The sequence below is a fragment of the Frateuria edaphi genome (assembly GCF_021117405.1).
Lineage (GTDB): Bacteria > Pseudomonadota > Gammaproteobacteria > Xanthomonadales > Rhodanobacteraceae > Frateuria_A > Frateuria_A edaphi.
Window position 1 is genome coordinate 3253029 of the sequence record NZ_CP088251.1, and the last position, 114451, is coordinate 3367479.

Genomic DNA, 114451 nt, shown 5'->3' on the forward strand with positions numbered 1-114451 from the left:
CCAGGCCATCGCGCGGGCCGCCGCCGCACCGACCAGCAGCGCGCCGACCAGGCCGGGACCGGCGGTGTAGGCCACGCCGCCGAGGTCGGCGGGGGTCATGCCTGCCTGCGCCAGCGCCTCGCGCACCAGGGGCAGCAGCTTGCGCACGTGGTCGCGGCTGGCCAGTTCGGGCACCACGCCGCCGTAGTCGGCGTGCAGCTTGATCTGGCTGTAGAGCGTGTGCGCCAGCAGGCCGCGGCCGGGGGCCTCGGGCTCCCAGCGCAGCAACGCCACGCCGGTCTCGTCGCAGGAGGTTTCCACGCCGAGAACGGGTTTGTTGGACGGGTTTGAAAGTTGGTTGGTGTGCACGCTATACTTCGCGGCTCGCCCTATTCCACAGGCGCGCCAGGTTGGCGGGCCAGTTTACCACCCGGAGTTTTCATGCCCAGCGTAAAAGTTCGCGAGAACGAGCCGTTCGAGCTTGCCCTGCGCCGTTTCAAGCGTACCTGCGAAAAGGCCGGCGTCCTCGCCGAAACCCGCAAGCGCGAGTTCTACGAGAAGCCGACCCAGGAGCGCAAGCGCAAGCGTGCCGCCGCGGTGAAGCGCCACCTGCGCCGCCTCTCGCGCGACGTTTCGCGCAAGACCCGGATGTACTGATCCGTCTGCCGCTGCGTAGCGCGCGGCACGGCGGTTCTTTCATCCCCAAGGCCGGTGTTGCCCTCCACGGCGACACCGGCCTTTCGCGTTTCCGGAGATAGCCCATGAGCCTCAAGCAGCGCATCACCGACGACATGAAGGCCGCCATGCGCGGCGGCGAGAAGGATCGCCTGGCGGTGATCCGCCTGATCCTGGCCGCGATCAAGCAGCGCGAGGTGGACGAGCGCATCGAGCTGGACGAGGCGCAGACCCTCGCCGTGCTGGAAAAGATGCTCAAGCAGCGGCGTGACTCGATTGTGCAGTACGACGCCGCCGGTCGCGTGGATCTCGCGGACGTCGAGCGCGCCGAGATGGTAGTGATCGAGGCCTATCTGCCGGCCAAGCTGTCCGAGGCCGAGGTCGACGCGCTCATCGACGCCGCCATCACGCAGACGGGCGCGACCTCGCCGCGCGACATGGGCAAGGTGGTGGCTTCGGTCAAGCAGCAGGCTGCCGGCCGCGCCGACATGGCGCAGGTGTCCTCGCGCATCAAGGCGCGACTGGGCGGCTGAGGCCAACCACAATCCATCCCGCCCTCCCCTTCAAAGGGCGGGATGTGGAAGCTCGTGCCCGCGTCCTCGCACTCGAGGCCTTGCCCCTCACACCGCGCACAGCGAGCTGATGCGCACCCTTCACGCCGCTTCCCCTACAACGTTGCGGCGTCGCCGGATCGGAGGCTCCCGCCCCCGGCCGCGCGGCGAGGGAGAAGCCGCATGCTGAAGTGGGCCATCATTTTCGCCATCATCTCGCTGATCGCCGGCTGGCTCGGTTTCGGCGGGATTTCCGGCATCGCCGCGACGATCGCCAAGGTCCTGTTCGTGATCTTCGTGATCCTGTTCATCATCGCCCTGCTGGCGGTGATCGGGGTGTTCCACATCCTGTAGCGAGGCGAAAGCCACCGCGCATGGCGTACACGAGGGCGGGCCCGGCGGCCCGCCTTCGCGCAATGCCGCAGGCGTCCCCGGAACACGGGCACAAGCCCTAGACTAGCCGCCTATGCGCGGCCGTATCCCCGACAGCTTCATCGACGAACTGCTCGCCCGCGTCGACATCGTCGACGTGATCGAGCGGCGCGTGCCCTTGAAGAAGGCCGGGCGCGAATGGACCGCCTGCTGCCCGTTCCACAACGAGCGCACGCCCTCGTTCTACGTCAGTCCCGCCAAGCAGTTCTTCCACTGCTTCGGCTGCGGCGCGCACGGCAGCGCGGTCAAGTTCCTGATGGACTACGAGCGGTTGGAGTTCCCCGACGCGGTGGAGGAACTGGCGCAGGCGGTCGGCCTGACCGTGCCACGCGAAGGTGGTCGCGAGGCGGCGCCGCGCGAGGACAAGACCGACCTCTACGCGCTGCTCGACAATGCGGCGCGCTGGTATGAAACCGAGCTGCCCAGGAACGCCGAGGCGCAGGCCTATTGCCGCAAGCGCGGTCTGGACGCCGACACCATCGCGCGCTTCCGGCTGGGCTGGGCGCCGGCTGGCTACGACGGACTGATCAAGGCGCTGGGCGGCAGCGACCGTCGCATGCAGTTGCTCACCGAAGCGGGCATGGTCGCCACCGGCGAGCGGGGCCATCGCTACGACCGTTTCCGCGAGCGGCTGATGTTCCCCATCCTCGACCGCCGCGGCCGCGTGATCGCCTTCGGTGGCCGGGTGCTGAGCGCGGAGCAATCGCCGAAATACCTCAACTCGCCCGAGACGCCGCTATTCCACAAGGGCCGCGAGCTGTTCGCGCTGTGGCAGGTCAAGCAGGCCAACAGCCAGCTCGCGCGCATCGTGGTGGTCGAGGGCTACATGGACGTGATCGCGCTGCATCAGGCGGGCCTGCCGATTGCGGTGGCCACGCTGGGCACCGCGACCACGCCCGAGCACACCGAAGTGCTGTTTCGCGCCGCGCCCGACGTGGTGTTCTGCTTCGATGGCGACCGCGCCGGCCGCGCCGCGGCGTGGAAGGCGCTGGACGCGGCGCTGCCGCGACTGCGTGACGGCCGCCAGGCGTATTTCCTGTTCCTCCCCGACGGCGAAGACCCGGACTCGCTGGTGCGGAAGGAAGGCAAGGAAGGCTTCGAGAAGCGCCTGAAGGATGCCACGCCCCTGTCGGATTATTTCTTCGGCGAACTGGCGCACGACGTGGACACGGCCAGCCTCGACGGCCGCGCGCGACTGGCCGAACGCGCGCGCCCGCTGATCGCCAGGCTTCCCGACGGCGCCTTCCGCGACCTGATGGCGCAGGAACTGGAAAGGCGCACCGGCGCGCGCGCCAACGTGCCGGCCGAGCCGGCTGCGCGCCGCGCGGTACAGCGTCCCGTGGCCGTGCAGCGTTCGCTGGTGCGCAGCGCCATCGCGCTGCTGCTGGCGCAACCGGGACTGGCCGACCTGGTCGAACCGCCCTACCGTTTCCTGCGGCTGGACAAGCCGGGCGTCGGACTGCTGGCCGAACTGGTCGATCTGTGCCGCGCGCGCCCGGGCATCAATCCGGCGATGCTGGTCGAACACTTTGCCGAGCGCCCGGAGTATCCGGCACTGCAGAAGCTGATGGCGGCGATGGTGGTCGGCGAGCCGGACGTCCAGCGCGAGGAATTCCTCGATGCACTGAGGCGAATGGAGGAGCAGGCCACCGCGCTGCGCCGCGAAGCACTCACCGCGAGGCACCGCGACGGCACCCTGACCAGCGCCGAGAAAGCCGAGCTGCGCGAACTGCTGGCGGCACGCCGTCCGTCCCCGACGCAGGGCTGATCGATGCGGCATGTTTCCTGGCGCGTGCGCCATTCCCGATCGACGCGCGCGCCCGCCAGGAGCAACGATGGCGTTGCTTGAACGGCTGATCGTGCTGTTTGCCGAAAGCGGCTACCTGGCGGTGTTCGCCGCGCTGCTGCTGTGCGGCGCCGGCGCGCCGTTGCCCGAGGACATCACGCTGGTCGCCGGCGGCGTGATCGCCGGCCTGGGTTTCGCCAACGTGCACGTGATGGCGCTGGTTTCGCTGGTCGGCGTGCTGGTCGGCGATGCGGCGATGTTCCTGCTCGGCCATCGGCATGGCGCGCGCATCATGCAGTGGCCACTGGTGGCCCGACTGCTCACGCCCCAGCGCTACGCGCGCGTGCAGGAAAAGTTCGCCCGCTACGGCAATCGCCTGTTGTTCCTGGCGCGCTTCCTGCCCGGCATGCGCACGGCGGTCTACGTGACCGCGGGCGCCACGCACCGCGTGTCGTTCCTGCGATTCTTCCTGCTCGACGGGCTGGCCGCGCTGATCAGCGTGCCGGTGTGGGTGTACCTGGGCTACTTCGGCGCCAACAACCGCGAGTGGCTGGCGATGTGGATCGGACGCGGGCAGCACGGGATCTGGATCCTCGCCGCGCTGCTGGTGATCGCCGGCATCGTGTTGTGGTGGCGCCATCGTTGGCGTGCGCGTCGCGGCATGGACGACTGAGCCGGCCCGCTACAATCGTCCGTTGCACTCGCTTTGGCTCCCGAGTCACATGTCCCTTGCCCCGCTGCGTCGCCTGCTTCCGGACGGCTTCACCCTCGCCCTGCTCGCCGCCGTCGGCCTGGCCACGGTGTTGCCGTGCCGCGGCGATGCCGCGTTGTGGCTGGACCGGATCACCGACGCGGCGATCATGCTGCTGTTCTTCCTGCACGGCGCGAAGCTCTCGCGCGCGGCGATCCTTCGCGGCGTGACGCACTGGCGGCTGCATCTGGCGGTATTCGCCAGCACCTTCGTGCTGTTTCCGCTACTGGGCTTACTGCTGGCGCCGCTGGCGCGCGCCCTGTTGACGCCCTCGCTGGCGCTTGGCGTGCTGTTCGTCTGCACGCTGCCGTCGACGGTGCAGTCGTCGATCGCGTTCACCTCGATCGCCGGCGGCAACGTCCCCGCCGCGGTGGTGAGCGCCTCGCTGTCGAGCCTGATCGGGATCGTGCTGACGCCGCTGCTGGTCGAGTTGCTGCTGGCCACGCACGGCGGACACGCGCCCGGCGCCGCGGGCGTGTGGCAGATCGTCAGGCTGTTGCTGCTGCCGTTTGCCGTCGGGCACCTGCTGCGGCCGTGGATCGGGCACTGGGTCGACCGCCATCGCCCAGTGTTGGGGGTCACCGACCGCGGCACGATCCTGCTGGTGGTCTACGCCGCCTTCGGCGAGGCGGTGGTCGACGGCCTGTGGCGCGCCACCGCGCCGCTGGCCCTGCTGGCCACGCTCGGCGTGGGCGCGCTGCTGCTGGCGCTGGCGCTGCTGTGCACCAGCGCGGCTGGCAGGCTGTTCGGCTTCGCCCGAGCCGACCGCATCACGCTGGTGTTCTGCGGCTCGAAGAAGAGCCTGGCCAGCGGCGTGCCGATGGCCAAGATCCTGTTCGCCTCCCAGGCCGGCGGATTGGGAGCCCTGCTGTTGCCACTGATGATCTTCCACCAGTTGCAGCTGATGGTGTGCGCGGTGCTGGCGCGTCGGTACGCAAAGGCGCAGCCGACCCTGTAGGAGCCCCCATGGACTCCTACAGGGTTTCCGTTACTGGGTTTTGACCGCCACGTCGTCGACCACGAACGAAGTCTGCAGGCTTCCATCCTCGACGCCGTAGAAGTTCACCTGCACCGTTTGTCCCTTGTAGCCGCTCAGGCTCAGGGTGTGGTGCTGGTAGCCGCTGGCGGCGTCCGTGTTGGAGTAGGTGGCCAGCGTGACGTACTTGCCGGTGGAGGTGATCACCTGCACCTGCAGCGTGTCGTAGGCGGTGCCGGTACCTTCGGCGCTGTCGATGTGCAGGTAGAAGTCCAGCGTGGCACTGCTCACGGTCGAAGGGATGCTTACCTGCTGCCGCACGTAGTCGGTGTGGCTGCTGCCGTAGCCGTCCAGCCACGCCTTCCAGCTGCCGGCGTGGGCCGCTTCACTGCTGTCGCTGGTGATGACGCCACTGGTCTGGGTCCAGGCGGTGGCGCCGCTCTCGAAGCCGCCGTTGCTCAGCAATTGGCCGCTGCTGCCGCCGCTGCCGTTGGCGACGCTGAAGCCCACGCCCGAACTGCTGCCGACGTTGCCGGCCGCGTCGTAGGCCTTGGCCACGAGCGTGTGCGAGCCGTCGGTGAGCGTGGTCGAGTCGAGGTTGGCCTGGTAGGGCGAGCTGCTGTCGGTAGCCTTGAGCGCGCCATCGACGTAGAACTCCACGCGGCTGACGCCGACGTTGTCGCTGGCCGTGGCGGCCAGCGTGATCGTACCGGCGCTGCCGCTTTCCGAGGCGCTGACCGTCGGCGGCGTGGTATCGCCGCTACCGCCGCCGCTTCCCTGGCTTACCCAGACCGGCGCGGACCACAATCGGTTGCCGTCGGCCTGCGTGATCTTGGCGTAGTAGAAATGCTCGCCCGCGGTCGGCGTGATCGTGGTGGTCGCGGTTTCGGACAACGACGTCACGGTGCCGTTGCTGCCAGGGACGCCCTGGAACACCTGCACGCGCTGCACGCTGTCGCCGGACGTGCTGGCGTAGTTGACGGTGAGCGTAAGCAGACCAGAGTTGCTGAAGCGCTCGCCCATGACGTGCCCGTTGGCGGTGAGCACGATCTGGTCGGTCTTGTCTTCCGTCGCGAATACGCGGCGTGCGCGCAGCGCGTCGAGGAAGCTGGTCAGACTGAGCGCCGTGCCGCTCGGGATCAGCACGCCGGTGCGGTTGGTGTAGCTCGCGCCCCAGTTGGCGCAGTGGTTGTCCTGGTCGGAACTGGGCGCCACGTGGTAGCCGCGTTCGAGGATGGTGTTGAAGGCGGTCTCGTAGTTCGGCCGCGAGGTTTCGGTCTCGCTGGTATTGGCCGAGAAGGCCGAGCTGTTGAGCACTTCGGCCAGCATCATCACCGTGTCGCCGTCGGCGGTGTAGCCGAAGTTGGTGCCGTTGACGACGAACTGGCCGCTGGAAGCCGGATGGTTGAACTGGCCGATCCAGCCATGCTGGCGCATCAGCGTGTACAGCGAGGCGTAGTCGCCCTTGGCGATGTAATAGTCGCCGATCACCTGCCCGGCGCTGTTCTTCTCCCACTCGATCAGGCCGTCGGCGTTGAGGATGTTCATGTGGCCGCCGTTGCTGATCACACCCCACTCCTGGCCGTACACGGCCAGGAAGTTCGGGTGCGCGGCACGGAAGGAGCTTGCGGCCTGCAGGCCCGAGGCGAACAGGTTCTTGGCCGTGGCCGGATCGGCCGATGTGTTGGTGCCGGTGGAACCATCGAACATGTGGTTGTGCTCGGAGGTCATCAGCATGTCGAGCCCGCGGTTCATCGCGTACTGGTAGGCGTCGGCCGGGCCGTAGGCGCTGCTCTGCGGCGCCTGTTCGCTGTCGCAGGTGGCAAGGTCGCCGCCGCCGTCACTGTGGTTGGTCTGGCTGTGCAGGTTGCCGTAATAGATCGTGTAGGGCAGCGAACCGGCGCTGACGGACTGGACCTGCAACGTACCGCCATGGCGAGGCAGCGCGCGGAAGGCCGGCACGCGCGCGGGCGCCACGGCGCCAACCTGGATGTCGTAGCGCTGCTCCTCGATGCGGTCGGGCGCGCGATCGGCGGCCAAGGCCAGCGCATGGCCAGCCAGGCCGGTACCCAGTTGCCGAACGTTGGCTTCGTCGAGCGCGATCGCGCGCAGGCGCATCGTGTAATAGCCGGCTGGCAAGGCTTCGCCACGGTCGCCCTTGCCATCCCAATGCACGCGGGCCGTGGCCGTGCGCGCGTGCAGCGTGCTGTGGCCGTCCCAGGCGCGCAGCACGCGGCCATCACGATCCAGCAAGGCGACTTGCCAGGCGACCGGTGTGCCGGGCGCGGCGCCCGGATAGGCAAAATGCAGCGTCACCGGCCGTCCGGCGACTGCCTGGAACGGTACCTGCAACGACGCCTCGAATTCCTGGTGGTCGGGCAACGCCGTGCCGGCCCACGCGGCCGGCAGGCCGCAGCATCCCAGGCCCGCCAGCATCAGCGCGCGAGCCATCAAAATTCTTGCTTGCATATGAACCCCTACACGTTGGCAAGGATTCCCCCGACAGGTTTTATAGCTGTCGGCCGCTGGTGGCGGTATCGGCAAAATTCGTAGGAAAAATTCCCCGAAGAGTCAGAGCCAGCGGCCGTAGCGCCGCATGTACACGCGCTTCACCAGCTGCGTCAGCACGGCATAGCAAAGCAGCGTCAAGGCCAGCCAACCGAAGTACGCCGGCGGCAACCCGGTCATCCCGAGCTTGGCGCCCAGTCGACTGTAGGGAATGAACAAGCCGATCGCGCCGATGGCCACCGTCAGCGCAAGCACGGGGGCGGCCGCAATGCTCTGCACGAACGGAATCCGCCGCGTGCGGATCATGTGCACGATCAAGGTCTGCGAGAGCAGCCCCTCGACGAACCAGCCGGACTGGAAGAGCGCCTGGTGCGCCACGTCGTTCGCCCCGAACAGGTGCCACAGCAGCCAGAACGTGGTGAGGTCGAAGATCGAGCTGACCGGTCCGATCCACGCCATGAAGCGGCCGATGTCGCTGGCGTCCCACTGGCGCGGGGATTTGAGGTATTCCTCATCCATGCGGTCGAAGGGAATCGCCAGCTGCGAGATGTCGTAGAGCAGGTTCTGCACCAGCAGCTGCAGCGGCAACATCGGCAGGAACGGCAGGAAGGCGCTGGCCACCAGCACGCTGAACACGTTGCCGAAGTTCGAGCTGGCGGTCATCTTGATGTACTTCATGACGTTGCCGAAGGTGATGCGGCCCTCGATCACGCCCTCTTCCAGCACCATCAGGTTTTTTTCAAGCAGGATGATGTCGGCCGACTCCTTGGCGATGTCGGTCGCGCTGTCCACCGAGATGCCCACGTCGGCCTCGCGCAGCGCCGGCGCGTCGTTGATGCCATCGCCGAGGAAGCCGACGGTGTGACCCTGGCGCTGCAGCGACTTGACCACGCGCGCCTTCTGCAGCGGGGACATCTTGGCAAACACGGTGGTGCGCGCCACTAGCGCGTCGAGCGCGGGCTCGTCCAGCGGTTCGATGTCGCGGCCTTGCGCCGAATGTGCCACGTCCAGGCCGACCTCGCGGCAGATCTTGCGCGTGACCGCCTCGTTGTCACCGGTGACCACCTTCACCGCCACGCCGTGGTCGCGCAGCGCCGCGATCGCGGTGGCGGCCGAGTCCTTGGGCGGGTCGAGGAACGCCAGGCACCCGATCGCCGTCAGGCCCGCCTCGTCGGCCAGGCCATAGGCGCGCCCACTCGGGTTTTGCCGCTTGATCGCCACGACCAGTACGCGCAGGCCGTCCTCGTTGAGGCGGCGGGTCATCGCGCGGATCTCCGCACGCTGGGCGTCGTCGAGCGTGGTGTCGATGCCGTCCAGCCGCGCGGCGGTACAGATGGCGAGCATTTCCTCGACCGCGCCCTTGCACACCAGCAAGTGCTGCCCGTCGTCACCGCCGAGCACCACCGACATGCGCCGGCGCTGGAAGTCGAACGGTATCTCGTCGACCAGGCGGAAGCGCGCGGCCATCGGCTCGAGGTTGCGATGGGCCAGCACCGCCTTGTCCATCAGGTTCTTCAGGCCCGTCTGGAAACGGCTGTTGAGATAGCCGTATTCCAGCGCCTCGTCCGACGCTTCGCCGTCCAGGTCCAGATGGCGTTCGAGCACGATCCGGTCGAGCGTCAGCGTGCCGGTCTTGTCGGTACACAGCACGTCCATCGCGCCGAAGTTCTGGATCGCGTTGAGGCGCTTGACCACCACCTTGCGACGGGACATCGCCATCGCGCCCTTGCCCAGGTTCGCGGTGACGATCAGCGGCAGCATCTCGGGCGTGAGGCCGACCGCCACCGACAGCGCGAACAGGAATGCCTGCAGCCAGTCGTGCTTGTCCAGCCCGTTGATGGCGAACACCACCGGCACCATCACCGCCATGAAACGGATCAGGAGCCAGCTGACCGAGCGCACGCCGCGGTCGAAGCTGGTCTGCACGCGCTGCCCGGACAACGTGTGCGCCAGCGAGCCCAGGTAACTGCGCGAACCGGTCGCCACCGCCACGGCGATCGCGGTGCCGCTGACCACGTTGGTGCCCATGTAGCAGACCGTGGGCAGGTCCAGCGGATCTTTGCCGTCGCCCTCGGCCAGGTCCCGCGCCGTGGGCGCCGCCTTTTCCACCGGCAGCGATTCGCCGGTCAGGATCGCCTGGCTGATGAACAGATCCTTGGCCGAGAGCAGGCGCAGGTCGGCCGGCACCATGTCGCCCGCGCCCAGGTGCACGATGTCGCCGACGACCAGTTCGCCGACCGGCACCTCGATGCGCTCGCTGTGACCGTCGGCCGCGCGGCGGGTGACGCTGGCGGTATTGCGCACCATCGCCTTGAGCCGCTCGGCGGCGCGCGAGGAGCGGTATTCCTGGGTGAAGCTGAGCAGCACGCTGATGCCCACCATCACGGCGATGATCAGCGGTCCGGTGAGGTCCTCGCGGTCGGTCGCCAGTTGCACGATGGCCAGCAACACCAGCACCGCGATGAACGGGTTGCGGCAGGCGCGCAGCAGCTGGCGCGACCAGTGCGGCGGCTTCTCGTGCGAGACCTCGTTGGCGCCATCGCGGTGCAGGCGCGCGGCGATGCGTTCGGCATCCAGGCCTGCCGTGCCGGTGTCGAGCCGGGCCAGCAGTTCGTCGTTGCGCAGCCGCGCGTAGTCGACCGCCATCACGCGTGCCGGCGCCGCGCCTCTGCCGGTTGCCCGGGCCGCCGCGCTGTGGAGGGTCTGCCTGATCATCTGTCCGCTTCCGTCTTTCGCCTCGTCGAACGACGCTTGCCTTCGATCAGGCGCGCCGGCTACAGCAGGTCCGGTCGTCTGGACGGCCGGATGGGACGAGGTCCTGGCGGGGGCCAGCCCCTGTGCAACGGATGCAGGCTCACCCGTTCACCGCGCACGGCAGCGGGGCGGGCTGGGTTACCACCACGGGATTGCGCCGTTCGGCCAGGCCCGCGTCGGCCAGCGGCGCGGGAACGGTGATGGCGTAGACCGGCCGCGCCGCGCTATGGCGGCCGACGGCAAGGCGGCGCCACAGGCGCAGCCACGGAAGATCGCGAAGGAGGTCCATGACCCATCTCCTCGTACGGTGCCGACGACACCGCGGGAGTGGGCCGGGCGTTTCCTAGTCCAGGAAAGCGCCGGCCGACCGCAGGCGGTCGCCGCAGGCGTTCAGCTTGTGATGCGACGCCGGCATCCGAAGCACGCGGATGTCGACGTTGCGACTAGGGTAGACGTCCATATGCCTTGGAAGGTCTTGGGGAATGCCGCGGCGCGGCGCGCCGGAAGGCGCGCGCATTCTGGTGTCCACACGCTCGTCTGTCAATGGGCTACAGGCGTCCCTGTCCTTTTTCACATTGGCCGCGGCGCGCGCGATCAGGCATGCTGCGCACCCTTCTCCGCCGGATGGGCCAGTGACGGCAGCGGCTTCCCCTTCGTTCGACCGTCTGCATGAGCAGGCCCGCGCCGCGCTGCGCCAGCACGACTTCGCGGGCCTGCACGTTCTCGCCACGCAGATGCTCAAGCTCGTGCCGGCGAGCACCGAGGCACATTACCTGGCCGGTGTCGGCGCGCTGGAGTTGCGCCAGGTCGGCGTGGCACTGGAACACCTGCACCGCGCGGCGAGCGGCGAGCCCCGGCGGGCCGACTATGCCGTGCAGTTCGCCCGTGCGCTGGTGCGCGCCCATCGCCCGAGCGATGCGCTGCAGGTAGCCCTTGCCGCCAATGCGCTGGCTCCCCGCGATCCGCTCCTGCTCGATGCGCTGGGCACGGTGTTCACGCAATGCCACACGCACGAACGGGCGGCCAGCCTGTATCGCCATGCGGCTGCGCTGGCGCCGGACAACCCGGTGTGCCAGTTCAACCTGGCCATGTCGCTTGTCTATGCCGGCCGCGCGGCGGATGCCGAGCGCGCGCTGGAAGCGTGCCTGGCGCTGGCGCCCAAGTACTGGGTGGCGCACGGCGCGCTGTCGCGGGTGCGGCGCCAGGATGCCGGATGCAACCACATCGAGCGGCTGTCCGCACTGCTGGCCAGCCATGGCGCCGAACCGGCCGCGGCCTACCAGCTCAACATGGCGCTGGGCAAGGAACATGAGGACCTCGGCGATCATGCGCAGGCGTTCGAACACTTCAGCCGCGGCAAACAGGCGGTTCGCGCAAACCTGCGCTACGCGCCGGCACGGGACGCGGCGATGGTCGAATCGCTCATCCACGCTCTCCCCGCGCCGCCGGCTTCCCCGGGCGGTTGCCTGAGCGACGAGCCGATCTTCGTCATGGGCATGCCGCGCAGCGGCACCACGCTGGTGGAGCGGATCATCGCCAGCCACCCGGAAGTGCACGCCGCCGGCGAGCTGGAAAACTTCAGCATCTGGCTACGCCGCCTCGCCGGTGGCACGGCCCCGGTGCCGCTCGATCCCGACGTGGTGGCGCGCGCCACACGGCTGGACTGGAATCGGCTGGGCGAGCTCTACCTGGCCAGTACGCGGCCGGCGACGGCGCTCAAGCCGCGTTTCGTCGACAAGTTCCCGCACAATTTCCTCTATGCCGGCTTCATTGCGCAGGCGTTGCCGAACGCCAGGCTCGTCTGCCTGCGTCGCCACCCGCTGGACACGTGCCTGGGGAATTTCCGCGAGCCGTTCGCCGAGGGTTCGTTCTTCCATGGCTACGCGTTCGACCTGCTCGACATCGGCCGCTACTACGCGCTGTTCGACCGCTTGATGGCGCACTGGCGGCACGTGCTGCCCGGACGCATCCTGGAGGTCGATTACGAATCGCTGGTCGATGCGCCGGAAGCCACCACGCGGCAACTGCTTGCGCACTGCGGCCTGCCGTGGAACGACGCCTGCTTGCACTTCGAGCGCAACCGCGCGGCCAGTTCGACCGCCAGCGCACTGCAGGTGCGCGATCCCATCCACAAGGCCGGGGTGGGCCGCTGGAAGCAGTACGCGACCCAATTGGCCGGCCTGCGCGATCTGCTGCAGGCCAACGGCATCGACTGCGGGGAGTAAGGCCTCAGCGAGCCACGGACGCCAGCGGCGCCAACGTCGGCACCGCCGTGGTGGCGGCCGACTGCAGCACCAGCCCGGGCTGCGAGGGCGGCGCTATCCAGTGGTCGGCCAGCAGGAAGGCGAACAGCGCCATCAGGTACACGATCGAGTACTTGAACACACGCATCGCGAAAAACTCGTCCGGCGGGTTGAGCAGGCGGATCGCGTAGTAGAGGAAGCCGCCGCCGAGTACCAGCGCGCCGCCGAGATATACCGCGCCGCTGAAGCCGGTCAACGCCGGCAGCAGGGTCACCAGCACCAGCAGCACGGTGTAGAACAGCACGTGCCAGCGGGTGTAGGCCACGCCGTGGGTCACCGGCAACATCGGGATCTTTGCGCGCGCGTAGTCCTCACGGCGGAAGATCGCCAGCGCCCAGAAGTGCGGCGGCGTCCACACGAAGATGATCAGGCACAACTGCAGCGCGAAGGCGTGCAGCTGACCGGTGACCGCGGTCCAGCCAAGCACCGGCGGGATCGCGCCGGCCAGGCCGCCGATCACGATGTTCTGCGGCGTGGCGCGCTTCAGGTACGCGGTGTAGACCAGCGCATAGCCGATCAGCCCGCCGAAGGTCAGCCAGGCGGTCAGCGGATTGACCAGCAACGCGAGCACCAGCATCGAGGCGATGCCCAGCAGCACCGCGAACACCAGCACCTGGCGCGGCTTGAGCTGGCCGGTAGCGAGAGGGCGACGCTGGGTACGCGCCATGAGCTTGTCGATGCGCTCGTCGATCAGGTGGTTGAACGCAGCGGCGGATCCGGAGGCCATCCAGATACCCAACGTACCGAACACCAGCGCGCGCCACGGCGGAATGCCCGGCACCGCCAGGAACATGCCGATCACGGCGCAGAACACCAGCAGCGCAACGACGCGCGGCTTGGTCAGTTGGAAGTACTGGGACAGGTGCAGGGTCACGTGGAAACTTCGCGGTGTGGGTGGGCCAGGCGGTCAGGGCGTGCGCTGTGCAAGCTCGTCCGCGGCCGTGTCGGAGTAGTCGGCGAACTCCGAGTAGGACAGCCGGTGGTCGCCGTCCGCGTCGAACTTGTCGAAGCGCGCGCGCAATGCGGGCAGGCTTTTCAGTTCCGAACGCGTCAGGCGCAGGTTCTTGTCCTGGTCCAGGCTGAGAAACAGGTCGGTCAGCTGCTGTGGCGACAAGGTCGGGCGGGCGTCATCGCGGCGCTTGAGCTCCTGCTGGACCGAAACCATGTCCTGGCCGCTGGCGTGTATCTGGCTGCGCCGCTCCACGGCCCCGGTGCTTACGCCCTTTTCCGGCCGTTCCTGCGCCAGCGTGTTGCCCGCCAGCAGGACGGCTCCCGCGCCCAACGCAAAACCAAGCAACCGCGCCGAAGATTTCGCCATGCCCGGACTCCCTGTTATCAATGTGGGTGGGTCGACCCGATGGCCGGGAGCCGCTGCGTCCGCGCCAGCGTAGCCAGCAGGGTGAACAGCAGCAACGCAGCGACACCGTTGTGGAGGGTCGCCACCGGCAAGGGTAGCCCGAAATGTACGTTGCTGATGCCCAGCAGCACCTGTGCCACAAGCACCACGCCGATCGCCGCGCCGGCCAGGCGCAGGCCGCGTTTGGCAGCGCGATGGCCCAGCCACATCAGGTAGACGAACACCACCAGCGCACCGAAGCGGTGCGCGACCTGGATCGCACTGCGCGCGGCCATGTCCAGGATGCCGCCCTCGTAGTTCACGCCAATGCCGCGCCACAGCACGAAGCCTTCCTTGAAATCGGTCGGCGGCATCCATTGGCCCAGGCACTTGGGGAAGGCGTCCGCGCCCGTGCCGCACGCGAGCGCAGCGTAGTTGGACGAGGTCCAGCCACCCAGCGCGATCTGGCAGGCCAGCAGCACGATGCCGAGCACGACCCAGCGGCGCAGCGCCGCGTGGCGCTCATCGGGCGCGCCGACGCCTGCGAAGCGCAGCGCCGCGTAGGCCAGCAACGCGAAAGTGGTGATGCCGCCGAGCAGGTGGCCCATCACTACGATCGGCTTGAGCAACAGGGTGACCGTCCACATGCCCAGCATGGCCTGGAAGATGATCACTGCCAGCGCCAGCACCGCGATCCGCCACGCGCCGGGGCTGCGCAGCCGGGTCGCGGCGGCCAGCGGCAGGGCGATCGCCACCACCGCCAGCAGCGAGGACCAGGCATGCTCGCCGCGCATGTACAGGGTGACGCCGCCGGCGGCGAAGACCGCGCCCAGGATCACTGCAGCACGCGCCCAGCGCGGACGCCAGGCGGCCATCAGCGCCAGCACGAGCACCAGCACGCCCAGCGTGCCGGCAAGGAAGCGGTGGACCTGTTCGCGCCAGGCCTTGTTCGCCTCGTAGGGGCGGTCCGGGAACGCCGCGTCGGCCCGCGCCACCGCCTGTTCGTGGTGCGGCCAGGTCACCTGGCCGTAGCAGGTCGGCCAGTCCGGGCAGGACAGGCCTGCGTTCGACAGGCGTACGAAGGCGCCGAACATCACCACGCCGAAGGCGAATACCGCCGCGCACAGCGCGAGCCAGCGCATGATGCGCCGCGCCCTGGACGACGCCAACGGCGTTTCGCTCGCGGTCCGCATGCGGCCGCCATCCTCACCGTTCATTTGATCACCTTGTGCATGTCGCGAAGCAGGCCGGTGCCGTCGAAGCCCGCGGGGTAGTAAGCCAGTGCCGTGCCGTTGGATTCGACGAGCAGCGCGCTCACGCTGTCGGGCGCCTGCGGGCGAAAGGCGCCGAGCTTGCCTTCTGCATCGCGCCCCAGCGTCCAATAGGCCTTCATGGCCGCAAGCTGGCCCGCGTCGGCCGGTGGCTCACCGACATACAGGAGGCGCAGGCGCTTCTGGTTGCGATTGAGCGTGACCCATGCCTTGGCCATGCCTGTCAGCGTCTCGAAGCAGCGCGCAGCGCAGCCGGGGCCGGCCAGCGCGACCAGGGTCATGCGCGGCTCGGCGGGGTCGCGCCAGGCGTAGTCGCTGGCGTCGGCAAGCGTCACGCGCAGGTGTTCGTCGACGAAGTTGCGCTGCGGTTCGATCGGCTGGCCATAGCCCTTGCCGCTGGGCTGCCAGCCGGTGAAGGTCAGCACGCCGGCGGCAATGATCGGCAGCGCGAAGACCGCCATGATCGCCAGCAGCTTCAGGCGGCTGGCCTTGAGGGTCGGAGGCGCGGGTGTGTTCATGGGTTGTCCGTGCGTCGGGGGCGGCGCTTGCGGTGCAGGACCAGGAAGATCACCACCACCGCGACCGCAAAGCTGAACCACTGGAAGGCGTAGGCCCGATGCCGCTCCGGCGGCATCGAGGAAAAGTCGAAGGCATGCTCGCGCCGGTAAGCCACCGTCGGGTCCGCGTCGAGCGCGAGCACCCGCGGGTACAGCGGCCGACCCAGGTCCTTGGCCACCTGGCCGAGTTCCAGATAGATGGTCGTCTTGGGCCAATGCGCCTGGCCCGCCAGCGCATCCCCGCCCAGTTCCAGGCCCACGCCCGGCGGCGGCAGGTAAAGCCCGTGCAAGGCGACCTCGCCGGCCGGCAACGGCGGCAGCGCCGACACCTGCTCAGGGGTGCCAGGCAGGAAGCCCAGATCCACCAGCAGCAGGCGCGACTGGCCGGGCAGCGCCAGTGGCACGTAGACCTCCGCTCCGCCGCGCGCATCGTGGTGGGGGTTGTCCAACAGATACGCGCGGTCAGCCAGCCAGGTGCCATGTACCGCCACCCGCGGGAACGCGTCAGCCGGCGGCGTGGCCGCGACCTGCCCGAAGGGTACCGGCGGGGCAGTGGCCGCGGCGGCATAACGCCGCACCAGGCTGTCCTTGTAGGCCGCGCGATCCAGTTGCCACACGCCCAGGCGCACGAACAGCGCCGCGGCGGCCACGGTCAGCAGCACGCTCCACCAGGCCGGCCTGCGCCAACGTGTCACGCGGAGGCCTCGTCGGCGGTGGCTATACTGCCGGCTGGGAAGTCGTTCGGACCGCTCACGTGGAAACCATCTACAAAGTCGCGCTGGTGATCATGTTCCTGATCGTGGTGTTCAACCTCGGCCAGGCGCTGTATTACATGATGACCGACAAGGACGGCAGCAAACGCACCGCCTGGGCGCTGACCCGGCGTATCGGCCTGTCGATCGTGCTGATCGCCATGATCATGCTGGGCATCTGGATGGGCTGGCTGCAGCCCCACGGCGTCGGCCGCTAATTGTAGCGGGCCCGGGCCAGCGAAGCCCGCAAGCGCGACATTTAGCGCAAGCCGCACTGGTGCAGGAACCCACGCGTGAGGGTCTTTTACCGGACCGCCAAGAAACATCGCCCACAAGTGAGCTACCACGAAAAAAAAGCCCGCCGATCGGCGGGCTTTCTTGTTGCGCGGCTGTCGTCTCAGAGGATGTAGACGAACATGAACAGGCCAAGCCACACCACGTCCACGAAATGCCAGTACCACGCCACTGCCTCGAAGCCGAAGTGGTGATCGGGGCTGAAGTGGCCCTTGAGCACGCGCAGCCAGATGATCGCCAGCATGATCGTGCCCAGCGTCACGTGCAGGCCGTGGAAGCCGGTCAGCATGAAGAAGGTCGAGCCGTACACGCCGGTGTGCAGCGTGAGGTTGAGCTCCTTGTAGGCCTCCATGTACTCGTGCGCCTGGGCGTACACGAAGGTGGCGCCCAGCAGGACCGTCAGGCCCAGGAACACCAGGATCTTGCCGCGGTGGCCGGCCTTCAGCGCATGGTGCCCGATGGTCACGGTGACGCTGGAGGTGAGCAGGATCAGGGTGTTGAGCAGCGGCAGGCCCCACGGCGCCACCGTCTGGAAATTGCCGCCGATGTTGCCCGGGCCGTTGCCGCCGCCGGCGCCCCAGGCTGCGGCGTAATCGCTCCACAGGAACTGGTGGGTCAGCACGCCATGGCCTTCGCCGCCCAGCCACGGCACGGAGAACATGCGGGTGTAGAACAGCGCGCCGAAGAACGCGGCGAAGAACATCACCTCGGAGAAGATGAACCACATCATGCCCATGCGGAACGAGCGATCCACCTGCGCGTCGTACTTGCCGGACAGCGATTCATGGATCACCGAGCGGAACCAGCCGAAGAACATCAGCAGGATCCCGATGAAACCGATGGCGATGACCGTCTTGCCGAAGCCCGCTTCGCCCGGCGGTGCGTTCAGCCAATGCGCGGCACCGAACACGGTGAGGAACATGACCACCGCGGCCACGATCGGCCAATGACTCTTGGCCGGTACGAAATAAGCTTGCTGCTGACCCATGAGCGACCCCGTGGATATCTCTTCGTTTGCTTCCATCCCCGCCGTGCCGCGCGGGGAACTGCTTGCCGGGCCGCCGAGACGGATCCGGGGAATACCTGTGCTAGCCGATCTTCACCATGCTCAGGATCGAGAGCAGGAACAGCACCACCGCGATCGTTCCGGTGATCCAGAGGGTGCGCCGTACGCCCTTTCGGCGTGCCAGTTCCCCGTCTTCCGTCTGCCCGCTCATCATCCTGGGCCCTTCGGGCGCACCGACCGGGGTCGGCGCAACCGCTGCCTCAATCATCCACGTGACCGTGGGCCAGCTCGTCGTCGTGGATCACCGGCGGCAGCGCGAAGGTGTGGTGCGGAGCCGGCGACGGCACCGTCCACTCCAGGCCACGAGCGCCTTCCCACACGCGGTCGGCGGCCTTCTTCTTGGAGAAGAACGCGCAATGCACGATCACGCCCAGGAAGATCAGCTGCGAGGCGCCGAACAGGAAGCCGCCGATCGAGCTGATCATGTTGAAGTCGGCGAACGCCACGTTGTAGTCCGGGATGCGGCGCGGCATGCCGGCCAGGCCCAGGAAGTGCTGCGGGAAGAACAGCACATTCACGAACACCACCGAGCACCAGAAGTGCACCTTGCCCCAGAACTCGCTGTACATGCGGCCGGTCCACTTGGGCAGCCAGTAGTACGTGGCGGCCATGATGGCGAACGCCGCGCCGGTCACCAGCACGTAGTGGAAGTGCGCCACCACGAAGTAGGTGTCGTGGTACTGGAAGTCGGCCGGGACGAGCGCCAGCATCAGGCCGGAGAAGCCGCCGATCGTGAACAGGATGATGAACGCGATGGCGAACAGCATCGGCGTCTCGAACGTCAGCGAGCCACCCCACATCGTGCTCACCCAATTGAACACCTTGATGCCGGTCGGCACCGAGATGAGCATGGTGGCGTACATGAAGAAGATTTCGGCGCCCAGCGGCAGGCCCACCGCGAACATGTGGTGCGCCCATACGATGAAGGACAGGAACGCGATCGCCGCGATCGCGAACACCATCGCCTTGTACCCGAAGATCGGCTTGCGCGAGAACGTCGGCACGATCTCGGAGATGATCCCGAACGCCGGCAGGATCATGATGTACACCTCGGGGTGACCGAAGAACCAGAACACGTGCTGGTACAGCACCGGATCGCCGCCGCCGGCGGCGTTGAAGAAGCTGGTGCCGAAGTACTTGTCGGTCAGCAGCATGGTCACCGCGCCGGCCAGCACCGGCATCACGGCGATCAGCAGGAACGCCGTGATCAGCCAGCTCCACACGAACACCGGCATCTTCAGGAGATCCATGCCCGGCGCGCGCATGTTGAGGATGGTCGCGATGATGTTTATCGCGCCCATGATCGAGCTGATGCCCATCAGATGGATCGCGAACACCACGTAGGCGACCGAATCGCTCTGCAGCGACAGCGGCGGATACATGGTCCAGCCGCCGGCCGGGCCGCCGCCGGGCATGAACAGCGTGGACAGCATCAGCGCGAAGGCGAACGGCAGGATCCAGAACGAGAGGTTGTTCATGCGCGGCAGCGCCATGTCCGGCGCGCCGACCATCAACGGGATCATCCAGTTACCGAGGCCCACGAAGGCCGGCATGATCGCGCCGAAGATCATCACCAGCGCATGCATGGTGGTCATCTCGTTGAAGAAGTACGGCTGCACCAGCTGCATGCCCGGCTTGAACAGCTCCGCGCGGATCACCATCGCGAAGCTGCCGCCGATGAAGAACATCAGCAGCGAGAAGACCAGGTACAGCGTGCCGATGTCCTTGTGGTTCGTGGACATGAACCAGCGCGTGAAGAAGTTCGACGGTGCGCCGTGGTGCTCGTCGTGGTGATCGTGGGTGGCTGCGTGGGCCATGGCCTTGCACCTCTACCTAATGCGAATGCTTGAAAGCGGAAAAGCGGGCGATCAGCCCTGCTTGCCCGGCGTCTTGGCTGCCGGGGCGGCCGTGGTCGATGCGGATGCCGGGGCGGCGGCGGTCGATGCCGGCGCCGGTGCAGCCGGCGTCGCGGGCGTGGCCGCCGGTGCCTTGCCGGCGGCTTCCTGCTGCGCCAGCCACTGGGCGAACTCGGCCTTGGAGACCGCCTTCACCACGATCGGCATGAAGCCGTGGTCCTGGCCGCAGAGCTCCGCGCACTGGCCGCGGTAGGTGCCCGGCACCTTGATGTTGGTCCAGGCGGCGTTGACGATGCCCGGGATGGCGTCGATCTTCCAGCCCAGCGCCGGCACCCACCAGGAGTGGATCACGTCGCCGGCGGTGATCACGAAGCGCACCTTGGTGTCGACCGGCAGCACCAGCGGCTTGTCGACGTTGAGCAGGTAGGTGTTCTCGTCACCGACCTTGACCGACTTCGGATCCAGGCCCGAATCCAGCTGGCGGGTCTCGTTGCTCTGCTCGTCGAGCTTGGACATGAAGCCGACGCCGTCGATCGCCTTGCCTTGGTAGTCGACGTAGTCGTAGCGCCACTTCCACTGGTAGCCGGTGACCTTGACGGTCATCTGCGAGCCGGTGGTGTCGGCAAAGGAGACCAGGCCGCCGGTGGACATCCAGGCCAGCACGATCAGGATGATCACCGGAATGGTGGTCCACACCACTTCGAGCATGGTGTTGTGCGACCACTTCTCGGCCACCGCGCCGCGCGATTTGCGGAAGCGGAACATGGCGACGAACATCGCGCCGAACACCAGCACGCCGATCACCGTGCACACGCCGAGCGCGACGTTGTTGAGGAAGTAGGCCTCGGGCGACCACTCGCTGACGCCGCGCGTCATGTTGAGCTGGCCCGGCTGGGGGTTGGCCCATACCGCGCTGCTGAACAGCGCACAGGCCGCTGCCGCCCATGCCTTGATCCTGATGCCGCCAGATGTCATGTCTTGCACCTTTGTTGACCCTACCCGCGCTGCCGGCCTTGCATGTCCGCCAGCAGCACCTTGAGTTTTCTCGACAACTCGACGCGTTCCTCTTCGGCGAGGAACGAGCCGATCTCCAGCTCGCGTCCATGCGACCCCAGCAGCAGACGCCCGTGCCCGTTGCCGGGCGCCAGCCGCACGCGCACCCAGTAGGACTGGAAGCACGCGCGGCGCCGCCCGGGCAGCGACCGCACCTCCAGCGACTTTTCGTCGAGGCGGATGCGTTCGCTGCGGTCGCCCGCGCGCCAGGCCTGCCTCAATGCAAAGGCCATCGCGCAGGACTCGATCAGGGCAAACAGCGGAGCAAACACATTCCCCTGCCACGCGCCCAGTCCGGCCGTCGTCAGCGCCAGGGCCGCCAGCACCATGATCAAGCGACGCAGCCCGCGTCGGCTGAGTGCGCGATTGGGCCGAAGCCACATCGTCACGCACGGCAGGCCGGCGCCAGCGGGTCGAAGCACGATCATGGGAATCCGGCGTGCCTGGAACTGCGGAATGATAGGCCGCTGAATGACTGCGAGGCAAGAATGTCGCACCCGGCTGACCTGGATCACGCGACGAGAGACAGGCAGCTAGAGGGGAAAACGGTCATCCGGGGCGCGCATGTGCGCGGCTGCACGCTCGCTAGCGACGTGCATCCCGTTTGCGCGCCACGGCATGGGATCCGCCCAGCGTCTTGCCATAGACGGCCGCGTCCGTCGATGCGCCCGCGCACGGATGCGTGCGCCTGGGTGCCGGGCGTACAATTGCCGGCTTCGCCGCCGCCCCGGGCGGCCACCTGCCGCAGATCCCCCACGTGACGCAATCTATCCTGAGCCCCGAAATCCCCGCGGTCGCCGAGCCTGCGCGCGCCCGCATCACCGCCGCCTGGCTGCGCGACGAGACCGAAGCGGTGCTCGATCTGCTCGACCAGGCCGACCTACCTCCGGAGGAACGCGAAGCGGTGGTCGACCGCGCCGCCGCCCTGGTCACGCGCGTGCGGGCGCGGGCGAAGGATCAGAGCATGGTCGAGGCGTTCATGCGCCAGTACGACCTGTCCAGCGAGGAAGGCGTGCTGCTGATGTGCGTGGCCGAAGCCCTGCTGCGCATCCCCGACCAGAGCACCGCCGACAAGCTGATCCGCGACAAGCTGGGCGACGCCGATTGGCGCAAGCACCTGGGCCAGAGCGAATCGGCGCTGGTCAACGCCTCCACCTGGGGCCTGCTGCTGACCGGCCGGCTGGTCAACCTGGCCCAGACTACCCGCGACGATTTCACCGGCTCGCTGCGCCGGCTGGTCGCGCGACTTGGCGAGCCGGCGATCCGCGCCGCGGTGCGCCAGGCCATGCGCCTGATGGGCCACCAGTTCGTGATGGGCCGCACCATCGACGAGGCGCTGGACCGCGCGAAGAAGAAGGAAAACGCGGCCTACCGCTATTCGTTCGACATGCTGGGCGAAGCCGCGCTGACCGCCGCCGACGCCGAGCGCTACCAGCAGGCCTATCGCGACGCCATCGCCGCGATCGGCCGCCGCGGCCCGCACCCCAACCACACCGACGCACCGTCGATCTCGGTCAAGCTCTCGGCGCTCTACCCTCGCTACGAGTCCGGCCAGCGCGAGCGCGCGCGCAAGGCGCTGGTCGCGCGGCTGCTGGAGCTCTCGCAGCTGTCGATGAAGGCCGGTATCGCGCTCTCGGTCGACGCCGAGGAAGCCGACCGCCTGGAGCTCTCGCTGGACATCATCGGCGAGGTCTTCGCGCACCCGTCTTTGGAAGGCTGGAATGGCCTGGGCATCGTGGTGCAGGCCTACTCCAAGCGCACCCCGTTCGTGATCGACTGGCTGGTCGAGATGGCGCTCGCGCACGGCCGGCGCTGGTACGTGCGCCTGGTCAAGGGCGCCTACTGGGATGCCGAGGTCAAGCGTGCGCAGGAAGGCGGCCTGGCCGGCTATCCGGTGTACACGCGCAAGCCGAACACCGACGTCTCCTACATCGCCTGCGCGCGGCGCCTGTTCAACGCCGGCCCGACGCTGATCTACCCGCAGTTCGCCACGCACAACGCGCACACGATCGCCGCGGTACACCACCTGTCGCAGGGCCGGCCGTTCGAATACCAGCGCCTGCACGGCATGGGTGCGGACCTTTATGCCGAAGTGATCGGCGCGAACGGGCTCGCCGCGCCGTGCCGCGTCTACGCGCCGGTGGGCACGCACGAGGACCTGCTGCCGTACCTGGTGCGCCGTCTGCTCGAAAATGGCGCCAACACCAGCTTCGTCAACCGCGTGGTGGACGAGGACGTGCCGGCGCGCGAACTGGTCGCCGACCCGTGCCTGACGGTCCGCTCGTTCGAGTCGATCCCGCACCCGCGCATCCCGCTGCCGGCCAACCTCTACGGTGAACTACGGAAGAATTCCATGGGCGTGAACTTTGCCAACGACAATGAACTGAAGGCCCTGGCCGACGAGGCCAACGCCCACCAGGGTCCGTGGACCGCAGGTCCGCTGGTGCCCGGCGCCACCAGCCAGGGACCGGCCGTCGAGGTCACCGACCCGACCGACCGCCGCCGCAAGCTCGGCACCTACGTCGCCGCCGACGAGGCTACCGTGCGGCAGGCGCTGGCCAACGCGCACGCCGCGCAGGACCGCTGGAGCAACTTCCCGGTCGCCAACCGCGCGGCCATGCTCGAGTACGCCGCCGAGCAGCTCGAGGCGCGCCGCGGCGAGTTCATCGCCCTGTGCGTGCGCGAGGCGGGCAAGAGCCTGCCCGACGCGATCGCCGAGATCCGCGAGGCGGCCGACTTCCTGCGCTACTACGCGACCATGGCGCGCCGCCTGTTCGGCGAGCCGATCGCCCTGCCTGGCCCCACGGGCGAAACGAACCAGTTGTTCCTCGAAGGCCGCGGCGTGTTCGTCGGCATCAGCCCGTGGAATTTCCCGCTGGCGATCTTCATCGGCCAGGTCAGCGCCGCGCTGGCCGCCGGCAACACAGTGATCGCCAAGCCGGCCGAGCAGACCAGCCTGATCGGCTACGTCGCCACCCAGCTGCTGCACGATGCGGGCATCCCGAAGGACGTGCTGCAGTTCGTCCCCGGCGACGGCCCGACCGTCGGTGCCGCCCTGACCCGCGATCCGCGCGTGGCTGGCGTGGTGTTCACCGGCTCGACCGAAACCGCCTGGGCGATCAACCGCGCGCTGGCCGCGCGCAAGGCGCAGATCGCCATCCTGATCGCCGAAACCGGCGGCCAGAACGCGATGATCGCCGACTCCTCCGCGCTGCCCGAGCAGATCGTCAAGGACGTGATGGCCTCGGCGTTCCAGTCCGCCGGCCAGCGTTGCTCGGCCGCGCGCGTGCTTTACGTGCAGGAGGACATCGCCGACAAGGTGATCACCATGCTCACCGGCGCGATGGCCGAGCTGAAGGTCGGCGACCCTGGCCTGCTCTCCACCGACGTCGGCCCGGTGATCGACGAGGACGCCAAGGCGATCCTGGTCGCCCACGCCGAACGCATGGACAAGGAAGCGAAGAAGATCGCCGAGGCGCCGATGGACCCGGCCGCGACCGCGCACGGCACCTTCTTCGCGCCGCGCGCCTACGAGATCCCGACGCTGTCGATCCTCGATCGCGAGATCTTCGGCCCGGTGCTGCACGTGCTGCGCTGGAAGGCCAGCGAACTGCCGCAGGTGATCGAGAAGATCAACGAGACCGGTTACGGCCTGACCCTGGGCGTGCACAGCCGCATCGACGCGACCATCGACTACATCGCCCGCCACACCCGCGTGGGCAACTGCTACGTCAACCGCAACCAGATCGGTGCGGTGGTCGGCGTGCAGCCCTTCGGCGGCGAAGGCCTGTCCGGCACCGGCCCCAAGGCCGGCGGCCCGCACTACCTGCTGCGCTTCGCCAGCGAACGCACGCTGACCATCAACACCACCGCCGCCGGCGGCAACGCTTCGTTGCTGACCATCGGCGAGTAAGGGAAAGCGCAAAGGTGTAGATCGCTCCCTCTCCCCCGCGGGGAGAGGGAGCAGAACGCTCGCAACAGCGTTTACCGCAACGTCATGCAACCATGTGCCTAATCTCCATCGGGCGCACGCCATGGCCGACACCCCCGAACTGACTGCCACCCTGCACCGACTGCGTTCCGCGCAGGCGCGCGATCCCCTGCCTGCCTGGCAGGTGCGCGTCGATCGGCTGCAACGCCTGGCTCGCATGCTGCGCGAGCAGCGCGCGGCATTCGCCACAGCGATCGATGCGGACTTCGGGCAGCGCCCGGTCGAGGAAACCGAGCTGCTGGAACTGTTTCCCTCGCTCTCGGCCATCCGCCATGCGCTGCGCCACGGCAAGCGCTGGATGCGTCCGCGCCGCGCACCGACGGCGCTGGCGTTCCTGCCCGGGCACAACCGCCTGCTGCCGCAGCCGCGTGGCGTGGTCGGCATCGTCGTGCCATGGAATTACCCGCTGTTCCTGGCGGTCGGACCGCTGGTGGACGCGCTCGTGGCGGGCAACCGCGCCATGATCAAGATGAGCGAGTTCACGCCGCGCTTTTCCGCGCTGTTCGCCGAGCAGATCGCGGCGTATTTCGTCGACGACGAGGTCGTCGTGGTCACCGGCGACGCCACGGTGGCGCAGGCCTTCAGCGGACTGGCCTTCGACCATCTGCTGTTCACCGGCTCGACCGCCGTCGGCCATCACGTGATGCGGACCGCTTCGGCGCACCTGACGCCGGTGACGCTGGAGCTCGGTGGCAAGTCGCCGGCCATCATCGGGCCGGGGGCGGACATGGCGCAGGCGGTCGAGCGCATCCTGGTGGGCAAGCTGGTCAATGCTGGGCAGACCTGCATCGCGCCGGATTACGTATTGTTGCCAGGCGCGCGGGTGGAAGAATTCGTCGCCACGGCGCGCACCACGATGGCGCGGCTGTACCCCGATCTGGCCAGCAACCGACAGTACACCAGCCTCATCTCCGATCGCCACTTCGAGCGCATGGCGGCGCTCCGCAACGAGGCGGCGGATGCCGGCGCGCGGATCGAATTGCTGGACGACGCACCGGCCGATCCCGCGCGCCGCCTGTTCCGGCCGCAACTGCTGCTCGACGTGCCCGACGACGCGAAGGTGATGCACGAGGAGATCTTCGGCCCATTGCTGCCGCTGGTCGCCTGCGACTCGGTCGCGCAGGCGGTCGACTACGTCAACGCCCGCCCGCACCCGCTGGCGCTGTACCTGTTCGAGCGCGACCGCCCGACCATCGATGCGGTGCTCGCGCGCACCCAGGCCGGCGGCGTCACCGTCAACGACACGCTCTACCACATCGCCCAGCACGGGCTGCCGTTCGGGGGCGTCGGCGCGTCGGGCATGGGCGGCTACCACGGCAAGGCGGGCTTCGATACGTTCACGCACCTCAAGCCGGTGTTCGCGCAGTCGCGCTGGAACGGTGCGGGGCTGCTGCGACCGCCCTACGGTCCCCGCTTCCGGCGGCTGCTGGAGCTGCTGCTGCGGCACGGCTGACGTTCTTCGCAGGAGCCGGTCTCAGCGAACAGGATGACCGCACCTCGACGATCCGCGAACCGCAGGGCGACGGCGACTACATCGCCACCGATCGCGGCGACAAACCGCTTCGCAACGGCTGACCATCCGCCGAACACCGCGCACAAAAAAACCTCCCCGCTCACGCGGGGAGGTCTTGCACTTCAAACGATCAGAACTTGTACTGCGCCGACAGGCTCAGCAGGTTGCCGTAGTCGTCGAAGTTGCCGGTCAACCGGTCGCCCGTGGGGCTCACCGAATCGATGTGCGCGTTGTTGACGAAAATGTGCGCGTACGAGGCATTGAGCTCGAAGTGCTCGCTGGCCTTGTAGCCGATGCCCACCGCGGCGAACTTGCGGGTGGAGTCGGGCACGCGGGCGTCGCGGGTGGCGGTGTAGGTCGGCGTGGTGTCGACCGAGATGCCGGCGCGCAGGGTCAGCTTGTCGTTGACGTAGTAGTCGCCGCCGATCGCCGCATACCAGGTATTGCGCCAATTGAAGGTCTCGACGCTGTCCGGCTGCGCCGGGTTGCCGTACTGCACGCGCAGTTCCTTGAACACGTCCCACTTGGTCCAGTTCAGGTCGACGCCCAGGCCAAACTTCTCACCCTGGTGCCAGTAGCTGAATCCGGCGCTGGCAGGCGTGGTGAAGTTCGCGGTGCCGGTGGTGTGGGTGAACGGCACACCGCCGGCGGCGGCCAGCAGCGGGGCGACCTGCGGGCTGGACAGCAGGGCGGTCACGTTGGCCGGCACGGTGAAGTTGCCGGTGCCCTCGAGCTTGTGGTCGATCTTGGAACGGTAGTTGACGGCAAGCTTGTCGTTCGGGGTGAGCTTCCAGTACGCGCCCAGCTGCCAGCCGTAGCCCCAGTCGTCACCCTTGACGCGTGCCAGGCCGTCGGAGCCCGGCGGGACCACGGTGCCGACCAGCTGCATGTAGGCCGGTACCTGCGCCGCCGGGATCAGGCCGCCGGCCGCACCCTGCTGTATCAGGCCCATCGCGACGCCGTTGAAGTTGATCGCCGAGGTCAGCTCGGCCGAGGTCTTCTGCGCGATGACGCTGGCACCCAGGGAGAACTGGTCGTTCACGTCGAACGAACCGGACAAGGTAGCGTCCAGCGACTCGAACCGCGACTTGATCGCGTTATAGCGACCCTTCCAGTTCTGGCCATATTCGGTTTGGAAGCCGAACGGCACCGACAGGCCAAAGCCCAGGTGCACGCGGTCGGACACCTTGCTCGCGATGAACAGCGCAGGGATCGGCAGCGTCGTGCCGGCGTCGCCGCCGTCACCGCCGCTGATTGGACGGCCGAGCGCGTCCGTCGCGGTGCCCTTGAAGCGGGCGCTGAAGTTGATCGCGGTGACGTCGGCCTGCAGGTAGGTGCCGTCCAGGTCGGTCATCGCGGCGGGGTTGTTGGCCACCACCGAGGCGTCGCCGCCGGCGGTCGCCGAGCCGGCATAGGCGCGGCCCATGCCCTTGGCACTGTTTTCCTTCAGCTGGAAGGCACTGGCATCGGCCGCCTGCGGCAGCGCCAGCGCACCGGCGACGGCAAGGCTCAGCGCGGCCAGCGCCAAAGGCCGGGCACGGCCCGGGATGGAACGAAAAGACATAGGCATCGCTTGCTCCTGCTTATCTTAAGACGCGGCTCGGGGTGGCAACGGAGACCGTCACGGCTGTTTTCATACGCGCGTTTGAGGCCCCCGCGCGACACTCTGCCCAGCCACCCCCGGGCTTGCAAGTGCGACCGCAGCATTGACGGTGCACGCTGCTACCCTTCGCGTCCCCCGCCCCACGCCATCGCCGTCGGAGTCGTCCCATGCATTGTTTCGTCTACGCCAGCCAGCGCAAATCCGATACCTACGTGTGGCTCGCCGCGCGCGACGAGTTCGGCGTGGTTCCCGAGTCGCTGTCGATGATGCTCGGCGACCTGCGCTTCGTGCTCGAAGTGCAGCTGGACGAGCAGCGCCGCCTGCCGAACGAAGACAGCGAGGTCGTGCTCGAACACCTGCGCACCCAGGGCTGGCACCTGCAGCTGCCGCCGCAGGAGACGCTCGCGGTCGCCAACCAGTTGCAGCGCAGTACGCCGGACGATCGCGACGAATGATTTGTGGTGTCGGGGTTAACGTGCCGTTACCGTCTGCGGCGCCCACGCTTCCTATACTCGCGCCATGAATGAGCCCCGATCGCGCCACCGCCCGCCGTCCCTGCTCAAGGGAACGGCCTGGTTCCTGCCTGGATGGATTGCCGTGGCGATCGCCGCGCTCGGGGCGCACCCGCTGGCGCTGATCCCGTTGCTGCTGGCCAATGCGCTGACGATGGCGGCGGTGTGCCACGCGATCGGTTTCGATCCCGAGCCCCGCTTCGGCCGTACCGTGCTGCGCCGGGGCGCCGCGCACCTGGTGATGTTCACCGGCTACGTGGCGCTGGTGTTCCTGCTGATTGCCTGGCCGATGCTCGAATTGCGCCAGCAACCGACGCTGGGCGGCGCGCTGTTGCTGGCCGCCGCGCTCGTGGTCGCGCTGGTGTCGCTGTGGCGCGTGTGGCCGGCCTTCGGTTTGGTGTTCGTGTGGGACGACGCCTATCCGGCGCAGAGCGATGGCTCGTGGATCTTCACTGCGACCGCGCGCAGCCTTGCGTTCGGCCGTCACCTGGCGCGCGAGGAACGTTTCTTCAGCCATTTCCTGCCGGCGGCGTTCGCGCTGCTGGTACTCGCCTATGGCGCCATCGCGCTGACCGGGCTGTATGGCGTGCTGCCGTCCGAACTGCGCACCGCGGCGCTGGTCGTCTACGGGCTGGCGGTGTTGCCGCTGGGTTGCCTGGTGATCGCCAACCGCACGCTGCGTGCGTTGCTGTGCGAGCGCACGCGCCCGCGTCGCCGCGCCGAAGACGCTCCGTTGCCGGCCGACTTCCTCGCGCCGCCAGCCCCGCGCCCGTCGACGCTCAGCGAGGAAGAGCGCACCGCCGGCGCGCCCGAACAGGGTCCCGCGCTGCTCGCGGCCGCGCGCGACGGCGACATCGAGCGCGCGCTCGCCCTGCTCGAGGCCGGCGCCGATCCCGACAGCGCGCCGGCGCCCGGCGAGCGCGACCAGCGTCCGGTGCTTACCCTGGCCGCCTTGCTGCCGGACACGCGCCTGCTGCGCGCACTCATCGCCAAGGGCGCCGACGTCAATCGCGCCAATGGCGGGCTCACCGCCCTGCTCGCGGCCACCCGCGACAGCTGGCACGGTCGCGCCGAAGCGGTCATGACCCTGCTCGCCAACGGCGCCAGCCCGCTGGCCACCGACAGCGAGGGCAACACCGCGTTGCATGGTGCCGCGCTGAGCGAGGAACCGATCGTCGCGGCGATGTTGCTGGATGCCGCCGCGCCGGTGAACGCGCTCAACCGCGCCGGCGTCAGTCCGCTGGCCGCGGCCTGCCGCGCGGCCAACTGGCCGCTCGCCAAGTACCTGCTCGAGCACGGCGCCAAGCCCGCTCCCGCCGAAGGCGAGCCCGCGCTGGTCGCCGCCGCCGGCATCGCCGACGACGATCCCACCGGCGTCAAGCTGCTGCTCAAGCATCGCGCGAACGTCAACGCCACCGACGCCCATGACCGCAGTGCGCTGATGGCCGCTGCGGCCGAAGGGCACCTGCAGATCGCCCGCGCCCTGCTCGCCGCCGGCGCCAACCCGAACCTGGCCGACCGACATGGCGCCACCGCGCTGATGGAAGCGGCGCGCTGCGGCGCCAGCGAGCTGGTGCAGGTGTTGGCCGACGCGCATGCGGACGCCCGCGCCAGTGACAGCCACGACCGCGACGCGCTCACCCTCGCCTGCCAATCGCCGCACGCGCAGGCCGCGACCGTGCGCGCGCTGCTCGCGCTCGGCGCCGAGCCCCGGCGCGCGGGCAGCGATGGTCGCAGCGCGCTGGACCATGCCGCGGCCGCCGGTCGCTGGGACCTGGTCGCGCTGCTCGACCCGCAATCGCCGCTGCCCGCCAGCCTCGGCGGCGACGCGCCCGACGACGACGAAACGCCGGCGCGATTGCTCGAAGCCCTGCGCCAAGGCCAGTGGGCTGTCATCGCCACGTACGCCGAGCGCGCGCGACAGTGGCCGCAGGCCCAGCTCGCGCAGCTCTACCTGGAGCTATCCGCGCCCGGCCTCGGCGCAGCGCGGCGCTGGCTGCTCGAACACGGGCTCGCGGCCGAAGCCTGTTTGCCCGCGGCGACGATCGACGCCGGGCACCCAGCGCACGCGCCTGGCCGGCGCCTGTTCGATGCACTGCTGGCCCAACTGCCGGCCTCCAGCGAAGCGGTGGACGACCTGCTCAAGGCCGGCGCCACGCCCGCCGGCGCCCATCTGCTAGCGCAGGCGCTGGGCGCCTTGGGCGACGGCGTCCTGGGCGCGGCACTGCCGCTCAAGCTGCTCGAGGGTGGCGCTGACGCCTTCGGCCCCGATGCACGCGAGCGCACGCCGCTGCACCTGGCGGCGATCCATCGGCACGGCGCACTACTCGAAGCCCTGCTGGCACGCGGCTGCTATCCCAACGCACGCGATGGTTCCGGCCGCACGCCGCTGTTCGCCGCGATCGAACATGGCGAGAGCGGACTGGCACTGGTGCGCGCGCTGATCGCCCACGGCGCCGATGCCGAAGCCACCGACGCCAACGGCGAAACGCCACTTGGCCTCGCGCTGGAACACGGCGCCATCCAGCACTGGCTGGACTGGGGCGACTGGACGCGTCCGCGTCGCGCACTGACCGCCACGGACCTGCCCGCCGCCACCCGCACGGGCGCGCTGACCGCGGTCGAGCGCCTGCTCGAACTGGGCTTCGACGTGGATACCCGCGACGCGCAGGGCGCCACCGCGCTGCTGCATGCCTGTGGCGCCGGCCATCGCGAGATCGCCATCCGCCTGCTCGACGCTGGCGCGGATGCCACGCTGGCGGCCGGCACCGGCGTCACGCCGCTCGCCGCGGCGGTGGGCGCGCGCCGCGATGCCCTGCTCGGAGTACTGCTGGAGCGCGGCGTGGAGGTGGACCAGCGCCTGCCCGGCGAAACCACCGCGCTGATGGTCGCCGCTGCGCTGGGCTATCCGGAACTCGTCGAACACCTGCTCGCCGCCGGCGCCGACATCCACGCGGCGGACATGCGCGGGCGCACCGCGCTGCACGCCGCCGCGCAGTTCGGCTTCGAACACAACGACAGTCTGCGCGCGCGGCGTCTGTTCGACGTGCTGTTCAAGCACGACGCCGACGTCAATCGCGCCGACAACGAGGGCAAGACGCCGCTGCTGCTGCTGCTCGGCGCGCAGTTCAAGCCGGGCTCCGCCTGCGATGCCACCCACCTGGCGGCCTTGCTGCCGGTGCTGCTCGACGCCGGCGCGCAGCTGGAACATGCCGACCAGCGCGGCGTCACCGCGCTGCACGCCTGTGCCATGCACGCACTGCTGCCGGCCGCGCGCGTACTGCTGGCGCGCGGCGCCGACCGTCAGGCCACCGACGCCTTCGGCCGCACCCCTGCCGACGTGGCCCGCCACCTGGGCCTGGTCGATATCGCCCACGAGCTGGCCGCGCGCAGCAACGCGGTGCCCAGCGTCCGGCAGATGTTGCGCCAGCCGGCGCAACCGGCGGAGTAATCACGCTCGCGCGACCCAAGCCCCTCTCCCCGCCGGGGAAAAGGTTTGGGTGTGGGGCGGGACGCGCGGGAAATCCGCGTCGAAAACCGAGGCGCTCCATACCTCAACGGCTGCTCTCACACGGATGGCGACGACGACTCCGGTCGTTCCCGCTCGGCGTCCGCCTCGAACAACTGCTCCAGGTCCGCCAGTGCCTCGCGCGTGGTCTGCACGATGCGCGCATCGTCGTCGTACACCAGATACTGCCGCTTGAGCAGCTCGGCATCCTGCTGGCGAAAACGTTCCACCCGCGCCGCAGCCACGTCCCTGGACACGCCCAGCGCCTCCAGCGTCATCTGCGTCATCTGCAGGCTGGAACAGAGCGTCTCGCGCACCGGGTCGTCGATCCCCAGATCCATCAGCCGCCACACGTGCTGGCGGTTGCGCGCGCGCGCGATGACCCTCAGGTGCGGATACTGCCGGCGTACCAGCCGCGCCACGCGCAGGCTCGATTCGGGATCGTCGCTGGCCAGCACGAACACCTCGGCCTTGTCCGCCTGCGCCGCGCGCAGCAGTTCCGGCCGCGCCGGATCGCCGTAGAAGATGTCGTTCCAGCCACCGAAGCGCTGCACCAGGTCGATCTGCTCGACCGAATGGTCCAGCGCCACGAAGCGGATACCCTGGGCGCGCAGCACGCGCGCCACGATCTGGCCCATGCGCCCGTAGCCGGCGATGATCACCTTGGGTGTCTCGGTCTCGATGGTGTCGTACTCGCGCACCGCCTTCTTCGGTCGCGCGCCGAGCAACCGCCCGGTGAGCGCGACCAGCAGCGGCGTCAGCGCCATCGACAGCGTGATCGCGAGCACCAGCCGGTTGTGCAGCGTGCCATCGAGGATGCGCTGCCCATCGGCGAGGTTGAGCACCACGAAGGCAAACTCGCCGCCGCTGGCCAGCAACACCGCCAGGCGCAACGACTCGCCGCGGTCGAGCCCGCCGACCAGCCGCCCCAGCGGCCACAGCAGCACGCCCTTGACCAGCAGAAGACCGACGACCAGCGCCAGCACGCGCAGCGGCTCGCTGAGCAGCAGCGACAGGTCCATCGACATGCCCACGCTGATGAAGAACAGCCCCAGCAGCAGCCCCTTGAACGGCTCCAGGTGCGATTCCAGCTCGTGGCGGTATTCCGAATCGGCCAGCAGCACGCCAGCCAGGAATGCGCCCAGCGTGGAAGAGACGCCCACCCGTTCCATCAGCCACGCCGTGCCCATCACCACCAGCAGCGCGGTGGCGGTGGACACCTCCACCGCATCGGCCTTGGCGACGAAGCGGAACACCGGACGCAACAGGTAGCGTCCACCGACCACCACCGCCACGATCGCGCCCACCGTGCGCAACACGCCCGCCAGGTCCATGCCGTGCCCGCCCGAGGTCGCCAGCAGCGGCACCGCGGCGATCAGCGGGATTGCCGCCAGGTCCTGGAACAGCAGGATCGCGAACGCCTGGCGCCCGTAGGCCCAGCCGGCCTCCTTGCGCTCGGCCAGGATCTGCAGGCCGAACGCGGTGGACGACAGCGCCAGGCTGCCGCCCACGATCGCCGCCGCCCGGCCGCTCAGGCCGAACCACGCGAAACCGATCGCACCGATCGCGATGCCGCACGCCAGCACCTGCATCAGGCCGGTGCCGAACACCGCACGGCGCATCACCCACAGGCGTTGCGGCGAAAGTTCCAGGCCGATCACGAACAGCATCAGCACCACCCCGAACTCGGAGATGGTCGCCACGCCGGCGGTGTCGGCGACCAGCCCCAGCAGTTGCGGGCCGATCACCACGCCGGCCAGGAGGTAGCCCAGCACCGAGCCGAGGCGGAAGCGCTTGGTCAGCGGTACGGCGATCACCGTCGCGAGCAGGAACACCAGCGCGGTTTCGAGGTAATGATGGCTTTCCATCCGCGCGACGCCTTGGTGGGGATGCCTCCGATTATTCCACGCCGCACCCGCCACGACTGCCGCGTCGCCGTGCACGCAACCGTGGGATGATCGCGCGATGAAACCCGTCACGCTCGCCATGGCCGGCCTGTTGCTGCCGTGCCTGGCCATGGCTTCGTCCATCCCGGTGCAGGGCTATACGGTCGTGCACGCCTTCCCGCACGATCCGACGGCCTACACCGAAGGGCTGTTCTACCTGGACGGCTATCTCTACGAGGCGACGGGGACCGTCGGCGCGTCCTCGGTGCGCAAGGTGGACCTCGCCAGCGGCAAGGTGCTCCAGCAGACGCCTACGCCGTGGCCGGACTACGGCGAGGGGATCGTGGCGTGGAAGGGCCGGCTGATCCAGCTGACCTGGCAGGATCACGAAGGCTTCCTGTTCGACCTGGCCACGCTGACGCCGCGCGCGAAGTTCGCCTATCCGGGCGAAGGCTGGAGCCTGACTACCGACGGCACCCGCCTGCTGATGAGCGACGGCACGCCGACCATCCGCATTCTCGATCCGGACTCGCTCCAGCAGGTCGGCCACATCGACGTCACCGCCGACGGCCATCCGCTGGCGAACCTCAACGAGCTGGAATGGGTCAAAGGCGAGCTGTACGCCAACGTCTGGCTGACCGACCGCATCGCGCGCATCGATCCGGCCAGCGGCCGGGTCATCGGCTGGATCGACCTGGCCGGCCTGGGGCCCGCGCCCGAAACGCTGGAAGACCCGGCGAACGACGTACTCAACGGCATCGCCTACGACGCGGCGCACGACCGCCTGTTCGTCACCGGCAAGCGCTGGCCCCGGGTGTATGAAATCCGCCTGGTACCGGCGCATCGCGACACAGCGGCGGGCCCTGCCGCGGCGAAAGCGGGATCACCGCCGGCCAGCCGCTAGCGACGCTGTCACCCACGCAGCACGTCCATGTTCGACATGAACCTGGGCAGGTTGAAGACCATGGACGCGCAGCCGTCCTGGGCGATGCGGGCAGTCGTGTGCGTTCGGGTCACCTGCGGCAGGTTTCTCCTGCAGGAACGCTCCTGGGGCGCACCAGGTGCCCGGCCCACTTTGCGATTGCCCAGAGGCGCTCCTGCAGGCGTCCGAAGCCTATTCGCCGCGCAGCCACCGGGCGGCGTCGATGGCGTAATAGGTAAGGATCGCGTCCGCGCCAGCGCGCTTGAACGCGGTCAACGATTCGAGCACCACCGCCTTCTCGTCCAGCCAGCCGTTCTGGGCGGCGGCCTTGAGCATCGCGTACTCGCCGGACACCTGGTAGACGAAGGTCGGCGCGCCGAAGGTCTCCTTCACCCGGCGCAGCACGTCCAGGTAGGGCATGCCCGGCTTGACCATCACCGCGTCGGCGCCTTCGGCCAGGTCCAGCTCGACCTCGCGCAGCGCCTCGTCCGAGTTGGCCACGTCCATCTGGTAGGTGTGCTTGTTGCCCTTGCCCAGGTTCGCCGCCGAGCCGACCGCGTCGCGGAACGGGCCGTAGAAGCTGGAGGCGTACTTGGCCGAGTAGGCGAGGATGCGCGTGTGGATGTGGCCGGCCGCTTCCAGCGCATCGCGGATGGTGCCGATGCGGCCGTCCATCATGTCCGACGGCGCGACGAAATCCATGCCGGCCTCGGCCTGCGCCAGCGACATCTTCACCAGCGCTTCCACCGTCGGCTCGTTCATCACGTAGCCGCGTTCGTCGATCAGGCCGTCCTGGCCATGCGTGGTGTAGGGATCGAGCGCCACGTCGCCGATCAGGCCCAGTTCGGGATATTTCGCCTTCAGCGCGCGGGTGGCGCGATGCATCAGGTTGTCCGGATTCCACGCCTCGACGGCGTCTTCACTCTTGACCGACGGGCCGGGCGACGGGAACAACGCCAGCGCGGGGATGCCCAGGCGCACGCACTCGCCGGCCAGCTTGAGCAACTCGTCGATGGACAGCCGCGCAACGCCCGGCATCGAAGGCACGTCTTCGCGCTGGCCTTCGCCTTCGATCACGAACGCCACCATGATCAGATCGCCCGGCAATAGGCTGTGCTCGCGCATCAGCGCGCGGGAAAAGGCGTCGCGACGCATGCGGCGCATGCGGATGGCGGGGAAGTTCATGGCAGATCCGTCGCTGGTGCGAAAGGCGCCATTGTACGCCGCGGGCTTCGCATGCCTTCCGGCTGCGGCGTTCCATCGCTCGCCGCCCGGACGTGCCCGAACGGACGACACCGTCAAGTTCTGCCCGTCGAGCCGCATGGGTCGGTGCATCACACATTTTCCACGACGGTCGCACGACGACCGGCTCGCAAGTAGCCAGTCAGGCCGGTTTCCGATACCTTCCCCCGATTGCCGCCGCGCCCGCGCTGCGCCACAGAACGACCCGATGAGCTTCGACACCCGACCCCCCACCCTGCTGGCCGACCTCGGCGGCACCAACGTGCGCTTCGCGCTCGCCGACGTCGGCGCTGCGGAGCCGCTCGTGGCCGACAGCGTGCGCCGCTACCGCGTACGCGATTTCGCCACGCTGGCCGACACCATCCGGCAATACTTCGCCGACACCGGGCTGACCGCGCCGCGCGCGATCATCGCCGCGGCCGGGCGCATCGCCGACGGCGAGACGGTGCAGATCACCAACAATCCGTGGGCGGTCGCCGCGCATGCATTGCAGGCGGACCTGGGGATGGAGTCGGTGCGGCTGGTCAACGACTTCGCCGCGCAGAGCATGGCCGTCTCGCTGCTGCAGCCGCAGCACCTGAAGGCCGTCGGTGACCTGCCGCTGCCGCGGCTGGACAGTCGCGACCACCAGACCTTCGTGGTGATGGGACCCGGCACCGGGCTAGGCGTGGGTGGCCTGCTGCGCCGCGATGGCCACTGCAGCGTGCTGGAAAGCGAAGGCGGCCACGCCGGCTTCGCCGCGCACAGCCGCGAGGACATCGAGATCCTGCACCGGCTCAACGAGCGTTTCGGCCGCGTCTCCAACGAACGGCTGATCTGCGGCAACGGCCTGGTGAACCTCTACACGGCGCTGGCCGACATCGCCGGGGAGCGTGCGCAGGACTACTCCCCCGAGGACATCACCGCCCACGCCGGCGCCGGCACCGATCCGTTGTGCGTACGCGCGGTCGAAACGCTGGCCGGCATCTTCGGTTCCGTCGCCGGCGACCTGGTGCTGACCTTGGGTGGCTGGGACGGCGTCTACCTCACCGGCGGCCTGCTGCCGATCCTGCTCCCGTGGCTGCAGCGCGGCGGCTTCCGCCAGCGCTTCGAAGCCAAGGGCCGCTTCAGCGACACCATGCGCCAGGTGCCCACCATCGCCGTACTGCACCCGGAACCGGGCCTGCTCGGCGCCGCCGCACTGGCGGTGATGGAAACCGGCCGCCCGCTGCTGTCGAGTCCGTAGTCATCCCCTGAGCGATCCGCCGGTATCCTCCCCGGACATCGAGGAGGGTGGCGATGACCCGATTGCGTGTTCCTTGTGTTGTGCTGTTTGCAGCATGGATGCTGCCGGCGATCGCGCTCGCCGGCTCGACGGCGACGGACGCCGTCACGGCAGCACCCGCATGGCACTGGCCGACCCGGCCGATCACCTCGCGCGCCCAACTCGATGCGTACCTGCATGACACGCCGACGGCCGCGTCACCGCTGAGCGTATTCACCCAGGTGGGGCTTCGGCGCTTCCTGGCCAGCCTGGCGTTTAACGACAAGCGCCTAGTCACATTCAGTACGGATGACCTGCGCTATGACCTGACCAGGGAACAGGCATGGGATGTGCTGCGCCTGTTCGGCAAGGAAAGTTATGCCATCGGACTGGGCGCGCGTACCCGGGAGCGTCCGGGTAAAACGCCCGAGCGACACGCCCTAGAAGGGGCCTACGACCGTCTCGCCAAGGCGCTGCAGGTCGATCCCGGCGGCACCTCGCTGGCCTCCATCTATGCAGAGGACTTTGCTCCCGCCCAGGCCCGTCTCGCATCCCTGGACGACAGGGATCTGGAGCTGCTTTTCCGCGCCACCGGCATCCTCGCCTCCACTCATCCGCAGTCGACCGCCTATCTAGCCGCGCTGGAGCGGGATTTCGCGCTGTTGGAACGGCGCGAACAGGTCGATCGGCCGTACGCAGAGACGTTGCACGGCGCATTGCTGATCGCCCATCGCCCGGACGAGGCGCGCGCACTGGTCGCCAGTCACGCGGGACTGGACCTGCAACCACCGCCCACCATGCGCAGTGCCGCCAGGATACGCACCGGCCGGCCCAGCGTATGGATCGTAGGCGGCGCGCATGAACTTTGGCGCCTGCCGCTGATGCTGCACGACACGGTCCAGATCGTGATCTTCGGCTCGCCAAATTGTCGTTATTCCCAGAACGCGGCACGGGACATCGAGGCCGATCCGGCCTTGCGGCGGTTGTTCCGCGCACACGCGCAATGGGTGGCCCCGGCAAGAAACATCGTGGACTTCGGGACCATGCAGTCGTGGAACCGGGACCATCCGGCGCAGAAGCTCGCCATCCTGCAGGACGACGACGAGCTTCCCTACGTCGCGAGTATGCGCACGCCGGTGTTCTACATCCTGCGCCGCGGCCAGCTGGCAGCCACCCTGGAGGGATGGCCTGGGCCGGATCAGCGGGACGCCCTGCGCCGGCACCTGGTAGCGGTGGGTCTGCTGCCGCCTCCGCAGGAGGCCCGCTGATGCTTCGGGGCCGCGCCGCTTTCCTGTTCGACCTCGACGGCACGCTGGTCGATAGCGTCTACCAGCACGTGCTGGCGTGGAAGGAGGCGCTCGACCGCGAGGGCATCGAGCTGGCGGTGTGGCGCATCCACCGCAAGATCGGCATGAGCGGCGGGCTGTTCACGCGCATCCTGCTGCGCGAGACCGGCATCGAGATCACCGAGGAGCGCGTGGCGCGGCTGCGCCGCTGGCACGCGGAAGCGTTCTCGCGGCGTGCCGAAGCCGGTGGTGTGCGCCCGCTTCCGGGCGCGCGCGAGCTGCTCGACTGGCTCACCGAGGCGGGCCTGCCCTGGGCCATTGCCACCAGCGGCCGCATGCAGACGGCGGCACACAACCTGGAGGCGCTCGGCGTCGACCCGGCCAAGGTGCCGGTGATCACCCGCGATGACGTGCGCCACGCCAAGCCCGACCCGGATCTGTTCCTGGCCGCGGCCGAACGGTTGGGCGTGGACATCCACCATGCGCTGGTCCTGGGCGACAGCATCTGGGACATGCTCGCCGCACAGCGTTGCCGTGCCCTCGGCGTGGGCCTGCTTTCGGGCGGCTACGGGCAGGAGGAGCTGGAGCGCGCCGGCGCGTTCCGCGTGTACGAGGACCCCGCCGACCTGCTGTACCACATCGACGAGGTCGCCGCGCGCGATTGACCCGCGCCTGCCGGCACCGCCGATCGAACGCCATCCCGCGGCGAGGGGTTTCAGCCGGCCGTTCTTCGCACCGTCGAAAGCAGTGGGTGGAAGCCCGCTCCACGCGGGCCGTGCGCTCAGCCTGGCGCGAGCAGCGCGTCCAGGTCGTCCTGGTCGAAGCTGAGCTTCTCGCGGGCGCCACCGCCTTCGAGCACCGCCTCGGCGAGTTCGGCCTTGCGCGCCTTCAACTCCTCGATGCGTTCCTCGACGGTGTCGGCGGTGATCAGCCGGAACACGAACACCGGCTTGTCCTGGCCGATGCGGTGCGCGCGATCGGAGGCCTGCGCCTCGGCGGCGGGATTCCACCACGGGTCGTAGTGGATCACGGTGTCGGCGGCGGTGAGGTTCAGGCCCACGCCGCCGGCCTTGAGCGAAAGCAGGAACAGCGGCACGTCGCCGTCCTGGAAGCGCTGCACGGGTTCGGCGCGGTCGCGGGTTTCGCCGGTGAGCATGACGTAGCGGATGCGCTTGCGATCCAGTTCCGCAGCGATCAGCTTGAGCATTTCGGTGAACTGCGAGAAGAGCAGCACCTTGCGGCCTTCGGCGAGCAGCGCCGGCAGCATGTCCATCAGCAATTCGAACTTGGCCGACTCGCGCACGCCGCGCGCGGCCTCGAGCTTGACCAGCCGCGGATCGCAGCAGACCTGGCGCAGCTTGAGCAACGCGTCGAGCACCACGATGCCCGAATGGGTGATGCCGCGCTGGGCGATCACTTCGCGCAGCTCCTCGGCGAGGGTGAGGCGCAGGCTCTCGTAGAGCTCGCGCTGGCGCCCGTCGAGTACCACGCGGCGGGTGATCTCGGTCTTGGGCGGCAGTTCGGACGCGACCTGCGCCTTGGTGCGCCGCAGGATGAAGGGCGCAAGCCGCCGGTTGAGGCGAGCCTGGCATTCGTCGTCGCGCTGCTTCTCGATCGGCACGCGGTAGTGGCGACGGAAGGCGCCTTCGTCGCCAAGCAGGCCGGGCACGGCCAGGTCGATCTGCGACCACAACTCGCCCAGGTGGTTTTCCAGCGGCGTGCCCGTCAGGCAGACGCACCGCGGCGCGCGCAGGCTGAGCACGGCGCGCCGCGCCTGCGTGCGCGGGTTCTTCACCTGCTGTGCCTCGTCCAGCACGATCAGCGCGAACGGCTGTTTGCGCAGGGTGACGACATCGCGCGGCAGCAGCGCATAGCTGGTGAGCACGATGTCCTGCGCGCCCAGTTGGGAGAAGTCGCCGCTGCGCTGTGGACCGTGTAGCGCGAGCACCGTGAGGTCGGGTGCGAAGCGCGCGATCTCCGATTGCCAGTTGGGGATGAGGCTGGTCGGTACCACCACCAGCGCCGGCTGGATCAGCGCACCGCGCTGCTTGAGCGCGAGCAGATGGGTGATCAACTGCAGCGTCTTTCCCAGGCCCATGTCGTCGGCGAGCACACCGCCGACGCCGGCCTCGGCCAGCGCGTTCAACCAGCGCAGGCCTTCGCGCTGGTACGGGCGCAGCTCGACCGTGAGGCCGTCGGGAATGGCGTCGCTGGCGCGCTCGGCGGCATCGCGCAGGCGCGCGGTGAAGCCGCGAAGTGCCTCGGGCGCGCGCAGTTCGCCGCCGCTGGGCAGCGCCTCGACCAGTTCCTCCAGGCGGCCAGCCTGCACGCGCGGCAGGTGCAGCTTCTTCTTCGGGCGCTCCAGGTACTCGGCCAGCGGCGCCAGCAGGCCGCGCAGTTCCTTCAGGCGTACCGGCACGCGGCGGCGCTCGTCGACCGGCGCGTACCACACGGCGTCTTCCGGCTCGTTCGGCGCGGGGCTCAGGTTCAACTGGTGCTCGGCCAGCGCCTGCGCCACCGCGGGCAGGAGGTTGTGCCGCTTGCCCTCGACCTCGATGCCGATCTCCAGGTCGAAGGCATGGTCGTCGGCGTCTTCGGTGGCGTTGCCGTACCAGCGCACCGGGCCTTCGAGCACTTCGAACGGGAAGCTCGGCGCGTAGTCGAGCTGGAAGCCTTCGGCCTCGAGCTTGGCGCGCAGCGCCAGCCAGCGTGCCGGCGTGTTCACCTCCAGCGCGCCGGCATAGCCCTTGCCGGGGAACAGCCAGGCGTCCTCGGGCAGGGTGTCGGCCAGGTCCCAGGGCAGGCCTTCGGTGTCCACGCCCGGAGTGAGCCCGACGCGCTCGAGCTGCTCCATCGCGGAGAGCTCCTCCGCGCGCCGGCGCGTGATCTCGACGAGGTGGCCGTTGCGCACGCGGCGGACCAGCGGCTCGCCGCCGCGGCCGGGCAGGCGCTCGCCGGCGTAGTCGAAGGCCAGCCGCGCATAGGCCAGCGGCGGCGTCCCGGCGGCCAGGCGGGCGTGGCGCGTGAGTGCGTGCAGGGTCAGCACCGGCTTGGGCGCAAGTTCCGCGCGGCGCAGTTCGTCGAATACCTGTGGTGCGGGCAGGCGCTGGCCGAGCGGGCTGTTCTTCAGCGCCTTGAGCAACGGCCGGCCGGCTTCGTGCCTGAGCGGCGGCAGGTCCAGCCAGTGGCTTTCGCGCTTGTCGGCCTCGAGCAGGCCCAGCGTGGCGCGTTCGGCGTCGAGATACCAAAGGCAATCGAGCCGCAGCAGGCGCTGGTTATGGCCGAGCGTGGGTAGCAGGCGCTGGCTGCCATCCTGTTCCAGGTGCCAGTGCCAGTTGAGCGGATGCGCCTTGCCGCGCGACAGGCGCAGGCCAGCCAGGCCACCGAGGAAACACGGCGCGGTATCGAGCATCTGCGCCAGCAGGGCGTCACCGATGTGACCGGCCAGGCGCACGTAGCTGCGGCCCTTGCGCACGTTCTGCGGCAGACCGAGCAAGGCAGCGGCCAGGTGTTGTTCGTGCGGTTGCAGCGGCGCCTGGGCGAGGTGGCGGCTGTCCAGCGGGACCGGGCGCACGTAGCGGCCCTGCTCGGCCACGCCCAGCGCCACCGGCGCGACGTCCAGGTGGGCCCAGGAAGCACCGTCCTCGGGCATGACCTCCAGGAAGAAGCCGAGCACCTGGGTTTCGGCGGGGAGCACCGCGGGCGGTTTGAACAGTCGACGCCAGGCCGGCGGCAAGCCCCCTCCGGTCATGTCCTCCGCCGGGGAGGCACGATCGGCAGGCTGCTTTTCGTCCGGTTGCTGCATGCGCATGCGGTCCGCTTGCCGGCCAAAACAACGAGCTTAGCAAGGGGATGGGTGGTGTGCGCGTCGAGGACGCAAGTTCGTGCGGGGCCGCGCCACGGGGCATGAGGTGGGCTTCAGCCCACCGCCCATTCACGCTGCATGGCCGGGTGTGGCCCGCCGTCGACCGGGAGCAACGTCGTGGGCCCCGGCCGTTCACCCCAACCATCTTCCCGGACGGGAGAGGGAGCCGTGGGTCAGGCGTTGCCGAACAAGCCTTGCGGGTATTCGGGCTTCTGCTCGCGCGACATCAGCATGCGGACGCCCTCGACCGGAGTGACCTCGCCGTGCAGCACGGCGCGCACGCCACTGGCGATGGGCAGGTCCAGGCCATGCTGTTCGGCCAGCCGGGACACCTCGTCGGCGGTCACCACGCTCTCGACCACCTGGCCGATCTGGCGCACGGCCTCGTCCAGCGCAATGCCCTGCCCCAAGGCCAGGCCGAGCCGCCGGTTGCGCGAGAGATCGCCGGTACAGGTCAGCACGAGGTCGCCCAGGCCGGACAGACCCATCAGGGTTTCCGGCCGCGCGCCGAGCGCCAGACCCAGACGCAGCATCTCGTTCATGCCACGGGTGATCAGGCCGGCGCGGGCGTTGAGGCCCAGTTGCATGCCGTCGGCCACGCCGGTGGCCACCGCCAACACGTTCTTCATCGCGCCGCCGAGCTCGGCGCCCAGCACGTCGTTGCCCGAATAGGCGCGGAAGTTCGGCGCATGCAGCAACGCGGCCAGCGACTTGGCGAAGGCCTCGTCTTCCGAGTGCACGGTGACGGCGCTGGGCAGCCCGGCGGCCACCTCGCGCGCGAACGACGGCCCGGTGACTACCGCGGCCGGCCGGCCCGGCAGCTTCTGCGCCACCAGCTCGTGCAGGAAGCGGCCGGTGCCCGGCTCGAAACCCTTGGTCGCCCAGGCGATCGCCGTGCCGGCGTCGAGCAGCGGCGCAAGCTCGTCCAGCATCGCGGCGAAGGCGTGGCTGGGCACCACGATCAGCACGATGTCGGCATCGCGCACGGCCGCGGCCAGCTGCGGCTCGTAGGCGAGCGCGGCCGGCAGCTCGAGGTCAGGCAGGTAACGCTGGTTGCGGCGGCTCTGCGCCATTGCCTCCAGCGCCGCGCGGTCGCGGCCCCAGAGGCGCGTGGTCACGCCGTTGCGCGCGGCCAGCGCGGCCAGCGCGGTGCCCCAGGAGCCGGCGCCGAGCACCGCGAGGATCGGTTGGTCCCGCATGGGTTGTCGCCGTCAGCTGTTGAGCGTCGGGGCCTCGCCGCCGCCCGCCGCGCGGCGCTGCTGCTCCGCGAAGAGAGCGTCGAAGTTGATCGGCTGCAGCAGGAACGGGGGGAACCCGCCCTCCAGCACCAGCGAGGAAATCACCTGGCGCGCATAGGGGAACAGCAGGTTCGGGCAGTAGCTGCCGATGATGCCGTCGTGGTCCTGCTCGTTGAAGCCCGCGATGCCGAACACGCCGGCCTGGTGGACCTCGGCCAGATAGGCCGTCCGCTCGCCGATGGTGCAGGTGAGGGTCAGGCTGAGCACCACTTCGTACAGGCTGTTGCCCAGGTCGGTGGCGCGCTGGCCCAGGTTGAGCTGCACCTGCGGCTGGACCTGGTCGTTCTCGCCGATGTCCTGGAAGATCTGCGGCGCGTTGGGAGCCTCGAAGGACACGTCCTTGACGTAGATCTTCTGCAGCATCAACTGCGGCATGGCCTGGCCGGCGGCCTGGTCGTTGGCGGGCGTGACTTCTGCCATCGGGAATCCCTCGAATTCGTGAGTGCGGGCGAGCAAAGAGGGCGATTGTTCCATACATCCGCACGCCCCGCCACGGTCAGGCGCCCCGGGCGACTTGCGCAGGATGCTGTTTTTCCGCGAGAATACGCGGCTCGACCGAGGCCGCCCCGATCTTTCGGGCTTCCGCGACGCGATGCGGGAACGCAAGCCGGCCACGCTCGATACGCAACACCCTCCAGCATCGCGTGGCGCCCCAAGCGCCGCTGAGCCGATGCCGCCCTGGCCAACGGGCGGTCAGATACCGATTACGGAGGCCCTCATGGCCCGTGTATGTCAAGTCACCGGAAAGGGTGTGCAGACCGGCAACAACGTCTCGCACGCCAACAACAAGACCCGTCGCCGCTGGTTGCCGAACCTGCACGAGCGCCGCTTCTGGGTCGCCAGCGAAAACCGTTGGGTGAAGCTGCGCGTTTCCAACGCCGCACTGCGCACCATCGACAAGAATGGCATCGAGGCCGTGATCGCCCAGCTGCGTGCGCGCGGCGAGAAGGTCTGAGGATTGAACCATGGCTAACAAGACCCAAGACAAGATCCGCCTGATCTCCTCGGCCGGCACCGGCCACTTCTACACCACGCAGAAGAACAAGAAGAACACGCCGGAGAAGTTCGAGTTCAAGAAGTACGATCCGGTCGTTCGCAAGCACGTGATCTACAAGGAAGGCAAGATCAAGTGATCTTCGAAGAAAAACCCGCCCCACGGCGGGTTTTCTTTTTGGGCGCGCGAAAGTTTCCGCTCGCTTATGATCCGCGCCATGGCTGACGCCCTGTTCCCTGCGCTGCTCGGCGAACAATGGCACGCACTGGCGACGCCGGTGCGGCGCATGCATGGCGATGCGCCGCGCGTGCGCGCCATCGGCCAGGCCGACGTGGCCGGCGCGAGCCACCTGCCGGCGCGCCTCCTGCGACGGCTGTTGGGCCTGCCCGAACCGGGTCCGGCACAGCCTCTGGAACTGTCCATCGAGCGACACCCGGGCCATGAAACCTGGACGCGGCGCTTCGCCCACGGCGGGATGCGCTCCCGCCTCACCCGGGCTCCGCGGGGCGATCGGCTGCATGAACGGCTCGGTCCGGTAACGCTGCATTTCGAACTGCGCCGTACAGGCGATGCGATCGACTGGCAACTTCGCGGTGGAAACCTGCTGGGCCTGCCGCTGCCACGCATGTGGTTCGGCTCGGTGCTTGCGCAAAGCGGCGCGCAGGAAGGGCGCTACAGCTTCCACATCGATACGCGATTGCCTTTGCTGGGCCGGCTGGTCGCCTATCGCGGCTGGCTGGAGCCGAGCGATGGCTGAGCGGGAGGACGTCATCGTTTTCGACGGGGTCTGCGTGCTGTGCAGCCGCTGGGTCGATTTCGTGCTCCGGCATGACCACGCGGGCCGCTTCCGGCTGGCCGCCATGCAGGGCACGCATGGGCGCAGGTTGCTCCAGGCGCACGGCCTGTCGGCGGACGACCCGGCGTCGTTCCTGCTCGTGCACGACGGGCGCGGGCATACCGATACCGATGCCATCGCGCACATCCTGCGTGAATTCGGCGGTCGCTGGCGCGTGGCCGCGTCGCTGCTGCTGGCGATCCCGCGCTTGTGCCGCGACCCGGCGTACCGCTGGATCGCCCGCCACCGGTACCGGCTATTCGGGCGGCGCGCGAGTTGCCGGTTGCCCGAACCGGCGCAGTCCTGGCGTTTCCTCGACTAGAGCAGCTCGGCCAATCCCGGCTGTCCACCCGGCGCGCGCTCAGGCGTTTCCACGCAGGCGCAAACCCCGCGCCGCGTTTGCGTTCCATCCCCCAGCCTGGTGCTGCATCGCCTACCGGAGATACGCCATGTCCAAGCTCCCCTTCCGCCCCACCTCAGGCCTGGTCCTCGCCTTCGTTGTCACCACGGCGGCGGCCGCCACCGGCACGGTTACCGTCCGTTACGACCATCCGGAAAACTTCACCGAAACAAAGGAAGTGCGCGCCTTCGCACCCATGCGCGCCGATTCGGCCTACCTGGACACCCTCAAGCGCTACATCGAAACCAAGGCGGCGACCGAGCTTGGGCAAGGCCAGACCCTCGACATCGTCGTGACCGACATCGATCGCGCCGGCTCCTATGCGCCCTCGGTGGGTTCGTTGCAGCCGGTGCGCGTGGTCAAGGACGTCTATCCGCCGCGCATCACGCTGCACTTCCGCCTGCTGGACAGCGAGGGGCAGGTGGTCCGCGAAGGCGACCGCACGCTCACCGACCTGGGCTTCATGTACGACAGCCCGGGCGGGTCTTCCAGTACCGATCCGCTGCGCTACGAAAAGCGCACGATCGATCGCTGGCTGGCGCGGGGACCGGCAAAGCTGTAACGCCGAAGTCACAGGGCTGAAGCCCACCCGGCAAAAAAAAGCCCGCCATGGAGGCGGGCTTTTTTTCATGCATCAGGCCGTTCAGGCGTTGGCGACGCGGTAACCCTTCAGCCGTGCCGCGAACTCCTGCAGCGAACGGATGCCGCTCTGTTCGGCCTCGGCGATCCATTGCTGCAGGCCCTTGAGAGTCTGCTCGGCGCCACGCTGCTCCATCAGGGCCGCCAGGCGGGTGCGGAAGTCGCACACGGTGCGCAGCGTGGGACGCTTGGCCAGCACGGCCTGCAGGCGCGCGCTGCCCTCGCTGTCCAGCCAGCGGCCGCCGTCGGCCAGCGCGTGGCGCATCCGGCGCGGCATTGCCTTGAGGTTGTCGCCGGCGTGGGCGGCTTCCTCGCGCAGGGTCGGCATGATCACGCCGCGGTAGTAGTCGGTCATCGCCTGGAAGCGATGGGTCAGCACCGCCTTGAGCGTCTCAGCATCCGGCAGGCTCACGTTCGGACGCACGTCCAGGGCCGGCGCCACGCGAAGCACCTTGGCCAGGCCCACGGCGCGCAGCCCGCAGATCGCCGCCCAGCCGATGTCGAACTCCCACTTGCGCAGGGCGAACTTGGCCGAGCTGGGGAACGCATGGTGGTTGTTGTGCAGCTCTTCGCCGCCGATCCAGAAGCCCCACGGAATCAGGTTGCGCGCGGTATCAGCACTCTCGAAGTTGCGGTAGCCGGCCCAGTGGCCGACGCCGTTGACGAAACCGGCCGCCCAGAACGGGATCCAGATCATCTGCACCGCCCACAGCGCCGCGCCGATCACGCCGAAGAGCGCGAGGCTGATGAGCAGCATCAAGGTCGGGCCCCAATACGGATGGGCGCCATAGAGCTTGTGCTCGACCCAGTCATCGGGCGTGCCGCGGCCGTACTGCTCCATGTCCTGCTTCGACTCGCAGGCATCGCGGTACAGCGAGACGCCGTCCCAGAACACCTTCTTGATGCCGTAGATCATCGGGCTGTGCGGATCTTCCTCGGTCTCCACCTTGGCGTGGTGCTTGCGGTGCACCGCCACCCACTCCTTGGTGACCATGCCGGTGGTCAGCCAGCCCCAGAAGCGGAAGAAATGCGCCAGCGCCGGGTGGAAATCCACGCCGCGATGGGTCTGGCTGCGATGCAGGTAGAGGGTCACCGTGAAGATGGTGAGCTGGGTCACCACCAGCATGTAGACCAGCATGGCAAGCCAACTGGCGTGGGTCACGCCGTTGGAAAGGAACGTCAGCACCGTGTCGAGCATCAGGAAAACACCGGGGAAGTTGAAAGGCAGTCTATCGGAGGGGTTTCCGTACCCGCCAGCATGGCGCATTGCGCTTCGCGCATGCGTGAAGCGCCCCGCAGGTTGTGCAAACGTGGGGGCGCCGTGACAATCATGCAATGACTCTGCCACAACCGCTGTTAATGCTTGAGAAAGCCAGCCGCCGCCGCGCCGGGCGGGCCGCGGTGCGGGACCTCGACCTCACGCTCGATCGCGGCCAGGTGCTGGGCCTGCTGGGCGTCAACGGCGCCGGCAAATCGACCACGCTGTCGATGATCGCCGGCGCGCTGGCGCCGGACGGTGGTCGCATCCTGCTCGACGGCGCGGACCTGGCCGAGCACCCGGCATCCGCCCGCCGCCTGGTGGGCTGGCTGCCCGAACGTGCCCCGCTGTGGCAGGAACTGACGGTGGGGGAACATCTGGACGCGCACGGTCGCCTGCGCGGACTCACGGGCGCGGCACTCAGGCAGGCGCGCGTGCGCATGATCCAACGGCTCGAACTGGCCCCGCTGGAACACCGTCTCGCGGGCGTGCTGTCGCAGGGCCAGCGCCAGCGACTGGGGCTCGCCTGCGCGTTGCTGCACCAGCCGGCGCTGCTGGTGCTGGACGAGCCCGGCAATGCGCTCGATCCGGTGCAGGTCGCCGCGCTGCGCGCGCTGATCCGCGAGCAGGCCACGGCGGGCACGGCGGTGATCCTCTCCACCCACGTGCTGACCGAAGTCACCGCGGTGTGCGATCGCGTGGCGATCCTGCACGATGGCACGCTGCGTTACGAAGGTGCCCTGGACGCGCACGATCACGCCGCGCTGGAACAACGCTTCTTCGCCATCGCCACCGCGAAGGCGGCCGCATGAGCGCGCTGGCGATGACGCGACTGGAGTTGCGCCGGCTGTTCGTGCGTCCGCTTGCCTGGGTGCTTGGCGCACTGACACTCGCCTGGCTGGCGTGGAACTTCACGCTGCTGCTGGGCAGCTTCCTGGCCGCGCAGATTCGCTTGGCCGCCTTGCCCGACGGCCCCGGCTACACCGACCTGGTGGCCGTGCCCTTGCTGGCCAAGCTGGCCGAGCTCGCTTTCCTGGTCGTGCCGCTGCTGTCGATGTCCGCACTGGCCGGCGAACGTCGCGAGGGGCGCCTGTCGCTGCTGCTGGGCATGGGCCTTGCCCCGTCGCGCATCGTACTCGGCAAGTACGCCGCGCTGCTGGTGTGGCTGCTGACCTGGCTGGCGCTGGTGCTGGCGATGCCCGCGGCGCTGGCCCACGCGACCGCGATCGACTGGGGCAAGCTCGCTGCCGCGGCGCTGGGCATGGCGCTGCTGCTGGCCTCGCTGGCCGCGCTGGGGCTGGCCTGTTCGGCGTTCGCCTCGCACCCGGCCATCGCCGCGGCCGCCGCGCTGGTGCTCACGTTGGGGCTGTGGGCGGTGAACATGGGGGCGCAGTTGGCCGGCGTGGATGACGGCACGATCAACTGGCTGGCAATGAGCTCGCACCTGCAGCCGCTGCTGCGCGGGCTGGTGACCAGCGTCGACGTGGCGTGGTTCGCGCTGCTGGCGACCGTCTGCCTGGCGCTGGCCATCCGTCGCGTCGCGACGGAACGGGAGCGCGGCTGATGCGCACGCTATTCGGACGTCTGGACGGCTGGCTGTTCGCGCTGGCCCTGCTCGTCGGCGCGGGCGCCGTCGGTTACCTCACGACCCGGCATGTCTTTGTCGCCGACTGGACCGCGGGCGGACGCGCCAGCCTGTCGCCGGGGAGCCGCGCCGTGCTGGGCCAGCTCCATGGCCCGGTCGAGATCGTCAGCTATGCCAACCCGCAGGGAGACCTGCGCCCGACCATCGCCGGCTTCCTCGAACGATATCGCCGGGTCAAGCCCGACCTCACGCTGCGCTTCGTCGATCCGCAGCAGGATCCGGCGAAGATGCGCGAACTCGGCATCACTGTCGACGGCGCGATCATCGTGCACTACGGCAATCGCGAGCAGCGGCTGGACGAGCTGTCCGAGCGCAGCCTCACCAATGCGCTGGAGCGCCTGGCGCGCGGCGGCGAACGCATCGTCGCCTTCGTCACCGGCGATGGCGAGCGCCGCGCCGATGGGCAGGCCAACGCCGACCTCGGCACTTTCATGGCGCAGCTGGAGAGCCGCGGCATGCGCGCGGTGCCGCTCAACTTCGCCCAGGTCACCGCGGTGCCCCAGCACACCGACCTGGTCGTGCTGGCCAGCCCTTCGCTGCCGCTGGAAGCCGGCGCCGTGCGCGCGCTGGTCGATTATCTGGCCAACGGCGGCAACCTGCTGTGGCTCACCGAGCCGGCCAACAGCGACCTGAACCTTGCGCCGCTAGCCGACGCGCTGGGCCTGCGCGTGCTGCCCGGCGTGCTGGTCGACGGCGGCGGCGCGGCGCTTGGCCTGAAGGATCCGCGCCTGATCGCGCTGGGCGCCTATCCGCCGCACGCGATCACCCGCGGCTTCCTGCTGACCACGCTGTTTCCGCAGGTTGCCGCGCTGGCCCAGGTCAACCGCAACGACTGGGCGGTGCAGGACTTCCTCGAATCGGGTCCGCAGAGCTGGACCGAGTTTCAGCCGATCGGGAACGACGGCAGCTCGACCATCCGCTTCGACGCCGCGGCAGGCGAGTTGAAGGGGCCGCTGGCCTTCGGCCTGGCGCTCTCGCGGCTGTCGCCCAGTCCCGACAAGAGCCAGCAGCGCGTGGTGGTGGTCGGCGATGGCGATTTCCTTTCCAACACCTTCCTGGGCAACGGCGGCAACCGCGCGCTGGGCGAGCGCGTGTTCGACTGGCTGCTCGGCGACGACGCACTGGTGAGCCTGCCGCCGCGCGGCGCGCCCGATCGCGTGCTGGAGATCACGCAGGCCGAACTCAACGCGCTGAGCCTGGGTTTCCTCATCGGGTTGCCGGTGTTGCTGCTGCTCGTCGGCGGCGTACTGACCTGGCGTCGGCGCCGGCGCTGATGCGACGCAAGGCACGACAGCGCTGGATCATGCTGGGCATCGCGCTCGTATTGGTGGCGCTGGCTTCGATGCAATACCTGCACGACCAGCGCGAGGCGCCCGGCACGCTGCTGGAGCTGGAACCGGCCGCGATCACCTCGGTGACGCTGGCCCTGTCCGGCCAGCCGCCGGAGAGCTACCGCCGCCGCGATGGCCACTGGTGGCAAGCCGACGGCCAACGCGCCGACGATGGCCGCCTGCAGGAGCTCACCGAAATCGCGCAGGCGCCGGTAGTGGCCTGGCGGCCGGACGCGGATTTCGACGCCGCGAAAATCGGGTTGGCACCGCCGGTCGCGCGGCTCGCGCTGGATGGCCACGTACTGGATTTCGGCACCACCGCCGTGACCGGGCCGCTGCGTTACGTGCGCGCAGGCCACCGGATCGCGCTGGTGCCATTGCGTTACACGCCGCGCCCGGCCACGCAGGACGCCGAGCGTATCCACTGACGCCTTCGCAGGGCGGGCTTCACCACAGCACCGCCTGGGCGAGGATGCCTGGCGGACGAAGCCCACCCAACGCCTATGCGGTGCTTGTGGCGCGCGCGGGTGAGCCCATATTGGACGGATCAAGTCCAGAGGAGCGCGCGATGAGCCTGCAGGTGATGGGTGTGTTCGGCATGGGCGTGATGGGTCGCAGCCTGGCGCTGAACATCGAAAGCCGCGGCCATGCGGTTTCCGTCTACGACCATGATGGCGCCTTCACCGACCAGGTCATGGCCGCCCATCCCGACCGCCGCCTGGTGGCGTTCCACGAGTTGCCTGGTTTTGTCGCGTCGCTGGAACGCCCGCGCCGCATCCTGCTGATGATCAAGGCCGGTCCGCCCGTCGACGCCATGCTGGAGGCGCTCAAGCCGCTGCTGGAGGCCGGCGACATCGTGATCGACGGCGGTAACAGCTACTACCGCGACACCATCCGCCGCGAGCAGGCGATGCAGGCGGTCGGCTTGAACTTCATCGGCTGTGGCATCTCCGGCGGCGAGGAAGGTGCGCTGCACGGACCCTCGATCATGCCCGGCGGCCCGCGCGAGGCCTACGCGAAAGTCGAACCGATCCTCACCGAGATCGCCGCACGCGCGCCCGACGGCACGCCCTGCGTGGCGTGGATGGGCCCCAACGGCGCGGGGCACTACGTGAAGATGGTCCATAACGGCATCGAGTATGGCGACATGCAGCTGATCGCCGAGAGCTACGCGATGCTGCGCCAGGTGCTGGGGCTGTCCAACGCCGAACTGGCGCGGATCTATGCGGACTGGAACCGCGGCGAACTCGACAGCTATCTGATCGGCATCACCTCGCACATCTTCACCCACAAGGATCCGGACACCGGCAACGACCTGGTCGACATGATCCTCGACCGCGCCGCCCAGAAAGGCACCGGCCAGTGGACCTGCCAGGACGCGCTGGAAATGCGCGTGCCGTTGCCGTTGATCACCGAGGCGGTGTTTGCCCGCGGCCTGTCGGCGCAGAAGCAAGAGCGCATCGCCGCCAGCCGCGTGCTGCATGGGCCCACGGCCGGCTTCGGCGGCGACCGCGTGGCGTTCGTCGAGTCGGTGCGTCGCGCGCTGTACCTGGGCAAGCTGGTTTCCTACGCGCAAGGCTTCGCCCAGCTGCGCGCCGCGTCCGCGGCGCACGACTGGGACCTGGACTACGCCACCACCGCGAGCATCTTCCGCGCCGGCTGCATCATCCGCGCCGGCTTCCTCGAGCGGATCATGGAGGCCTACACGCGCGACCCTGCGCTTTCCAACCTGATGCTCGATCCCTATTTCGCGGACGTGGCACGCGAGTACCAGCAAGCCCTACGCGAAGTGGTCGGCACCGCGGTGCGCCAGGGCGTGGCGGTCCCGTGCCTGGCGTCGGCGATCGCGTGGTTCGACGGCTACCGCAGCGAGCAACTGCCGGCAAACCTGCTGCAGGCGCAGCGGGACTATTTCGGCGCGCACACGTTCGAGCGCGTCGACCGCCCCGGCAGCTTCCACGTCGACTGGGAATGACCGCCCGCTCCATGCCGGACCCCACTGGTGGGCTCCTACAATGCCCTCGCCATGCCTGAGCTTCCCGAAGTCGAAACCACCCGCCGCGGCATCGCCCCGCACGTCGAGGGCCGCCGCGTCACCGACGTCGTGCTGCGCCGCCCCGACCTGCGCTGGCCGATCCCGCGCGAGGTGAGCGAGCTGCTGCCGGGACAGCGGATCGACGCGGTCGAACGGCGCGCCAAGTACCTGCTGCTGCACACGCAGGCCGGCAGCGCGCTGATGCACCTGGGCATGAGCGGCGTGTTGCGCGTGCTGCCGCCGGATGCGCCGCTGGGTACGCACGACCACGTCGACATCGTGCTCGCGGCCGAAGCGGGCCGCGCCGCGCGCGTGTTGCGCTTCACCGATCCGCGCCGCTTCGGCTGCCTGCTCTGGCAGCCACCCGGCGAAACCCACGAGCTGCTCGCCGCGCTCGGCCCCGAGCCGCTTACCGACGCCTTCGACGGCGACGTGCTCTGGCACCTCTCGCGCGGGCGCAGCGCGGCGGTCAAGCTGTTCCTGATGGACAACGCGGTGGTCGTGGGCGTGGGCAACATCTACGCGAGCGAGGCACTGTTCGCTGCCGGCATCGACCCGCGCCGCGCGGCCGGCAAGGTCTCGCGCGAGCGTTACGCGCGGCTCGCCGCGGAGGTCAAGCGCATCCTCGGCTGGGCGATCGAGCGCGGCGGCACCACGCTGCGTGACTTCCTCAACCCGGACGGCGCGCCCGGCTATTTCTTCCGCGAGCTCAACGTTTACGGTCGCGCCGGCGAACCGTGCAAGGCATGCGGCACGCCGATCCGCCAGGCGGTGCTCGGACAGCGCTCGACCTTCTGGTGCCCACGCTGCCAGCGCTGAGCGCCGGGTTCATCGCCCCCCGTACAGCTGCTCGGCACGCTGGAAAAGCACCCAGCTGGTGGCGATCACCTTCTCGCCCCCACGCGGGCGATTGCCGCGATGGGTGTGCGTGAACGCGGCCGGCGCCAGCAGCAGCGCACCGGTGCGCGGAACGATCTTGCGCTTCTGGTAAAGGAATTCGGTCTCGCCATCGACGAAACCTTCGTTGAGGTAAAGCGTCCACAGCAGGTGGCGGTGCAGCGTCTCGGCGTGCGCGTCGCGCGGGTAGAGCTCGCAATGCCAGTAGGGGTAGCCGCCCCGATCGGCGGCGTAGCGCTGCAGGTTGATCGCGCCGGGGCGGAACACCGTCTCGACCAGTGGCGCCAGCATCGCGTCGTCCATCGCCCGCAGCCGTTCGGGCGTGAGCCGCTCGGATGTCCCGCCCTCGCCGGGTACCTGCAGCATCAGCGGTGCCACCAGCGCGTGCGGGTAGCGGCGCAGATACTTCAACAACCCGGTGAACACCGCCTGGTTGAGCGCCGCCTCGGCCTCCCGCCACGCGGGCAGGCCGCTGATGCCAAGGTCCTGGCTGTCCTTCAGCTCGGGCAACACGCCCGCGCCGACGCGGCCCGGTCGCAGTCCCTCGCTCATGGCCAGGCGCTCGACCAGCGCCGCGCAGGTGGCCGCCGGCAAGGCCTCCGGATAGAGCTCGATGAAGTCGTCTTCAGGCGAAGAGGCAGGCATGCGGGGCGTCAAGGTTCAGCTGCGGGAAAGCCATCCTCGCATGCGTCCTGCCACCGGCAAACGCTTGCCTGGTGCGGCCTGCCGAGCCTCCCGCAACACAGGCGACCATACGCCCAGGTGTGGAAGCAGACGACCGGGTGTTCACGCACGGCTGCAAATGCTGGCCTGGATCGCCCCATTCCGCGGGCGTCTCGGGGAGCTTACGCATGCCATCGAAGTTCATGCCGTCGATCAGACACACCGCCTTCCGCCTCTGCGCCATCGCCGCGGGCCTCCTCGCGAGCGGCGTCGCGCTCGCGGACGCCCAGCTCGACCCGCAACTGCTGACCCAGATGGGGAGCGCGGCCAGCACCGATCCGCTGCAGGTGGTGGTCACCTACAAGCAATCGGGCCCGGTCACGGCCGACCAGCTGGCCGTGCTCGAGTCGCTCGGCATCACCCGCGGCCTGACCATGCACACGCTGCCGATCGCCGGTGCACTGGCGACGCCGGCGGAGATTCGCGCACTGGCCCAGCGCGACGATGTGCTTTCGATCTGGGCCAACCGCCGCCTGACCTACCTGGACGCGGAGGCGAACGGACTTTCCGGTGCCGCGCGCACGGTGGCCAATCCCGCCGATTACCACCGCGCCATTCCGTTCAGCGGCAAGGGCGTGACGGTGGAGATCAACGATTCGGGCATCGACGCGACGCACATGGACCTGCAGTACGGCACCCACGTGGTGCAGAACACGCAGGCCGTGACCAACCTGGCCGCGCTCGACACGATGCTGCCGATCACTTACCTCGAGGGCGTGCCGAACAGCGACTGGGGCTCGGGCCACGGCACGCATTGCGCCGGCATCGTGGGCGGCAACGGCGCGCGATCCAACGGACTGTACGAGGGCGTGGCGCCCGGCGCCGACCTGGTCGGCTATGGCTCGGGCGCCGTGCTGCTGGTCCTCGATGCGGTCGGCGGCCTGGACTACGCGGCCACCCACCAGTTCGGCTTCCGCAACCCGATCCGCGTGGTCAGCAACTCGTGGGGCAGTTCCGGCAAGTTCGATCCGGCCGATCCGGTGAATGTCGCCTCATACGAGTTGTACAAGCGCGGCATCGTCAGCGTGTTCGCCGCCGGCAACGATGGCCCTGGCGAGGATACCCACAACCCCTACGCGCAGGCGCCGTGGGTGATCTCGGTGGGCGCCAGCGAGAAGAATGGCGTGCTGACCGACTTTTCCTCGCGCGGCAAGCGCGGCGAGAGCGGCACGTTCGCCATGCCCGACGGCCGGCAGTGGACCTACGTCAACGAGCCGACCATCGTCGCGCCGGGCGTGGACATCATCTCCACCCGCGACAGTACCGGCACGCTGCCGGCGCTGGCCGCGCAACAGGATGCCGAGGTCATTCCCGCGGCCTACCTGCCCTTCTACACGATCATGAGCGGCACCTCGATGGCTACGCCGCATGTGGCCGGCATCGTGGCGCTGATGCTGGAGGCCAACCCGGGCCTCACGCCGGCACAGGTGCGCGACATCCTGGAACGGACCGCCACCAACATGACCGGGCGGCTGGGCTGGGAGGCCGGCGCGGGCCATGTCAACGCCTACACGGCGGTGGCCGAGGCGGCCGGCATACGCGCTGGCTTCGGCGGCACCGTGAACGCGCTGCACAGCTTCAACAGCAACGCGCTGGTCGTGCCGGGCGCCCCGCCGATTCCGTTCTCGGTCGATTTCGCGCCGGTGGGCCCGGTCGGCGAGCAAAGTTTCACGGTGGGGCCGGAAGTCGCCTTCGTCAGCGCCCGCGCCACCATCGGCACCAATACCCTGGCGCTGGTGCTGATCGACCCCGACGGCGAGGAGTACGGCTCGGCGATCGCCTTGCCGGTGCTCGGCGACACCGTCACCACCGGCGCGCCGGCCAAGCCGGGCGTGTGGAGGGTGACCGTGCGCGGCATCGGCTCGGTGTCCGGAACCGGCCTCGATCCGCTGAAGGTGACGAACGGATACGGTGCGCCCGGCACGGTCACTGGCGAGGTGAGCTTCCTCAACAGCGGCGGTTACACCGGCCTGGGCGACATTGCCGCCCATCCGGCGCGCGAGGCGATCGAGTTTGCCGTCGCCCACCGCCTGGTCGATGGCCTGGCCGATGGCCTCTACCATCCCGACGATCCGCTCAAGCGCCGTGACCTGGCCCGGTACCTGGTGATGGGCGCGAGCGTGCGCCAGTACCTGCCGTTCGACGGCCAGCCGAGCTTCACCGATCTGGACACCGGCGCCAGCGCCTATCCGTTCGCCGAATCGGCGATCGCCCCCGGCGGCGCATTGCGCGACACCGGGCAGCGCCAGGACGGCGTGATGAACCTGTGGGGCGGGCAGTTCCATCCGACCGACAGCGTGACGCGGCTGAGCCTCGCCTATTCGCTCGTGCAGAGCCTGGCACTGCAGGACGAGGCGCGCGCGTTCACCGGGCCGCTGACCGCGTTCTACGAAGGCCAGCGCATTCCTGTCGACGACGCCGGCACGATACCGGCCAACCTGCGCGGCTACGTGCAGCTGGCACTGGACCGGGGCGTCATCAACGCACGCTTCAAGGTGACCCAGGGTCCGTACGACCTCCAGCCAACGATGCACGCGTACTTCGACCCGAACAAGGTCGTCACGCGCGCGGCCTACGCGGTGGCGGCCGGACGCTACATGACGCTGTACCAGAGCGGGCAGTAACTGGCTGAGGTGACCGGCGGCCAGCGCGTCGCCGGTCACTCACCCAGCGCGTCGGCCCATCGGCGACTGGCGGTCACGAGCACAAACCCGCTCACACGGGCCAGTCGAACGCGACGTGGGTATTGTTGAAACGCGGATCGTCCAGGCTGCCGCCGGGATGGGCCACCAGCTCGCCGGGCAGGCCTTCGACCTCCATCGGCTGGCCTTCGGCGAAGCGCGCGCCGAGTGCCTGCAATTCAACCAGCCGCTCGCACAGCACGCCTGCCTGGCCGGCGTGCGCATCGGGCACGCCGCGCAGGCACAGGTCAGGACGGCCGAACTTGCGCAGCCCTCGGGTGTGGATGACCGAGCGGCCGTGCTCCTCGTCGGCCTTGCGCAGGATCAGCACGTGGTTGCGCGGCGGTGCGCCGCCCGTGACCAGGTAGTGCCGGCGCCATGCCCCGGCGTCGAACAGGGTCAGGATCTGTGGATCGAGGATCGCGCTGCCGCCCACGTCCAGCAGGCCGGCGAGCACGCCCAGCGTGTCGCGCAGGTAGTCCAGGCTGTCGCGGTCGGAAAGCTCGCCTCGCACTACCAGCACGTCCGGCGCGGCGCGAGCCTGCTCGAAGGCGGCCGGCGCGTCGTCCTTCAATAGCTCCCCCAGCGCGCCCTTCAGCGGATAGCCCTCCCAGCCGCGCAGCGCGTTGTGGCCGAAGCGCTGCAGTGCCACGCCATCGGGCAGGCCCTGGCTCGCGTACCGCGCGGCCGGGATCGCCAGGTCCGCGGCGAAACGGCCGAAGACGTAGAAGTGCAGCACGATGGTCTCGTCGCTGGGCTGCCAGTACGGGCGTGGCCAGGCTTCCGGGGGTGCGGTCATGGGTGTCCTTGGGGAAGAGAGCGCTGGCCCGGCGAAGTCAGGGCCGTTCGTCCAGCGGCAGCACGCTCTGCTGCAGTTCGATGCGGCCGCGACCCTCGGTGATGTGCTTGAACTCGGCGCGACTGACCGAGACATAGCGATCGTTGCCACCGATCTCAACCTGCGGGCCTTCGGTCACCGCGCGGCCCTGTTCGTCCACGCGCACCACCATGGTGGCCTTGCGGCCGGTGTGGCAGATCGTCTTGATCTCGTCCAGGTTGTCGGCCCAGGCCAGCAGGTAGCGGCTGCCCTCGAACAGCTCGCCGCGGAAATCGGTGCGCAGGCCGTAGGCCAGCACCGGGATGTTCAGCCGGTCGACCACGTCCGACAGCTGCCACACCTGCGCCTTGGAGAGGAACTGCGCTTCGTCGACGAACACGCAGTGCAGCGCGCCCCGTTCGTCGATGTCCTTTTCGACCAGCGCGAACAGGTCCTCGCCGGCGCTGAAGCGTCGCGCGTTGGCCTTCAGCCCGATACGCGAGGCGACCACGCCTTCGCCGTAGCGGTTGTCCAGCGCGGGCGTGAGGATCAGCGTGCGCATGCCGCGCTCGTGATAGTTGTACGCGCTCTGCAGGAGCGTGGTGGTCTTGCCGGCATTCATTGCCGAGTAATAGAAATAGAACTTGGCCATGATGTCGGCGACGCCGGACCGGTCAGCGGAAACGCGCCATTGTAGGCGACTATTCGGCGCGCGCCTGGGCCAGGCGGTAGCGATGTCCAGCCCACCACTTGCGCAGGTTGGCCAGCACGGATACGCCGTAGACGAGCTTGAATACGCGCAGCCTGAGCAGCACCGGCAGCGGATCGAACAGGTCGCCGGCCAGCATCGAGATCACGCCCTGCTCCAGCTGCCAGGTGTTGCGCGGCGAGGCGAACATGCGCCGCATCACCGGTTCGTTGAAGCGGTAGATGAAGAAGGCGAAGCGCGCCATGCCCTTGCGCAGGCGCTTTTCCAGCGCGCGCTGCAGTGCCGCTTCGCGCTTCGGCTCACGCAGCGCCCCGTCGACCACCTCGACGGCACGTTCGGCCGCGTCCATCGCCAGAAACACACCGGAGGAAAACACCGGATCGAGGAAGGCGAAGGCGTCACCGACCAGCATCCAGCCCGGGCCGCTCATCGCCTTCGAATCGTAGGAATAGTTCCCGGCGGCGCGCACCTCGTCGATCGGCTCGGCGCCCTCCAGCCGCTGCCAGAGCTGGGCGTTCTGCCTGAGCGTGTCGAGCAGGAACTCGCGCGCGTCGCCGCGACGGCGCTTCAGGTACTCCGGCCAGCACACCGCGCCCACGCTCATGCTGCCGTCGGGTAGCGGGATCATCCACATCCAGCCGTGCTCGAAGCGATAGATGCTGACGTTCCCGGCGTCCTCGCCGGGGCGGCGCGCCGCGTTGCTGAAGCGGGTGAACAGCGCGGCACTCTGGTGCTGGCGGTTCTTGCGCTTGAGCTTCTTCTTCGTCGACAGGAAGGCGTCGCGACCGCTGGCATCGAGCAGGTAGCGCGCCTCGATGGTGTAGCGCCCGCCCTCGTCGGTCTTCACTTCCAGGCGCGCCTGCCGCGGCCCGATCTGCTCGACCGCGACCACCTGCTGACCTTCGCGCGCATCGGCGCCGCACTCGCGCGCGTGGTCGTAGAGCATCTTGTCGAAGTCCTGCCGCCACACCTGGTAGCTGTGCGGCGGGCTCTTGCACAACGCGCGGCCGAAGGAGAAGACGTTGTAGCCGCGTTCGTTGTCCGTTTCGAAGTCCGCGCCGGCCTTGAACACGCCCATGGCGTGCACCTTGTCCAGCACACCCAGGCGCTCGAGGATCGGCAGGTTCATCGGCAGCAGCGACTCGCCGATGTGGAAGCGCGGGTGGCGCTCCTTCTCCAGCGCGATGACCTTGTACCCGCGCCGCGCCAGCAACGCCGCGGCGGTGCTGCCCGCCGGCCCGCCGCCGATGATTGCCACGTCGCACGACTCGATTGGTTTGTGCTGCTCCATCCGCGCTCCCCCGGGCGACTTTGCGATAGCCGCCTGATTATGGCCGATGCGTCCCGGCGCGCCAGAGGGGCTCTGCTACCATCGGCCTCCGCCCGCACCGCCGCCCGCTCCATGCTCAATCCACAACAACTGGCCGCCGTCGAACACTGCGACAGCCCGCTGCTCGTGCTCGCCGGCGCCGGCTCCGGCAAGACCTCCGTGATTACCCAGAAGATCGCCCACCTGGTCCAGCGGCGGAAGCTCTCGGCCAGCCGGATCGCGGCGATCACCTTCACCAACAAGGCCGCGCGCGAGATGCGCGAGCGCGTGGGCAAGCTGGTCAGCAGCGAGGATGCCGCGGCGCTGACCGTGTGCACCTTCCACGCGCTGGGCCTGAAGTTCCTGCAGATCGAACACGCGCGCGCGGGCCTGCGTCGCGGCTTTTCGGTGCTCGATGCCGACGACAGCGAAGGCATCGTCAAGGAGCTGGCGCCCAAGGGCGTCAAACCGGATGTGCTGTTCGGCATTCGCAATCTGCTGAGCCGCGCCAAGAACGCGGGCCTCTCGCCGGAGGAAGCGTTGGCCGCCGCGCGCGCGCCTCGCGAACTGGAAGCGGCGACGATCTACCAGATGTACCAGCAGCGCCTGGCCGCCTTCAACGCGGTCGACTTCGACGACCTGATCCGCCTGCCACTGCGCATTCTCGAATCCGATGCCGAATGCCGCGACGCCTGGCGCGAGCGCCTGCGCTACCTGCTGGTGGACGAATATCAGGACACCAACGACGCGCAGTACCGGCTGCTCAAGGCGATCGCCGGCGAGCGCGGCAGCATCACCTGCGTGGGCGACGACGACCAGTCGATCTACGCCTGGCGCGGCGCCAACCCGGAGAACATCGACCAGCTCGGCCGCGACTGGCCGAACCTGCGCGTGATCAAGCTGGAGCAGAACTACCGCTGCGGCAAGCGCATCCTGCGCGCGGCCAACCAGCTGATCGCCAACAACCCGCACCTGCACGAGAAGAAGCTCTGGAGCGAGCACCCGGAAGGCGCGCCGATCCGCGTGCTCGAGTGCAAGGAGGCCGAGCACGAGGCGGAGAAGGTGGCCGCCATCGCCACCACGCTCGCCGAGAAGCACAAGGCGCGCTGGCACGACATCGCCATCCTGTATCGGGGCAACTTCCAGGCGCGCCCGCTGGAGAAGGCGCTGCGCCTGGCGCGCATTCCCTATCACCTGACCGGCGCGCTGTCCTTCCTCGACCGTGCCGAGGTGAAGGACCTGCTCTGCTACCTGCGCCTGCTGACCAACCCCAGCGACGACGCGGCGTTCCTGCGGGTGGTCAACGTGCCCAAACGCGAAGTCGGCGCGACCACGCTGGAGAAGCTCGGCCAGCTGGCGCAGTCGAAGCACTGCTCGCTGCTCGAGGCCACTCGCAGCGACGCGGTGCTGCGCCAGCTCACCCCGCGTCCGGCCGCGGCACTGGCCGGTTTTTCCGAGCTGCTCGACGAACTGCGCAGCGCCTCGCTGCACGAAAGCGCGGCCGACCTGGTCGAGCGCATCCTCAAGCGCACCGGCTACGCCGCGCACATCGCCGCCAGCACGCCCGATGCGAGCTTGCGCGATCGCCGCATGGCCAACCTGCAGGAATTGGCCGACTGGTTCCGCGCCATGGCCAAGGGCAACACCGCCGGTGACCTGGCCGCGCAGCTGGCCCTGCTCAGCCACGCCGATCGTGACGAACCCGGCAACGCGGTGCGCATGATGACGCTGCACGCGGCCAAGGGCCTTGAGTTCCGCTTCGTCTTCATCGTCGGTTGCGAGGACGGCACGCTGCCGCACGAGGGTGCCATCGACGAGGGGCGCATCGACGAGGAGCGGCGCCTGATGTACGTGGGCATCACCCGAGCCAAGGAACTACTCACCCTGTCCTGGTCGTCCCGCACCAAACGCTACGGCGAGATCCACAACAACCAGCCCAGCCGCTTCCTGCACGAACTGCCGCAGGCGGACCTGCACTGGCAGGGCAAGGATCCGGAAGCGGACAAGGAAATCGTGCGCGAGACCGCCGAGTCGCACATGGCGAAGATCGCCGCGATGCTGGCGGGCGGCTAGCCGGCCGCCGCGCCCGCTTCGCCATGGACTCGAACAGTCCCGCCGGGCAGGCCAGCGCCGCGTTCAACCGGCGCGACTGGGTGCGGGCCCGCGAGTTCGCGTGGCAGGCCCTGGCGCAGCAGCCGCAGGCGGGCATGCATTACGTCGCGGGGATCGCCTGCCTGGAACTTGGCCAGCGGCCGCAGGCCGTCGCACATTTGCGCCAGGCGGTCGCCATGGCACCGGAACGGGCGGACTTCGGCGCGCAGCTGGCCAGGGCGTTGTCGCTGGCACGGCTGGGACGCGAAGCCCTCGAGGCCGCCGACCGCACGCTCGCGCTCGCCACGGGCGATCCGCTGACGCTGGACACGCTGGGCGTGGTCTACACCCAGGCCGGCGCCTACGCGAAAGCGGCCGCCGTCTTCCGCCAGGCTGCCGAACGGCAGCCAGGGCGGGCGCATTTCCAGTTCAACCTGGCGACCGCGCTGGTCTACCTCGGCGACATCGACGGAGCCGAACAGGCGCTGGAAGCGTGCCTTGCACGGGAACCCGGACACTGGCGGGCGCATCTGACGCTGGCGCAGCTGCGCAAGCAGACACCCGCGGCCAACCACCTGTCCCGGCTGGAGGCATTGCGCCCGCGCGCAGACGCCGACCCGATCGGCCGCATGTCGATCAACCTGGCGCTCGCCAAGGAGCACGAAGACCTGGGCCAGTTCGCCGAGGCGTTCGCCTGCCTGGTCCGCGGCAAGGCGGCGGGCCGGGCGCTCAAGCCCTACACGATCGAACGCGACGCCGCCCTGTTCGATGCCCTGATGCAGGCCTTCCCGGCCCCCGACGCCGTGGCATCCACCGGTTGCTCCAGCGGGGAGCCGCTCTTCGTCATCGGCATGCCGCGCTCGGGCACGACGCTGGTCGAGCGCATCCTCTCGTGCCATCCGGACGTCCATTCGGCGGGCGAGCTGCCCAACTTCGGCATGGTGCTCAAGCAGCTTTCGGGAAGCCGCACCCCGGTGCTGCTGGATCCGGAAACCGTCGCACGGGGCCGGCACGTCGACCCGTGCCAGCTCGGCGAAGCCTATCTGGCCAGTACGCGGCCGGGCACCTCGGGCAAGCCGCGCTTCGTCGACAAGCTGCCGCACAACTTCCTCTACGCCGGCTTCATCGCCCGCGCGCTGCCGAACGCCCGCATCGTCTGCCTGCGCCGCCATCCGCTGGACACCTGCCTGAGCAATTTCCGGCAATTGTTTTCCATGGCCTCGCCAAACTTCGACTACTCCTTCGACCTGCTCGACATCGGCCGCTACTACGTGCTGTTCGACCGGCTGATCGCGCACTGGGACCGGGTATTGCCCGGCCGGATCCTGCAGGTGGACTACGAACGGCTGGTCGAGCGGCAGGAGCCGACCTCGCGCCGGCTGCTCGAGTTCTGCGGGCTGCCCTGGCACGAGGACTGCCTGCGCTTCGAACGCAACGCACAGCCGGTCGCCACGGCAAGCGCCGTCCAGGTCCGCTCGCCGATCTACCGCGGTGCGCTGGGTCGCTGGCGGCACTACGAGGCCGAACTGGGCCCCTTGCGGGACCTGCTCGGGCGCGCCGGCATCGCCCTTGCGGACTGACCGGCGCGCACGCTCCCCGGAACCCGCGCCTCAGAATTTGTAGTTCGCCTCCACGTACATGGCGCGCCCGTACACGTTGTAGTTGCTCTCGTTGTATGGCGAGCTGGTGGTACCCGGATAGCTGCGGTCCAGCGGCGGCATCTTGTTGAACACGTTGTTGACCAGCACCGAAAGAGCCAGGTTCTCCACCGGGTTGTAGGTCACGCTGGCGTTGTACAGGATCCAGGGCCGCAACCGGCCGGTGCCCTCGGCGCTGTAGTTGTCGTTCTGCGTGGCCAGGTAATTGGGAGTGCTGCCGTAGCGGTTGAAGTACACCGTCGCGCTCCACTGCTCGTTCGGGGTCCAGGTGAGCGAGCCGTTGACCTTGGTCTTGAAGTCGGTGCTGTAGAACGGATGCCGCAGCAGCTCGCGCGACGGATCGGTCGGATAGGCCTGGTATTCGTGCTTGAGCACGTCGCTGTAGGAGACCTGCGCCGACAGGTCGCCGAAGCGGCCGATGCCGAACACGTAGCTGAAGTTCGCGGTGATCGCGTTGACCTGCTCGTTGGAGACATTGACCTTCGGCGTCGAGATCTCCTGGATCTGGCCGAGCAGGGCCGGATCGTTGGAAGGACCGCGCACGATCTTGCTGAAGGCGTTCTGGCAGCTGGCCGAGTTCATGTCCAGCGTGCCGATATCGCACAGGTATTCGATCTGCGACAGGTTGTCCGCGCTTTCGGTGTTGACCTCGTTGTTGATGTCCCAGTGCAGGTAGTCCACGCTCAGGGACATCCGGCTCATCGGTGCCCACACGAAGCCGTAGCTCCACACCTTGGCGGTGATCGGCTTGAGCGTCGTGCTGCCTGATTGCTGGCCGAAGAACTGCGTTCCGTCGTACGGCGCGGGGCAGTTGGCGATGTTCCCCGGGCCGTAGCCGAGCCGGTTGCAGTTGAGATAGTCGGGCACGAAATCGTAGTAGCCGCTCAAGCCCTGGTACTGGTCCGCCAGCGTCGGCACCTTGAACGCGGTGCCGTAGCGCCCACGCAGCAGCAACGACTGGAACGGCCGGTACTCGAGGCCGAGGTTGTACGTACCGTGATTGACGTTCTGGCCCTCGACCTTGTAGTTGTCGTAACGGCCTGACACGTCCAGCGTGAGCTGGCTCAACAGCGGCAGCCGGAACTCCGTGGTCGCCGCGTAGCGCGAACGGTGGCCCGCGCCCTGGACGTCCGTGGTACCCCAGACCTCGCCGTTGAGCAGCCGCGGGTCCGGCGTGTAGTTCCAGCCCTGGTTGCCGCCTTCGAGCACGATTGCGATGCCGGCGTCGCCGCCCGGCATCGAGAACAGCGAGGCGTTGGTCAACTGGCCGCGCAGCATGTTGTCCCAGGTCTTGGCGCGCGTGTCGGTATAGCCGGTGAGCGACGCGAACTCCGCCGGCGTCAGCGGGTTGTAGAACGCCGCGTAGTCGGGCTCGAAGATCGGGTAGAAGCCGAAGTACGGATCGACGCCCGGCAGCTGCGGACCCAGCACGCGGTCCTCGAAGAAAGCGTCCATCGGGCCGGCGAAGCGCTGGAAGTTGTGCGAGGTGAGCTTGTCGTCCGAATGGGTGAAGCCCAGGTCGTAATCCCAGTAGGAGTCGCCGAAAGTGCCCTTGGCGCCCAGGGTCAGCATGTAGGAATGCTCGTACTGGTGATCGAGGATCGACTTGTAGTCGCCGGTCTCCTCCGGCGCGAACGCCCGCTGCAGGTCGACCAGGCCGGAAATGCCGTCGCCGTTGTCCAGCCGCGGGTCGTAGTACGCGCCGTAGTCCACACCCGTGCCCCACCAGATGTAATTGGAGCCGGCGGTGTAGCGCTGTTCCTCGTAGGTGTAGAGCAGGTCGCCGTACAGCTGCAGATTGTCGTTTACGTCGAACGTGGCGTGGGTATACAGGTTGGCCGTCTTGTCGTCGTTGGTGACGGTCTTGTATCCGGGAGTGTAGAAGCTGCCGCAGTAGGTGCGGCCGTCGGTGCGGGTGCGCAGCCCCTCGGTGCCGCCGAACAGCGCCGTGGTCCCGGCGCAGTTGTTCGGATCGAGGAAGTGGTAGTCGCCGGTGAACTGGTTGTAGACCAGGAAGTCACGCGAGGCGGTGGCCGGGTCGGTGCCCTGCGTGAAGTACTGGCGGGTCAGTCCGCGATCGAAACCCCAGATCGGCTGGGTGCTTTCGAACTGCCCGCCGATGATCATGTTGAACTTGCCCGCGGTGAAGCCGTCGGCAAAGCTCACCCGGCGGTCCGCGCCGCCGCCGCCGGTGTGCCAGCCGTAGCGGACGTCGATGGTCGGCCGGTCGATATTCTTCTTCAGGACGATGTTGACCACGCCGGCGATGGCGTCTGAGCCGTACAGCGACGACTGGCCACCTGGCAGCACGTCGATGTGGTCGACCATGTCCATCGGTATGCCGCTCAAATTGTTGAACGCGTCGCTGCCGTTGTAGAGGGCGGGGAAGTTGCCCATCGGGCGGCCGTCGATCAGGTACTTCACGAAGCCCACGGGCAGTCCGAACAGGCTGAGCGTCTGCGCGCCCTGGGTGAACGAGGCGGAGGTCTGCGATCCCTGCACGCTGCCGGTGGAGAACGAGGCCTGCTGCAGCGCCTCGGCCACCGTGGTGAAACCGCGCACCTTGAGGTCCTGGGCCGTGATGGTGGTGGTCGGAGTGGCCGTCTCGATCTCGGTCTGCGGGATCAGCGAGCCGGTGACCGTAATGGTCTGCAGCCGCTTCGCCTTGGTCTGGTCGCCCTGGTCCTGCGTCGCGGCGGTACCGGACGTGGTTTGGTCGTCCGGCGTAGTGGTGTCCTGCGCCCGGGCCTGGACCGCCACGACGCTCAATGCCGCCGCGAGGGCGACCACGATGGGTTTCTGGTACATGGGCTGGATCTCCCGCGCTGGTTCTTACGCGCCTCTGGCGCGCTCCCGGCGGGACCATGCGATTGCTTACGTCAATTTAACGTCGACTGGACGGGCGACAAATCGCCAAGCACTCAAGCGCCTGCGCGATCAAGCTCAGACGTTACAGCAGCCCTTCGCCTTCCAGCTCGCTCTTGAGGTAGGCGTAGTAGATCGGCGCGGCGACCAGGCCGGCCAGGCCGAAGGCTGCCTCCATCGCGAGCATGGCGATCAACAGCTCCCACGCGCGCGAGCGGATCTGGGTACCGACGATGCGCGCGTTGAGGAAGTACTCCAGCTTGTGGATCAGGATCAGGAACACCAGCGCGGCGATGCCCACGCCGAGGGACACCGACAGCCCGGCGATGGTCACGGCGGTGTTGGAGATCAGGTTGCCGATCACCGGCAGCAGGCCGACCACGAAGGTCACCGCCACCAGCGTCTTGGCCAGCGGCACGTGGATGTCCATCAGCGGCAGCACGCCGATCAGGAAGATCGCGGTGAACATCGTGTTGATCAGCGAGACCTTGATCTGCGCGAACACGATGTTGTGGAACGCGTCGGCAAGGCGGTTGCTGCGCTGGCCAAGCGCCGCCGCCAGCGGGCCGGGCTGGTGGGTGGAACCGGCGCTGTGGCTGAGCGCCACGATGGCGCCCAGCACCAGGCCGATGATGATGTGCGCGAAGCCGCGCGCGGTGTCCTTGCCGGCCAGTTGCAGGCTGGCCGCGTGCTTGCGGGTCAGGTCGCCCGCCATCACGCGCAGCTCGTCCACGCTGTCCGGCAGCGATCCGACCAGTGCGGACGGGAGCTGTTCGCGCGCCTTCTCCACCAGCGGCATCAGCTGTTTGTCCCACAGGTCCTGCGGGTTGCCGATCTCGCTGTGGAAGAAGCTGATCGCGCCCAGCGCCAGCAGGATCAGCAGCCCCACCACTACCGCACCGATCAGTGCCACCACCACCACCCGGGCACGGCGACCGGACAGGCGCCGCTCCAGCAGCGGGCTGATCGTCTGCACCAGCTCGTACACCAGCAGGCCCGCCAGCAGCGCCGAGAGCAGGTGCAGTCCGATCACCAGCAGCAATGCGATGCCGGCCAGCACGTAGCTCGCGATCCGGGTGGCGCGCGAGGGCTCGCGCTGCAGGGATGGGTTCGGGGCCATGCGCCGGGCACTCGGGGAGGGAAGCCCAGTCTCGCAGCAGGCCGGCCCGCCTTCCAGCCTGGCGTACACTGGCGGGCCGTTCGCGCACAAAAGGACCCACGCGATGACCTCGCGCCTCCCGGCCCTGGCCTCCCTGCTCCTGCTCGCCGGCTGCACGGCGGCGCCGCCGCCCCGGCCGCCGATGGCCGCGGCCATGCCGGCGGACGACAACCTCAATGCCACGGCCTGGGTGCAGAACGCGGTCGAACACGACCTGATCTACCTGCAGACCTACCGCGACGCCCAGCAGCGCCTGGGCGCCGCACTGGCGGACGCACAATGGGACGCGCTCACGCCGGCCGACCGCCTCCAGTCCCCGAGCGGCCTGCCGCCGGCGGTGGTACTGGACGTGGACGAGACGGTACTGGACAACTCGCCCTACCAGGCGCGCCTGATCCGTGCGCACGCCCCGTTCGACCAGGCCAGCTGGGATGCGTGGTGCCGCGAGGCGCGCGCCCGCGCGCTGCCGGGCGTGGTGGCGTTCACGCGCCATGCCGCGGCGCAGGGAATCAAGGTGATCCTCATCTCCAACCGCGACCAGGCGCTGGGCGAGGCCACGCTGGCCAACCTGCGCCGGGTCGGCGTGCCGGTGTCAGGGCCGGACGCTCTGCTCGGCCTGGGCACCAACGTGCCCGGCTGCACCCAGCACGGCTCGGACAAGGGCTGCCGGCGCCAGTGGGTCAGCCGCCACTACCGCGTACTGATGCAGTTCGGCGACCAGCTGGGCGATTTCCTGGACATCCCCCAAAACACGCCCGCCGGCCGCGTGGCAGCGGTCAAGCCATACCTGGACTGGATCGGCCGGCGCTGGTTCGTGCTGCCCAATCCCAGCTATGGAAGCTGGGAACCGGCGCTGTTCGGCAATGACTGGAAGCTGGCCGTGCCGGAGCGGCGCCTGCGCAAGATCGAAAGCCTACGTGTCAAGTAAAATCATAAACTTACGTCACAAAACAAAACCATTGCCTCAAGAGTCGGGTGCGCGTAAGCTCTGTTCCGCCAACACCTGCTGACCTCCTAATCGCAGGCGAGGCCATTTCCCTTCCGGCCTGGCCGGATTTGCCCCGTGAGGCTCCAGGCCCGCGGGGTTTTTCTTTTCCGGCCCGAACAGACATCCGCTTGCCGCCAGCTCGACGGGTCGCGTACGCCGGTGGGGCCATGCTTGCGCCACCCCACCCCCATGCTTCCCATGCCGAGGTCCATGCGCCCTTCCCTGTTCCGTCGCCTCCTGCCCTGCCTTGCCCTGTGCGCACTCGCCGCCTGCCAGTCGAGTGAGCACACGGCCACCTACGTTGCCAGCCAGTCGCCCGAGGCGGCCGTGCAGCAATCGATCGCACTGGTGCGCGCCGGCGATTTCGCCGGCTTCTGGCAACACGCTCTCCCGCCACATGACTACGCCATGCTGCGCGAGGACTGGGGCCAGGCCCGGGCCGGCGAGGCGCCGCTGACCGATGCCGAACGCGCGCGCATCGACACCGCCCTTGAGCAACTGGCCGCGCCCGATGCCGCGGCCACGCTCGACGGCCGTCTGCAGCCCTGGCTGGCCGACGCGCAGGCGCGGTACGGCGACCAGCTGCCGCTGCTGGTCGGCATCGGCCGCGCGCTGGCCGGCAAGGCGATCGAGGAAGACGCGCGCCTGTCCGACACCCAGAAGCGCCAGGCCGTGGCACTGGTCAATGCCCTCGGACCGTGGGCGCAGCAGGCACCCTGGTTCGACCCGGCCAGGGCACGCCAGGCGGTCGGCGTGGTGGTCGCCACCGCGCGCGAGCTGGACCTGCGCGATGCGCAGAGCCTGCGCGCGATGGATTTCGACCAGGCGATGCGCAGCTACGCCATCGGCTTCCACGGCCTCGAACGCATGCTGGCACTGTACGGATTGCCGCTGGACGAGGCACTGGCCTCCGCGCGCGTAGTGCCGCTGGAATACCACCCGCCCTACGCGCGCGTGCGCATCGAGTACCAGTTGGCGGGCACGCCGCTGTCGATGGAATCGATGCTGGTGCAGCAGAACGGCCGCTGGTACGACCAGGACCTGCTCGAAAGCGTGCGCCAGGCGCATCGGACGCTGGCCGCGCCGGCAGCCTCCGGCACGGTCGCGATGTCGCACTGAGCGGCGTTTACGACCCACCGGCTACAATCCGCCGATGCAGAACATGACCGCGGATTCTCCCGCCCGCAGCCGCGCGCCCTGGTGGTTCAGCCTCGCCGGCCAGTTGCTCGAACCCTGGGTGCGCATCCGGCGCGACCCGGCCGAACCGGCCAGCCTGCTCAAGGCCGGCGCGCCGGTGTGCTACGTGATCGAGCGCGACGGCTTTTCCGACGCATTGATCCTGGAACGCGCCTGCCGCGAGGCCGGCCTGCCCGCACCGATGCAGCCGCTGGCCGGCACCCGCCGTCGCCGCTCGGTGTTCGCACTGACGCGGCGTGACGGCTGGCTGTTCGGCCGCAGCCGCCAGCGCGCGCCCTACGAGACGCTCGACCAGCTGGTCCGCTCGCTGGAAGAACACCCCGGCCGCGACATCCAGATCGTGCCGGTGTCGATCTACGTCGGCCGCGCGCCGAGCCGCGATACCGGCTGGTTCCGCGTGCTGTTCTCCGAGAACTGGGTGATGGTCGGCCGCTTCCGCCGCCTGCTCGCGCTGCTGCTCAACGGCCGCGACACGGTGGTGCACTTCTCCGCGCCGGTATCGCTGCGCCAGGTGCTGGACGACGCCGGCGAGGCCAGGCCGGAGCACTTCGCACGCAAGATCGCGCGCGTGCTGCGCACGCACTTCCATCGCATCCGCGCGGCGGTCATCGGACCGGACCTCTCGCACAAGCGCACCGTCGCCGACGCCGTGCTCAACGCCGAACCGGTGCGCGCCGCCATCACCGCCACCGCGGCCAAGGAACGCATCTCCTACGCCAAGGCGTGGCGCCGCGCGCACAAGCTGGTGATGGAGATCGCCGCCGACTATTCGCACCCGGTGGTGCGCTCGGTGTCGTTCCTGCTGTCGAATTTCTGGAACAAGCTGTACGACGGCATCGCGATGCACCACTTCGACAAGGCCCGCGCCGCCGCGCCGGGCTACGAGGTGGTCTACGTGCCCAGCCACCGCAGCCACGCCGACTACCTGCTGCTGTCCTACCAGCTGCACGTCTCCGGCGTGGTGGTGCCGCACATCGCCGCCGGCGTGAATCTCAACCTGCCCGTGATCGGCCCGATCCTGCGTCGTGGCGGCGCGTTCTTCCTGCGCCGCAGCTTCAAGGGCAACGCGCTGTACTCGGTGATCTTCAACGAGTACATGGCGCAGCTGATCGACCGCGGCGTGCCGATGGAGTACTTCATCGAAGGCGGCCGCTCGCGCACCGGACGCCTGCTGGCGCCGCGCGCGGGCCTGCTGGCGATGACCGTGCGCGCGTTCCTGCGCGCGCCGCGACGGCCGGTGCTGTTCCAGCCGGTGTACATCGGCTACGAGAAGCTGATGGAAGGCAAGAGCTACATCGGCGAGCTGTCCGGCAAGCCGAAGGAGAAGGAATCCCTGCTCGGCCTGCTCAAGGGGCTGAAGGTGCTGCGCCAGCGCTACGGCCACGTGGCGCTCAACTTCGGCGAACCGATCGAATTGAATCCGCTGCTCGATGCGGCAAGCGGTGACTGGCGCACCGCCAGCGGCGATCCGGACGCCAAGCCCGAGTGGCTCGGTCGCGTGGTCGATGGCCTGGCCGAACGCATCCAGGTCAACATCAACCGCGCCGCCGACGTCAATCCGATCAACCTGCTGGCGCTGGCCCTGCTGGCCACGCCCAAGCACGCGATGGCCGAGAACGACCTGCTCGCGCAGCTGGAGCTGACCCGCGCGCTGCTGGTGGAGTTGCCGTACTCCGACCGCGTCACGGTCACCCCGATGGATCCGCCCTCGATCATCGCCTACGGCGAGCAGATGGGCTGGATCCGCCGCGTGCGCCATCCCCTGGGCGACGTGCTGAAGGCCGACGACGAGCCGGCGGTGCTGCTGTCCTACTTCCGCAACAACGTGCTGCACCTGACCGCGACCGCGGCGTGGGTCTCCTGCTGTTTCTTGAACAACCGCCGCATGACGCGCGCCTCGATCCTGCGCCTGGGCCGCATCATCTACCCGTTCATCCAGGGCGAGCTGTTCCTGCCCTGGGACTCGGACGGCTTCGTGGCGCAGATGCAGGGCACGATCGATTTCTTCGTGCGTCGCGGCCTGCTGGAGTCCTCCGCCGACGGCCGCGTGCTCGAGCGCGGACCGGGCCAGGACGACGCGGCGTTCCAGTTGAAGACCATCGCGCGCAGCCTGATCCAGGCCTTCGAGCGCTACTACATCACGATCGCCGCGCTGGCCAAGAACGGGCCGCACACCACCAGCGCCGCGGAACTGGAGAACGCCTGCGCCCTCACCGCGCAGCGGCTGTCGCTGCTCAACGAGCAATCGGCGCCGGAGTTCTTCGACAAGGCGTTGTTCCGCGGCTTCATCCAGAAGCTGCGCGAGCAGAAGGTGCTGTGGACCGACCAGGGCGGCAAGCTCGACTACGACCGCGCGCTGGAGGACATGGTCCGCGACGCGCGGGTGATCCTGGCGCGCGAGGTGCGCCACTCGATCCTCAAGATCACCGGCGTGGATGGCGACATGGACGCCGCGCCGCCCAAGCCGGTCAGTCACGTGCCAGAGGACAGCGGCAGCGAGGACCTGCACCGGCGCCACGTCGAGGCAGAACATCACCAGCACGAGCACGACTCGAACCGAGACGTCTGACTTCGCGGGGTGGCTTCAGCCCACATCGGGCGTGCGGCAAGCGCGCGGTGGGCCGAAGCCCACCCTGCGGGCTCTGGCATGATGGGCCTCCCGTTGGAGGAGGCCGCCGATGATCTGCCGTCCCGCGCTTGTCCTGGCCGTTGCACTGATTGCCACGCCCCTCTTCGCCGCCGAGCCGCCCGCGAAGGGCGGCTCGATCGCGCTGCATTGCACGCACCTGCTCGATCCGGCCGCCGGGAAGTTGCTGGGCGAGAGCACCGTTGTGATACGCAGCGGGCGCATCGATACCGTGCACGCCGGCGCGCCCGCGGCCGACGAAGGTAAGCCCGTCGAGCTGATCGGCCAGACCTGCCTGCCAGGCCTGATCGACGCGCACACGCACCTGACCTCCGAGACCAGCCCCACCGGCTACACCGACCAGTTCCGCTGGAACACGGCCGATTACGCGATCCGCTCCACCGTGTACGCCCGGCGCACGCTGCTGGCCGGCTTCACCACCGTGCGCAACCTGGGCGACAACGCCAACGAATCGATCGCCCTGCGCAACGCGATCGACGCCGGCATCGTGCCGGGCCCGCGCATCTTTACCGCCGGCGTGGCGATCGGTTCCACCGGTGGCCATGCCGATCCCACCGACGGCTACCGGCAGGACCTGGCCGGCAATCCCGGTCCGAAGGACGGCATCATCAACAGCGCCGCGGATGCCTGGAAGGCCGTGCGCCAGCACTACAAGGACGGCGTCGATCTCATCAAGATCATGCCCTCCGGCGGCGTGCTGGACGAAAGCGCCAGCGCCGACAACCCGCAGATGACGCTGGACGAGATCAAGGCGGTGGTCGCCGCCGCGCACGATTACGGCTTCACCGTGGCCGCGCACGCGCACGGCGCCGAGGCGATCCGCCGTGCGGTGCTCGGCGGTGTGGATTCGATCGAGCACGGCACCTTCATGGACGACGCCGACATGAGGCTGATGAAGGAACACGGCACCTGGTACGTGCCTACCATCATCGCCGGCAAGTACGTCGAGCAGATGGCATCGAAGCCCGGTTACTACCCGCCACAGGTGGCGCGCAAGGCAAAGGAAGTCGGCCCGATCATCCAGGCCACCGCAGGCCGTGCCTACAAGGCGGGCGTGAAGATTGCCTTCGGCACCGACGCTTCGGTGTATCCGCACGGGCAGAACGCGAGGGAGTTCGAATACATGGTGCAGGCCGGCATGCCGCCGATGTATGTGATCCAGGCCGCTACCACGCATGCGGCCGAACTGCTGCACAAAGCCGATGCGCTGGGCCAGATCCAGCCCGGCCGCGCGGCCGACGTGGTCGCGGTGCCCGGCAACCCGCTCGAGGACATCACCGCCTTGCAGCGGGTGAGCTTCGTGATGAAGGACGGCACGATCTACAAGCAGGACGGCAAGCCGCTTTGAGCGTCGGCTCCCTCTCCGCTCCGGGGAGAGGGTTGGGCTGGGGGCCGGGGCTCGCGAGGAGGTCTCGCATACTTTTGTCTTCGCTCCAGTTGTGGCCTTCCAGCGACTTGGCTCGCCTGCGGCGGGCTTCCGATCGCCTGACGGCGCTCGGGTCACTTTTCTTTGCGGGCCCAAAGAAAAGTAACCAAAAGAAACGGCCTGCTCAGCCCGGGGTGAGATAAGAGCTAGGCGCCACCTCGCCTTGCCGGGTGGGTCTCTTGCTCATAGAGGAGCTGCCGCCGCTTTACCGACGGACGCTCGGGGGCCGAGGCAAGAGAGGGTTTGCGCCGGTTGTGTGCGAGCGGCGCGGTCGGGCCTGGCAGCCTTTTTTTTAATTCTCTTCCCAAGGAGATGCGAGACGAGCTCGCCTCACTTAGCTCCAGGCCCTTTCGTCACGGGCGCCCCCGCGCAACCGGATGGCATACTCGCCACTTCGGTCCCCGGAGAAAGTCCCGTATGCGTGTGATTCCCGCCCTCGCCCTCGGCGCGTTCGTGCTGCCGCTGTCCGCCCTCGCCGCCGATCCGCATTCCTATGCGCAGCCGGCCGAGGTCCGCGTGACTCATCTGGACCTCGACCTCGCGATCGACTTCCCGCACAAGGCGCTCGACGGCACCGCCACGCTGAGCCTGGACTGGAAGAATCCGAAGGCGCCCGTGCTGGTGCTCGACACGCGTGATCTGAAGATCGCCAAGGTCGAGGGCCTGGATGCCGCCGGCCGCGCCACCGCGCTGAAGTTCGCGCTGGCGCCGCGCGACAAGGAACTCGGCAGCAAGCTCACCATCCAGGCGCCGAAGCACCCGGCGAAAGTGCGCATCGTCTACGCGACCTCGCCGCAGGCGTCGGGCCTCCAGTGGCTCACCCCCGCACAGACGGCGGACAGGAAGCTGCCCTTCATGTTCTCGCAGTCCGAATCGATCCACGCCCGTTCGTGGGTGCCGCTGCAGGATTCGCCGGCGATCCGCTTCACCTACAAGGCGCACGTGAGCGCGCCGAAGGATGTGCGCGTGGTGATGAGCGCGCTCAATGATGCCAAGCATCCGCTCGATGGCGATTTCCGCTTCGACCAGCCGCACCCGATCCCCTCTTACTTGCTGGCGATTGCCGCCGGCGACATCGCGGTGAAGGAAACCGGTCCGCGCTCGGCCGTCTACGCCGAACCCTCGGTGGTCGGCAAGGCGGCGCACGAGTTCGAAGACACCGAGAAGCTGATCGAGGCGACCGAGAAGCTCTACGGCCCCTACGCCTGGGGCCGCTACGACATCCTGGTGCTGCCGCCTTCCTTTCCTTACGGCGGCATGGAAAACCCCGACATGACCTTCGCGACGCCGACCGTACTGGTCGGCGACAAGAGCCTGGTCTCGCTGGTCTCGCATGAGCTGGCGCACTCCTGGTCGGGTAACCTGGTGACCGCCGCGAGCTGGCGCGACATCTGGCTCAACGAAGGCTTCACCACCTACGTCCAGGGCCGCATCACCGAGGCCGTCTATGGCAAGGCGCTGGCCGACGAGGAAGCGCTGCTTTCGGCGCGCGCGCTGCAGAAGTCGATCGGCGAGATGCCCGAGAACTCGCAGAAGCTCGCACCCGACCCGCGCGGCGTGGGCGCGGATGACTCGCTCTCGGACGTCGCCTACGACAAGGGCTCCTGGTTCCTGCGCACGCTGGAGCAGCGCTTCGGCCGCGCGACCTTCGACGAATGGCTCAAGGCCTACTTCCACCGCCACGCCTTCACGTCCATCACCACCGAGCAGATGCTGGCCGACATGAAGGCCAATCTGTTCGACACGCATCCGGGCAAGATGAGCTGGGACGAGGCCAGGGCCTGGATCTACCAGAGCGGCATCCCCAAGGACGCGCCGCTGCCGACCTCCGCCCGTTTCCAGATGATCGACAAGGAGCGCGCGGATTTCCTGGCCGGTACGCTGGACGCGGGCCAGCTCGACGCCAAGGGCTGGAACACGCAGGAATGGATGTATTTCCTCGACCGCCTGCCCGACGCGCCCCCGCTGACCAAGATGAAGCAGCTCGACGCCGCCTGGCACCTCACCGGCACACCCAACGCCGAGATCGGCATGCGCTGGTACAGCCATGCCATTGCCGCGGGTGACAGGAACGTCTGGGAAGATGCGCGCGAACACATGACCCGCATCGGCCGCATGTACCTCACCCTGCCGGTGTACAAGGCCTTCGCCGCCACGCCTGAAGGGCTGGCCTACGCCGAGGCGGCCTACGCCAAGGCGAAGGACGGCTATCACCCGATGACCCAGGGCGCGATCGAGTCGATCCTGCGCAAGGCCAGGCAGGCGAAGAAGTAGGCCGCTCCTGCAGGGGCCCGCTTGTGGGCGATGCTTCCAGGGCATCGCCACAAGCGAGTTCCTGCAACCCGGGCCCATACCGCACGAATCAGGACCTTCGATGACCCCACCCGCCACCCGTCCGCTCTGGAAGCGCATGCTGTTCCGCCGCCTGAAGTTCTTCGGCGTGCTGGTGGCCCTGGTGGTGGCGCTGCTTGGCGGCAGCTACCTGTTCGCCCCGCAATGGCTGCTGGGCGCGCACGTGATGCGCCAGGCGATGGCCGCGCACGTGGAGAAAAACACGCTGCGCGCGGGCGACACCACCTGGAGCTACTACGAAGGCGGCCAGGGCCCGACGCTGGTACTGCTGCACGGCTTCGCCGCGGACAAGACCATCTGGCTGCCCCTGGCCGAACAGCTCACGCCGCATTTCCACGTGGTGATCCCGGACCTGCCCGGCTGGGGCGAATCCTCGCGCAACCCGGATGCCAGTTACGGCGTCGACGCCCAGGCGCGGCGCCTGCAGTCATTTCTCGCGGCGCTGCACCTGCAGCGTTTCGTACTGGTCGGGCACTCGATGGGCGGCGCGATCGCAGGCGTCTATGCGGCCGAATACCCGCAGGGCGTGGCCGCGCTGGCGCTGGTCGATGCCTATGGCCTGAAAGCCACTCCGAACGATTTCGATCGCACCATCGCGGCCGGCAAGGATCCGTTCGCCTACGACGACCGCGCCGGCTTCGAACACGCGCTCAAGCTCGCCTTCCTGCAGCCGCCCGAGGTGCCCGGCCGCATCGAGGACGTCTTCGTCGCACGCAACCGGCAGGATCGCGCCTTCATCGAACGCACGCTCGCCGAGCTACGCAAACCCGAAGACTACCTTTCGCTGCAACAGCGGCTGGGCCAGCTCACCATGCCGGTGCTGGGGCTGTGGTGCAGCAAGGATCGCATGGTCGATCCGTCCGCGCTGGACAGCCTTCGCAACGGCCTGGTGCAAGCACCGGCGATCAGCTCCAGCGTTCTCAACGGCTGCAACCACATGCCGATGATGGAAAAGCCCGAGGCCACCGCGCAGGTGCTGACCGGCTTCGTGCTGGGGCACTAGCCGCGGCGCGTCCCGCCCTTCCCCCGAGAGGGAGGGACATGCCGCGCCGGACCCGGTCAGCCAGGCAACCGCACACCGAGAAGAGCGAACCGCCGCAGCCCTTCGACGCTGGGCAGCAGCGCCCGCCCGTGCGACGCGTGGCGTAGCCAACCCGCCTCCAGCATGGCGCCGGTGAGCGCCACGCCCAACGGCCCGCCCACGTGCAGGCGCCGTTCGGTCCAGTCCAGGCAAGCACGGCCGCGCAGTCCCGGCAAGCGCGCCACGGCCTCCGGGTTGAGTCCCGCCTCGGCCAGCGCCGCGGCACCGGCAGGGGCCAGAGAGAGGCCTTCGCTGGTGGTCGTCAGATGGCCGCGCCCGAGCAACTCGGCGCAGAGCGCCACCCCGAGCTGGCCGGCGAGATGGCGATAGCAGCTGCGCGCGCGCCGCAGCGCGGTATCCCCGCTCGGCGGCGCGATCGACTGGCGCGGCAGGGCCAGCGCTTCGAGCCAGCCGGCCACTTCGTCACCGGCGAGACGGTAATAGCGATGGCGTCCCTGTACCTGCACGGCAAGCAGGCCGCCTTCGAGCAGGCGCTTGAGGTGCGCGCTGGCCGTCGGTGCGCCGACGCCCGCCGCTCGCGCCAGCTCGCCGGCCGGGCGGGCGGTGCCGTCGGCCAAGGCAAGAAGCATCGAGGCGCGCGCCGGTTCGGCGAGCAGGGCGCCGATTTCGGAAAGCTGGCGTGGGGTGGGCGGGATGGCGGGCATGGGGCGAGTCTAGTACCGCTGTTGCCCGGGACCTTTCGATGCACGGCGAAGCGTGTAGCCCTCCGCAAGAGTGCCTATCCGTCCCTGACGCAGCTTCCCCGGGCAGGCCATGGGACAGAGCGCCACTTGCGGGTCCCTCCCGGCGGACACGAGGAATGCTGCCAACGGGTGGATGGGGCGAACTTGCCGGGATCTTTCCGTTCACGTCCCGCGCGGCTTCGCCCGATGCGTCGGGGTGGCGGACCAGGGATCGTCCGGCCAGGGGTGGCGCGGGTAGCGGCCTTTGAGTTCCTTCTTTACTTCCGGGTACGTGCGCTCCCAGAAGCCCTTGAGGTCTTGCGTGACCTGGATCGGCCGGCCGGCGGGCGAGAGCAGGTGCAGGGTTACCGGCACGCGCCCACCGGCCACGCGCGGGGTATCGGCCAGGCCAAACAATTCCTGCAATTTCACCGCCAGCACCGGGGGCTCGCCGGGTGCGTATTCGAGCTTGCGCACCTGGCCGCTGGGGACCGTGAGGCTCTCCGGGGCGTGCTGGTCGAGCTGGCGGCGCTGCTCGTAGTCGAACAGTGCGGCCAGCGCCTGGGAGAGCTCGTCGGTGCCGAGCGCGTCGAGCTTGCGCTTGCCTTGCAGGTACGGCCCGAGCCAGTCCTCCAGCGAAGCCAGCAGCGTCGCGTCGGACACGTCGGGCAAGCCCAGCTCGGGCATCCAGCCGGCCAGCGCCTGCATGCGCGCGCGCAGGCGTCGGGCGGTCTCGCTCCAGGGCAGCGCATCGATGCCGCGACTGCGTACCGCCGCGAGCAGCGCAGGCAATGCGTCCTCCGGCCGTACCGGCACGCTGCGCCGTTCCAGCACGATGGCGCCGAAGCGCTGTTCCTCGAACGCCTCCACCGCACCCCGGCTGTCGTTCCAGCGCAACGTGCGCTCGCGCCGGAAGTGCTGCGGGAAATCCTCATCGAGGCGGCGCGGGTCGAACGGCGCCGCGGCGAGCACCAGGCTGTCGCGCGCCTCCAGACGCAGGTCGAGCACGACCAGCCAGGGTTCGCCGAGCAGCGCGCTGCCGTCGTGCAGGGTGGCGCCGCGGCCATTGGCCAGCGTGTAGCGGCGCGGATTGGCTTCGTCCTGGCGGGCGATGCGGTCGGGCCAGGCATGCAGCAGGAGGCCGCCGACGGCATGGCTGTCGGGTACGCCGCTGGCGGCCGTGCGGACGTCCAGACGTCTGCGCCAGCCCTTGGACGCCTGCTCGATGGCGGCCATGGCGCCGCTGTCGAAACCCCCGCGCGCACCGATTCCCTTCGATGGGCCGGGGGTGGCACCCCGGCGGTCGCGCCAGGCGTGCAGCGCGTCGATGCGCAGACGGAAGTCGTCGCTGCGCGCCTGGTCGCCGCGCAGCGGCGAACGTGCCTCGACCAGTGCCAGCAGGTCGGCGGCCAGCGGGTGCAGTTCCGCCGGCGCACGCAGGGCCATGGCAGCCAGTCGCGGGGTGGCGCCGAGTTCGAGCATGCGCCGGCCCAGCGGCGTGATGCGGCCATCCGCGCCGAGCGCGCCCAACGCGGCCAGCAGTTCGCGCGCCTGCGCGAGCGCGCCCGATGGCGGCGGATCCAGCCAGCGCAACGTGTCGTCGCTGCCGGCGCTGACACCCCAGGCGGCCAGTTCGAGCGCCAGGCCCGACAACTCGGCCTGGTCGATCTCCGGCGTGCGCGCCGCTTCCGGCCGCCGGCTCTGTGGCCACAGGCGATAGGCCGTGCCCTCGGCGACGCGACCGGCGCGACCGGCGCGCTGGTCGGCCGAGGCCTGCGAGATCGCGACCGTTTCCAGCCGGGAAAAACCGGAGTTGGGGTCGAAGCGCGGCTCGCGCGCCAGGCCGGCATCGATCACCGCGCGGATGCCGGGCAGCGTCACGCTCGATTCGGCCACGTTGGTGGCGAGGATCATCCGCCGCGTGCCCGGCTCGGCCGGCGCCAGCGCGGCCTGCTGTTCGGCCAGCGAGAGTTCCCCGTGCAGGGCTAGGATCTCGAGTTGCTCTCCTTTTGCGAGAGGAGAGGGAAGCGTGTTTTCGAGCAGCGCATGGGCGCGAGCGATCTCTCGGCGACCGGGCAGGAACACCAGCACGTCGCCTGGATTGTCTTCCAGCGCCTGGCGCGCGACGCGGGCCAAGTGGTGCTCGGGCGTCTCCTGCGCGCGCGCGGGCGGATGCTCGACGCGCACGGGAAAGCTGCGTCCCGGGCTGGACAGCCGCGGTGCGTCCAGCCAGCGCGCAATGCGCTCGCCGTCGAGCGTGGCGGACATCACCAGCAGCCGCAGGTCGGGGCGCAGGGTCGCCTGCACGTCCAGCGCCAGGGCGAGGCCGAGGTCACCGGCCAGGTGGCGTTCGTGGAACTCGTCGAACAGGATCGCGCCGATGCCGGACAACTCCGGGTCGTCCTGGATCAGCCGCGTGAGGATGCCTTCGGTGACCACCTCGATGCGGGTGGCGGCACTGACCCGGGATTCGAAGCGGATGTGGTAGCCGACGGTCCGGCCGACCTCCTCATCCCGCTGCGCCGCCATGAACTGCGCGGCGGCGCGCGCGGCGATCCGCCGTGGTTCGAGCATCACGATGCGCCGGCCTTGCAGCCACGGCGCCTCGAGCAGCGCCGGCGGTACCTGGGTGGTCTTGCCGGCGCCGGGCGGCGCTTCGAGGACCAGGCGCGGGTGGGCGTCGAGCGAGGCGCGCAGTTCCGGGATGAGCGGGGTGATGGGGAAGTCGGCTTGCGTCATTCCCGCGAATGATAAGGCCTGGGCCTGGCAACCCCCGGGCACCTCCCCCCGTGACACGGGGGAAGGAACAGGTACGAAACCGCCTATCGAGCCCTCCCCCGTCTACGCAAGAGGGTGCCGGCGGGCGGATGGGAGTCGCCCCGGCAGGATTTACTTCCCACCCGCCATGCACTGCGCCACCCATTTGCGCGCCGTGTCCACGCCCTCGGTATCGCCCAGGTGCGTGCGCACGCTGGCGATGAGCTGCCAGTTGCGCGCGCACAGTTCACCGTGCTGCGAGCCATTGCGCCACGACTCCAGGGCCAGCCGTTGCGCGGCGTCGTAGTCGCTCTGCTTGAGCGCCGCTTCGGCCTGCTGGTGGAGCTGCTCGGGCGAGGCCGGCGGCGTCGGCAGCGGCACGTCGGTCGGCGAGGCGGCCGGCGGCGGCGGTTCCTTCGCGCGCTCGGCGCGCAGCGGAGCGAGCGACTCGAACTTGGCCTGGTACTCGTCGGTGATGCGCTTGGCGTCGTCGCTGGAACCGATCACCCGCGGCGTGATCAGCACGATCAGCTCGGAGCGGTTGCGGTGGCGGTCGGTGCTGCCGAACAGGCGGCCGATCAGCGGGACCCGGTTCAGGCCCGGGATGCCGGTGTCGGTGTCGCCCTCGTCCTGGCGGATCAGGCCGCCCAGCAGCACGGTCTGCCCGCTCTGCACGCCCACCTGGGTGGCGATCTCGCGCTGCTGGATGGTGTAGTTGCCGTTGGAGTCCTTGGTGCCCGGCACGCTCACCTGCTGCTTGATGTTGAGGTAGACCAGGCCGCCGGGATTGATGCGCGGCTGCACGTCCATGATCACGCCGGTGCTGATGTATTGCACCTGGCCGATGGTGGTCGGACTGTCGTTGGTCGTGGTGCCCAGGCCGGTGGTGAAGAAGGTCTGGTTGACCGGGATCTGGTCGCCTGCCTGGATGTGCGCGACCTGGTTGTTCATCACCACCAGCGACGGCGCCGAGAGCGTCTTGACGTTGCCGTTGGTCTCCTGCGCGTGCAGCGCGACCTGCAGGTTGTTGTTGAGGAAGGAGTAGAAGAACGAGTCGCCGGTCGGGTTGTAGGTCATGCCGCCCTTGCCCAGCGCCCACTGCTGCTGGTTGCCCGGCTGGCCGGGGGTGACCCCGCCACTGCTGTTGGCCGTGCCGCCGACCAGGCCTTCCAGGTACCACTGCACGCCGAACTGGAAGGCGCCGGTGAGCTGCACCTCGAGGATGCGCGTTTCGATCTGCACCTGCAGCGGCACCGTGTCCAGGCGCTGGATCGCGCCCTCGATCTCCGCCCACTGGGACGGACGCGCACGCACCAGCAACTGGTTGTTGGCATCGACCGAGGAAATCCTGATCGAACCGTCGGAGGAGCTGTACTGCTGGTCGTTGGCCGAGCTGCTGGCGTTGGCCAGGCCGCCGCTGTCGCCGAAACCGCCGCTGCCGCTGCCGCCGAAGCCGTTGCCCTGGCCGGACATGCCGCCGTTGTCGTTGCCGTTGATGCCCGACAAGCCGCCACTGTTGCCCATGCCGGTGTCGTTGCCGCCCTTGAAGCTGCCCGAGCCACCGGCGATCCCGCCGCTGTTGCCGAAGCTGCCGGCGGTGCTGCCCATGCCGGTGCCATTGGCGTTGTCGGCGTTGCCCAGGGTTCCGGAGTTGAGCCCGGGGCCGACCTCGCCGCCGCTGCTGCCGCTGGCCGAGGCGTTGGTGTAGATCTGCGCCAGGTACTTGGCCAGGTCCGAGGCCTTGATGTTGCGCACGTCGTAGACGTACAGCTGCGGCTCGTTGCCGCCGCCACGATCGATGCGCGCGATCCAGTCGCCCACTTCCTGCAGATAGTCCGGCTGCGTGCTGATCACGACCAGCGCGTTGGTGCGCTCGATCGGGATGAAACGCAGCATGCCGGCCAGCGGGCTGTCGCCCTGCTTGCCGAAGATCGCGTCGAGCTTGGGCATCAACTCGGACACGTTCGCCCGTTGCAGGCTGAACACGCCCACCGACATGCCCTTGAGCCAGTCGACGTCGAAGGTACGGATGGTGCGCGCGTAGTTGTCCAGTTCCTGCGGCGAGCCGGCGAGCACCAGCACGTTGCGCGACGGATCGGCGAGCAGGATCGAATCGGGCCGGGCGAATGGCTTGATCAGCTTCTGCATCTGCGCCGCGGAGATGTAGTGCAGCGGGAACAGGCGCGCCTGCATCCCGCCCTGCGGCGCCACCGCGCCGAGGCTGGGCGAGACACTGCCGGCGATCGCGTTCTTCGAAGGCATCACGACGTAGCTGTTGCCCTGGCGCACCAGCGCGTTGCCGGTCCAGGACAGGAGCGTCTCCAGCACGGGCAGCGCCTGGCTGGCGTCGATCGGTTCGGAGGTGGAGAAGGAGATGTTGCCCTGCACGCCCGGCACGATGGTGTAGTTCTTCTTCAGGAAGTCGCCGAGGATGGCCTTGACCACCGCCTGCACCGGCTGGTTCTCGAAGTTGAAGGTCACCGCGCCCTCGCCATGCGCGGGCGGCCGGGGCGTGGACAGCGCCTGCGGGCGGATGAACTCGCCGGTGCCGCTGTTGATCTGCGGCTGCGGACTGGTTTCGCTGGCCGGGCCGACGTTGTTGTTCAGCGGCAGCGGCGCGGGCGCGGGCTTGTCGGTACCGGCGATGGCTTCGCGCTGCAGCGCGTAGTCGTCGCGCGGCTGCGGCATGCTGGAGCAGCCGACCAGCCAGACCGTCAGCGCAACGGCGCCGATCCGGGACATTCGGTGCAGGGCGTGGGGGAACATGGTTCAGCGATCTCCTTCGTGAGCCTTCGCGGCAGCCTGTTCGGCGCGGCGTTTCTGGATGGCGGCCTTGAGCTGGCGCAGGCGCTCGGCCTGGCGATCCTCGTTTGTCATGTCCATGCGGGCCGGCGCGCCGCCGCGCATGCCCGAGATGGCCGCGCCGCCGCCGGGCGGGGCCTTGGCGTCATTGTCGCTCCCGCGATTCTGCGGGATGCCCGGTCCAGGACCGGGCCCCGGCTCGTCCGACGGGTTGCCGTTCTGGTCGTCCTCGTCGGGTGGCTGCAGGCGGTGCGAGCGGTCGATCACCTCATCCGGCAGTTCCGGCACCGACGAGGCTCCGGCCGGGTTGCCCCGCACCTGGTCGATCGGCACGCCGGCCGGCAGTTGCAGCTCGACCCGGCCACTGGACGAATCGAACAACGCCGAGCGCGGCTTCACCTCGACCAGGGTCCAGCTGCCGTCGGGCAGGCTGGCGCCCTCCTTCACCCGCAATTCCTGGTTCTTGTCGGCCTGGCGCTTGTTGTGCAGCAGAGCCATGCGCAGGGTCGGCGTGAGGATGATGCCCGTCAGTTGCATGTCGCCGAGTTGGCTGCCGCCGCTGGCGGCGTGCGCCACCGGCTTGCGGTCGGGATTGAACAACGGCTGCTGCCAGACCGGCGCGTAGTGATCCAGCGGCACCGGCGGCGGCAGCGTGGCGGCATGCTGGGCCGGCAGCGGAGTCGGGGCGCGCGGCGGCGCCCAGTGCACGCCCCGGCCGATGCCGGCCAGCAGCGCCAGGAACACCACGCCCAGCACCAGCGTGGCGGCGGCCAGCGGCACGGTCAGGCGGCGTTGCGCGGCGGCGTTCATGGCTCCTCCCCGTCGCCGGTGTCCACCGTGCTTTCGGCGGGCACGGGCGCGGCGGCGACCGCTCCGTGCGAGGGACGCACGTAGCCGGACAGGGTGAACTGCACTTCCAGCACCGGTTGGTTGCCCTGCTGCGCGGCGACCGGGTTGCGGTAGATGCTCAGGTCATCGACGAACAGGTAGGGCGTGCCCTGCTCCAGCGCGTTGAGCACCGCCACCAGCGGCTCCATGTCGCAGCGCAGGCTGATGCTCACGGCCGCCTTGCGGTAGGGGCTGTTGTCGTCGTCCGGCGGATTGGGCAGCGGCATTTTCTGGGTGACTTCGCAGGCGCCGCCGGCGGTGTGCGCGCCGACCGCGTCGACCACGCGCTGCATCAGCCCGGCCGAGGCGGCGTTGGGATCGCTCTCGGGCAGGAACGCGGCGCTGGCGGCCTGGCCGGCACCCAGTTCGGCGATGCGCTTCTGAAGCGCCGGCTTCTCGGCGATCGCGGCGGCATAGCGGCTCTGGGTGTCGCGCAGGTCCGCCATCTGCGCGTCGACCGCGCGCAGCGGCGCCACGAACCACCAGTGGATCAGCAGGAAGTAGATCAGCACCAGCGCCAGCACCAGCAGCAGCACCGCGGCGATGCGGCTGTCGCGCGGCTTCAGTTCCAGTTGCCTCATGGCTGCGCCTCCGAGCCGGCGCTGGCCGGCGCCGCCGGCGCGCCGGCCTGGCGCAGCTGCGCGACCATGTAGAAGCGTTCCTTGCCGCTGGCCGGATCGGGCTGGATGCTGCCCTGGAAGTTGGGGTCACGGACGATCTTCGAATCCTTCAGCGCGTCGATCAGCGCCGCCGCCTGCGGGGCCTGGCCCTGGAAGCCCACTTGCCCGCTCGGATCGACGCTCAGGCGTTCCAGCCATGCGTTCTGCGGCATCCGGCGGGTGAGGTCGAGCAGCAGGTCGAGCATGGTCACGCGGTTCTGCTTGCGGCGCACCAGGAAGCTGGCCGCGCCGGCGTTGTCCTGCAGCTCCTGGCGCAGCGCGGCGACCTGCTGCGCCTCGGCCTGCATGTCCTGCACCTGCATCTGCATGGTGGCGAGCGCCTGCTCCCGATTGTCGAGCCACTGCGCCAGCGCCAGCACCAGCAGCAGCACGACGGCCCCGGCGAGCGCGAGGTTGAGGCGCTGGCGCGGGTTGGTGCGGTAAGGCACGCGCGTCGGCGGCAGCAGGTTCACGCCGAGCCGGCCGGTGCCCTCGGCCACGTCGACGGCATCGACGCGGATGCCGGCGCCTTCGAGCTCGGCCAGCAGCGGGTCGAGCGTGTCGCGCGGCACCGCCACCAGTTCGGCGAAGAAACGCCCGGCCGGCGCCGGCGTGTCCAGCTCGAGCACGGCGTAGTAGACCTGCTCGACGCGGAAAGGCGTCTGCCGGTCCATCTCGAAGGCACCGACCTGCTGCAGGTTGTCCCCCGCCGCGCGCGGGAGCAGCAGCCGCCGGCGCAGCGCCGCCTCCGCCGGCAGCAGCAGCGCCAGGCGCAAATCCTCGCGGTCGACCTCGCGCACCGCCGCCGACAGCGCGGCCTGTTCGATCGCCGCCTCGGTCCCGCGCGGCCATTGCGCACGCACTTCCGACTCGCCTGTCCGACGCAACTCCCAGCGTCCGTCGGTGCGTTGCAGCAGGTACCACTGGGCGCCGCCGCCGAACAGCCTGCCCCACGCGGCCGGCAGCAGCGCGCCGAGCTCGCCGAACCACCAGGCGAAGAAGCGCGGCAGCGGCGAGGCGCGCCAGGCACGGCGCGCGCGGTCCAGCTGCGGCCGCAGCGATTGTGTTGCGTTGGTCATTCGCGGTCACCCTCCCGCCAGTGCAGCACTGCGTAGGGCTGCGCCCCCGGACGAACGCCCTGCAGGCGTACGGTGGCATGCAGCACGGCGCGCGTGCCGTCGGCCATCGTGGCCTCCGAGCGGATACTATGCGTCACTCCATTGCCCGCGAACAGGCCGGCCACGCCCGGCCGCGTGTTCTTGCGCGCCGCCAGCACCTGCGCGACCCGCTCGGGCGTCATACCAGGGATCGCCCCCAGCGCCATCGGCTGAGCGGTGTTCGGATCGGGACTTTCGCGGCCGGACCAGATGGTGATCGCGCCGGCGATCGTGCGGTAAAGCGCGGGCGTCATGCCAGCCACCTGTTGCAGTTCCTCGATGCTCAGGAAGGGCGCGTGGCGCGGCTGGTAACCGTTGGCTGCGTACACCTCCAGCCCCACCTTGCGACCGGCGTTGAACTCGCGCCAGTCGACCACCGCCGCGGCCATCTTCTGCGCCTCGTCCGGACGCAGGCCGGCAGCGCGGAACAGACCCTGGAGCACGATCGGCGAGGCGCTGTTCAAGTCCACCTTGCCGCCTTCGTCGACCGCGCTGACGCTGACCGTGGCGCCATCGAAACGGAACGTGTATGGCCGGCCGTCGGCCAGCCAGCGCTCGGCCAGGCGCGGGTCCTGCAGGCCGTAGACCGCGCGGGAGAGGCCTGCCTCGGCGGCGTAGTGCGCCTGCGCCTGGGCGAACTGGAAACGCGCCTGCAGGCCTTCGGTGCGCGCGGTCATCGCGTAGCCGCCGAGCATGATCGCCAGCAGCGTGCAGGCCCACAGCACCAGAAGCAAGGCGACGCCGCGTTGGCCCCGACGCGTGTTCACGGCTGCCTCCAGGCGACGCTTGGGCCGGTTGCGTCGAGCATCGCGAACTGGCGCTGGTTGGCCGAGGCATCCACGCGCAGCGGCACGGTCAGCTGTGGCCAGTAGCCGGCGCCGGGCAGCTTGAGGTCGATGCGCACCAGCTGCGGCAGCTGGTCGCCCTGGCGCCAATCGTCGCGCCACGCCCCGACGCGGCCCCGCGCGTCCAGCCCGCGGTAGTGAAAACTCGCTTCGCGCACGTCCTCCAGCAGCACCTGCGGCGGACTGGGCTTGAGCGGCTCGCCGCTGGGCGGCAGCAACGCGAAGCGGACCTGCAGCCGCTGTCCGCCCTTGCCGTTGGCCACCAGCTCGAGAGTCTGCACCTGCGGTCCGAGCTTGCCGAGATAGCCGGGCAAGGGTGCGACGAAGCTCATCGAACCCGGCTCGCCGTGGAAGAAGATCGCCTCGTCGTTGTCCGGGTTCTTGCCCAGCTGCTGGGTCATCGCCTGCGCCAGTTCGTTGCGCAGGAACTGCTGCGCCGAACGCACCGCATCGAGCCGCTCCACGGCCGCCGTACCCGAGCGCACGCTGTGCGACGCGGTGCGGATGCCCGAGTACACGCCGACGAGCAGCAGCGCGAGCAAAGCCAGTGCGGCGAGCGTTTCGAGCAGGGTGAAGCCGCGGACGCACCGGGGAGCCCCAGCGGACCGGACACGGACGGCTCCCGCGCGCGCCCGGGTGCCCATGGGCAGCGCCAGGGCGGCGCATCCCGCCCGCTTCCTGATTGCCGACGTCACGAATCTGCTCCCTGCGGCTTCGGGCCACCGACGCGCAGGGTGCTGAAGCGCGCCGTGTAATCGTGCCCGGCGCTGGTCCACATCACGTCCAGGTCGAGCCGGTAGAGCTTGAGCGGCGAGGCTGGCGCGCGCGGCTGCGGACCGCTCGCCTGCGCGGTCGCCGGCGGCTGGACCGGCCGCACGTCGAGCTGCCAGTGGTAACGCTCGTCGAAGCGTCCACTGCTGCGACCGACGCGGATGGGCTCCAGTACGAACGCGCTGTCGAGCAGGCTGCGGCCCCACATCGCCGCCTCGCTGCGTTCGGCCGAACGCGCGGTGAGCGCAAGCGAACTGCCAGCCACGCGCATCAAGGAGGCGAAGGTGATCGCCAGCAGCAGCACCGCGGCGATCACTTCCAGGAGGGTGAAGCCGCCGGCGCGGGTGCGCCTGCCCGCCTTGGCGGTTCCCGACCATGCGGGTACCGGCCCGATCATGAATTCACCACGCTCACCGCACCCGTGAGCCAGGTGACGTTGACCTGCCAGCGGCGCTCGCCCCGTTGCAGGACGATGTGGCCGCCGGTGGAACTACCATCGGGAAAAAAGCGGATGCGGCCGGTGTGGTTGTCCGGCTGGTCTTCGCGGGCGCTGGTGATGGACAGGCGCATGCCCTTGGGCAGCGCCACCTCCTTCCCGCCGGCGGCCCGGTAGCTGGCCGATTTCGTATCCAGCTCGAAGGTCTGTTCCTTGCCCTTGACGATGGCCTGCGCGCGGGTGGCGCGCAACGCGGCGGCCAGCTCCACGCTGGCTGCGCGCGTGCGTGCGCTGGCCAGGCCCTGGGTGACCGACACGGCGGCCGCCGCCGCGGCGATGCCGATCAACAGGATCACCGCGAGCATTTCGAGCAGGGTGAAGCCACGGGAACACGCACCACGCTTACCCATGGCGAGCCGGGCACCATGGGGCGCAAGGGCACGCGTCCGACGCGCGAGCGCCGAGCAGGCTCCTGTGTCCCGATGGTCGACCCATTGGCTCATTGCCAGCTACCGATGTCCTTGCTGTAGCCGTCGCCACCGGGCTGTCCATCCTGGCCATAGAACACCAGGTCGTAGCTGCCGTGTTCGCCCGGCGCCTTGTAGCCGAACGCATGGCCGAACGGATCGACCAGGTCCGATGGCTTGGCGTACGGCCCCTGCCAGTTCGGCGCGTTCGGCGGCTTCTTGACCAGCGCATCGAGGCCGGCCGGCGGCGAGCCGTTGTCCAGCGAGTAGTTCTCGATCTTCTGGCCGAGCGTCATCAACTGCGCCTTGCCCGCGCCGTACTTGCCCTTGTCGACGCTGCCGCCGACCTGGCGCACGACGATCGCGCCGATGATGCCGATCAGCACGATCACGGCGAGCATTTCGAGCAGGGTGAAGCCGCGGGCGCGCTGCGCGCGCATCGAGCCGGTCCGTTGGTGTTTCATTGCACTCTCCACATCATTGAATATTCGCCGTGAGGCTCAGCAGCGGCAGCAGGATCGCCGCCATGATGATCGCCACCAGCACGGTCATCACGATCGTCAGCGCCGGCACCAATGCGGCCAGCAGCCGGTCGATCGCGCGCCTGGATTCGAGGTCGAAGGTATCGGCGACTTTCAGCAGCATGGTGTCCAGTTGCCCGGCTTCTTCGCCGACCTGCACCATCTGCAGCGAGAGCCGCGGGAAGCGCTGCGAGCGCGCCAGCGCGGCGCTCAGGCCGCCGCCGCCCTTGACCTGTTCGGACGCCTGCGCGAGTGCGTCATCCAGCGCGGTATTGCTGGTGACCTGCCGCGCGATGCTCAGCGCCGCGAGCAGCGGCACGCCGTTCTTCAGCAGCGTGCCCAGCGTGCGCGCAATGCGCGCGGTCTCGACCTTGAGCAGCAGCGGCCCGATCACGCGCATGGTCAGCAGCTTCGCATGCCAGGCCATGCGCAGCGCCGGGTCGCGCAGGCGCGCGCGCCACGTGGCGACACCCACGATCAACACGATCAGGAGCAGCCACCACCACGATTGCAGCACCTGGCCGATGAACAGCACCACGCGCGTGATCAGCGGGATCGGCACCTGCATGTCCTGGAAGATCGGCACGAATTGCGGCACGACGTAGGCCAGCAGCAGCACCAGCGAGCCGAGCACGCCGATCATCAGGAAGGCCGGATAGATCAGCGCGTTGACGATGCTGCCGCGCAGCTGCTGGGCGCGCTCGAGGTATTCGGCCAGGCGGCGCAGGGTCTCTTCCAGCGAACCGCCGGCCTCGCCTGCGCGCACCAGCGAGATGTACAGCTTGGGGAAAACGCCGTGCTCTTCCTCCAGCGCCTGCGAAAGCGTGGTGCCGCCGCGCACGCGGTCGCGCACGCGCTCGACCAGGCGCTTGGCGCGTTCGGCCTCGGGCAGTTCCATCAGGATGCCCAGCGCCCGGTCCAGCGGCTGCCCGGCGCCGAGCAGGGTCGCCAGCTGGTGGGTGAACTGCGCCAGCTGGTCGCCGGTAAAGGGACCGCGCTTGAACAGCGCGGCGAACGCCGAACCTTCGCCCATGGCATCGGCAGGCTTGGCCTCCAGCGGCGTGTGGCCCTGGTCCTGCAAGCGGCCGATCGCCTCCTGCAGGCTGGGGGCCTCGATCTGGCCCTGCAGCATCTCGCCGGCGGCGCTGATGGCGCGGTAGCGGAACTGGGCCATGTCAGAGGCCCTTTACTTTTTGCTCCCTCTCCCCTCCGGGGAGAGGGCCGGGGTGAGGGGCCAAGGCTTGCGGGCAAGGATGGACAGAGCGCGGGCGGTTGGCGCCCTTCAAAACAAAAGGAATAACCACTCCGCGACGGCTCCGGGCGAGCGCCGCCCTCTCACCCCAACCCCCTTCCCGGCGGGGAGAGGGAGCAAAGGCGTCGCCGGTTCGGATCGCATCAGCCTTCCTGCGTGACACGCAGCACCTCCTCGAGGGTGGTGACGCCGGCGACCGCCTTGGCGATACCGTCCTCGTACATCGTGCGCATGCCCTCGGCGCGGGCCACGCGCTCGATCTCGCTGGCGTCGGCCCGCTTCATCACCAGCCGCCGAAGCGGCTCGCTCATCACCAGGAATTCGACGATCGCGCGCCGGCCGCGGTAGCCGGTGGGGTTGGCCGCGCTGGAGCCGGGCTTCCACAGGCGGATCGGGCGCTCGTCGGTGTACTTCTCCAGCTCGAACTCGGCGATCACCTCGGGCGAGGCCTCGTAGGGAACCGCCGTTTCCGGATCCAGCCGGCGCACCAGCCGCTGGGCCAGGATCGCGTTGACGGTGGAGCCAAGCAGGTAGTCCTCCACGCCCATGTCCAGCAGGCGCGTGACGCCGCCGGCGGCCGAGTTGGTGTGCAGCGTGGACAACACCAGATGGCCGGTAAGCGCGGACTGGATCGCGATGCGGCAGGTCTCCAGGTCGCGCATCTCGCCGATCATGATGACGTCCGGATCCTGGCGCATGATCGAGCGCAACGCGTTGGCGAAATCCAGCCCGATCTGCGGCTTGACCTGGATCTGGTTGATGCCCTCGAGCTGGTACTCGACCGGGTCCTCGACCGTGATGATCTTGACGTCCGGCGTGTTGATGCGCGAGAGCGCCGTGTAGAGCGTGGTGGTCTTGCCCGAACCTGTCGGACCGGTGACCAGCAGGATGCCGTTGGGGCGCTCCAGCACCTCGACGAAGCGCTTTTCGAACGCGGGCGTGAAGCCCAGCGATTCGAAGTCGAAAACCACCGATTCGCGGTCCAGGATACGCATCACCACCGACTCGCCATAGGCGGTCGGCACGGTGGATACGCGAAGGTCCAGCTCCTTGCCCTGCACGCGCAGCTGGATGCGCCCGTCCTGCGGCAGCCGGCGTTCGGCGATGTTCAGCTTGGCCATGATCTTGACGCGGCTGATCACTGCCGCGGTCGAGGACGATGGCGGCGCCTCGACTTCGTGCAACACGCCGTCGATGCGGTAGCGCACTTTCAGGCGGTTCTCGAACGGCTCGATGTGCACGTCGGAGGCCCGCTGCTCGACCGCGCGCTGCAGGATCAGGTTGACCAGGCGGATCACCGGCGCCTCGGAGGCAAGGTCGCGCAGGTGTTCGACGTCGTCTTCCTCGCTGGCCTCGCCGCCGAGGTTTTCGACGATCGTGCCCATCGCGGAGCGGCCGGTGCCGTAGTAGCGCTCGATCAGGTCGTCGATTTCCGAGCGCAGGCCGACGCGCAGGGCGACCGGTCGGCCGGCGGCCAGTTCCACTGCCTGCAACGGATAGGGATCGGCCGGATCGGCCACCACCAGCGCCAGGTCGTCCTCGCCCTCGCGCACCGGCACCACGTGCTGTTGCTTGAGGAAGCGCAGGGAGAGTTCGGGTTCGGCCGGCGGCATTTCCGGCGCGTCGCGCGCGGCCAGCAGCGGCACGCCGAGCAGTTCGGACCAGGCTTCGGCCAGGTCGCGCTCGGACACCAGCCCGAGCCGCGCCAGCAGCGCGGTCAGGGTGCCCTCGGGCGCCTCCTCGTGCAGCCTGCGCGCGCGATGGAGGTCGCTGTCCTTGAGATTGCCGCGCGACACCAGGAGTGCGCAGACCGCCGCTTCACGGTCGTCCACGGAGAGCGCCCAGGTGGCCGCGGGCGTTGGAACTGCCGACATGCAGTGTCTCCCGCCAGTCACGTCAACCCGTCAACACCCCCCGCGTCGACGAGAAAAACCATTGGTAGCACATCCCCCGGCCCGGGCGCGAGCGCGCGGCGGGAGATGCCGTGGAACTTCCGACTAACATCACGCGCACAAGTTCAGCACAACGTGAAACGGCCGGCGCCTGCATGTGCGCCGGCCGTCCGCGGGTTTGCCCCGTGGCTTACCAGCCCACGCCCAGGCCCACGCCACCGGAGGTTTCGCTGCCGCTGACCGCCGCGCCGAAGGTCAGGCTGGCCTTGGAAGACAGCTGGCGCGAATAGCCCACCGCCAGCGCGCCCTGGTTGTGATAACCGCCCACGCCCACGCCCAGGCGGTTGGGGCTGTCGATGCCCTGGGTGCTGAAGGCCATCTGCGACATCGCCGTGCCCATGGCGCCGACCGCGTCCAGGCGATTGTTGACGGTGCGGAAGCGCTCGTCGACTTCGCGGCGGAAGCTGGACAGGTCCAGCGACACGTTGGCCAATCGCTGGTCGGCGTAGGACTGCGCCCGAGCCAGGGTCTGGCGGTCACCGGCATCGGCGTAGATCTTGGCAGTGCCCAGCGCCTGGTCGACCTGCCCGGTGTTGGCCGCGTCGGTGGGCGCACTGCCGGCCGCCACGTTGGTGATCTGCCGCTGCTGGCTGGCCGTACCGACCGAGACGGTATTGGCGCGGTCCGCGATCGCGCCCTGGCCCAGTGCGACTGCCCCGCTCGCACTGACGCTCGCGCTTTCACCTACCGCCACGGCATTGGTGGCGTCGGCGGTTATGGTGGTATTGGCGCCTACCGCCGTGCTGCCATCGGCTCCCACGTGCGCTTTGCCGCCGATGGCAGTGTCGTTAGGGCCGGCGGCGTAGCTGTCGCCGCCAATCGCCGTGCCATGGTCGCCTTGCGCCTGCGCGGCTGAACCGAGGGCGACGGCCTTGGTACCGGTCAGGGCATTTGCCACAGAGTCGCCGTCGACACTGAGATAACCCAGGTCAGCTGTGTTGGACTGGAGGCTACCTAGCTGGCCCTCGATGTTGGTTACGCGACCATCAATGTTCGTCACTTCGGAACCAAGGTCGTTGATGGCCTGGCCGTTCGTCCCGGCGAGGTCCGCCAGGGCATCGAGCTGGCCCTTGTTCACCGCGTCCATCGCGTCGACTCCGTCGGCCACGTTGACGACGCGCCGCTCGCCGCCAACGGTGCCGACCGACACCGTGTCGTCCTGGTCGGCGACCGAACCGGCACCCAGCGCCACGCTGTTGTCCGCCGGTGCAAAGGCGCCCGCGCCGACCGCCACGGCGGCCGAGCCATCGGATTCGCTGCCATCGCCAACCGCGACGCTGTCTACATTGGAGGCCACCGAACCGACGCCCATCGCGACCGAATAGTCGCCCAAGGCGGTGCTTTGCACGCCCGAGGCCACGCTGGCGTAACCGGTGGCGTTGGCGGCGTAGCCGAAGGCACTGGCAAAGTCCGAGGCTACGCTGAAACCGCCCAGCGCGTTTGAATAGTCGCCGGCGGCAAAGCTGTCCAGTCCGATCGCTACCGACTGGCTGCCGAACGCGCCTGTATTGGGATCGGCTTGGGAGCCGATGGCAATGCTGTAGGCGCCCTGCGCGTAGGCATCGGAACCAAGCGCCGTGGCTGAGCTGTCGAGCGCCTGGGCGTTATTACCGTTGGCAGTAGCCTTGTCCGCGGCCGCAAGCGAGCCGCTGCCCATCGCCGAGGCGCCCGTGCCCTGGGCCCAGGCGCCATTGCCGCTGGCCAGGGCGAAGTCGCCCAGTGCGGTGGCCTGATAGCCGTTGGCCATGGCGCCGGTACCTTGTGCGTAGGCCAGCGAGCCGAGCGCGATGGCCCCCTCGCCCGAAGCGGTCGTGGCCTCGCCGGACGCCAGGTCCGGATCGCCGCCGCCGATCGCGATGGAGCCGCGATCGGAAGCCTGGGCGTTGGCGCCCAGCGCCACGCTCTCGTAGCCATCGGCGCCGGCGTTGGTGCCGCCAGCGAACGAGCCCTGGCCAGTGGCATAGGAGAGCGAGCCAACCGCAGTACTGTCCACGCCATCGGCGCCGGCCCCGGCGCCAAGCGCGGTGGCGCCGAACGCACTGGCTTCGGTGCCATACACCGTGCCATCGAAATCCGTGTAGTTGCCGCCAATTGCTGTGGCGCTTTCGTCCGTGGCCGTGCTGTCGGTGCCAACGGCCAGGCCATACAACGAGGACGTGTAAGAGCGCGCACCCATCGCTAACGACCATGACCCGTCGGAGCCAGCATTCTCGCCGACGGCGACCGAGCCGTGCCCCGCCGCGTTCGCATAAAGGCCCAGCGCCGTGGCATACATACCCGCGGAAGCACTATGGCCGCCAGCTGTACCGCCTTCCAGCACAAACGGATCGACCAATACCGGATCGGTACCTGGATCTGCAGCGAATACCGCCGCCTGTGCGGGGCTTGCTGCCACCGCGACCGTCATTGCCGCCCCCAGCACCAGCGCACGAGCGCGCCCACCAGAGGCACGCTTGCCCTGGCTGCGTGCCAACTCGGAGGCGACCACAATCATGCCCAACGCCCGGTTCCAAACCTTGCTGTGGATCTTGTTCACAAGCATCTCCCAGTCCGCCAGCGTCTTTGTTCGCCCGGCGGATGTTCATTCATTCGAAAAAGGGATGGCCGAACGCACGCGCCGGCCACCCGGTCGACCGCGAGCTGTGTGGCTCGCGCGCCAGAGCACTCAGCGGCAGGTGACTCCGACGATGCTGAAGGCGGCCGCGACATCGGCCTGTGGGTAACCGCGGTCGGTGGCCGCCTGTTCGACGCCGCATGCGCCACTGTCGAAAGACTCGTCCGGCCCCCAATACAGGGCGTTTGCGTCGTGGAAGACCTCGAATGCCGTGCGCGTGTTCCACCCGGCGGTTTTGGCCAGGGTGCAAAACGCACGGTTGTAGACGCCGCTGGAGTAATGGACGTCGAGGCCGTCGTAGTACTGCGTGGCGTTATCGATCGAGGTGCCGTCGTTGCTCGGCGTACACATGTCGCGCAGCGCCGTCATGCCAAGTAGCGGTACGGTGGTCGGCTTGATGATCTCAGCACCGGTCATGAAGTCGTTGCTGCCACGGTCGAAATACTTCACGGCCTCGCCGGCCATGTCGGAAAACGCCTCGTTCATGCCGCCGGACTGGCCCGCGTACTCCAGGCCCGAATGCTGTTCGGTGAAGCCGTGGCTGATTTCATGGCCAGTGATGTCCAGCACCACGAACGGGTAGAAATACTGGTCGCCGTCGCCAAAGACCATTTCGGAGCCGTCCCAGAATGCGTTCTCGTAGTTCGCGCCGTAGTGCACCCACATGTGCAGCTGCATCGGGCTGCCATCGCCGTTCTTCAGCGGCGGCGCGCCGAACCAACTGTTGTACATGTCGTACACCACACCACCGAAGTGGTGTGCATCGTTAATGGCCGAATACGCGCCGTTGATATCATCGCCCATGCTGGTCCAGCCGGCGGGGTTGGTGCCGGCGCAACCGAACGACCACAGCGTTACACGCTGGCCGCCAGCCACGTTGTAGGTCGCGACCTCATTGTTCTGCAGGTAACAGGTGCTGCCGATGCGGGTGGCGCTGAGCAGCTCGCGGCCGGCGCCCGAACCGTCGTAGTGGTACAGGCCGGTCAGGTCGTTGCCGCCCGGGCCGTTCGCACTGACTGTGGTTGGTGTGCCGGTGCCAGGGGGGCGGCGACCGGTGGTCAGGCCGTCCCAATGACGCAGCACTTCGCCGGTGTTGGCGTCAACGATCGCGGTCGGACGCGAAATCCCGCCGTTCGCGGTGACCAGGTAGGAGGTGCGGTAGGCCAACCGGGCGTTGCCCTTGGCCTGCGGATAGACGAACAACTCGCTCCGGACGTTGCTTGCGGCCATGCCGCGCTGGCCCAGCTTTGCCTGCAGGGCTGCCTGAGCCTGGGCGCCGTTGAGGCGCGGGCGGACCGAGTGCAGCTGGCCGGCCAGGCTGGCTTCGGCCTCGCCATGGGCGCTCAGTACATTGCCGCGGGCGTCGCGTTCGACCACCAGGCTGCGCCCGTAGACCGGCACGCCCTGAAACGTCTGCCGCTCGCGCGTCTTGACGGTGCCACGCACTGTTTTCGCATGCGCACCGGCGGTGAAGGTGCTGCCCTGGCCCAGGCCCAGGCGATTGGCCAGCGTGGCCGGCGCGAGGTTGCCCAGGCGACCGGCATGGATGTGGACGGGCGTGGCGCATAGCGAAACCGAGGCGCAACCCATCGCGGCGAGCATGGCGCCGACGAGCTTCTTCTGGAACATGTTCTCCCCCTACGGACGGTAGCCCGGCTTGTGCTTCGGGCTTTCGAATAACGCCGTCAAATCGCGAAAATGACGACTACGTCACGGTATGGAGGGTTGACGGGAGCGTCAACCGCGAAATATTCCAAGGGCCTTCGCACTTGGCTTCTGCTATCAGTAAGCGGTTTTGGCCGCTCCACGTGGGCAAAGGAAACGGCCGCCACATTTGGCGACCGGATGCGTCTGCTTAGCGCCGTGCGGTGATGCGCAACGGCGCAAAGCTGCCTAATTACGATCAGCGTGCGGCGATGTATTTTCCCACCAGGTTCACGCCGCTGTAGTCCGTCCGCCCGGCCAGGGTGACGAACCACGTGCCGGCTGCCGGGTGGTCGAGCACCACCGACTCGTCGGTGCCGGCGTGCGCGGAGCGGCAGTGGTAGTCGTCCGCCGTGGCGGGCGTGCCCTGGTTGACATAGAGGGTGACGTCGCCGCTGCCCCCCGTCGTGCGCAGGCTCAGCTTGCCGGTGCCCGCGGGCACGTCGATGCGGTACACCGTGCGGCTGCCCTTGGCTCCGGACTGGTCCGACAGCGCCACGCCGTTGGCCAGCACGGCTGGCTGGCTGGTGGTCACGCCGTTGGCGATGGCCATGTTCACCGCGGCGTAGGCATCCAGGATGCCGGCACCGATGCGGTGGTCGGGCGCCACCTTCGGCGTGGCGGCCGTACGCTGCAGGATGTCCAGCACCGCGGCGGGCGACAGCGGCGCGAGACCGCGGGCCAGTCGCGCGCCCTGCATCAACGCCACGGTGCCGCTGACGTGCGGGGTCGCCTGGGACGTGCCCGCGTAGCCGGCATAGCTGGAGTCATCGGCTACCGGCTTGGTGGTGCCACTGTTGATCGCCTGCCAGACGAAGCCGTCCGAGACCTGCTCGCCGCTGTTGCGGTCGCCTGCGTAGATGCCGCCGCCGGGCGCGGCCAGGTCGACCGTGCGCCCGTAGTTCGAGTAGTACGCACGCCGGCTGGTGATGCCGGTGGCCGCGACCGTGATGGTGCCCGGACAGCTGGCGGGCGAGAAGTACTTCGCGTTGTCGTTGTCGTTGCCCGCCGCGACCACCACCACCGCGCCGCGCCGGTTGGCCAGCGCGATCGCCTGTCCCATCGGATCGTCCGCCGTGCACTGGCCGTAACCGCCCAGGCTGAGGTTGATCACCTGCGCCGGATGGGTGTTGTCCGGCACGCCGTCGACGTGGCCGCCGGCAGCCCAGATGATGGCGTCGCTGATGTCGCTGTCGTAGCCGCCGCAGTGGCCGAGCACGCGGATCGGCAGCACCCGCGCGCGGTAGGCGATGCCGGCCAGGCCGACGCCGTTGTTGGTGCGTTCGGCACCGACCGTGCTGGCGACATGCGTGCCGTGCCAGGAACTGGGCTGCGGCGGGTTGAACTCGTCCGTGCACATGGATTGCCAGGGCTTGCCGGTGGTCCAGTCACCGGGGTCCCAGCCGCCCGGGATGCGGCCGTCGGTCTTGCGACCGGAGAGGAACGCATCGGTGATGAAGTCGTAGCCCGCGCCGGCGAGCTTGGTGTTGACGTCCACGTGCGTGGTGATGCCGGTGTCCAGCACCGCGATCACGATGCCCTTGCCGTCGGCCAGGTCCCACGCCGCATTGACGTGGGAACCGCCGTAGTTGCGGTCGCCCGATACCGTGGCGCGGCCACTGGGCGCCTTGAGATCCCACTGGTAGCTGGCGTAGTCGGTGTCGGTCGGACGGAAGGCCGACGGACGCAGCGAGGCCGGCGCGGCGATGTCGCTCACCGGACGGCGCAGCACGTCCGGCGCCACGTGCAGCACGGCCGGGTCGCTGGCCAGCTGCGCCATCAGCGCGGCGGCTTCGTCGCGGTCAAGCTTGCGCGAGGTGCGCAGCACGTCGGCGCCGATCGCCAACCGTCGCCCGTAGCTGGCCTGCACGGGCGCCTGCATCATGCCCTGCGGACCGAGCGTGGCGCGCACCAGGCCGGCGCGGGACAGCGCCGCGCCCATGCTCTGGCGCATGAAGGACGGATTGGCGCGCTCGGCGCTGCCTGGCCGCCAGGTCACGATGAAGCGGTCGTAATGGCCGTCGCTCTTGAGCGAGCTGATGTTGTAGTGAGTGCCGCCGAGCCCGCCGGTGGTGCTGGCGGCGTGCGCCGCCATCGAGAAGGCGAAGGCCATGGAAGCGCCGAGCAGCGCCCCGATCCGCATACGATTTGCCATGAAGTGATTCCCCGGTTTTGAGCACCCGCCGCCTTGCACGGCGGGCAGTACTGCACGGAGTCCTGAAACCCCGCTTCCGTCGACGACGGTCGCCATGGACGCGTCCTGCCGGCTGTCGCGTGACTGCATCACCAACGCCCCCCACTGCTTCCTTGCCGTCGTCGACTTGCAAGCTAGGGGGTCATTTGTCGCCCCGATGTGACAGCGGGCTGGACGGCGGTGCGCCTTGCCAATCGGGGCCGCTCTGCAACAATGCGCGCTTTTGCGGACCTGCCATGCAGCTGATCGATATCGGCGCCAACCTCACGCACGAATCCTTCCGCCACGACGTCGCCGACGTGCTCGCGCGGGCGGCGGCGCAAGGCGTCACGCGGATGATGGTGACCGGCGCCTCGCGCGAGGGCAGCGAGCAGGCGCTGGCACTGGCGCACGAGCATCCCGGCGTGCTGTGGGCAACCTCGGGCGTGCATCCGCACCACGCGGTCGACTACGACGAGTCCACCGATGCGCGCCTGCGCGAACTGGCGCGGTTGCCCGAAGTACGGGCCGTCGGCGAGACGGGACTGGATTACCACCGCAACTACTCGCCGCGCGACGTGCAGTTGCGCGTGTTCGAGCAGCAACTGGCCATCGCCGCGGAACTGGGCAAGCCGCTGTTCCTGCACCAGCGTGACGCGCACGCGGATTTCCTGGCTCTGCTCAAGCGCTACCGCGATCGCGTGCCGGCGGCGGTGGTGCACTGCTTCACCGACACTTGCGAGGCGCTACGCGACTACCTCGCGCTGGGCTGCCACATCGGCATCACCGGCTGGATCTGCGACGAGCGGCGCGGCACGCACCTGCGCGAGTTCGTGCGCGAGATCCCCGCGGGCCGGTTGATGCTCGAAACCGACGCGCCCTACCTGCTGCCACGCACGGTGCGCCCGCAGCCGAGCCATCGACGCAACGAGCCGATGTACCTGAAACACATCTGCGAGGAAGTGGCGCGCGATCGCGGCGAGCCGGTCGAGGTGACCGCGGCGAACAGCACGGCCGCGGCCGCGGCGTTCTTCGGGCTCTAACGCCCGCTGCCCTCCCTTCCGGGGGGGGAGGCCGGGGTCAGAGGCGGCCGACGCGGGTGAAGAAAGGCCAGCGCACGGTACGCACCCTTCCCGGCTCGCCCCACGCATCGGCAAGCGCGGGCGTCGCCGCTTCGACCGGGTCGATGCCCGTGCGCTTCAGGTGCCGCTGCGTGGCCGACCACGACCGCAGGTAGGCGAGGAACTGCGCCAGGTTCCACTCCGCATGCATGGCGAAGCTCGGCGCAGATACCGGGTCGAACGGGAACGCCAACCCTTGATAGCCGCTGTCCACCAACGCGCGTTCCGGCGGCCAGTCGCCACCGAGCGTATCGGCGTAGAGCTTCCATTCGACGGCATCTACCGTCCGGTCCACGCTGCAGTTGCCGTAGGCCGATACCGCCAGCAGCGCGCCCCGTTTGGCGACGCGGCGCACCTGCGCGTGGAAGGCGTCCAGGTCGAACCAGTGCAGCGCCTGCGACACGCTCACCAGGCTCACGCTGCCAGCCGCCAGGCTGCTTTGCTCGGCCGGTTCCACGCGGTAATCGATGGCCGGGTGCGCACTCGCCTGCGCGATCTGCGTGGTGCTCGGATCGGTCGCCACCACGCGTTCGAAATGCGCCGCCAACCCCAGGCTGGCCTGGCCGTTGCCGCAACCGGCATCCCAGGCAAGCGTGGTGTCCGGCGCCTGGCCGGCGAGCCAGGCGAACCAGTCGGCCGGCGGCAGCGGTCGGGCGTCGCGATAGAGCGTGGCGTGGCCGGAGAAATGGTCTTTGAAGGGAGGCATGGCAGGCGGCCGCAGGGTGGGCTTCAGCCTACCGCTACATGGTGGCGGCAGGACGGGCTGAAGCCCACCCTACAAGAGCCGGCGGGTTTCGCCCGGGAGCAGGCCGTCCAGCGCCCAATCACCGATGCGCACCCGGACCAGCCGCAGCGTCGGAAAACCGACCGCCGCCGTCATCCGCCTTACCTGACGGTTGCGCCCCTCGCGCAGCGTGATGCTCAGCCAGCTGGTGGGGATGGCCTTGCGGAAACGCACCGGCGGGTCGCGCGGCCACAGCCAGTCCGGCTCGGCCGCACGTTCGGCACCGGCCGGCAGGGTGAGGCCATCGTTGAGCGTGACGCCACGGCGCAGCGCGGCGATCGCCTCGTCGGTGACTGCGCCGTCCACCTGCACCAGGTAGGTCTTGGCTTGCTTGTGGCGCGGATCGGTCAACCGGTGCGCCAGGCGCCCGTCGTCGGTCAGCAGCAGCAGGCCTTCGCTGTCGTGATCCAGCCGTCCGGCCGGATAGACGTCTTTTTCGCGCACGAAGCCGGCCAGCGTCGGCCGGCTGCCGTCACCGGAAAACTGGCACAGCACGCCATAGGGCTTGTTGAGCGCGATCAGCATCCGTCACGGCGCGGAGGCCGCGTGCGCGGGCGCCTCCGGCTTCACGAAGCGCAGCGTCATGCGGTCGGATTCGCCGATCGCCAGATACTTGTCCTTGTCCTGGTCGCCCAGCGCCAGCGTGGGCGGCAGCGTCCACACGCCCTTGGGGTGGTCGTGGTCGTCCTTCGGGTTGGCGTTGATCTCGCTGCGACCGTCCAGCACGAAGCCGGCATCGGTGGCGAGCTTCACGACGTAGTCCACCGGCAGGTAGCCACTGCCCTTGACCTCGTCCAGCGAGGCGCCGGCATCGGCACGATGGTCGGCAACGCCGAGCACGCCGCCGGGCTTGAGCACCCTGTAGAAGGCCTTGAACATCGCCTGCGCGCTGCCGTCCATCGCCCAGTTGTGCACGTTGCGGAAGGTCAGCACGCGGTCGGCCGATGCCGGAGGGCCGAGCACCGGCGCCTTGGGGTCGAAGGTCACGATCGAGGCCTGGCCGAACTGCGCCGGGTGCGCAGCGAAGAGCTTGCGCAATGCACTGTCGTCGCTGCGCGCCTCGTCATCGGCGGACGGCTGCTTTTCCGCGGCAATGTAATGGCCGTTGTCGCGCAGCAGCGGCGCGAGGATCTGCGCGTACCAGCCGCCGCCGGGGGTGATCTCGATCACCGTCTGGTCCGGGCGCAACTCGAAGAACGTCAGCGTCTCCTTTGGGTGGCGATACATGTCGCGCGCGCGCTGATCGGCCGGGCGCCAGTCGCCGCCGATCACCTGGTCCAGCTGGGTGGCGGTGTAGTCGCTGGCGCTGGTCGGCGGCACCAGCGCGTCGGCGGGCTGGTCCTGCGCGATGGCCGGCAGGGCCATCAGCGCGGCGGTGCAGAAGGTGCAAATCAGCAGGCTCTTCATCGTGTCTCCTTACGGCCATGCGTGGAACGAATGCTTCAGAAAGGGCGCGGGCAGACCGACTGCAATCCGTCGATGTGCTCGTGCAGGTCCGGGGCTATACCCTGCCACATCGGGTCGAGGATGAAGTCGATGCCCTCGTAGCGGGCGAGCTTGGCCGCGGGGATGAAATCCGCATCGCCGGCGACCAGGATGATCTGGTCGACCAGTTTCTTGTAGGTCAGCGCGGCGATGTCGATGCCGATCTTCATGTCCACCTGGGTCTGGCGCATGTCCGGCTCGAAGTGCTCGTCGCCCAGATCCTCCCACGCCAGGGTGCCCTCGCGCAGCTGCTGGTAGGCATTGAACCGGAGTTTCCATTCGCCGCGCTCGGCCAGCCGCCCCAGCCTGAGCGCCATCTTGCGCTGGCGCCGCAGCTGGTCGTGCAGCTCGCGGCGGAACGCTGCCGCGCCGGTGCGCGAGAAGTCCACCGCCTCGCCGCTGAGCGGGCGGACCAGCACCTTTTCCAGCGGCGGGCAGTCGTAGAAGAAGATCCGGTACATCGACTCGCGTGGACGATCCAGCGCCTTCAGGTGTTCCAGCGCCATGCCGAACACCGTCTTGGCCACGGTGCGCGCGTCATTGGCGTCGCGCTCGCCCCAGACCTTGCGGTAACGGGCAAGGAAGAAGGCGCCGTCGACGAGGATGGCGGTGCGTTGCATGGGAATCCTTTGGGGGAGTGCCGGGGAGGCGCGCGCATTCTAGCCGAGCGCCCAGTCGCGAGCCTTACCCCGCGAAGGCAGGGCAGGTCCGGGGCGCTCCTGCCGGACAGCCGGTACAGGCCTCCGCAAGGCCGCGCCCCATCCGCCCCTACGGGCACTTCCCCGCGAGCGGAGGAGAGAGGAGGTCAGTAGCGGATCACCGAGCGGATCACGCGACCCTCGTGCATGGCATCGAACGCCTCGTTGATGCGTTCCAGCGGCAATTCCTGGCTGACCATCTCGTCGATCCTGATCTCGCCCGCCAGGTAGCGCTCGACGTAGCCCGGCAGCTGCGAGCGGCCCTTGACCCCGCCGAACGCCGAGCCGCGCCACACGCGCCCGGTCACCAGCTGGAACGGCCGCGTGCGGATCTCCTGCCCCGCGCCGGCCACGCCGATGATCACCGACTCGCCCCAGCCCTTGTGGCAGCACTCCAGCGCTGCGCGCATCACGTCCACGTTGCCGATGCACTCGAACGAATAGTCCACGCCGCCGCCGGTGAGCTCGACGATCACCTGCTGGATCGGCGTGTCGGGATGGTCCTTCGGATTGACGCAATCGGTGGCGCCCAGCAGTTTCGCCATCTCGAACTTGGACGGATTGGTGTCGATGATCACGATGCGCCCGGCTTTCGCCATCACCGCGCCCTGCACCACCGACAGCCCGATGCCGCCGAGCCCGAACACCGCCACGCTCGCGCCCGGTTCCACCTTCGCGGTGTTGAGCACCGCACCGATGCCGGTGGTGATGCCGCAGCCGAGCAGGCAGACCTTCTCCAGCGGCGCGGCCTTGTTGATCTTCGCCACGGCGATCTCGGGCAGCACGGTGTATTCGCTGAAGGTGCTGGTGCCCATGTAGTGATGGATCAGCCGGCCGTCCTTGGAGAACCGGGACGTGCCGTCGGGCATCAACCCCTGGCCCTGGGTGGCGCGGATGCGCTGGCAGAGGTTGGTCTTGCCCGAGCGGCAGTATTCGCAGGTACCGCACTCGGGCGTGTACAGCGGGATGACGTGGTCACCCACGGCCAGCGTGGTCACGCCCTCGCCCACCTCTTCCACGATGCCGCCACCCTCGTGGCCCAGGATCGCCGGGAACAGGCCTTCCGGATCGGCGCCGGAGAGGGTGAACGCATCGGTGTGGCAGACGCCGGTGGCGACGATGCGCACCAGCACTTCGCCGGCCTTCGGGCCGGCCACTTCCACGTCCTCGATCGACAGCGGCTTGCCTGCTTGCCAGGCGACGGCGGCGCGGGATTTCATGGGCGGCTCCAGGCGGACGGAAACCCCGATGATGCCGCGCGCCGGCCACCGAAGGAACCGGTAGGCGCAGCGGTGCGCGCGCGTGAACTTGGCTCCAGCAGGGTCAGGCGTTGGCGGCCTTGTCCTCGCGCAGCCGCGGCATCTGCGTGCAGTACGCCTCGGCCTCGCCCAGCAGCCATTCGCGGAACACCTGCAGGCCGCGGTGCTCTTCCGAGCGCGGCGGGTAGACCAGCCAGTAAGCCTCGTGGATCGGCAGGTAGCGGTCGCCCAGCACCACCAGCCGACCGGCGTCGATCAGCGAGCGCGAGCTGACCATCCGTCCCAGTCCCACGCCCAGGCCCTCCAGCGCCGCGTGGCGCAGCGCGTCGGTACTGTCGAAATGCGCCACGTAGCGTTTGGGTGGCGTGCCGCCCACCTCCGCGAACCATTCGCGCCAGCGGTCGCCCGGGTCGCCCAGCAATGGCCAGTCGCCAAGCTGGCGGGGATCGGCCCCGCCCATGCGCGCAATCAGTTCGGGGGTGGCCACCGGCGCCAGCCACTCGCCAAACAGCCGTTCGCTGGTGAGCCCGGGCCATTGGCCGCGGCCGTAGCGCAACGCGGCGTCGACCGGCTCGCGCTCGAAATCCACCAACGTGGTGCCCGACTGCAGGTTGAGCTCCAGTTCCGGGTGCGCGGCGACCAGCCCGGGCAGCCTCGGCACCAGCCAGCTGGACATGATTCCCGAGCTCGCGCTCAGCGTGAGCGAGTCGTGCCGCCGCTCGCGATATCGCGCCAGCGCGTGGTCGATGCCATCGAAGTGCTCGCCCACCGCCTCGAGCAAGCCGCAACCTTCAGTGGTGAGCGTGACGCCGCGCGGGCCGCGCTCGAACAGGCGGCGGCCGAGACGATCTTCCAGCTGGCGAATCTGGTGGCTCAGCGCACTGACGGTGAGATTGGCCTGCACCGCCGCGCGCGACAGGTTGCCCACGCGGGCCACCCGCACGAACTGTTGCAACAGACCCAGCGGAACATGGCTCACGAGGTCGGCCTCCCAGGTGCATGTAGAGCCTTGAAATGCGCTCAAGGCTGGCTTGCGAATATATCGCTTTTTGGCCGTCCGAAGGCGACGTACCTTGAGCACACCCCAAGGCAACACATCCCACCCGGAGGTTCCCGTGAAACCGTTCTGGAAGCAGTTGCTGTACCTGCATGGCCACGCCCTGCCCACCGACCTGCGCTGGCGCGAGGACGCGCCGGAGGTACGCGGTCGCCGCGCGGCCCCGATCGTCAAACCGGTGGCACCGATGCTGCGCTGGCGCGATGCCCTGCGCGCTGCGTTGATCAGTTGATCGCAGCGCCTCCACAACAGCCACCTGTAGAACTGCAGGAGCGCACCAGTGCGCGACCGTGAGGCACCCGGTCGCGCATCGATGCGCTCCTGAGGTTGATTCCGTCGCAGCTGCTCTCCATTTCCTGGGATTCCCGCCCCGGAGAAACTCCATGCAACTGCGCCCGCTCGGCCGCTCGCCGCTTTCCATCGCCCCGCTCGCCTTTGGCGGCAATGTGTTTGGCTGGAGCGCGGACGAGAAGCGCTCCTTCGAGTTGCTCGATGCCTTCGTCGGCGCCGGCTTCAACCTGATCGACACCGCCGATGTCTATCCGGCCTGGGTGCCGGGCAACCGCGGCGGCGAATCGGAAACCATCATCGGCCGTTGGCTCAAGGCCCGCGGCAAGCGCGACCAGGTAGTGATCGCCACCAAGGTGGCCAAATGGGCCGAGCAGCCGGGCCTGTCACCGGTCAACATCCAGCAGGCGGTGGAAGGCTCGCTGCGACGCCTGCAGGTCGACTGCATCGACCTCTACCAGGCGCACGAGGATGACGCCTCGATACCCCTGAGCGAGACGCTGGGCGCGTTCGGACGGCTGATCGAACAGGGCAAGGTGCGCGTCATCGGCGCCTCCAACTACACCGCCGACCGCTTCGCCGAGGCGCTGAAGGTTTCGGCCGAACACGGCCTGCCCCGCTACGAATCGCTGCAACCGGAATACAACCTGCTGCGTCGTGCCGGCTACGAACGCGAGCTGGAGCCGCTGATCCGGCGCGAGCAGGTCGGCGTGATCAGCTACTACGCGCTGGCCAGCGGCTTCCTCTCCGGCAAGTACCGCAGCGAGGCGGATCTGGCCAAGAGCCGCGCGCGTGGCAACGGCGTGCGCAAGTATCTGGACCCGCGCGGGCTGGGTATCCTCGATGCTCTGGACCGCGTCGCCGCCAGCCACCAGTCCACGCCCGCGCAGGTGGCGCTGGCCTGGCTTATCGCCCGTCCCGGACTCACCGCGCCGATCGCCAGCGCCACCAGCGTGGAACAATTGCATGATTTGCTGGGCGCGGTGAAGCTCGCGCTGGCGCCGGAGGAGATCGCGGTGCTGGATCGGGCGAGCGCCGAAACCTGACCGCTGTGGAAGCGCACCCTGTGCGCGACCGCGGCGCACCGGTCGCGCACAGGCGTCCGTAAAGAAAAGGGCGCCCTGGGGCGCCCTTTCTTTTAGCCTTCCAGCGTCGCCAGCGCGTCGGTGAAGGTTTTGCTCGGTCGCATCGCCGCACTCGTGCGCGCCAGGTCCGGGTGGTAGTAGCCGCCGATGTCCACGGCTTTACCCTGCGCGCCATTCAACTCGGCCACGATGGTGGCTTCGTTGTCCGCCAGCGCCTTGGCCAGCGGGGCGAAGGTGGCCTTCAGTCCGGCATCCTCGTCCTGCGCGGCCAGCGCCTGCGCCCAGTACAGCGCCAGGTAGAAGTGGCTGCCGCGGTTGTCCAGCTCGCCGACCTTGCGCGCGGGCGACTTGTTGTTGTCCAGGATCCTGCCGTTGGCCTGGTCGAGCGCCTTGGCCAGCACCGCGGCACGCCGGTTGCCGTAGCGCTCGGCCAGATGCTCGAAGGAGGCGGCCAGCGCCAGGAACTCGCCCAGCGAATCCCAGCGCAGGTAGTCCTCTTCGACGAACTGCTGCACGTGCTTGGGCGCCGAGCCGCCGGCGCCGGTCTCGAACAGGCCGCCGCCGGCCATCAGCGGCACGATCGAGAGCATCTTGGCGCTGGTGCCCAGCTCCATGATCGGGAACAGGTCGGTGAGGTAATCGCGCAGCACGTTGCCGGTCACCGAGATGGTGTCCTGGCCCTTGCGGATCCGCTCCAGCGAGACGCGCATGGCCTCGACCGGCGACAGGATGCGGATGTCCAGTCCGGCGGTGTCGTGGTCCTTGAGGTAGCGCTCGACCTTGGCGATCAGCTGCGCGTCGTGCGCACGCGCCGGGTCCAGCCAGAACACCGCCGGCGTGCCGGAGAGGCGCGCGCGGCTAACGGCGAGCTTGACCCAGTCCTGGATCGGCGCGTCGCGGGTTTCGCACATGCGCCAGATGTCGCCGGCTTCGACCGCGTGCTCGAACACCGCGCGGCCATCCTGGTCGGTGACGCGCACGGTACCGTCGACGGCGATCTGGAACGTCTTGTCGTGCGACCCGTATTCCTCGGCCTTCTGCGCCATCAGGCCGACGTTGGGCACCGAGCCCATGGTGGCGGGATCGAACGCGCCGTGCGCCTTGCAGTCCTCGACCACCGCCTGGTAGATGCCGGCGTAGCTGCGGTCGGGAATCAGCGCGAGAGTGTCCTCGAGCTCGCCTTTGGCATTCCACATCTTGCCGGAGTCGCGGATCATCGCCGGCATCGAGGCGTCGACGATCACGTCGCTGGGCACGTGCAGGTTGGTGATGCCCTTGTCGGAGTTGACCATCGCCAGCGCCGGACGCTTCGCGTACCCGGCCTGGATGTCGGCCTTGATCGCCGCCTGCTTCTCCTCGGGCAGCTGCGACAGGCGCGCGTAGAGATCGCCGATGCCGTTGTTGGCGTCGAAACCGACCTGCTTGAGCTCGGCCGCGTATTTCGCGAGCACGTCCTTGTAGAACTCGCGCACCACCACGCCGAACATGATCGGGTCGGAGACCTTCATCATGGTGGCCTTCAGGTGCAGCGAGAACAGCACGCCGTCCGCCTTGGCGTCGGCGATCGCGCTGTCGACGAAGCGCGCCAGCGCGGCGCGGCTCATCACGGCCGTGTCGACGACTTCACCGGCCTGCACGGCGACCTTTTCCTTGAGCACCGTGGTCGTGCCGTCCTTGCCGACCAGCTCGATCTTCAGGCTGCCGCCCTTGTCCATCGTGGCCGACTGCTCGGAGCCGTAGAAGTCGCCGCCGTCCATGTGCGCCACGCGGGTCTTGGAGTCGGCGCTCCACTTGCCCATCTTGTGCGGATGCTTGCGCGCGTAGCTCTTCACCGAGGCCGGGGCGCGGCGGTCGGAATTGCCCTCGCGCAGCACCGGGTTGACCGCGCTGCCTTTGACCTTGTCGTAGCGCGCCTTGATGTTGTACTGCTCGACGTCGCCGTGGACCTCGTCGGGATAGTCCGGCAGTGCGTAACCCTGGGCCTGCAACTCCTTGATCGCGCTTTTAAGCTGCGGCACCGAGGCGCTGATGTTGGGCAGCTTGATGATGTTGGCGTTCGGCGTGGTGGCCAGCTGGCCGAGCTCGGCCAGGTCGTCGGCAATGCGCTGGCCTTCCTTCAGGTATTCGGGGAACTGCGAGAGGATGCGCCCGGCCAGGGAGATGTCGCGCGTCTCCACCTCGATGCCCGCGGTGTGCGCGAAGGCCTTGACGATCGGCAGCAGCGACTGGGTGGCCAGGAACGGCGCTTCATCGGTCAGGGTGTAGAGAATCTTCGGGGCCTGGGACATCGTCTGCGTGACCTCTCGTGCAAAGGCGTACGGGGAAGCGCGGCAAGGACCAGCCCGCGCCGCGAAGAAAAGGCAAGACGGCCATTTTCGCCCGAATGACCGGCGCTGGCTATCGCACGGGCATACGCGGGCGCACGGAAAGCCGGCGCACGTGCGTCAGGCGCGCGTGCGTGATCGGCAGGGCGGGGAACGCTCCGGTGACGGAGCGGGCGGACGCGACGGGCGTACTCAGCTGCCCTGGATCGGGTAGGTCTGCACGCCACCGCTCGCGGCGGGTGCCGGCTGGGTAGCCGGACGCGTGGCCGAGGCCGGGCGGGCGCTGCCGCACTGGTAGGCGCCCCAGGCCTGCTCGCCATCGACCGGCTCGCCCAGCGGCTTGACCGTATCGGCGTTCATCTTGGCCGCCTCGTTGCGCGCCATCACTTCCAGTTCGTCGCGCACCTTGATGTCGTTGCGGTCGACCGGGCCGACGCGTTCCATCACCGACACGGTGACCTTGCCCAGGTCGCGGCACTGCGAGACGTCGCCGCTCCAGGCCGTACGCACCTGCTTGCCCGCGTCGTTGAGGGTGATGCCCCAGGTGCAGGCGCCGAGGAGCAGGACGGGGACGAGCAGCAGCGGGGTCTTGCGCATGGAGGGGCTCCGGAGGGAATGCTGGGACAGCGCATCGTAGCGTGGAGCATGCACGGCCGGCACGAAGTCGCGCAGCGCCGTTTGCCTGCATGCAGGAAAGCCGCCCGCCCATCCGTCCCGTGGGGAACCGGAGGGCGGGCCATGCCGCCTCACTTCACCGGTTTGCCATCCGCATCGAGCACCTGCACCTTGCCCAGGTTCAGTGCGCGCACGGGCGCCTCGATCTTCTTGAGGTCGCCCACGATCACCCAGGTCAGGTGATCGGGACGGACGACTTCGTTGGCCGCCGCCTGAACCTGCGGGTCCTTCAACGCCTGGATGCGCGCCTTCTCGGTCTGGATCCAGTTGTCGGGACGGTCGTACAGGGCAATGTCTTCCAGCGCGCCCATCACCGCGGACGTGGTCTGGTACTCGCCGGGCAGGCTGCGCACGTCGCCTTCCTTGATCTTGGCGATTTCCTCGGCGCTCAGCGGATGCTTGCCGGCCACCCCGCGCGCCTCGGCAAGGATCTGCTGCGCCGACGGTGCGGTCTTGTCGGTCTGCACCGGCGCGTACATCAGGAACGGGCGCTGGCCCAGCGCATCGGGCATGAAGCTGTAGGCGCCGTAGGCCCAGTGCTTGTCCTCGCGCAGGTTCATGTTCAGGCGCGAGGTGAAGGTGCCGCCGAAGGCGCCGTTCATGGTCTCGATCGCCAGGTTGTTGTCGACCCGGGTCGAAGGCGCCAGGCCGCCGGCCAGGATCAGGCTTTGCTGCGCGCCGGGGCGATCGATCAGGTAGACACGCGAAGCGTCGGGGGACGCCACCTTGGCGAGGTTCTTCGCCGGCACCTTGCCCGCGCCCGGCTTCCAGTCGCCGAACACCTTGTTCAACTGCGGGATGATCCTGTCCAGCGTGGTGTCGCCGGCAACCAGGATCCGGACGTTGTCCGGCCGGATGAAGTCGCCCATGAAGCGGCGCATGTCATGGGCATCGAGCGCCGTGATCGAGGGCACCGTGCCCGAACCGGTGAACGGAATCGCGTAGGCGTGGCCTTCGCCGTAAAGCAGCGGCGGCAACGTGCGCAGCGCGATGCCGATCGGCTGGCTCTTCTCCTGCGCGATGCGCGCCAGCCACTGGCCGCGCAGGCGCGAGACATCGTCCGTGCGGAACGCCGGGTTGCGCACGATGTCGGCGAACAGCGCGAGCGACGGTTCCAGCTTGTCGTTCAGCGCGTTGAGCGAGACGTTGCACGCGTCCAGCCCGCAACCGCTGCCGATCTGCGCGCCCAGGCGCTGCTCGCGCTTGGCGATCTCGACCGAATCGAGGTCCTTGGTGCCTTCATCGAGCATCGCCATGGTGAAACTTGACGTGCCGAGCTTGCGGCCCTGGTCGGCGGCGTAGCCGGAGTCGAACATCAGCTGCACCTGCGTCGCCGGAACTTCGTGGCGCTCGGCCAGGGTGACCTCGATGCCGTTGGCGAGCTTGCCGTGCTGCAGGGTCGGGAAGGTGAGGCTGGGGAATTGGGTCACCTCGGGCACGCCCTTGGTACGGTCCACCGGGCTCTTGACGATGGTGTATTCGCCTTTGGCCGAAAGCTCGTCCATCGGCTTGCCCGGCTGCGCGGGGCGACCGGCGTAGGTGGCGAAGTCGGTGTCCTCGACCTTGCCGGGCGTCACGGTGACGGTGTAGTCGCCCTTGGCGATCCATCGGTTGGCCGAGGTCTTCACGCTGGCCGGGGTGGCGGCCATCAACGTGTCGAAATCCTTCAGGTAGGCGCCGGGGTCACCCTGGTAGAGCTGGCCCTCGGCCAGGATCGAAGCCTGCGTATTGACGCGTTCCAGGCCGCGCACGAACGCGGCACGGATGCCGGTCTTGACCCGCTCCAGCTCGTCGGCGGTGGGGCCGTCCTTGAGGAACTTCGCCCACTCGTCGGCCACCGCGGCCTCGACCCTGGCCGGGTCGGCGCCCTTCTTCACGTCCACCTGCAGTTCAAACAGGCTGGCCAGCACGTGCTGCTCGATGTCGACCGAGACATCGTCGGCGAGTTTGTCCTTGTAGACCAGGCGCTGGTACAGACGCGAGGTCTTGCCGCCGCCGAGCACCGCGGCGGCCAGTTGCAGCTGGTTGAGTTCGACGTCGGTGCGCGAGGGCACGTTCCACTCGCGGTAAATGCGCGTCTGCGCGACGTTGTCGGTCATCGAGCCGCGGGTGGACTTCTGGCGCGGTGTCACCCAGACCTGCGGTCGCGGCACGGCCGGGCCGGCGCCGATGTCGCCGAAGTACTTGAGCATCTTCTCCTTCGCCTGCGCCGGCGTGATGTCGCCGGCCAGCACCACCACCGTGTTGGCGGCGCCGTAGTAGTCCTTGAACCACTGCTTGACGTCGCCGAGCGAGGCGGCGTTCAAGTCTGCCATCGAGCCGATGGTGTCGTGGTGGTAGGGGTGGTTGGCCGGGAAGGCCTCGGCCTGGATCAGCTCGCTGACGCGGCCGTAAGGCTCGTTCTCGCCCTGGCGCTTCTCGTTCTGCACCACGCCGCGCTGCTCGTCCAGTTCCTTCTGGCCGATCGCGCCGAGCAGATGGCCCATGCGATCGGATTCCATCCACAGCGCCATGTCCAGCGCGGTGGTGGGCACGGTTTCGAAGTAGTTGGTGCGGTCCAGCCAGGTGGTGCCGTTCTGGTCGGTGGCGCCGGCCAGCTCGAACGGCTTGAAGTACTCGTCCTTGTGGTTCTCCGAGCCCTGGAACATCAGGTGCTCGAACAGGTGCGCGAAGCCGGTCTTGCCCTTCGGCTCATACGAGGAGCCCACGTGGTACCACACGCTCACCGCCACGACCGGCGCCTTGTGATCCTCGTGCACCACCACCGTCAGCCCATTGGGCAGGGTAAAGCGCTCGTACTTCAGCTCGGGGATCTTCTGTGCCTGCGCGGCCGGTGCATCGGTGGCCTGCGCCGGCAGCAGGGCCGGTCCAGCCAGCAGGCTGGCGGCGATCAGCGCCAGCACGGTCTTGGGTGGGAAACGCTTTGCCACGGTGAACCTCCTGCGTCACGAAAGAGGCCCGAGGCTATCGGTCCGGGGCAAACCAGCACAAGCGACAAAGGCCATGGCTGTCCGGATGGTGTCCGCCCGCGGACCGCGCAGTGTCCGCGGACAACCCGGGCGCATCGCTCCTTCGCGGGAAGGTATCCATGAATCAATGGGTTAGCGTTACCTCACGACTGGCACGAGCCTTGCCACTCCGTTGGCAGGATTCCACTCCCTCTCCAAGGAACGTCGCCATGAAACTCGAAACCCTGTTGCTGCGCAGCCTGTTCGCCGCCTGCCTGCTGGTATGCGGCTGGATCATGGCCTCGATGCTGTTCATGCCCGGACCGGTGCAGCTGGCCGGCGCCGGCGACGGTGCCGCGCTAGGCGTGACGCTGGCCGTGCCCGGCGCCTGCATGCTGCCGCCCGACGGCGTCGTTTGCCCGCGCGTGGAAAGCTGAGCATTCGAAGCGGTCTACCGCCGGCCCATCGACGGGCCGCGCAGCGGATAATGGGCGGATGCTGCATGTCATCCTCTTCCGCCCCGAAATCCCGCCGAACACCGGCAACGCCATCCGCCTTTGCGCCAACACTGGCGCGTCGTTGCACCTGATCCGCCCGCTCGGCTTCGAACTGGACGACGCCCGTCTGCGCCGCGCGGGGCTGGACTACCACGAGTACGCGCGCGTCACGGTGCACGAGGACCTGCCCGCCTGCCTGGCCGCGCTCGGCGAGCCGCGCGTGTTCGCCTATTCCACCCGGGGCCGCCTGGCCCACGTGGATGCCCGCTATAGCGAAGGCGACGCCCTGCTGTTCGGCTGCGAAACCGCCGGCCTTCCCGATGAGGTGCTGGACGCCATTCCGCCGGATCAGCGCCTGCGCCTGCCAATGCGCCCGGACAGCCGCAGCCTCAACCTGTCCAACAGCGTGGCGGTGGCGGTCTACGAGGCCTGGCGCCAGCTGGGCTTCGCCGGATCGGTGTAGCAGCGCCCTTGGGCGCGGCCGCCCTCGGCCAACCCAGCGATCGGAGATGGCGGTTGCGCCCAAGGCGCTTCGACGGGAACCGGAATCGGCCCCGCCCGCTACAATCGCCGGATGAACGTCCCCATCCCGAATGCCTGGCTCCCGCAGCCGCTGCGCAAGCTCGCCGGCAGCGCGCTGGAAGCCGCGCTCAACCACACGCTCTCGCTCGATCCCGATACGAAGCAGAAGCTCGCGGCGCTGGCTGGCCGCAGCATCCAGCTGCACCTGCGCGGACCGGAGCTGGCCCTCAGCGTGACGGTGGAGGGCGATCGCCTGAAGGTTGGTCCACCGCAGGACGTGAGCCAATTGCGCGTCGCGGCCAGCCCCGGCAGCCTCCTGGCCATGGCGCTGCGCCGGGGCGACGAGGGCGTTTCACCGCGCAAGGTGGAGATCGCCGGCGACGCCGATCTTGCGCGCCGGCTGGAGAAGCTCGCCAGCGCCTTCCAGCCGGATTTCGAGGAGGCCTTCGCGCGCAGCTTTGGCGACGTGCTCGGTGTGCCGCTCGCCCAGGCGATCGCCAAGGGCCTGCGGCATGCGCGCG

The 114451-nt window shown here is 68.8% G+C and carries 94 protein-coding genes and 1 pseudogene (2 of these 95 only partly in view); 42 read left to right on the forward strand and 53 right to left on the reverse strand.

What is annotated here, in order from left to right; translation table 11 throughout:
• A protein-coding gene (gene tsaD, locus LQ772_RS15180) for a tRNA (adenosine(37)-N6)-threonylcarbamoyltransferase complex transferase subunit TsaD (protein WP_231321956.1) crosses the window boundary here: on the reverse strand, positions 1–348 show its beginning. Its footprint begins 714 nt before the window's first position; 348 of the gene's 1062 nt are visible here — the first part of the coding sequence; the start codon lies at positions 346–348; its stop codon lies beyond the left edge, outside the window.
• A gap of 72 nt (positions 349–420) precedes the next feature.
• On the opposite strand from tsaD, the gene rpsU reads away from it, so the two are divergent.
• The 6 genes from rpsU to LQ772_RS15210 all read left to right on the forward strand — a co-directional run bounded on the left by rpsU (position 421) and on the right by LQ772_RS15210 (position 5132).
• Entirely contained in the window at positions 421–636 is a 216-nt protein-coding gene (gene rpsU / locus LQ772_RS15185) for a 30S ribosomal protein S21 (RefSeq protein WP_055999514.1), read from the forward strand.
• Between the two features lie 104 nt (positions 637–740).
• On the forward strand, positions 741–1187 hold the full coding sequence (locus tag LQ772_RS15190; RefSeq protein ID WP_231321957.1) for a GatB/YqeY domain-containing protein: 447 nt from the start codon (positions 741–743) through the stop codon (positions 1185–1187).
• A 201-nt stretch (positions 1188–1388) separates the two neighbouring features.
• Positions 1389–1559 (forward strand): DUF1328 domain-containing protein, encoded by a 171-nt coding sequence (locus LQ772_RS15195; protein WP_231321958.1) that lies wholly within the window; start codon positions 1389–1391, stop codon positions 1557–1559.
• A gap of 112 nt (positions 1560–1671) precedes the next feature.
• The gene (dnaG, locus tag LQ772_RS15200; RefSeq protein ID WP_231321959.1) at positions 1672–3405 is read left to right on the forward strand and encodes a DNA primase; all 1734 of its coding nucleotides are present in this window, start codon (positions 1672–1674) and stop codon (positions 3403–3405) included.
• Positions 3406–3472: 67 nt separating this feature from the next.
• Entirely contained in the window at positions 3473–4096 is a 624-nt protein-coding gene (locus tag LQ772_RS15205; RefSeq protein WP_231321960.1) for a DedA family protein, read from the forward strand.
• A gap of 49 nt (positions 4097–4145) precedes the next feature.
• Positions 4146–5132, forward strand: a complete 987-nt coding sequence (locus LQ772_RS15210; protein ID WP_231321962.1) for a bile acid:sodium symporter family protein — start codon at positions 4146–4148, stop codon at positions 5130–5132.
• Between the two features lie 30 nt (positions 5133–5162).
• Here LQ772_RS15210 and LQ772_RS15215 read toward each other — a convergent pair whose 3' ends face one another.
• The 3 genes from LQ772_RS15215 to LQ772_RS15225 all read right to left on the reverse strand — a co-directional run bounded on the left by LQ772_RS15215 (position 5163) and on the right by LQ772_RS15225 (position 10701).
• Positions 5163–7601, reverse strand: a complete 2439-nt coding sequence (locus LQ772_RS15215; protein ID WP_231321964.1) for a CehA/McbA family metallohydrolase — start codon at positions 7599–7601, stop codon at positions 5163–5165.
• 120 nt (positions 7602–7721) lie between these two features.
• The gene (gene mgtA / locus LQ772_RS15220) at positions 7722–10373 is read right to left on the reverse strand and encodes a magnesium-translocating P-type ATPase (protein ID WP_231321967.1); all 2652 of its coding nucleotides are present in this window, start codon (positions 10371–10373) and stop codon (positions 7722–7724) included.
• Between the two features lie 139 nt (positions 10374–10512).
• Positions 10513–10701 carry a hypothetical protein gene (locus tag LQ772_RS15225; RefSeq protein ID WP_231321969.1) on the reverse strand — a complete coding sequence of 63 codons (189 nt, stop codon included), beginning with the start codon at positions 10699–10701 and terminating at the stop codon, positions 10513–10515.
• A 343-nt stretch (positions 10702–11044) separates the two neighbouring features.
• Between LQ772_RS15225 and LQ772_RS15230 the strand changes: the two genes are divergently transcribed.
• Positions 11045–12637, forward strand: coding sequence for a tetratricopeptide repeat-containing sulfotransferase family protein (locus LQ772_RS15230; protein WP_231321970.1), 1593 nt, complete (start codon positions 11045–11047; stop codon positions 12635–12637).
• 4 nt (positions 12638–12641) lie between these two features.
• On the opposite strand, the gene cyoE is transcribed toward LQ772_RS15230, so the two are convergent.
• The 5 genes from cyoE to LQ772_RS15255 are packed head-to-tail and all read right to left on the reverse strand — an operon-like array spanning position 12642 to position 16574.
• Positions 12642–13589 carry a heme o synthase gene (gene cyoE / locus LQ772_RS15235; RefSeq protein WP_231321972.1) on the reverse strand — a complete coding sequence of 316 codons (948 nt, stop codon included), beginning with the start codon at positions 13587–13589 and terminating at the stop codon, positions 12642–12644.
• Positions 13590–13622: 33 nt separating this feature from the next.
• Complete coding sequence (locus LQ772_RS15240) at positions 13623–14033, reverse strand: EF-hand domain-containing protein (protein WP_231321973.1); 411 nt, start codon at positions 14031–14033, stop codon at positions 13623–13625.
• Positions 14034–14050: 17 nt separating this feature from the next.
• Positions 14051–15244 (reverse strand): COX15/CtaA family protein, encoded by a 1194-nt coding sequence (locus LQ772_RS15245; RefSeq protein WP_231321974.1) that lies wholly within the window; start codon positions 15242–15244, stop codon positions 14051–14053.
• A 20-nt stretch (positions 15245–15264) separates the two neighbouring features.
• On the reverse strand, positions 15265–15840 hold the full coding sequence (locus LQ772_RS15250) for a hypothetical protein (protein ID WP_231321976.1): 576 nt from the start codon (positions 15838–15840) through the stop codon (positions 15265–15267).
• A complete protein-coding gene (locus LQ772_RS15255; RefSeq protein WP_231321977.1) occupies positions 15837–16574 on the reverse strand; it encodes an SURF1 family protein in 738 nt (245 codons plus the stop codon). The genes LQ772_RS15250 and LQ772_RS15255 overlap by 4 nt, the downstream gene beginning before the upstream one ends.
• 59 nt (positions 16575–16633) lie before the next feature.
• On the opposite strand from LQ772_RS15255, the gene LQ772_RS15260 reads away from it, so the two are divergent.
• A complete protein-coding gene (locus LQ772_RS15260; RefSeq protein ID WP_231321978.1) occupies positions 16634–16849 on the forward strand; it encodes a twin transmembrane helix small protein in 216 nt (71 codons plus the stop codon).
• A 179-nt stretch (positions 16850–17028) separates the two neighbouring features.
• Here the strand turns inward: LQ772_RS15260 and LQ772_RS15265 are convergent, their stop codons facing one another.
• From LQ772_RS15265 to LQ772_RS15280, 5 genes are all read right to left on the reverse strand, one after another.
• Positions 17029–17913 (reverse strand): cytochrome c oxidase subunit 3, encoded by an 885-nt coding sequence (locus LQ772_RS15265; RefSeq protein WP_231321979.1) that lies wholly within the window; start codon positions 17911–17913, stop codon positions 17029–17031.
• Between the two features lie 100 nt (positions 17914–18013).
• Positions 18014–18142 (reverse strand): hypothetical protein, encoded by a 129-nt coding sequence (locus LQ772_RS17355; RefSeq protein WP_256445231.1) that lies wholly within the window; start codon positions 18140–18142, stop codon positions 18014–18016.
• A 49-nt stretch (positions 18143–18191) separates the two neighbouring features.
• Complete coding sequence (ctaD, locus tag LQ772_RS15270; RefSeq protein WP_231321980.1) at positions 18192–19808, reverse strand: cytochrome c oxidase subunit I; 1617 nt, start codon at positions 19806–19808, stop codon at positions 18192–18194.
• Positions 19809–19859: 51 nt separating this feature from the next.
• Complete coding sequence (gene coxB, locus LQ772_RS15275) at positions 19860–20822, reverse strand: cytochrome c oxidase subunit II (protein ID WP_425600805.1); 963 nt, start codon at positions 20820–20822, stop codon at positions 19860–19862.
• A gap of 20 nt (positions 20823–20842) precedes the next feature.
• Positions 20843–21283, reverse strand: a complete 441-nt coding sequence (locus LQ772_RS15280; protein ID WP_231326073.1) for a DUF2244 domain-containing protein — start codon at positions 21281–21283, stop codon at positions 20843–20845.
• A gap of 374 nt (positions 21284–21657) precedes the next feature.
• Here LQ772_RS15280 and putA point away from each other — a divergent pair, with 374 nt between their 5' ends.
• Both putA and LQ772_RS15290 read left to right on the forward strand, forming a co-directional pair.
• Complete coding sequence (gene putA / locus LQ772_RS15285) at positions 21658–24813, forward strand: bifunctional proline dehydrogenase/L-glutamate gamma-semialdehyde dehydrogenase PutA (protein ID WP_231326074.1); 3156 nt, start codon at positions 21658–21660, stop codon at positions 24811–24813.
• A gap of 121 nt (positions 24814–24934) precedes the next feature.
• Positions 24935–26344, forward strand: coding sequence for a coniferyl aldehyde dehydrogenase (locus tag LQ772_RS15290; RefSeq protein ID WP_231321981.1), 1410 nt, complete (start codon positions 24935–24937; stop codon positions 26342–26344).
• Positions 26345–26534: 190 nt separating this feature from the next.
• Here the strand turns inward: LQ772_RS15290 and LQ772_RS15295 are convergent, their stop codons facing one another.
• The gene (locus LQ772_RS15295; RefSeq protein WP_231321982.1) at positions 26535–27974 is read right to left on the reverse strand and encodes an OmpP1/FadL family transporter; all 1440 of its coding nucleotides are present in this window, start codon (positions 27972–27974) and stop codon (positions 26535–26537) included.
• A 200-nt stretch (positions 27975–28174) separates the two neighbouring features.
• Between LQ772_RS15295 and LQ772_RS15300 the strand changes: the two genes are divergently transcribed.
• A complete protein-coding gene (locus LQ772_RS15300; protein ID WP_231321983.1) occupies positions 28175–28462 on the forward strand; it encodes a YcgL domain-containing protein in 288 nt (95 codons plus the stop codon).
• Between the two features lie 64 nt (positions 28463–28526).
• Positions 28527–31970 carry an ankyrin repeat domain-containing protein gene (locus LQ772_RS15305; RefSeq protein WP_231321984.1) on the forward strand — a complete coding sequence of 1148 codons (3444 nt, stop codon included), beginning with the start codon at positions 28527–28529 and terminating at the stop codon, positions 31968–31970.
• A 116-nt stretch (positions 31971–32086) separates the two neighbouring features.
• Here LQ772_RS15305 and LQ772_RS15310 read toward each other — a convergent pair whose 3' ends face one another.
• Positions 32087–33895 (reverse strand): monovalent cation:proton antiporter-2 (CPA2) family protein, encoded by a 1809-nt coding sequence (locus tag LQ772_RS15310; RefSeq protein WP_231321986.1) that lies wholly within the window; start codon positions 33893–33895, stop codon positions 32087–32089.
• A gap of 97 nt (positions 33896–33992) precedes the next feature.
• Here LQ772_RS15310 and LQ772_RS15315 point away from each other — a divergent pair, with 97 nt between their 5' ends.
• Positions 33993–34817, forward strand: a complete 825-nt coding sequence (locus LQ772_RS15315; RefSeq protein ID WP_231321988.1) for a glutaminyl-peptide cyclotransferase — start codon at positions 33993–33995, stop codon at positions 34815–34817.
• A 210-nt stretch (positions 34818–35027) separates the two neighbouring features.
• Here LQ772_RS15315 and hemB read toward each other — a convergent pair whose 3' ends face one another.
• The gene (hemB, locus tag LQ772_RS15320) at positions 35028–36020 is read right to left on the reverse strand and encodes a porphobilinogen synthase (protein ID WP_231321990.1); all 993 of its coding nucleotides are present in this window, start codon (positions 36018–36020) and stop codon (positions 35028–35030) included.
• Between the two features lie 265 nt (positions 36021–36285).
• Between hemB and glk the strand changes: the two genes are divergently transcribed.
• From glk to LQ772_RS15335, 3 genes are read left to right on the forward strand one after another with little or no spacing between them, the layout of a single operon-like run.
• The gene (gene glk, locus LQ772_RS15325; protein WP_231321991.1) at positions 36286–37302 is read left to right on the forward strand and encodes a glucokinase; all 1017 of its coding nucleotides are present in this window, start codon (positions 36286–36288) and stop codon (positions 37300–37302) included.
• 53 nt (positions 37303–37355) lie between these two features.
• A complete protein-coding gene (locus LQ772_RS15330; protein WP_231321993.1) occupies positions 37356–38588 on the forward strand; it encodes a hypothetical protein in 1233 nt (410 codons plus the stop codon).
• Positions 38588–39271, forward strand: a complete 684-nt coding sequence (locus LQ772_RS15335; protein WP_231321995.1) for an HAD family hydrolase — start codon at positions 38588–38590, stop codon at positions 39269–39271. Before LQ772_RS15330 ends, LQ772_RS15335 begins: the two co-directional genes overlap by 1 nt.
• A gap of 116 nt (positions 39272–39387) precedes the next feature.
• Here LQ772_RS15335 and LQ772_RS15340 read toward each other — a convergent pair whose 3' ends face one another.
• From LQ772_RS15340 to secB, 3 genes are all read right to left on the reverse strand, one after another.
• On the reverse strand, positions 39388–42411 hold the full coding sequence (locus tag LQ772_RS15340; RefSeq protein ID WP_425600854.1) for a DEAD/DEAH box helicase: 3024 nt from the start codon (positions 42409–42411) through the stop codon (positions 39388–39390).
• 233 nt (positions 42412–42644) lie between these two features.
• Positions 42645–43670 carry an NAD(P)H-dependent glycerol-3-phosphate dehydrogenase gene (locus tag LQ772_RS15345; protein WP_231321998.1) on the reverse strand — a complete coding sequence of 342 codons (1026 nt, stop codon included), beginning with the start codon at positions 43668–43670 and terminating at the stop codon, positions 42645–42647.
• A gap of 12 nt (positions 43671–43682) precedes the next feature.
• Positions 43683–44189 carry a protein-export chaperone SecB gene (secB, locus tag LQ772_RS15350; protein ID WP_231322001.1) on the reverse strand — a complete coding sequence of 169 codons (507 nt, stop codon included), beginning with the start codon at positions 44187–44189 and terminating at the stop codon, positions 43683–43685.
• Between the two features lie 298 nt (positions 44190–44487).
• Between secB and rpmB the strand changes: the two genes are divergently transcribed.
• The 5 genes from rpmB (at position 44488) to LQ772_RS15375 (ending at position 46560) form a co-directional block, all read left to right on the forward strand.
• Positions 44488–44724, forward strand: a complete 237-nt coding sequence (gene rpmB, locus LQ772_RS15355) for a 50S ribosomal protein L28 (protein WP_209619039.1) — start codon at positions 44488–44490, stop codon at positions 44722–44724.
• A 10-nt stretch (positions 44725–44734) separates the two neighbouring features.
• Positions 44735–44902: a 50S ribosomal protein L33 gene (gene rpmG / locus LQ772_RS15360; RefSeq protein ID WP_017463578.1), complete on the forward strand. Its 168-nt coding sequence runs from the start codon at positions 44735–44737 to the stop codon at positions 44900–44902.
• Between the two features lie 78 nt (positions 44903–44980).
• Entirely contained in the window at positions 44981–45520 is a 540-nt protein-coding gene (locus LQ772_RS15365; protein ID WP_231322002.1) for a DUF4166 domain-containing protein, read from the forward strand.
• The gene (locus LQ772_RS15370) at positions 45513–45920 is read left to right on the forward strand and encodes a thiol-disulfide oxidoreductase DCC family protein (protein WP_231322004.1); all 408 of its coding nucleotides are present in this window, start codon (positions 45513–45515) and stop codon (positions 45918–45920) included. Before LQ772_RS15365 ends, LQ772_RS15370 begins: the two co-directional genes overlap by 8 nt.
• A 127-nt stretch (positions 45921–46047) precedes the next feature.
• Positions 46048–46560, forward strand: a complete 513-nt coding sequence (locus tag LQ772_RS15375; RefSeq protein WP_231322007.1) for a DUF3016 domain-containing protein — start codon at positions 46048–46050, stop codon at positions 46558–46560.
• An 81-nt stretch (positions 46561–46641) separates the two neighbouring features.
• Here the strand turns inward: LQ772_RS15375 and LQ772_RS15380 are convergent, their stop codons facing one another.
• A complete protein-coding gene (locus LQ772_RS15380; RefSeq protein ID WP_231322009.1) occupies positions 46642–47835 on the reverse strand; it encodes a DesA family fatty acid desaturase in 1194 nt (397 codons plus the stop codon).
• Positions 47836–47996: 161 nt separating this feature from the next.
• Here LQ772_RS15380 and LQ772_RS15385 point away from each other — a divergent pair, with 161 nt between their 5' ends.
• The 6 genes from LQ772_RS15385 (at position 47997) to mutM (ending at position 53725) form a co-directional block, all read left to right on the forward strand.
• The gene (locus LQ772_RS15385) at positions 47997–48707 is read left to right on the forward strand and encodes an ABC transporter ATP-binding protein (protein WP_231322011.1); all 711 of its coding nucleotides are present in this window, start codon (positions 47997–47999) and stop codon (positions 48705–48707) included.
• On the forward strand, positions 48704–49459 hold the full coding sequence (locus LQ772_RS15390) for an ABC transporter permease (RefSeq protein ID WP_231322013.1): 756 nt from the start codon (positions 48704–48706) through the stop codon (positions 49457–49459). The genes LQ772_RS15385 and LQ772_RS15390 overlap by 4 nt, the downstream gene beginning before the upstream one ends.
• Positions 49459–50814, forward strand: a complete 1356-nt coding sequence (locus tag LQ772_RS15395) for a GldG family protein (RefSeq protein ID WP_231322014.1) — start codon at positions 49459–49461, stop codon at positions 50812–50814. The genes LQ772_RS15390 and LQ772_RS15395 overlap by 1 nt, the downstream gene beginning before the upstream one ends.
• The gene (locus tag LQ772_RS15400) at positions 50814–51299 is read left to right on the forward strand and encodes a hypothetical protein (RefSeq protein ID WP_231322016.1); all 486 of its coding nucleotides are present in this window, start codon (positions 50814–50816) and stop codon (positions 51297–51299) included. The genes LQ772_RS15395 and LQ772_RS15400 overlap by 1 nt, the downstream gene beginning before the upstream one ends.
• 140 nt (positions 51300–51439) lie before the next feature.
• A complete protein-coding gene (gndA, locus tag LQ772_RS15405) occupies positions 51440–52846 on the forward strand; it encodes an NADP-dependent phosphogluconate dehydrogenase (RefSeq protein WP_231322018.1) in 1407 nt (468 codons plus the stop codon).
• 51 nt (positions 52847–52897) lie between these two features.
• Entirely contained in the window at positions 52898–53725 is an 828-nt protein-coding gene (gene mutM, locus LQ772_RS15410; protein ID WP_231322020.1) for a bifunctional DNA-formamidopyrimidine glycosylase/DNA-(apurinic or apyrimidinic site) lyase, read from the forward strand.
• Positions 53726–53734: 9 nt separating this feature from the next.
• On the opposite strand, the gene LQ772_RS15415 is transcribed toward mutM, so the two are convergent.
• Positions 53735–54448 (reverse strand): 2OG-Fe(II) oxygenase, encoded by a 714-nt coding sequence (locus LQ772_RS15415; protein WP_231322023.1) that lies wholly within the window; start codon positions 54446–54448, stop codon positions 53735–53737.
• A gap of 206 nt (positions 54449–54654) precedes the next feature.
• Between LQ772_RS15415 and LQ772_RS15420 the strand changes: the two genes are divergently transcribed.
• Positions 54655–57150 carry a S8 family serine peptidase gene (locus LQ772_RS15420; RefSeq protein ID WP_231322024.1) on the forward strand — a complete coding sequence of 832 codons (2496 nt, stop codon included), beginning with the start codon at positions 54655–54657 and terminating at the stop codon, positions 57148–57150.
• A gap of 91 nt (positions 57151–57241) precedes the next feature.
• Here LQ772_RS15420 and LQ772_RS15425 read toward each other — a convergent pair whose 3' ends face one another.
• From LQ772_RS15425 to LQ772_RS15435, 3 genes are read right to left on the reverse strand one after another with little or no spacing between them, the layout of a single operon-like run.
• Positions 57242–58006, reverse strand: a complete 765-nt coding sequence (locus LQ772_RS15425) for a hypothetical protein (RefSeq protein ID WP_231322027.1) — start codon at positions 58004–58006, stop codon at positions 57242–57244.
• A gap of 37 nt (positions 58007–58043) precedes the next feature.
• Entirely contained in the window at positions 58044–58676 is a 633-nt protein-coding gene (locus LQ772_RS15430; protein ID WP_231322029.1) for a thymidine kinase, read from the reverse strand.
• A 49-nt stretch (positions 58677–58725) separates the two neighbouring features.
• A complete protein-coding gene (locus LQ772_RS15435) occupies positions 58726–60024 on the reverse strand; it encodes an NAD(P)/FAD-dependent oxidoreductase (protein WP_231322031.1) in 1299 nt (432 codons plus the stop codon).
• A 111-nt stretch (positions 60025–60135) separates the two neighbouring features.
• Here LQ772_RS15435 and LQ772_RS15440 point away from each other — a divergent pair, with 111 nt between their 5' ends.
• Positions 60136–62115, forward strand: coding sequence for a UvrD-helicase domain-containing protein (locus tag LQ772_RS15440; protein WP_231322032.1), 1980 nt, complete (start codon positions 60136–60138; stop codon positions 62113–62115).
• Between the two features lie 23 nt (positions 62116–62138).
• Positions 62139–63713, forward strand: coding sequence for a tetratricopeptide repeat-containing sulfotransferase family protein (locus tag LQ772_RS15445; protein WP_231322035.1), 1575 nt, complete (start codon positions 62139–62141; stop codon positions 63711–63713).
• 30 nt (positions 63714–63743) lie between these two features.
• Here the strand turns inward: LQ772_RS15445 and LQ772_RS15450 are convergent, their stop codons facing one another.
• Both LQ772_RS15450 and LQ772_RS15455 read right to left on the reverse strand, forming a co-directional pair.
• Entirely contained in the window at positions 63744–66599 is a 2856-nt protein-coding gene (locus LQ772_RS15450) for a TonB-dependent receptor domain-containing protein (protein WP_231322037.1), read from the reverse strand.
• 142 nt (positions 66600–66741) lie between these two features.
• On the reverse strand, positions 66742–67776 hold the full coding sequence (locus tag LQ772_RS15455; protein ID WP_231322039.1) for an AI-2E family transporter: 1035 nt from the start codon (positions 67774–67776) through the stop codon (positions 66742–66744).
• Positions 67777–67879: 103 nt separating this feature from the next.
• Here LQ772_RS15455 and LQ772_RS15460 point away from each other — a divergent pair, with 103 nt between their 5' ends.
• The 6 genes from LQ772_RS15460 to LQ772_RS15485 all read left to right on the forward strand — a co-directional run bounded on the left by LQ772_RS15460 (position 67880) and on the right by LQ772_RS15485 (position 77428).
• A complete protein-coding gene (locus LQ772_RS15460; protein ID WP_231322041.1) occupies positions 67880–68743 on the forward strand; it encodes a 5'-nucleotidase, lipoprotein e(P4) family in 864 nt (287 codons plus the stop codon).
• Positions 68744–69013: 270 nt separating this feature from the next.
• Positions 69014–69922 (forward strand): hypothetical protein, encoded by a 909-nt coding sequence (locus LQ772_RS15465; RefSeq protein WP_231322043.1) that lies wholly within the window; start codon positions 69014–69016, stop codon positions 69920–69922.
• Positions 69923–69956: 34 nt separating this feature from the next.
• Entirely contained in the window at positions 69957–72569 is a 2613-nt protein-coding gene (plsB, locus tag LQ772_RS15470; RefSeq protein ID WP_231322045.1) for a glycerol-3-phosphate 1-O-acyltransferase PlsB, read from the forward strand.
• Between the two features lie 109 nt (positions 72570–72678).
• Positions 72679–73995, forward strand: a complete 1317-nt coding sequence (locus tag LQ772_RS15475) for a metal-dependent hydrolase family protein (RefSeq protein ID WP_231322046.1) — start codon at positions 72679–72681, stop codon at positions 73993–73995.
• A gap of 495 nt (positions 73996–74490) precedes the next feature.
• Positions 74491–76347, forward strand: coding sequence for a M1 family metallopeptidase (locus LQ772_RS15480; RefSeq protein ID WP_231322048.1), 1857 nt, complete (start codon positions 74491–74493; stop codon positions 76345–76347).
• A 100-nt stretch (positions 76348–76447) separates the two neighbouring features.
• Positions 76448–77428, forward strand: a complete 981-nt coding sequence (locus LQ772_RS15485; protein WP_425600806.1) for an alpha/beta fold hydrolase — start codon at positions 76448–76450, stop codon at positions 77426–77428.
• 56 nt (positions 77429–77484) lie between these two features.
• Here the strand turns inward: LQ772_RS15485 and LQ772_RS15490 are convergent, their stop codons facing one another.
• The 17 genes and pseudogenes from LQ772_RS15490 to LQ772_RS15565 form a co-directional block, all read right to left on the reverse strand.
• Entirely contained in the window at positions 77485–78171 is a 687-nt protein-coding gene (locus tag LQ772_RS15490) for an ArsR/SmtB family transcription factor (RefSeq protein WP_231322050.1), read from the reverse strand.
• 201 nt (positions 78172–78372) lie between these two features.
• Entirely contained in the window at positions 78373–80928 is a 2556-nt protein-coding gene (gene hrpB, locus LQ772_RS15495) for an ATP-dependent helicase HrpB (RefSeq protein WP_231322052.1), read from the reverse strand.
• Positions 80929–81078: 150 nt separating this feature from the next.
• Complete coding sequence (gene gspD, locus LQ772_RS15500) at positions 81079–83712, reverse strand: type II secretion system secretin GspD (protein ID WP_231322055.1); 2634 nt, start codon at positions 83710–83712, stop codon at positions 81079–81081.
• A 3-nt stretch (positions 83713–83715) separates the two neighbouring features.
• Complete coding sequence (locus LQ772_RS15505) at positions 83716–84558, reverse strand: general secretion pathway protein GspN (RefSeq protein ID WP_231322058.1); 843 nt, start codon at positions 84556–84558, stop codon at positions 83716–83718.
• Entirely contained in the window at positions 84555–85217 is a 663-nt protein-coding gene (gene gspM, locus LQ772_RS15510; protein ID WP_231322060.1) for a type II secretion system protein GspM, read from the reverse strand. Before gspM ends, LQ772_RS15505 begins: the two co-directional genes overlap by 4 nt.
• Positions 85214–86374, reverse strand: coding sequence for a PilN domain-containing protein (locus tag LQ772_RS15515; RefSeq protein WP_231322062.1), 1161 nt, complete (start codon positions 86372–86374; stop codon positions 85214–85216). Before LQ772_RS15515 ends, gspM begins: the two co-directional genes overlap by 4 nt.
• On the reverse strand, positions 86371–87219 hold the full coding sequence (locus LQ772_RS15520) for a type II secretion system minor pseudopilin (RefSeq protein ID WP_231322063.1): 849 nt from the start codon (positions 87217–87219) through the stop codon (positions 86371–86373). Before LQ772_RS15520 ends, LQ772_RS15515 begins: the two co-directional genes overlap by 4 nt.
• Positions 87216–87941, reverse strand: a complete 726-nt coding sequence (locus LQ772_RS15525) for a type II secretion system protein GspJ (protein ID WP_231322065.1) — start codon at positions 87939–87941, stop codon at positions 87216–87218. The genes LQ772_RS15520 and LQ772_RS15525 overlap by 4 nt, the downstream gene beginning before the upstream one ends.
• A 47-nt stretch (positions 87942–87988) precedes the next feature.
• Positions 87989–88465: a type IV pilus modification PilV family protein gene (locus LQ772_RS15530; RefSeq protein WP_231322067.1), complete on the reverse strand. Its 477-nt coding sequence runs from the start codon at positions 88463–88465 to the stop codon at positions 87989–87991.
• A complete protein-coding gene (locus tag LQ772_RS15535) occupies positions 88462–88914 on the reverse strand; it encodes a GspH/FimT family pseudopilin (RefSeq protein ID WP_231322069.1) in 453 nt (150 codons plus the stop codon). The genes LQ772_RS15530 and LQ772_RS15535 overlap by 4 nt, the downstream gene beginning before the upstream one ends.
• An 89-nt stretch (positions 88915–89003) precedes the next feature.
• A complete protein-coding gene (locus LQ772_RS15540) occupies positions 89004–89372 on the reverse strand; it encodes a type II secretion system protein GspG (protein ID WP_231326076.1) in 369 nt (122 codons plus the stop codon).
• 76 nt (positions 89373–89448) lie between these two features.
• The gene (gspF, locus tag LQ772_RS15545) at positions 89449–90666 is read right to left on the reverse strand and encodes a type II secretion system inner membrane protein GspF (RefSeq protein WP_231322070.1); all 1218 of its coding nucleotides are present in this window, start codon (positions 90664–90666) and stop codon (positions 89449–89451) included.
• Positions 90667–90887: 221 nt separating this feature from the next.
• Positions 90888–92618 (reverse strand): type II secretion system ATPase GspE, encoded by a 1731-nt coding sequence (gene gspE / locus LQ772_RS15550; protein ID WP_231322072.1) that lies wholly within the window; start codon positions 92616–92618, stop codon positions 90888–90890.
• A gap of 208 nt (positions 92619–92826) precedes the next feature.
• Complete coding sequence (locus tag LQ772_RS15555) at positions 92827–94872, reverse strand: YadA family autotransporter adhesin (RefSeq protein WP_231322074.1); 2046 nt, start codon at positions 94870–94872, stop codon at positions 92827–92829.
• A 60-nt stretch (positions 94873–94932) separates the two neighbouring features.
• Positions 94933–95238 (reverse strand): annotated as a pseudogene (locus LQ772_RS17440) (ESPR domain-containing protein); the annotation flags it as partial.
• A gap of 123 nt (positions 95239–95361) precedes the next feature.
• Entirely contained in the window at positions 95362–96939 is a 1578-nt protein-coding gene (locus LQ772_RS15560; RefSeq protein ID WP_231322076.1) for a M4 family metallopeptidase, read from the reverse strand.
• A 274-nt stretch (positions 96940–97213) separates the two neighbouring features.
• Positions 97214–99169, reverse strand: coding sequence for a S8 family peptidase (locus LQ772_RS15565; RefSeq protein ID WP_231322078.1), 1956 nt, complete (start codon positions 99167–99169; stop codon positions 97214–97216).
• Between the two features lie 275 nt (positions 99170–99444).
• Here LQ772_RS15565 and LQ772_RS15570 point away from each other — a divergent pair, with 275 nt between their 5' ends.
• The gene (locus LQ772_RS15570) at positions 99445–100230 is read left to right on the forward strand and encodes a TatD family hydrolase (protein ID WP_231322080.1); all 786 of its coding nucleotides are present in this window, start codon (positions 99445–99447) and stop codon (positions 100228–100230) included.
• Between the two features lie 37 nt (positions 100231–100267).
• On the opposite strand, the gene LQ772_RS15575 is transcribed toward LQ772_RS15570, so the two are convergent.
• From LQ772_RS15575 to LQ772_RS15600, 6 genes are all read right to left on the reverse strand, one after another.
• Positions 100268–101014, reverse strand: coding sequence for a class I SAM-dependent methyltransferase (locus tag LQ772_RS15575; RefSeq protein WP_231322082.1), 747 nt, complete (start codon positions 101012–101014; stop codon positions 100268–100270).
• 69 nt (positions 101015–101083) lie between these two features.
• Positions 101084–101617 carry a pseudouridine synthase gene (locus LQ772_RS15580; RefSeq protein WP_231322084.1) on the reverse strand — a complete coding sequence of 178 codons (534 nt, stop codon included), beginning with the start codon at positions 101615–101617 and terminating at the stop codon, positions 101084–101086.
• Between the two features lie 3 nt (positions 101618–101620).
• Complete coding sequence (locus LQ772_RS15585; protein ID WP_425600807.1) at positions 101621–102499, reverse strand: class I SAM-dependent methyltransferase; 879 nt, start codon at positions 102497–102499, stop codon at positions 101621–101623.
• A 35-nt stretch (positions 102500–102534) separates the two neighbouring features.
• Complete coding sequence (locus LQ772_RS15590) at positions 102535–103197, reverse strand: NYN domain-containing protein (RefSeq protein WP_231322086.1); 663 nt, start codon at positions 103195–103197, stop codon at positions 102535–102537.
• A 185-nt stretch (positions 103198–103382) separates the two neighbouring features.
• Entirely contained in the window at positions 103383–104495 is a 1113-nt protein-coding gene (locus tag LQ772_RS15595; protein WP_231322088.1) for an S-(hydroxymethyl)glutathione dehydrogenase/class III alcohol dehydrogenase, read from the reverse strand.
• Between the two features lie 103 nt (positions 104496–104598).
• Positions 104599–105513: a LysR substrate-binding domain-containing protein gene (locus LQ772_RS15600; RefSeq protein WP_231322090.1), complete on the reverse strand. Its 915-nt coding sequence runs from the start codon at positions 105511–105513 to the stop codon at positions 104599–104601.
• A 136-nt stretch (positions 105514–105649) separates the two neighbouring features.
• On the opposite strand from LQ772_RS15600, the gene LQ772_RS15605 reads away from it, so the two are divergent.
• Together LQ772_RS15605 and LQ772_RS15610 are read left to right on the forward strand one after the other, a co-directional pair.
• Entirely contained in the window at positions 105650–105823 is a 174-nt protein-coding gene (locus tag LQ772_RS15605) for a hypothetical protein (protein ID WP_231322092.1), read from the forward strand.
• A gap of 151 nt (positions 105824–105974) precedes the next feature.
• A complete protein-coding gene (locus tag LQ772_RS15610) occupies positions 105975–106925 on the forward strand; it encodes an aldo/keto reductase (protein WP_231322094.1) in 951 nt (316 codons plus the stop codon).
• A 92-nt stretch (positions 106926–107017) separates the two neighbouring features.
• Here LQ772_RS15610 and LQ772_RS15615 read toward each other — a convergent pair whose 3' ends face one another.
• From LQ772_RS15615 to LQ772_RS15625, 3 genes are all read right to left on the reverse strand, one after another.
• Entirely contained in the window at positions 107018–109252 is a 2235-nt protein-coding gene (locus LQ772_RS15615; RefSeq protein ID WP_231322097.1) for an NADP-dependent isocitrate dehydrogenase, read from the reverse strand.
• 228 nt (positions 109253–109480) lie between these two features.
• Entirely contained in the window at positions 109481–109885 is a 405-nt protein-coding gene (locus tag LQ772_RS15620; protein ID WP_231322099.1) for a DUF4156 domain-containing protein, read from the reverse strand.
• 149 nt (positions 109886–110034) lie between these two features.
• Positions 110035–112893: a M16 family metallopeptidase gene (locus LQ772_RS15625; protein ID WP_425600808.1), complete on the reverse strand. Its 2859-nt coding sequence runs from the start codon at positions 112891–112893 to the stop codon at positions 110035–110037.
• Positions 112894–113141: 248 nt separating this feature from the next.
• On the opposite strand from LQ772_RS15625, the gene LQ772_RS15630 reads away from it, so the two are divergent.
• From LQ772_RS15630 to LQ772_RS15640, 3 genes are all read left to right on the forward strand, one after another.
• Positions 113142–113348 carry a hypothetical protein gene (locus tag LQ772_RS15630; protein WP_231322101.1) on the forward strand — a complete coding sequence of 69 codons (207 nt, stop codon included), beginning with the start codon at positions 113142–113144 and terminating at the stop codon, positions 113346–113348.
• Between the two features lie 58 nt (positions 113349–113406).
• Complete coding sequence (locus LQ772_RS15635; protein WP_231322102.1) at positions 113407–113871, forward strand: tRNA (cytidine(34)-2'-O)-methyltransferase; 465 nt, start codon at positions 113407–113409, stop codon at positions 113869–113871.
• Between the two features lie 111 nt (positions 113872–113982).
• Positions 113983–114451, forward strand: the 5' portion of a protein-coding gene (locus LQ772_RS15640; RefSeq protein ID WP_231322104.1) for a ubiquinone biosynthesis accessory factor UbiJ. 182 nt of this gene lie beyond the right edge of the window; only the first 469 of its 651 coding nucleotides appear in the window; its start codon is at positions 113983–113985; its stop codon lies off the right edge, out of view.

What these genes read in the sequence shown, in the direction of transcription:
- rpmG (WP_017463578.1), top strand. Translation starts at nt 44,735, where the DNA reads ATGGCTAACAAGACCCAAGACAAGATCCGCCTGATCTCCTCGGCCGGC.
- LQ772_RS15635 (WP_231322102.1), top strand. Translation starts at nt 113,407, where the DNA reads ATGCTGCATGTCATCCTCTTCCGCCCCGAAATCCCGCCGAACACCGGC.
- gspF (WP_231322070.1), bottom strand. Translation starts at nt 90,666, where the DNA reads ATGGCCCAGTTCCGCTACCGCGCCATCAGCGCCGCCGGCGAGATGCTG.
- rpmB (WP_209619039.1), top strand. Translation starts at nt 44,488, where the DNA reads ATGGCCCGTGTATGTCAAGTCACCGGAAAGGGTGTGCAGACCGGCAAC.
- LQ772_RS15380 (WP_231322009.1), bottom strand. Translation starts at nt 47,835, where the DNA reads ATGCTCGACACGGTGCTGACGTTCCTTTCCAACGGCGTGACCCACGCC.
- glk (WP_231321991.1), top strand. Translation starts at nt 36,286, where the DNA reads ATGAGCTTCGACACCCGACCCCCCACCCTGCTGGCCGACCTCGGCGGC.
- LQ772_RS15305 (WP_231321984.1), top strand. Translation starts at nt 28,527, where the DNA reads ATGAATGAGCCCCGATCGCGCCACCGCCCGCCGTCCCTGCTCAAGGGA.
- LQ772_RS15375 (WP_231322007.1), top strand. Translation starts at nt 46,048, where the DNA reads ATGTCCAAGCTCCCCTTCCGCCCCACCTCAGGCCTGGTCCTCGCCTTC.
- gspE (WP_231322072.1), bottom strand. Translation starts at nt 92,618, where the DNA reads ATGTCGGCAGTTCCAACGCCCGCGGCCACCTGGGCGCTCTCCGTGGAC.
- LQ772_RS15620 (WP_231322099.1), bottom strand. Translation starts at nt 109,885, where the DNA reads ATGCGCAAGACCCCGCTGCTGCTCGTCCCCGTCCTGCTCCTCGGCGCC.
- LQ772_RS15485 (WP_425600806.1), top strand. Translation starts at nt 76,448, where the DNA reads ATGACCCCACCCGCCACCCGTCCGCTCTGGAAGCGCATGCTGTTCCGC.
- LQ772_RS15420 (WP_231322024.1), top strand. Translation starts at nt 54,655, where the DNA reads ATGCCATCGAAGTTCATGCCGTCGATCAGACACACCGCCTTCCGCCTC.
- LQ772_RS15310 (WP_231321986.1), bottom strand. Translation starts at nt 33,895, where the DNA reads ATGGAAAGCCATCATTACCTCGAAACCGCGCTGGTGTTCCTGCTCGCG.
- LQ772_RS15195 (WP_231321958.1), top strand. Translation starts at nt 1,389, where the DNA reads ATGCTGAAGTGGGCCATCATTTTCGCCATCATCTCGCTGATCGCCGGC.
- LQ772_RS15555 (WP_231322074.1), bottom strand. Translation starts at nt 94,872, where the DNA reads ATGGGTGCGCGCTCTTACACGTCCTCGTTGTATGGCCTGGCCGTTGGC.
- gspD (WP_231322055.1), bottom strand. Translation starts at nt 83,712, where the DNA reads ATGTTCCCCCACGCCCTGCACCGAATGTCCCGGATCGGCGCCGTTGCG.
- LQ772_RS15455 (WP_231322039.1), bottom strand. Translation starts at nt 67,776, where the DNA reads ATGGCCCCGAACCCATCCCTGCAGCGCGAGCCCTCGCGCGCCACCCGG.
- LQ772_RS15560 (WP_231322076.1), bottom strand. Translation starts at nt 96,939, where the DNA reads ATGTTCCAGAAGAAGCTCGTCGGCGCCATGCTCGCCGCGATGGGTTGC.
- LQ772_RS15610 (WP_231322094.1), top strand. Translation starts at nt 105,975, where the DNA reads ATGCAACTGCGCCCGCTCGGCCGCTCGCCGCTTTCCATCGCCCCGCTC.
- LQ772_RS15585 (WP_425600807.1), bottom strand. Translation starts at nt 102,499, where the DNA reads ATGAAGAGCCTGCTGATTTGCACCTTCTGCACCGCCGCGCTGATGGCC.
- LQ772_RS15335 (WP_231321995.1), top strand. Translation starts at nt 38,588, where the DNA reads ATGCTTCGGGGCCGCGCCGCTTTCCTGTTCGACCTCGACGGCACGCTG.
- ctaD (WP_231321980.1), bottom strand. Translation starts at nt 19,808, where the DNA reads ATGGCCCACGCAGCCACCCACGATCACCACGACGAGCACCACGGCGCA.
- LQ772_RS15440 (WP_231322032.1), top strand. Translation starts at nt 60,136, where the DNA reads ATGCTCAATCCACAACAACTGGCCGCCGTCGAACACTGCGACAGCCCG.
- LQ772_RS15525 (WP_231322065.1), bottom strand. Translation starts at nt 87,941, where the DNA reads ATGGGCACCCGGGCGCGCGCGGGAGCCGTCCGTGTCCGGTCCGCTGGG.
- LQ772_RS15530 (WP_231322067.1), bottom strand. Translation starts at nt 88,465, where the DNA reads ATGATCGGGCCGGTACCCGCATGGTCGGGAACCGCCAAGGCGGGCAGG.
- gspM (WP_231322060.1), bottom strand. Translation starts at nt 85,217, where the DNA reads ATGAGGCAACTGGAACTGAAGCCGCGCGACAGCCGCATCGCCGCGGTG.
- LQ772_RS15315 (WP_231321988.1), top strand. Translation starts at nt 33,993, where the DNA reads ATGAAACCCGTCACGCTCGCCATGGCCGGCCTGTTGCTGCCGTGCCTG.
- LQ772_RS15390 (WP_231322013.1), top strand. Translation starts at nt 48,704, where the DNA reads ATGAGCGCGCTGGCGATGACGCGACTGGAGTTGCGCCGGCTGTTCGTG.
- LQ772_RS15215 (WP_231321964.1), bottom strand. Translation starts at nt 7,601, where the DNA reads ATGGCTCGCGCGCTGATGCTGGCGGGCCTGGGATGCTGCGGCCTGCCG.
- gndA (WP_231322018.1), top strand. Translation starts at nt 51,440, where the DNA reads ATGAGCCTGCAGGTGATGGGTGTGTTCGGCATGGGCGTGATGGGTCGC.
- LQ772_RS15615 (WP_231322097.1), bottom strand. Translation starts at nt 109,252, where the DNA reads ATGTCCCAGGCCCCGAAGATTCTCTACACCCTGACCGATGAAGCGCCG.
- dnaG (WP_231321959.1), top strand. Translation starts at nt 1,672, where the DNA reads ATGCGCGGCCGTATCCCCGACAGCTTCATCGACGAACTGCTCGCCCGC.
- LQ772_RS15425 (WP_231322027.1), bottom strand. Translation starts at nt 58,006, where the DNA reads ATGACCGCACCCCCGGAAGCCTGGCCACGCCCGTACTGGCAGCCCAGC.
- LQ772_RS15575 (WP_231322082.1), bottom strand. Translation starts at nt 101,014, where the DNA reads ATGCCTCCCTTCAAAGACCATTTCTCCGGCCACGCCACGCTCTATCGC.
- LQ772_RS15590 (WP_231322086.1), bottom strand. Translation starts at nt 103,197, where the DNA reads ATGCAACGCACCGCCATCCTCGTCGACGGCGCCTTCTTCCTTGCCCGT.
- LQ772_RS15225 (WP_231321969.1), bottom strand. Translation starts at nt 10,701, where the DNA reads ATGGACCTCCTTCGCGATCTTCCGTGGCTGCGCCTGTGGCGCCGCCTT.
- LQ772_RS15300 (WP_231321983.1), top strand. Translation starts at nt 28,175, where the DNA reads ATGCATTGTTTCGTCTACGCCAGCCAGCGCAAATCCGATACCTACGTG.
- mutM (WP_231322020.1), top strand. Translation starts at nt 52,898, where the DNA reads ATGCCTGAGCTTCCCGAAGTCGAAACCACCCGCCGCGGCATCGCCCCG.
- LQ772_RS15395 (WP_231322014.1), top strand. Translation starts at nt 49,459, where the DNA reads ATGCGCACGCTATTCGGACGTCTGGACGGCTGGCTGTTCGCGCTGGCC.
- coxB (WP_425600805.1), bottom strand. Translation starts at nt 20,822, where the DNA reads ATGACATCTGGCGGCATCAGGATCAAGGCATGGGCGGCAGCGGCCTGT.
- LQ772_RS15240 (WP_231321973.1), bottom strand. Translation starts at nt 14,033, where the DNA reads ATGGCGAAATCTTCGGCGCGGTTGCTTGGTTTTGCGTTGGGCGCGGGA.
- LQ772_RS15295 (WP_231321982.1), bottom strand. Translation starts at nt 27,974, where the DNA reads ATGCCTATGTCTTTTCGTTCCATCCCGGGCCGTGCCCGGCCTTTGGCG.
- hemB (WP_231321990.1), bottom strand. Translation starts at nt 36,020, where the DNA reads ATGAACTTCCCCGCCATCCGCATGCGCCGCATGCGTCGCGACGCCTTT.
- LQ772_RS15475 (WP_231322046.1), top strand. Translation starts at nt 72,679, where the DNA reads ATGATCTGCCGTCCCGCGCTTGTCCTGGCCGTTGCACTGATTGCCACG.
- LQ772_RS15480 (WP_231322048.1), top strand. Translation starts at nt 74,491, where the DNA reads ATGCGTGTGATTCCCGCCCTCGCCCTCGGCGCGTTCGTGCTGCCGCTG.
- LQ772_RS15415 (WP_231322023.1), bottom strand. Translation starts at nt 54,448, where the DNA reads ATGCCTGCCTCTTCGCCTGAAGACGACTTCATCGAGCTCTATCCGGAG.
- LQ772_RS15340 (WP_425600854.1), bottom strand. Translation starts at nt 42,411, where the DNA reads ATGCAGCAACCGGACGAAAAGCAGCCTGCCGATCGTGCCTCCCCGGCG.
- LQ772_RS15565 (WP_231322078.1), bottom strand. Translation starts at nt 99,169, where the DNA reads ATGGCAAATCGTATGCGGATCGGGGCGCTGCTCGGCGCTTCCATGGCC.
- LQ772_RS15205 (WP_231321960.1), top strand. Translation starts at nt 3,473, where the DNA reads ATGGCGTTGCTTGAACGGCTGATCGTGCTGTTTGCCGAAAGCGGCTAC.
- rpsU (WP_055999514.1), top strand. Translation starts at nt 421, where the DNA reads ATGCCCAGCGTAAAAGTTCGCGAGAACGAGCCGTTCGAGCTTGCCCTG.
- LQ772_RS15595 (WP_231322088.1), bottom strand. Translation starts at nt 104,495, where the DNA reads ATGAAATCCCGCGCCGCCGTCGCCTGGCAAGCAGGCAAGCCGCTGTCG.
- LQ772_RS15245 (WP_231321974.1), bottom strand. Translation starts at nt 15,244, where the DNA reads ATGCGGACCGCGAGCGAAACGCCGTTGGCGTCGTCCAGGGCGCGGCGC.
- LQ772_RS15210 (WP_231321962.1), top strand. Translation starts at nt 4,146, where the DNA reads ATGTCCCTTGCCCCGCTGCGTCGCCTGCTTCCGGACGGCTTCACCCTC.
- LQ772_RS15580 (WP_231322084.1), bottom strand. Translation starts at nt 101,617, where the DNA reads ATGCTGATCGCGCTCAACAAGCCCTATGGCGTGCTGTGCCAGTTTTCC.
- LQ772_RS17355 (WP_256445231.1), bottom strand. Translation starts at nt 18,142, where the DNA reads ATGAGCGGGCAGACGGAAGACGGGGAACTGGCACGCCGAAAGGGCGTA.
- LQ772_RS15290 (WP_231321981.1), top strand. Translation starts at nt 24,935, where the DNA reads ATGGCCGACACCCCCGAACTGACTGCCACCCTGCACCGACTGCGTTCC.
- LQ772_RS15190 (WP_231321957.1), top strand. Translation starts at nt 741, where the DNA reads ATGAGCCTCAAGCAGCGCATCACCGACGACATGAAGGCCGCCATGCGC.
- LQ772_RS15535 (WP_231322069.1), bottom strand. Translation starts at nt 88,914, where the DNA reads ATGGGTAAGCGTGGTGCGTGTTCCCGTGGCTTCACCCTGCTCGAAATG.
- LQ772_RS15365 (WP_231322002.1), top strand. Translation starts at nt 44,981, where the DNA reads ATGGCTGACGCCCTGTTCCCTGCGCTGCTCGGCGAACAATGGCACGCA.
- LQ772_RS15460 (WP_231322041.1), top strand. Translation starts at nt 67,880, where the DNA reads ATGACCTCGCGCCTCCCGGCCCTGGCCTCCCTGCTCCTGCTCGCCGGC.
- LQ772_RS15400 (WP_231322016.1), top strand. Translation starts at nt 50,814, where the DNA reads ATGCGACGCAAGGCACGACAGCGCTGGATCATGCTGGGCATCGCGCTC.
- secB (WP_231322001.1), bottom strand. Translation starts at nt 44,189, where the DNA reads ATGGCAGAAGTCACGCCCGCCAACGACCAGGCCGCCGGCCAGGCCATG.
- LQ772_RS15370 (WP_231322004.1), top strand. Translation starts at nt 45,513, where the DNA reads ATGGCTGAGCGGGAGGACGTCATCGTTTTCGACGGGGTCTGCGTGCTG.
- LQ772_RS15265 (WP_231321979.1), bottom strand. Translation starts at nt 17,913, where the DNA reads ATGGGTCAGCAGCAAGCTTATTTCGTACCGGCCAAGAGTCATTGGCCG.
- LQ772_RS15515 (WP_231322062.1), bottom strand. Translation starts at nt 86,374, where the DNA reads ATGACCAACGCAACACAATCGCTGCGGCCGCAGCTGGACCGCGCGCGC.
- LQ772_RS15385 (WP_231322011.1), top strand. Translation starts at nt 47,997, where the DNA reads ATGCTTGAGAAAGCCAGCCGCCGCCGCGCCGGGCGGGCCGCGGTGCGG.
- mgtA (WP_231321967.1), bottom strand. Translation starts at nt 10,373, where the DNA reads ATGATCAGGCAGACCCTCCACAGCGCGGCGGCCCGGGCAACCGGCAGA.
- LQ772_RS15445 (WP_231322035.1), top strand. Translation starts at nt 62,139, where the DNA reads ATGGACTCGAACAGTCCCGCCGGGCAGGCCAGCGCCGCGTTCAACCGG.
- plsB (WP_231322045.1), top strand. Translation starts at nt 69,957, where the DNA reads ATGCAGAACATGACCGCGGATTCTCCCGCCCGCAGCCGCGCGCCCTGG.
- LQ772_RS15570 (WP_231322080.1), top strand. Translation starts at nt 99,445, where the DNA reads ATGCAGCTGATCGATATCGGCGCCAACCTCACGCACGAATCCTTCCGC.
- LQ772_RS15630 (WP_231322101.1), top strand. Translation starts at nt 113,142, where the DNA reads ATGAAACTCGAAACCCTGTTGCTGCGCAGCCTGTTCGCCGCCTGCCTG.
- LQ772_RS15540 (WP_231326076.1), bottom strand. Translation starts at nt 89,372, where the DNA reads ATGCTCGCCGTGATCGTGCTGATCGGCATCATCGGCGCGATCGTCGTG.
- LQ772_RS15430 (WP_231322029.1), bottom strand. Translation starts at nt 58,676, where the DNA reads ATGGCCAAGTTCTATTTCTATTACTCGGCAATGAATGCCGGCAAGACC.
- LQ772_RS15465 (WP_231322043.1), top strand. Translation starts at nt 69,014, where the DNA reads ATGCGCCCTTCCCTGTTCCGTCGCCTCCTGCCCTGCCTTGCCCTGTGC.
- LQ772_RS15330 (WP_231321993.1), top strand. Translation starts at nt 37,356, where the DNA reads ATGACCCGATTGCGTGTTCCTTGTGTTGTGCTGTTTGCAGCATGGATG.
- LQ772_RS15505 (WP_231322058.1), bottom strand. Translation starts at nt 84,558, where the DNA reads ATGAACGCCGCCGCGCAACGCCGCCTGACCGTGCCGCTGGCCGCCGCC.
- LQ772_RS15490 (WP_231322050.1), bottom strand. Translation starts at nt 78,171, where the DNA reads ATGCCCGCCATCCCGCCCACCCCACGCCAGCTTTCCGAAATCGGCGCC.
- LQ772_RS15280 (WP_231326073.1), bottom strand. Translation starts at nt 21,283, where the DNA reads ATGTGGCTTCGGCCCAATCGCGCACTCAGCCGACGCGGGCTGCGTCGC.
- LQ772_RS15250 (WP_231321976.1), bottom strand. Translation starts at nt 15,840, where the DNA reads ATGAACACACCCGCGCCTCCGACCCTCAAGGCCAGCCGCCTGAAGCTG.
- LQ772_RS15435 (WP_231322031.1), bottom strand. Translation starts at nt 60,024, where the DNA reads ATGGAGCAGCACAAACCAATCGAGTCGTGCGACGTGGCAATCATCGGC.
- hrpB (WP_231322052.1), bottom strand. Translation starts at nt 80,928, where the DNA reads ATGACGCAAGCCGACTTCCCCATCACCCCGCTCATCCCGGAACTGCGC.
- LQ772_RS15450 (WP_231322037.1), bottom strand. Translation starts at nt 66,599, where the DNA reads ATGTACCAGAAACCCATCGTGGTCGCCCTCGCGGCGGCATTGAGCGTC.
- LQ772_RS15345 (WP_231321998.1), bottom strand. Translation starts at nt 43,670, where the DNA reads ATGCGGGACCAACCGATCCTCGCGGTGCTCGGCGCCGGCTCCTGGGGC.